Annotated in this window: 104 protein-coding genes and 1 pseudogene (1 of these 105 cut by a window edge); 80 read left to right on the forward strand and 25 right to left on the reverse strand. The window is 67.6% G+C overall.

The genetic code is table 11. The features are described 5' to 3' along the window. Nucleotides 1-25: 25 nt before the first annotated feature. From CPH63_RS14365 to CPH63_RS14375, 3 genes are all read right to left on the reverse strand, one after another. The gene (locus CPH63_RS14365) at nt 26-1,396 is read right to left on the reverse strand and encodes an FAD-linked oxidase C-terminal domain-containing protein (protein ID WP_096305162.1); all 1,371 of its coding nucleotides are present in this window, start codon (nt 1,394-1,396) and stop codon (nt 26-28) included. 97 nt (nt 1,397-1,493) lie between these two features. Beyond that, nucleotides 1,494-2,627, reverse strand: a complete 1,134-nt coding sequence (locus CPH63_RS14370; protein ID WP_096303567.1) for a glycerate kinase — start codon at nt 2,625-2,627, stop codon at nt 1,494-1,496. Between the two features lie 23 nt (nt 2,628-2,650). Beyond that, nucleotides 2,651-2,974, reverse strand: a complete 324-nt coding sequence (locus tag CPH63_RS14375; RefSeq protein ID WP_096305163.1) for a putative quinol monooxygenase — start codon at nt 2,972-2,974, stop codon at nt 2,651-2,653. A gap of 268 nt (nt 2,975-3,242) precedes the next feature. Between CPH63_RS14375 and CPH63_RS14380 the strand changes: the two genes are divergently transcribed. Then, on the forward strand, nt 3,243-4,523 hold the full coding sequence (locus tag CPH63_RS14380; RefSeq protein WP_197704359.1) for a lipase family protein: 1,281 nt from the start codon (nt 3,243-3,245) through the stop codon (nt 4,521-4,523). A 103-nt stretch (nt 4,524-4,626) separates the two neighbouring features. On the opposite strand, the gene CPH63_RS14385 is transcribed toward CPH63_RS14380, so the two are convergent. Continuing rightward, nucleotides 4,627-5,655 carry an Atu2307/SP_0267 family LLM class monooxygenase gene (locus CPH63_RS14385; RefSeq protein ID WP_096303569.1) on the reverse strand — a complete coding sequence of 343 codons (1,029 nt, stop codon included), beginning with the start codon at nt 5,653-5,655 and terminating at the stop codon, nt 4,627-4,629. Nucleotides 5,656-5,938: 283 nt separating this feature from the next. Here CPH63_RS14385 and CPH63_RS14390 point away from each other — a divergent pair, with 283 nt between their 5' ends. Further along, complete coding sequence (locus tag CPH63_RS14390) at nt 5,939-7,432, forward strand: HNH endonuclease signature motif containing protein (protein ID WP_096303570.1); 1,494 nt, start codon at nt 5,939-5,941, stop codon at nt 7,430-7,432. 96 nt (nt 7,433-7,528) lie between these two features. Here the strand turns inward: CPH63_RS14390 and CPH63_RS14395 are convergent, their stop codons facing one another. From CPH63_RS14395 to CPH63_RS14405, 3 genes are all read right to left on the reverse strand, one after another. After that, entirely contained in the window at nt 7,529-9,103 is a 1,575-nt protein-coding gene (locus CPH63_RS14395; protein WP_172892216.1) for an MFS transporter, read from the reverse strand. After that, on the reverse strand, nt 9,093-9,548 hold the full coding sequence (locus tag CPH63_RS14400; RefSeq protein ID WP_096303571.1) for a MarR family winged helix-turn-helix transcriptional regulator: 456 nt from the start codon (nt 9,546-9,548) through the stop codon (nt 9,093-9,095). The genes CPH63_RS14395 and CPH63_RS14400 overlap by 11 nt, the downstream gene beginning before the upstream one ends. 69 nt (nt 9,549-9,617) lie before the next feature. Then, complete coding sequence (locus tag CPH63_RS14405; RefSeq protein ID WP_096303572.1) at nt 9,618-10,667, reverse strand: NAD(P)-dependent alcohol dehydrogenase; 1,050 nt, start codon at nt 10,665-10,667, stop codon at nt 9,618-9,620. Nucleotides 10,668-10,876: 209 nt separating this feature from the next. On the opposite strand from CPH63_RS14405, the gene CPH63_RS22960 reads away from it, so the two are divergent. From CPH63_RS22960 to CPH63_RS14435, 6 genes are all read left to right on the forward strand, one after another. Then, nucleotides 10,877-11,590, forward strand: coding sequence for a VOC family protein (locus CPH63_RS22960; protein WP_096303573.1), 714 nt, complete (start codon nt 10,877-10,879; stop codon nt 11,588-11,590). 148 nt (nt 11,591-11,738) lie between these two features. Then, nucleotides 11,739-12,245, forward strand: a complete 507-nt coding sequence (locus tag CPH63_RS14415; protein ID WP_096303574.1) for a universal stress protein — start codon at nt 11,739-11,741, stop codon at nt 12,243-12,245. Further along, a complete protein-coding gene (locus tag CPH63_RS14420; RefSeq protein ID WP_096303575.1) occupies nt 12,245-12,523 on the forward strand; it encodes a hypothetical protein in 279 nt (92 codons plus the stop codon). Before CPH63_RS14415 ends, CPH63_RS14420 begins: the two co-directional genes overlap by 1 nt. A 168-nt stretch (nt 12,524-12,691) precedes the next feature. Continuing rightward, the gene (locus CPH63_RS14425) at nt 12,692-13,717 is read left to right on the forward strand and encodes a nitroreductase (protein WP_096303576.1); all 1,026 of its coding nucleotides are present in this window, start codon (nt 12,692-12,694) and stop codon (nt 13,715-13,717) included. Nucleotides 13,718-13,756: 39 nt separating this feature from the next. Beyond that, complete coding sequence (locus CPH63_RS14430; RefSeq protein WP_096303577.1) at nt 13,757-15,520, forward strand: GAF domain-containing protein; 1,764 nt, start codon at nt 13,757-13,759, stop codon at nt 15,518-15,520. Beyond that, entirely contained in the window at nt 15,499-16,161 is a 663-nt protein-coding gene (locus CPH63_RS14435; protein ID WP_096303578.1) for a response regulator transcription factor, read from the forward strand. Before CPH63_RS14430 ends, CPH63_RS14435 begins: the two co-directional genes overlap by 22 nt. A 62-nt stretch (nt 16,162-16,223) precedes the next feature. On the opposite strand, the gene CPH63_RS14440 is transcribed toward CPH63_RS14435, so the two are convergent. Next, complete coding sequence (locus CPH63_RS14440; RefSeq protein ID WP_197704360.1) at nt 16,224-16,826, reverse strand: TetR/AcrR family transcriptional regulator; 603 nt, start codon at nt 16,824-16,826, stop codon at nt 16,224-16,226. A 137-nt stretch (nt 16,827-16,963) separates the two neighbouring features. On the opposite strand from CPH63_RS14440, the gene CPH63_RS14445 reads away from it, so the two are divergent. Continuing rightward, nucleotides 16,964-19,591 carry a beta-glucosidase gene (locus tag CPH63_RS14445; RefSeq protein WP_096303579.1) on the forward strand — a complete coding sequence of 876 codons (2,628 nt, stop codon included), beginning with the start codon at nt 16,964-16,966 and terminating at the stop codon, nt 19,589-19,591. A gap of 71 nt (nt 19,592-19,662) precedes the next feature. Here the strand turns inward: CPH63_RS14445 and CPH63_RS14450 are convergent, their stop codons facing one another. The 4 genes from CPH63_RS14450 to CPH63_RS14465 form a co-directional block, all read right to left on the reverse strand. Next, nucleotides 19,663-20,838, reverse strand: coding sequence for an acyl-CoA dehydrogenase family protein (locus CPH63_RS14450; protein WP_096303580.1), 1,176 nt, complete (start codon nt 20,836-20,838; stop codon nt 19,663-19,665). A gap of 29 nt (nt 20,839-20,867) precedes the next feature. Further along, nucleotides 20,868-21,713 carry a 3-hydroxybutyryl-CoA dehydrogenase gene (locus CPH63_RS14455; protein ID WP_096303581.1) on the reverse strand — a complete coding sequence of 282 codons (846 nt, stop codon included), beginning with the start codon at nt 21,711-21,713 and terminating at the stop codon, nt 20,868-20,870. A gap of 224 nt (nt 21,714-21,937) precedes the next feature. Beyond that, on the reverse strand, nt 21,938-24,211 hold the full coding sequence (locus CPH63_RS14460; protein WP_096303582.1) for a DUF6185 family protein: 2,274 nt from the start codon (nt 24,209-24,211) through the stop codon (nt 21,938-21,940). 100 nt (nt 24,212-24,311) lie between these two features. Next, nucleotides 24,312-25,091: an SDR family NAD(P)-dependent oxidoreductase gene (locus CPH63_RS14465; protein WP_096303583.1), complete on the reverse strand. Its 780-nt coding sequence runs from the start codon at nt 25,089-25,091 to the stop codon at nt 24,312-24,314. A 103-nt stretch (nt 25,092-25,194) separates the two neighbouring features. Between CPH63_RS14465 and CPH63_RS14470 the strand changes: the two genes are divergently transcribed. Both CPH63_RS14470 and CPH63_RS14475 read left to right on the forward strand, forming a co-directional pair. After that, a complete protein-coding gene (locus CPH63_RS14470; RefSeq protein ID WP_197704361.1) occupies nt 25,195-25,998 on the forward strand; it encodes a class I SAM-dependent methyltransferase in 804 nt (267 codons plus the stop codon). A gap of 105 nt (nt 25,999-26,103) precedes the next feature. Further along, nucleotides 26,104-26,898: a maleylpyruvate isomerase N-terminal domain-containing protein gene (locus CPH63_RS14475; protein ID WP_096303585.1), complete on the forward strand. Its 795-nt coding sequence runs from the start codon at nt 26,104-26,106 to the stop codon at nt 26,896-26,898. 145 nt (nt 26,899-27,043) lie between these two features. Here the strand turns inward: CPH63_RS14475 and CPH63_RS14480 are convergent, their stop codons facing one another. Continuing rightward, nucleotides 27,044-28,138, reverse strand: coding sequence for a phospholipase D-like domain-containing protein (locus tag CPH63_RS14480; protein ID WP_172892218.1), 1,095 nt, complete (start codon nt 28,136-28,138; stop codon nt 27,044-27,046). Nucleotides 28,139-28,226: 88 nt separating this feature from the next. Then, nucleotides 28,227-28,598 carry a hypothetical protein gene (locus CPH63_RS14485; RefSeq protein WP_157749571.1) on the reverse strand — a complete coding sequence of 124 codons (372 nt, stop codon included), beginning with the start codon at nt 28,596-28,598 and terminating at the stop codon, nt 28,227-28,229. Between the two features lie 125 nt (nt 28,599-28,723). Here CPH63_RS14485 and CPH63_RS14490 point away from each other — a divergent pair, with 125 nt between their 5' ends. Further along, the gene (locus CPH63_RS14490; protein ID WP_157749572.1) at nt 28,724-29,062 is read left to right on the forward strand and encodes an RNA polymerase sigma factor; all 339 of its coding nucleotides are present in this window, start codon (nt 28,724-28,726) and stop codon (nt 29,060-29,062) included. Between the two features lie 52 nt (nt 29,063-29,114). Here CPH63_RS14490 and CPH63_RS14495 read toward each other — a convergent pair whose 3' ends face one another. Further along, complete coding sequence (locus CPH63_RS14495; protein WP_096303589.1) at nt 29,115-29,714, reverse strand: TetR/AcrR family transcriptional regulator; 600 nt, start codon at nt 29,712-29,714, stop codon at nt 29,115-29,117. 47 nt (nt 29,715-29,761) lie between these two features. Further along, nucleotides 29,762-30,808, reverse strand: a complete 1,047-nt coding sequence (locus tag CPH63_RS14500) for an ROK family protein (protein WP_096303590.1) — start codon at nt 30,806-30,808, stop codon at nt 29,762-29,764. Nucleotides 30,809-30,957: 149 nt separating this feature from the next. On the opposite strand from CPH63_RS14500, the gene msrB reads away from it, so the two are divergent. Further along, nucleotides 30,958-31,404 carry a peptide-methionine (R)-S-oxide reductase MsrB gene (gene msrB, locus CPH63_RS14505; protein WP_096303591.1) on the forward strand — a complete coding sequence of 149 codons (447 nt, stop codon included), beginning with the start codon at nt 30,958-30,960 and terminating at the stop codon, nt 31,402-31,404. 29 nt (nt 31,405-31,433) lie between these two features. After that, nucleotides 31,434-31,955: a peptide-methionine (S)-S-oxide reductase MsrA gene (gene msrA, locus CPH63_RS14510; RefSeq protein WP_096303592.1), complete on the forward strand. Its 522-nt coding sequence runs from the start codon at nt 31,434-31,436 to the stop codon at nt 31,953-31,955. Here the strand turns inward: msrA and CPH63_RS14515 are convergent. Together CPH63_RS14515 and CPH63_RS14520 are read right to left on the reverse strand one after the other, a co-directional pair. Further along, a complete protein-coding gene (locus tag CPH63_RS14515) occupies nt 31,950-32,336 on the reverse strand; it encodes a YchJ family protein (RefSeq protein ID WP_096305166.1) in 387 nt (128 codons plus the stop codon). The two genes, msrA and CPH63_RS14515, sit on opposite strands and share 6 nt — an antisense overlap. Before the next feature lie 35 nt (nt 32,337-32,371). Then, nucleotides 32,372-34,663 (reverse strand): FdhF/YdeP family oxidoreductase, encoded by a 2,292-nt coding sequence (locus CPH63_RS14520; RefSeq protein ID WP_096303593.1) that lies wholly within the window; start codon nt 34,661-34,663, stop codon nt 32,372-32,374. 65 nt (nt 34,664-34,728) lie between these two features. On the opposite strand from CPH63_RS14520, the gene fdhD reads away from it, so the two are divergent. Beyond that, on the forward strand, nt 34,729-35,517 hold the full coding sequence (gene fdhD / locus CPH63_RS14525) for a formate dehydrogenase accessory sulfurtransferase FdhD (RefSeq protein ID WP_096303594.1): 789 nt from the start codon (nt 34,729-34,731) through the stop codon (nt 35,515-35,517). 6 nt (nt 35,518-35,523) lie between these two features. Here fdhD and CPH63_RS14530 read toward each other — a convergent pair whose 3' ends face one another. Continuing rightward, nucleotides 35,524-36,177 (reverse strand): molybdenum cofactor guanylyltransferase, encoded by a 654-nt coding sequence (locus tag CPH63_RS14530; protein WP_157749573.1) that lies wholly within the window; start codon nt 36,175-36,177, stop codon nt 35,524-35,526. A gap of 69 nt (nt 36,178-36,246) precedes the next feature. On the opposite strand from CPH63_RS14530, the gene CPH63_RS14535 reads away from it, so the two are divergent. The 7 genes and pseudogenes from CPH63_RS14535 to CPH63_RS14570 all read left to right on the forward strand — a co-directional run bounded on the left by CPH63_RS14535 (nt 36,247) and on the right by CPH63_RS14570 (nt 42,292). Further along, complete coding sequence (locus tag CPH63_RS14535) at nt 36,247-36,909, forward strand: A24 family peptidase (RefSeq protein ID WP_157749574.1); 663 nt, start codon at nt 36,247-36,249, stop codon at nt 36,907-36,909. Between the two features lie 86 nt (nt 36,910-36,995). Next, nucleotides 36,996-38,243, forward strand: coding sequence for a chorismate synthase (gene aroC / locus CPH63_RS14540; protein ID WP_096305167.1), 1,248 nt, complete (start codon nt 36,996-36,998; stop codon nt 38,241-38,243). 28 nt (nt 38,244-38,271) lie between these two features. After that, nucleotides 38,272-39,941 (forward strand): annotated as a pseudogene (gene aroB / locus CPH63_RS23770) (3-dehydroquinate synthase). Beyond that, nucleotides 39,938-40,399 carry a type II 3-dehydroquinate dehydratase gene (aroQ, locus tag CPH63_RS14555; RefSeq protein WP_096303599.1) on the forward strand — a complete coding sequence of 154 codons (462 nt, stop codon included), beginning with the start codon at nt 39,938-39,940 and terminating at the stop codon, nt 40,397-40,399. Before aroB ends, aroQ begins: the two are co-directional and overlap by 4 nt. A gap of 84 nt (nt 40,400-40,483) precedes the next feature. Then, nucleotides 40,484-41,047 carry an elongation factor P gene (gene efp, locus CPH63_RS14560; protein WP_091358159.1) on the forward strand — a complete coding sequence of 188 codons (564 nt, stop codon included), beginning with the start codon at nt 40,484-40,486 and terminating at the stop codon, nt 41,045-41,047. Between the two features lies 1 nt (nt 41,048). After that, nucleotides 41,049-41,468, forward strand: a complete 420-nt coding sequence (gene nusB, locus CPH63_RS14565) for a transcription antitermination factor NusB (RefSeq protein WP_096303600.1) — start codon at nt 41,049-41,051, stop codon at nt 41,466-41,468. A 44-nt stretch (nt 41,469-41,512) separates the two neighbouring features. Then, on the forward strand, nt 41,513-42,292 hold the full coding sequence (locus tag CPH63_RS14570) for a hypothetical protein (RefSeq protein ID WP_096303601.1): 780 nt from the start codon (nt 41,513-41,515) through the stop codon (nt 42,290-42,292). A 92-nt stretch (nt 42,293-42,384) separates the two neighbouring features. Here CPH63_RS14570 and CPH63_RS14575 read toward each other — a convergent pair whose 3' ends face one another. Further along, nucleotides 42,385-42,927 carry a transcriptional regulator gene (locus CPH63_RS14575; RefSeq protein ID WP_096305168.1) on the reverse strand — a complete coding sequence of 181 codons (543 nt, stop codon included), beginning with the start codon at nt 42,925-42,927 and terminating at the stop codon, nt 42,385-42,387. 335 nt (nt 42,928-43,262) lie between these two features. On the opposite strand from CPH63_RS14575, the gene pyrR reads away from it, so the two are divergent. Genes pyrR through pyrF form a run of 9 tightly spaced genes read left to right on the forward strand, consistent with a single transcriptional unit; the run spans nt 43,263 to nt 53,805 of the window. Beyond that, nucleotides 43,263-43,913, forward strand: coding sequence for a bifunctional pyr operon transcriptional regulator/uracil phosphoribosyltransferase PyrR (gene pyrR / locus CPH63_RS14580; RefSeq protein WP_096303602.1), 651 nt, complete (start codon nt 43,263-43,265; stop codon nt 43,911-43,913). Further along, nucleotides 43,913-44,854: an aspartate carbamoyltransferase catalytic subunit gene (locus tag CPH63_RS14585; RefSeq protein ID WP_096303603.1), complete on the forward strand. Its 942-nt coding sequence runs from the start codon at nt 43,913-43,915 to the stop codon at nt 44,852-44,854. The genes pyrR and CPH63_RS14585 overlap by 1 nt, the downstream gene beginning before the upstream one ends. Continuing rightward, a complete protein-coding gene (locus tag CPH63_RS14590) occupies nt 44,851-46,176 on the forward strand; it encodes a dihydroorotase (RefSeq protein ID WP_096303604.1) in 1,326 nt (441 codons plus the stop codon). The genes CPH63_RS14585 and CPH63_RS14590 overlap by 4 nt, the downstream gene beginning before the upstream one ends. After that, nucleotides 46,173-46,664: a transporter gene (locus tag CPH63_RS14595; RefSeq protein WP_096303605.1), complete on the forward strand. Its 492-nt coding sequence runs from the start codon at nt 46,173-46,175 to the stop codon at nt 46,662-46,664. Before CPH63_RS14590 ends, CPH63_RS14595 begins: the two co-directional genes overlap by 4 nt. After that, nucleotides 46,628-47,812 (forward strand): glutamine-hydrolyzing carbamoyl-phosphate synthase small subunit, encoded by a 1,185-nt coding sequence (gene carA / locus CPH63_RS14600; RefSeq protein WP_096303606.1) that lies wholly within the window; start codon nt 46,628-46,630, stop codon nt 47,810-47,812. Before CPH63_RS14595 ends, carA begins: the two co-directional genes overlap by 37 nt. Further along, nucleotides 47,812-51,123, forward strand: coding sequence for a carbamoyl-phosphate synthase large subunit (gene carB / locus CPH63_RS14605; RefSeq protein ID WP_096303607.1), 3,312 nt, complete (start codon nt 47,812-47,814; stop codon nt 51,121-51,123). The genes carA and carB overlap by 1 nt, the downstream gene beginning before the upstream one ends. Next, a complete protein-coding gene (locus CPH63_RS14610; RefSeq protein ID WP_096305169.1) occupies nt 51,120-52,004 on the forward strand; it encodes a dihydroorotate dehydrogenase electron transfer subunit in 885 nt (294 codons plus the stop codon). The genes carB and CPH63_RS14610 overlap by 4 nt, the downstream gene beginning before the upstream one ends. Beyond that, the gene (locus CPH63_RS14615) at nt 52,004-52,978 is read left to right on the forward strand and encodes a dihydroorotate dehydrogenase (protein ID WP_172892220.1); all 975 of its coding nucleotides are present in this window, start codon (nt 52,004-52,006) and stop codon (nt 52,976-52,978) included. The genes CPH63_RS14610 and CPH63_RS14615 overlap by 1 nt, the downstream gene beginning before the upstream one ends. Beyond that, nucleotides 52,975-53,805 carry an orotidine-5'-phosphate decarboxylase gene (gene pyrF / locus CPH63_RS14620; protein ID WP_096303609.1) on the forward strand — a complete coding sequence of 277 codons (831 nt, stop codon included), beginning with the start codon at nt 52,975-52,977 and terminating at the stop codon, nt 53,803-53,805. Before CPH63_RS14615 ends, pyrF begins: the two co-directional genes overlap by 4 nt. Nucleotides 53,806-53,842: 37 nt before the next feature. Here the strand turns inward: pyrF and CPH63_RS14625 are convergent, their stop codons facing one another. Then, nucleotides 53,843-54,781, reverse strand: a complete 939-nt coding sequence (locus tag CPH63_RS14625; protein WP_096305170.1) for an aldo/keto reductase — start codon at nt 54,779-54,781, stop codon at nt 53,843-53,845. Nucleotides 54,782-54,878: 97 nt separating this feature from the next. Here CPH63_RS14625 and gmk point away from each other — a divergent pair, with 97 nt between their 5' ends. The 5 genes from gmk (at nt 54,879) to CPH63_RS14650 (ending at nt 60,833) form a co-directional block, all read left to right on the forward strand. Then, a complete protein-coding gene (gene gmk / locus CPH63_RS14630; protein ID WP_096303610.1) occupies nt 54,879-55,439 on the forward strand; it encodes a guanylate kinase in 561 nt (186 codons plus the stop codon). Nucleotides 55,440-55,610: 171 nt separating this feature from the next. Next, on the forward strand, nt 55,611-55,874 hold the full coding sequence (gene rpoZ / locus CPH63_RS14635; protein ID WP_096303611.1) for a DNA-directed RNA polymerase subunit omega: 264 nt from the start codon (nt 55,611-55,613) through the stop codon (nt 55,872-55,874). Nucleotides 55,875-55,950: 76 nt separating this feature from the next. Further along, a complete protein-coding gene (gene coaBC / locus CPH63_RS14640; protein WP_096303612.1) occupies nt 55,951-57,189 on the forward strand; it encodes a bifunctional phosphopantothenoylcysteine decarboxylase/phosphopantothenate--cysteine ligase CoaBC in 1,239 nt (412 codons plus the stop codon). Between the two features lie 210 nt (nt 57,190-57,399). Continuing rightward, nucleotides 57,400-58,593 carry a methionine adenosyltransferase gene (gene metK / locus CPH63_RS14645; RefSeq protein ID WP_096303613.1) on the forward strand — a complete coding sequence of 398 codons (1,194 nt, stop codon included), beginning with the start codon at nt 57,400-57,402 and terminating at the stop codon, nt 58,591-58,593. A 251-nt stretch (nt 58,594-58,844) separates the two neighbouring features. Continuing rightward, nucleotides 58,845-60,833: a primosomal protein N' gene (locus tag CPH63_RS14650; protein ID WP_172892309.1), complete on the forward strand. Its 1,989-nt coding sequence runs from the start codon at nt 58,845-58,847 to the stop codon at nt 60,831-60,833. A gap of 34 nt (nt 60,834-60,867) precedes the next feature. Here CPH63_RS14650 and CPH63_RS14655 read toward each other — a convergent pair whose 3' ends face one another. Next, on the reverse strand, nt 60,868-61,635 hold the full coding sequence (locus tag CPH63_RS14655) for a GntR family transcriptional regulator (protein ID WP_096303614.1): 768 nt from the start codon (nt 61,633-61,635) through the stop codon (nt 60,868-60,870). Nucleotides 61,636-61,836: 201 nt separating this feature from the next. Here CPH63_RS14655 and CPH63_RS14660 point away from each other — a divergent pair, with 201 nt between their 5' ends. Genes CPH63_RS14660 through iolD form a run of 9 tightly spaced genes read left to right on the forward strand, consistent with a single transcriptional unit; the run spans nt 61,837 to nt 72,050 of the window. Further along, nucleotides 61,837-63,333 (forward strand): CoA-acylating methylmalonate-semialdehyde dehydrogenase, encoded by a 1,497-nt coding sequence (locus CPH63_RS14660; RefSeq protein WP_096303615.1) that lies wholly within the window; start codon nt 61,837-61,839, stop codon nt 63,331-63,333. A gap of 52 nt (nt 63,334-63,385) precedes the next feature. Beyond that, on the forward strand, nt 63,386-64,384 hold the full coding sequence (locus tag CPH63_RS14665) for a sugar ABC transporter substrate-binding protein (RefSeq protein ID WP_197704364.1): 999 nt from the start codon (nt 63,386-63,388) through the stop codon (nt 64,382-64,384). Next, nucleotides 64,381-65,424 carry an ABC transporter permease gene (locus CPH63_RS14670; RefSeq protein ID WP_096303616.1) on the forward strand — a complete coding sequence of 348 codons (1,044 nt, stop codon included), beginning with the start codon at nt 64,381-64,383 and terminating at the stop codon, nt 65,422-65,424. Before CPH63_RS14665 ends, CPH63_RS14670 begins: the two co-directional genes overlap by 4 nt. Nucleotides 65,425-65,428: 4 nt before the next feature. Next, a complete protein-coding gene (locus CPH63_RS14675; protein ID WP_096303617.1) occupies nt 65,429-66,313 on the forward strand; it encodes an ATP-binding cassette domain-containing protein in 885 nt (294 codons plus the stop codon). A gap of 38 nt (nt 66,314-66,351) precedes the next feature. After that, nucleotides 66,352-67,365, forward strand: coding sequence for a Gfo/Idh/MocA family protein (locus CPH63_RS14680; protein ID WP_096303618.1), 1,014 nt, complete (start codon nt 66,352-66,354; stop codon nt 67,363-67,365). Then, the gene (iolC, locus tag CPH63_RS14685) at nt 67,362-68,363 is read left to right on the forward strand and encodes a 5-dehydro-2-deoxygluconokinase (protein WP_096303619.1); all 1,002 of its coding nucleotides are present in this window, start codon (nt 67,362-67,364) and stop codon (nt 68,361-68,363) included. Before CPH63_RS14680 ends, iolC begins: the two co-directional genes overlap by 4 nt. Next, entirely contained in the window at nt 68,360-69,274 is a 915-nt protein-coding gene (locus CPH63_RS14690; protein ID WP_096303620.1) for an aldolase, read from the forward strand. Before iolC ends, CPH63_RS14690 begins: the two co-directional genes overlap by 4 nt. After that, nucleotides 69,271-70,164, forward strand: coding sequence for a 5-deoxy-glucuronate isomerase (gene iolB, locus CPH63_RS14695; RefSeq protein WP_096303621.1), 894 nt, complete (start codon nt 69,271-69,273; stop codon nt 70,162-70,164). The genes CPH63_RS14690 and iolB overlap by 4 nt, the downstream gene beginning before the upstream one ends. Then, on the forward strand, nt 70,161-72,050 hold the full coding sequence (iolD, locus tag CPH63_RS14700) for a 3D-(3,5/4)-trihydroxycyclohexane-1,2-dione acylhydrolase (decyclizing) (RefSeq protein WP_096303622.1): 1,890 nt from the start codon (nt 70,161-70,163) through the stop codon (nt 72,048-72,050). Before iolB ends, iolD begins: the two co-directional genes overlap by 4 nt. Nucleotides 72,051-72,055: 5 nt before the next feature. On the opposite strand, the gene CPH63_RS14705 is transcribed toward iolD, so the two are convergent. Further along, nucleotides 72,056-73,879 (reverse strand): MFS transporter, encoded by a 1,824-nt coding sequence (locus CPH63_RS14705; protein WP_096303623.1) that lies wholly within the window; start codon nt 73,877-73,879, stop codon nt 72,056-72,058. Between the two features lie 60 nt (nt 73,880-73,939). On the opposite strand from CPH63_RS14705, the gene def reads away from it, so the two are divergent. From def to CPH63_RS14770, 13 genes are all read left to right on the forward strand, one after another. Beyond that, entirely contained in the window at nt 73,940-74,491 is a 552-nt protein-coding gene (gene def, locus CPH63_RS14710; protein WP_096303624.1) for a peptide deformylase, read from the forward strand. 31 nt (nt 74,492-74,522) lie between these two features. Continuing rightward, nucleotides 74,523-75,449, forward strand: coding sequence for a methionyl-tRNA formyltransferase (gene fmt / locus CPH63_RS14715; protein ID WP_096303625.1), 927 nt, complete (start codon nt 74,523-74,525; stop codon nt 75,447-75,449). Then, nucleotides 75,433-76,950, forward strand: a complete 1,518-nt coding sequence (locus CPH63_RS14720; protein WP_371364968.1) for an RsmB/NOP family class I SAM-dependent RNA methyltransferase — start codon at nt 75,433-75,435, stop codon at nt 76,948-76,950. Before fmt ends, CPH63_RS14720 begins: the two co-directional genes overlap by 17 nt. 42 nt (nt 76,951-76,992) lie before the next feature. Further along, nucleotides 76,993-77,691 (forward strand): ribulose-phosphate 3-epimerase, encoded by a 699-nt coding sequence (gene rpe, locus CPH63_RS14725; RefSeq protein ID WP_096303627.1) that lies wholly within the window; start codon nt 76,993-76,995, stop codon nt 77,689-77,691. Nucleotides 77,692-77,713: 22 nt separating this feature from the next. Next, on the forward strand, nt 77,714-78,886 hold the full coding sequence (gene ribD / locus CPH63_RS14730) for a bifunctional diaminohydroxyphosphoribosylaminopyrimidine deaminase/5-amino-6-(5-phosphoribosylamino)uracil reductase RibD (RefSeq protein WP_096303628.1): 1,173 nt from the start codon (nt 77,714-77,716) through the stop codon (nt 78,884-78,886). Between the two features lie 5 nt (nt 78,887-78,891). Then, nucleotides 78,892-79,512, forward strand: a complete 621-nt coding sequence (locus tag CPH63_RS14735; protein WP_096303629.1) for a riboflavin synthase — start codon at nt 78,892-78,894, stop codon at nt 79,510-79,512. A gap of 2 nt (nt 79,513-79,514) precedes the next feature. Continuing rightward, the gene (locus CPH63_RS14740) at nt 79,515-80,822 is read left to right on the forward strand and encodes a bifunctional 3,4-dihydroxy-2-butanone-4-phosphate synthase/GTP cyclohydrolase II (protein ID WP_096303630.1); all 1,308 of its coding nucleotides are present in this window, start codon (nt 79,515-79,517) and stop codon (nt 80,820-80,822) included. Next, a complete protein-coding gene (gene ribH / locus CPH63_RS14745) occupies nt 80,819-81,328 on the forward strand; it encodes a 6,7-dimethyl-8-ribityllumazine synthase (RefSeq protein WP_096303631.1) in 510 nt (169 codons plus the stop codon). The genes CPH63_RS14740 and ribH overlap by 4 nt, the downstream gene beginning before the upstream one ends. A gap of 20 nt (nt 81,329-81,348) precedes the next feature. Next, nucleotides 81,349-82,482 carry an XdhC/CoxI family protein gene (locus CPH63_RS14750; protein WP_096303632.1) on the forward strand — a complete coding sequence of 378 codons (1,134 nt, stop codon included), beginning with the start codon at nt 81,349-81,351 and terminating at the stop codon, nt 82,480-82,482. A gap of 16 nt (nt 82,483-82,498) precedes the next feature. Then, the gene (locus CPH63_RS14755) at nt 82,499-83,059 is read left to right on the forward strand and encodes an NTP transferase domain-containing protein (protein WP_096303633.1); all 561 of its coding nucleotides are present in this window, start codon (nt 82,499-82,501) and stop codon (nt 83,057-83,059) included. Nucleotides 83,060-83,180: 121 nt separating this feature from the next. Next, nucleotides 83,181-83,600 carry a YciI family protein gene (locus tag CPH63_RS14760; RefSeq protein ID WP_096305173.1) on the forward strand — a complete coding sequence of 140 codons (420 nt, stop codon included), beginning with the start codon at nt 83,181-83,183 and terminating at the stop codon, nt 83,598-83,600. A 32-nt stretch (nt 83,601-83,632) separates the two neighbouring features. Next, nucleotides 83,633-84,958 (forward strand): RNA polymerase sigma factor, encoded by a 1,326-nt coding sequence (locus CPH63_RS14765; protein ID WP_371364973.1) that lies wholly within the window; start codon nt 83,633-83,635, stop codon nt 84,956-84,958. A gap of 103 nt (nt 84,959-85,061) precedes the next feature. After that, nucleotides 85,062-85,505 carry a hypothetical protein gene (locus tag CPH63_RS14770; protein ID WP_157749575.1) on the forward strand — a complete coding sequence of 148 codons (444 nt, stop codon included), beginning with the start codon at nt 85,062-85,064 and terminating at the stop codon, nt 85,503-85,505. Between the two features lie 24 nt (nt 85,506-85,529). Here the strand turns inward: CPH63_RS14770 and CPH63_RS14775 are convergent, their stop codons facing one another. Further along, entirely contained in the window at nt 85,530-86,114 is a 585-nt protein-coding gene (locus CPH63_RS14775; RefSeq protein WP_096303635.1) for a uridine kinase, read from the reverse strand. Nucleotides 86,115-86,211: 97 nt separating this feature from the next. On the opposite strand from CPH63_RS14775, the gene CPH63_RS14780 reads away from it, so the two are divergent. From CPH63_RS14780 to CPH63_RS14800, 5 genes are all read left to right on the forward strand, one after another. After that, nucleotides 86,212-87,375 carry a CaiB/BaiF CoA-transferase family protein gene (locus CPH63_RS14780; RefSeq protein ID WP_096303636.1) on the forward strand — a complete coding sequence of 388 codons (1,164 nt, stop codon included), beginning with the start codon at nt 86,212-86,214 and terminating at the stop codon, nt 87,373-87,375. Between the two features lie 81 nt (nt 87,376-87,456). Beyond that, nucleotides 87,457-89,001 carry a carboxyl transferase domain-containing protein gene (locus CPH63_RS14785; RefSeq protein ID WP_096303637.1) on the forward strand — a complete coding sequence of 515 codons (1,545 nt, stop codon included), beginning with the start codon at nt 87,457-87,459 and terminating at the stop codon, nt 88,999-89,001. A 55-nt stretch (nt 89,002-89,056) separates the two neighbouring features. Further along, entirely contained in the window at nt 89,057-89,320 is a 264-nt protein-coding gene (locus CPH63_RS14790) for a phosphoribosyl-ATP diphosphatase (RefSeq protein WP_096303638.1), read from the forward strand. A gap of 104 nt (nt 89,321-89,424) precedes the next feature. After that, entirely contained in the window at nt 89,425-90,270 is an 846-nt protein-coding gene (gene hisG / locus CPH63_RS14795; RefSeq protein ID WP_096303639.1) for an ATP phosphoribosyltransferase, read from the forward strand. Continuing rightward, complete coding sequence (locus tag CPH63_RS14800) at nt 90,267-90,824, forward strand: PH domain-containing protein (protein WP_096303640.1); 558 nt, start codon at nt 90,267-90,269, stop codon at nt 90,822-90,824. The genes hisG and CPH63_RS14800 overlap by 4 nt, the downstream gene beginning before the upstream one ends. Before the next feature lie 22 nt (nt 90,825-90,846). On the opposite strand, the gene CPH63_RS14805 is transcribed toward CPH63_RS14800, so the two are convergent. Beyond that, on the reverse strand, nt 90,847-91,170 hold the full coding sequence (locus CPH63_RS14805) for a DUF1844 domain-containing protein (RefSeq protein ID WP_096305175.1): 324 nt from the start codon (nt 91,168-91,170) through the stop codon (nt 90,847-90,849). A gap of 433 nt (nt 91,171-91,603) precedes the next feature. Between CPH63_RS14805 and infC the strand changes: the two genes are divergently transcribed. The 17 genes from infC to CPH63_RS14890 all read left to right on the forward strand — a co-directional run. Continuing rightward, nucleotides 91,604-92,221, forward strand: a complete 618-nt coding sequence (gene infC, locus CPH63_RS14810; RefSeq protein ID WP_096303641.1) for a translation initiation factor IF-3 — start codon at nt 91,604-91,606, stop codon at nt 92,219-92,221. After that, nucleotides 92,214-92,408 (forward strand): 50S ribosomal protein L35, encoded by a 195-nt coding sequence (gene rpmI / locus CPH63_RS14815; RefSeq protein WP_096303642.1) that lies wholly within the window; start codon nt 92,214-92,216, stop codon nt 92,406-92,408. Before infC ends, rpmI begins: the two co-directional genes overlap by 8 nt. Nucleotides 92,409-92,523: 115 nt before the next feature. Further along, entirely contained in the window at nt 92,524-92,922 is a 399-nt protein-coding gene (gene rplT / locus CPH63_RS14820; RefSeq protein WP_096303643.1) for a 50S ribosomal protein L20, read from the forward strand. Between the two features lie 37 nt (nt 92,923-92,959). Beyond that, nucleotides 92,960-93,772, forward strand: coding sequence for an RNA methyltransferase (locus CPH63_RS14825; RefSeq protein WP_096303644.1), 813 nt, complete (start codon nt 92,960-92,962; stop codon nt 93,770-93,772). A gap of 90 nt (nt 93,773-93,862) precedes the next feature. After that, nucleotides 93,863-94,984 carry a phenylalanine--tRNA ligase subunit alpha gene (pheS, locus tag CPH63_RS14830; protein ID WP_096303645.1) on the forward strand — a complete coding sequence of 374 codons (1,122 nt, stop codon included), beginning with the start codon at nt 93,863-93,865 and terminating at the stop codon, nt 94,982-94,984. Next, a complete protein-coding gene (pheT, locus tag CPH63_RS14835; RefSeq protein WP_096303646.1) occupies nt 94,984-97,512 on the forward strand; it encodes a phenylalanine--tRNA ligase subunit beta in 2,529 nt (842 codons plus the stop codon). Before pheS ends, pheT begins: the two co-directional genes overlap by 1 nt. Nucleotides 97,513-97,615: 103 nt before the next feature. Continuing rightward, a complete protein-coding gene (locus CPH63_RS14840; RefSeq protein WP_096303647.1) occupies nt 97,616-98,038 on the forward strand; it encodes a TadE/TadG family type IV pilus assembly protein in 423 nt (140 codons plus the stop codon). Next, a complete protein-coding gene (locus CPH63_RS14845; protein ID WP_096303648.1) occupies nt 98,038-98,559 on the forward strand; it encodes a hypothetical protein in 522 nt (173 codons plus the stop codon). Before CPH63_RS14840 ends, CPH63_RS14845 begins: the two co-directional genes overlap by 1 nt. A 79-nt stretch (nt 98,560-98,638) precedes the next feature. Continuing rightward, entirely contained in the window at nt 98,639-99,655 is a 1,017-nt protein-coding gene (argC, locus tag CPH63_RS14850; RefSeq protein WP_096303649.1) for an N-acetyl-gamma-glutamyl-phosphate reductase, read from the forward strand. A gap of 49 nt (nt 99,656-99,704) precedes the next feature. After that, a complete protein-coding gene (gene argJ / locus CPH63_RS14855; RefSeq protein ID WP_096303650.1) occupies nt 99,705-100,859 on the forward strand; it encodes a bifunctional glutamate N-acetyltransferase/amino-acid acetyltransferase ArgJ in 1,155 nt (384 codons plus the stop codon). 22 nt (nt 100,860-100,881) lie between these two features. Next, nucleotides 100,882-101,790, forward strand: coding sequence for an acetylglutamate kinase (gene argB / locus CPH63_RS14860; RefSeq protein WP_197704737.1), 909 nt, complete (start codon nt 100,882-100,884; stop codon nt 101,788-101,790). Beyond that, nucleotides 101,787-102,998 (forward strand): acetylornithine transaminase, encoded by a 1,212-nt coding sequence (locus CPH63_RS14865; protein WP_096303652.1) that lies wholly within the window; start codon nt 101,787-101,789, stop codon nt 102,996-102,998. The genes argB and CPH63_RS14865 overlap by 4 nt, the downstream gene beginning before the upstream one ends. Continuing rightward, nucleotides 102,995-103,918, forward strand: coding sequence for an ornithine carbamoyltransferase (argF, locus tag CPH63_RS14870; RefSeq protein WP_096303653.1), 924 nt, complete (start codon nt 102,995-102,997; stop codon nt 103,916-103,918). The genes CPH63_RS14865 and argF overlap by 4 nt, the downstream gene beginning before the upstream one ends. Nucleotides 103,919-104,055: 137 nt before the next feature. Continuing rightward, nucleotides 104,056-104,568, forward strand: a complete 513-nt coding sequence (locus CPH63_RS14875) for an arginine repressor (RefSeq protein WP_241895895.1) — start codon at nt 104,056-104,058, stop codon at nt 104,566-104,568. A 47-nt stretch (nt 104,569-104,615) separates the two neighbouring features. Next, nucleotides 104,616-106,049, forward strand: a complete 1,434-nt coding sequence (gene argG, locus CPH63_RS14880) for an argininosuccinate synthase (RefSeq protein WP_096303655.1) — start codon at nt 104,616-104,618, stop codon at nt 106,047-106,049. Continuing rightward, the gene (gene argH, locus CPH63_RS14885; protein WP_241895669.1) at nt 106,042-107,505 is read left to right on the forward strand and encodes an argininosuccinate lyase; all 1,464 of its coding nucleotides are present in this window, start codon (nt 106,042-106,044) and stop codon (nt 107,503-107,505) included. The genes argG and argH overlap by 8 nt, the downstream gene beginning before the upstream one ends. 67 nt (nt 107,506-107,572) lie before the next feature. Further along, nucleotides 107,573-107,881: the start of a DNA-3-methyladenine glycosylase gene (locus CPH63_RS14890; protein ID WP_096303657.1), read on the forward strand. Its footprint extends 333 nt past the window's final position; 309 of the gene's 642 nt are visible here — the first part of the coding sequence; its start codon is at nt 107,573-107,575; the stop codon falls past the right edge of the window.

The following is a 107,881-nucleotide window of genomic DNA, read 5'->3' on the forward strand; positions in this document are numbered from 1 at the left end:
CGACCGCGCGGCGAATGGCGAGCGGTTAGAAGACCGCGCCGGGATTGAGAATCCCCTGCGGATCCAAGGCATCCTTGATCCGCTGATTGAGCGCCAAGACGTCCGCACCGAGGTAGTCGCCGAGCCAGGGCTTCTTGAGCCGACCGACGCCGTGCTCGCCGGTGATGGTCCCGCCGAGCGCGATCGCCAGCTCCATGACCTCTCCGTAAGCGAGGTGGGCCCGGGCCTTCGAATCCGCATCCATGGGGTTGAAGACGATCAGTGGATGGGTGTTCCCGTCGCCGGCGTGGGCGATCACCGGAATGACGATGTCGCGCCGGGCTGAAATCTGTTCGATCCCCTGAACCAGCGCCCCCAGCTGGGTAAGCGGTACCCCGACGTCCTCCAGCAGCAGCGAGCCCTTCCGTTCGACGGCGGGGATGGCCATTCGGCGAGCGTGGACGAATGCCTCGCCGGTCTCCTCATCGTCGGTCGAGAAGGCCTCGGTCGCCCCGTTCGTCTGGCAGATCTCCATGATCTCGGCGATCTCAACCGCGGAGTGGCCCAGCGCCTCGTCCGACTGAACGATCAGCATTCCTTCGGCGTCGCGGTCCAGGCCCATGGTGAGGAGATCCTCGACGGCGTTGATCGAGGCCTTGTCCATGAATTCGAGCATGGATGGCCGCATGCGTCGGGTGATCTGCAGTACGGCGTTGGTCGCCCCGCCCAGGGACGCGAAGGTTGCCACCAGCGTCGCCGGCGGTCGCTGGGCCGGGACGAGGCGGAGGATCACTTCGGTGATCACCCCGAGGGTGCCCTCGCTTCCGACGAAGAGCTTGGTCATTGACAACCCGGCGACGTCCTTCAAGCGCGCCCCGCCGAGATTCACCGCCGTTCCATCGGCCAGCACCACGGTGAGGCCGAGAACGTAGTCGGTGGTGACCCCGTATTTCACACAGCACAGGCCGCCGGCGTTGGTGGCGACGTTCCCACCGATGGAGCAGATTTCGTAGGACGACGGATCGGGTGGATACCAGAGGCGGTGCTCGGCGGCGGCGGCTTTGAGTTCGGCGTTGAGGACCCCGGGACCGACGACTGCGGTGCGGGTGACCGGATCGATGTCGATTGCCCGCATGTTCTCCAGAGAGATCATGATGCACCCGTCGAGCGCCGAGGCTCCGCCGGAGAGTCCGGAACCGGCACCGCGCGGTATGACCGCGAGATTGTGAGCAGCGGCGAAGCGCACGACCGCCTGCACGTCCTCGGTGGAGGTGACCCGGACAACCGCGAGGGGCATGCCCGCCTCAGGGTCGTTGGCCCGATCCCAGCGATAGGCGGATTTGCGGGTCTCGTCCTGGATGACTACGCCCGGCGGCAGGACCCGCTCCAGCGAGGTCAGGTCGGTCGCCGACTCCATGGCCGGCTCCACAGTCGTCGAGGGCTCGGTGGTCATGGGCGAATCACCTCCGGTCTCGGGCGCAATCGGGCAATGTTGTCGCCGGGCTGGTTCCAAGTTACGCGAGCCCACCGTCGAGGTACTCACGCAGCATCCGCTCGCCCAGGGCCTCGATAAGGGTCTTGGCGCCCTCCATGCTGCGCCGCCGATCCGGCTCGAGATCCCGCAATGCCCAGACGCCGTCGAATCCGGCCGTCCGCCACGAATCTGGGGAGAGCTCGTTGGTCGCGCAGACGGCGACCACGGGTATGGACGCGCTCCGGGCGGCTCGGGCGACCCCCACCGAGGCCTTGCCGCTGAGGCTCTGCTCATCGAGCGAACCTTCGCCGGTGACGACGAGGTCGACGCCGGTGAGCAGGCTGGCGAAGTCGATCAACTCCAGGACCCAGTCCACCCCGGAGACGACTTGGGCGTTGAAGACTGACTGGAGGGCGAAGCCCACGCCTCCCGCGGCGCCCGCCCCGGGCGCGCTTCGCAGGCACCGCCCGGTGGCGGTGTCGATGAGTCCGGCCCACCTCGCCAAGGCATCGTCGAGTAGCGGCAGGTCAGCCGGGGCCGCGCCTTTCTGGGGTCCGAAGACGTAGGCCGCACCATGGCGACCGAGCAGCGGGTTCGTCACGTCGGTGGCTGCCACCAGGCGGATGCCCGAGGTGAGTAGGTGAACCTGCGTCAGATCGATGCCGGTCGCGAGCGTGAGCCCGCGCGCCCCGAGCGGTACTGGGTGGCCTGTGGCGTCCAGAAGCCGCGCCCCGAGCCCGACCAGGAGTCCCGAGCCGCCATCGGTCGAGCAGCTGCCGCCCACCCCGACGATTACTTGGGTGCACCCCGCTTCGATCGCGGCGCGGATCGCCACCCCTACGCCCAGCGTGGAGGCATCCCACGGCTGCGGTCCGGGCCGGGGTAGGCGCCCCGGTCCGGCCAGTTCGGCCAGCTCGACGAGTGCGGTAGAGCCACGGCGCGCGTATCGAGCCGGGAACCAGCCTTCGTCCAGCGGATCGGGCACGGCCACCGGGCGAGCATCGAAACCGGCGGTCAGTGCCGCATCGATCGTCCCCTCGCCGCCGTCGGCGACCATTGCCCGGGTGACGGCGATTGACGGATCGACTCGACGCAGCCCCTTCTCGAGCCCATCGGCGACCTCCCGGGAGGTGAGCGAGCCCTTGAATTTGTCCGAGGCGATCAGGACTCTCATGGCCGCAAGTATCTACGTGGCCCTCAGCCGACGGCGAGTTCGCCCATCGCCGACCAGCCGTCGCCCGGCGTCGTCACGTTGATGATCTTCGGCGTCGCCGAGATGACGCCGGGCATCCAGGCCATCGCAGTCTTGAAGTGCGCGGAGTTGACGTGTGCCGCGCCGGCATCGTCGTCCCGGAAGGCCTCGACCACGACATACTCATTCGGATCGTCCGCGCTGCGCGACCATTCGAAGAAGAGATTTCCGGGCTCGGCGCGGGTGGCCGCAGTGAAATCGGCGACGAGCTCCGGCCACTCGTCGCTTCGCTCGGGGCGAATTGGAAACTTGACCACGATGAAGATCATGACCATAAGAATATGCCTCAACCGGCTTGAGCTCTTGAACTATTGGACTGGCGAATAATTGGTGGTACCGCAACGTACCGCGATCGGATACGGTAGCGAACGACGAGTGTGACCTGCATCTCGCCGTCCACCTTCTACCGATATCGGGGTAACCAATGACTGCCTGCCCAGAGGGGACGAGATGAGCGTCTCCGTCCCGACCGAGAGGTCAATCGAACGTCCCACCCGGTCTTCACGGAGCCGGCGCTGGCGCGTCAAGGCCGTGCTCTTGACCGTCGCCCTAACTTCGGCCGCCGCCGTCGGCGTGGTGGCCAATCCGCTCGGCGCGAGCGCTTCAAGCGGTTCGTTCTACACCTACAGCGGGTCGACGCCGCTGAGCAGCATTGCCCCCGGCACGGTGCTGAAGACCCGCACTCTCACCTATCACGTGGTCGGAATCCCGATCCCGCTCGGGGCAACCCAACTGCTATACCGCTCCACCGGGTCGCTCGGGCAGCCGACGACGAACGTCACTACGGTGATCCAGCCGCCATTCCGGTTCGGAGCGCCGAAGATCGTCTCGTACCAGTCCTTCTACGACTCGCTGAACCCGGCCGACGAACCGTCGGTCGCCATCGCCGGCAATGTCTCGCTCGGAGGCATCATCCCGAATATCGAGACGCTGCTTATCGCGCCGGTGCTGCTCTCCGGGTACAGCGTCGAGATCCCGGACACCGAGGGGCAGCCGGCTGATTTCGCGGCCGGTCCCGAGTACGGGATGAACACCCTCGACGGGCTGCGGGCGGCCTTCGCCTCACCCTCGCTCGGCTTCCGCCCGGACACCAAAGTCGGCATGATCGGCTACTCCGGGGGCGCCATCGCCACCGAGTGGGCCAGCGAGTTGGCGCCGAAGTACGCGCCGGATGTCAACCGCCATCTGGTCGGCGCGGCGATGGGCGGGGTCCTCGTCGACCCGGCCCACAACCTGCACTACATCGACGGCAGCTCCATCTGGGCCGGAGTCATGCCGATGGCGATCATCGGCGTCTCTCGCAGCTTCAACGTCGACCTGACGCCGTACCTGAGCGACTACGGGGTTCAGGTCTACAAAAAGCTACTGAACGCATCGATCATCAACGCGCTCGGGCAGTACTCGGGCCTGACTTGGACACAACTGGCCAAGCCGCAGTACCCGACGCCAGAGAGCGTGCCGGTCTACGTGCACTTGGTCAACCAGCTCATCATGGGCACCGGCGGCACGCCGACGACACCCTTGTTCATCGGACAGGGTGCCAATGGCACCTTGGAGGGCACGCCGGTGTCGCCGACCTTCGGCCCAGGCGACGGGGTGATGGTGACCGGCGATGTGCGGGCGCTGGCCAACCAGTACTGCGCCCGCGGGGTCCGCGTCCAGTACGACCAGTACGACTCGACCAGCCACGTCACCAGTGTTCCGACCTGGCTACCGGCGGCACTGGGCTGGCTGAAGGATCGCTTCGGCACCACCCAGGCGCCGACGAACTGCGGTCAGTACGCGGCGGGCAACTCGCTGGCGCCCATCCCGGAGTAACGATCAGCGGGCTGCGCTCGCCGGTCTCAGGACGGCGAGCGCAGCATCGCTGAGCGGCGCGGCCTGGTTGGTCCTACGAGAGTTGGCGATCATCACGGCGCGGTCATACGTCGGCCACCTGGGGCGCGACCTCCGTGCCGAGCAGTTCGATGCCCCGCAGCAGATCACGGTGGGCCAATCGCGGATTCGTCATCTGCAGCGACAGACGGTCCACTCCGCCCAGCTGCTCCGCAACCCGGCGGAGTTTCGTCGCGATGGTCTGCGGATCGCCGAGGAAGAACGCGCCGTCGGGGCCGCTGGTGGCATCGAACTGGGCGCGGCTCGGCGTCGGGAAGCCACGTTCGGCCGCCACCTTGGTGAACATCTGTAGCCAGCCGGGGTAGATGGTGTCGGCCGCCGACCGCACGCTTTCGCCGACATAGCCGAAGACGTGGAGACCGACTTTCAGGGTCTCCGGGGCGTGCCCGGCCTCCGCCCCGGCCCGGCGGTAGAGGTCGACCAGCGGGGCGAAACGGCGGGGCTCGCCACCGATGATGGCGACCATCAGCGGCAGTCCGAGCAGCCCGGCCCGCACGAACGATTCAGGTGTGCCGCCGACCCCGACCCAGATCGGGAGCGGATTCTGAACCGGACGCGGGTAGACGCCCTGGCCACTCAACGCCGGGCGGTGCTGACCCGACCAGGTGACATGAGTCGAATCGCGGATCCGGAGCAATAGGTCGAGTTTCTCGGCAAAAAGCGTGTCGTAGTCGGCCAGATCGAGGCCGAACAGCGGGAAGGCTTCGGTGAACGAGCCGCGTCCGACCACGAGGTCGATACGCCCCTTGGAGATGAGGTCCAAGGTCGCGAACTGCTGGAAGACACGTACCGGGTCGGCTGCGCTGAGCACCGTCACGGCGCTGCCCAGCCGGATGCGCGTGGTGCGGGCCGCCGCTGCCGCGAGGATCACCGGTGGTGCGGAGTCGTAGTACTCCTCGCGATGATGCTCACCGATTCCGAATGAGTAGAGGCCGGCGGCATCGGCGAGCGTGATCTCTTCCAGGAGGTGCTCGATCCGCTCCTGCGGACCAACGACCCGTTCGGTCTGCGGATCGGTCACGGTCGAGACGAAACTGTCGACGCCGATATGCATGGTGTCCTTCCTGTCTTTCACCGCGCCGGGGAACGTCCGGTTCAACGATGTTGAGGGCGCTGCCGACGATCTCTGGCGTGCGAAGCGTCATCTCGTTCATAGTCTCATCGTGAGGACTCAGCGAGCGGTACGGCTCGGTCTGTGGACAACCATCGCCGATTGTCGGTGGGGTGTTGTAGGTTCGCGGCGGGACCACTCCAGCCTTCTTTGATTGTGCGAATCACCTTATTTTTGTTGATGATTCGGGTTGTCATCGCTCACGTGTTCGAGTAGTGTCGGGGGCATGGTTGGAGGGCCTGAAGTCGACGCATCACCGAAAGTGGCTGCCCTGTTGGCGGCGGTCACGGCGGCGGTCGACACCCTGCTCGACGCCCCGTTGCCGTCATTGACGTCCACGGAGCTGCTGGAACTGCTGCAGGGCTGGGAGACGCACCGCCGCCGTGAGGTCGCGGTGGAGCATCTGCTGCTGTCCGCGGTGATGGGACGAGGGGTGGCCGGTGAATATGGATTCGCGTCCCCGCAGGCGTTGTTGGTGGGGGTGTTGCGGGTCGATCCAGGGGAGGCGAAGGCCCGGGTCAGAGCGGCGCAGGACTTGGGTCCGCGGACCGGTCTGACCGGGGAGGTATTGGACCCGGTGTTCGGTGAGACCGCGGCCGCGCAGAAGGCCGGGGTGATCTCGGCTGGGCATGCGAAGGTCATCACCACCACGCTGGACGGGTTGAGCGAGGACCTGGACTTTGAGCACGGGGCCCGGGTCCAGAGCGAATTGGTGGCCCAGGCCCGCTGGTTCACCCCCCGAGACCTCGCAAAGTTGGCGGCGCGGGTGGTGGCCCATCTCGACCCTGACGGCACCGCACCGTCTGATGCCCGGCAGCAGCGAAACCGGGGGTTCACGTTGGCCCGGCGCCCGGATGGGATGGTCATCCCGACCGGAGCGCTGACCCCGGCCTGCGGCGCCGCGTTGGAAGCGGTCCTCGACTGTCTCAGCGCCCCCACCCCCGCGACCCCCGCCCCGGCCAGCGACACCGATGCCGGTGCCGGCCAGACCGGCACGACGGGTGGCGCGGCCGGCGACAGCGGCGGTGTCGGTGGCGGGGTGGTGGAACGTGACTCCCGGACCCCGGCGCAACGCCGCCACGACGCGTTGCTGGACTCCTCCCTCCGACTCCTGGCCGACGGTGGACTACCACCCAGCGGTGGGGTACCGACGACGCTGCTGATCACCATGAGCGACGAACAACTCCGCACCCGCGAGGGTTACGCGTGCACCCCGCACGGGGACCTGATCTCGGTGGACGAGGCGCTGGGCTTAGCTGATCAGACCGAAATCATCACCACGACCCTGAGCCGCACCGGTGGGGTACTGGACGTCGGACGAACGAAACGCTGCGCCACCCCCACGATGCGGCTGGCGTTGTTCGCCCGCGACCGTGGCTGCTGTTTCCCCGGCTGCACCATGCCCGCGACCTGGACGCAGGCCCACCACGTCACACCCTGGCAAGACGGCGGCATCACCGCAGTGACCAACACCTGCCTGCTCTGCGGATTCCACCACCGGACATTCCAGAAAATGGGCTGGCAGGTCTACATCAACGACGGCATCCCCTACTGGATCCCACCACCCTGGATCGACCCACACCAACAACCCACCCGAAACACCCAACACCACCCACCCCCCATACCGATCGACTCTGCGCCTATCCGCGCGGACCGCGACGACGGACCGTCGTCTGGCGAGGCGGTGGATCGACACGACGTCGGTGGAGGACTCCAATGATTGGTGGGTTGCGCTCAGACGGGAGCCGAAGAGCAGGTCACCAAATGGCTCGGATGTCGGCGACGTCAATCGTTTCTGTGGGGTGCTGGGGCATGTTCAGGCCTCGACGGGAAGGATGTCGCCGACTCCCTCCGTCTGCGACGGTGTTGTCGCGGCATCCGGGCTCTCGGGAGCGCTGGGGGCAGTTGGGGCAGCGGCGGCGGCAGCGGCGACGGAGGCACGGAGTGTGGCCAGCCGGGCCTTGGAGGGGAAGAACACCGCCGCGAGGACGCCGCCAACAGCGAAGATCAACGCCGACACCCGGAAAACCGCGGCATAGCCATGCGTTGCCGCCGCGGCATCGAAACCACTGACCAGTCCATGTTCAGTCGCGTAAGAGGCAGTGACCGAGGCGGCGATGGTGCTCATTACCGCAGTCCCGATCGATCCGCCGACCTGCTGCATCGTGCTCACCAGGGCCGCCGCAACGCCGGAGTCCTGCGGCTGCACGCCGGCGGTGGCGGTGTTCATCGACGGGGCCATGACCATCCCCATCGCGAAGCCCATCAGGATCAGGGCCGGGAGTACACCACCCACGTAGGAGGACTCAACGTCGATACGGCTCAAGTAACCCAGGCCGAGGAAGCCGAGCGCCATGCCAATCGTGATGACCACCCGTGGTCCGAACCGCGGGAGGGTAACAATGTTCGAGGTATTCGAGCTGATCATGATGCAGATGATCATCGGCAGGAAGGCGAGTCCGGAGGTCACCGGGCTGAAGTGCTTAACCACCTGCAGGTAATAAGTCAGGAAGAGGAAGAGGCCGAACATCGCGGTGCCGGCGATCCCGACGGCCGCGAATGCCATGCCGCGCGACCGGTCACGCACGACGCGCAAGGGAAGCAGCGGATGAGCGACCCGCTGCTCGACCAGGACGAAGGCGACCAACAGCGCCGCACCGATCACCAACGACAGGATCGTCGCCGTCGAATCCCAGCCATGGGTCTCCGCCTGCGAGCACCCGAGGACGAGTCCGAAGAGCCCACCGCCGGCGAGAATCGCGCCGATCACATCAATCCGCGGGTGTACCGGCGGCTTAGCCTCGACCATGTAGACCACCGCTCCGATGAAGGCGGCCGCTGCAAAGACGACATTGACGTACATGCACCACCGCCACGAGAGATACTCGGTGAGGATGCCGCCCAGGATCAGACCAACCGCTCCACCACCAACCGCGACAGTGCCGAAGACGCCGAACGCCTTGCCGCGTTCCTTCGGATCGCGGAAGGTCGTTACGAGTGTGCTCAGGGCCGCTGGAGCCAGCAACGCACCGGCCGCGCCCTGCAGCGCCCGCGCGGTGACCAGAACCGCGAACGACGGCGCGGCGCCACCGAGGGCCGAAGCCGCGGCAAAGGCGACCAAAGCGATCAGGAAGGTCCGCTTGCGACCAACGAGATCGCCGATGCGTCCACCGAGCAGCAGCAGGCTGCCGAATGCCAGCGCATATGCGGTGACGATCCACTGCCGTTGGCTGTCCTCGAACCCCAGATCGGCCTGGGCGGACGGCAACGCGATATTCACCACGGTGGCGTCGAGAACGACCATGAGCTGGGCGATGGAGACGACCACGAGCACGAGCCAGCGGTTTCGAGAATTCGTCTCGGGGGATTGAGTGCTGATGTTATTGGGCACAGCTGTTCTCTCCTGAGGGGAAGTTTGTCTTGACGGTTCGGAGCAGGTCGACCAGGACGGCCCGGTCGGCTGCGGGGAGGCTTCCGAAGATCTCGTCCATCACCTTGCTGCGGACGAGCAGTGCCGCTTCGAGTGCGTCGCTGCCGGCGGGCGTAACCGACACGATGCGGGCCCGCCGATCGCGCTCATCCTCGGTTCGGGTGACCAGCCCGTCGCGCTCCAATGCGTCGACGGTGTCGGTCACCGATCGGGGCGCGAAGCCGAGAATGCCGGCCAGCTTCGCCTGATTCATCGGGCCGCCCTCGCTCAGCCGCATCAGGACCTTGGCGCGGGCAAGTGAGAGGCCGGCCGCGGACATCACCTGATCGACATGACGGTGCAGCTGGTGGTGAAGTTCGAGGTAGGTCTGGCCGACTTCGATCGACGAGACTTCGCGGGGTGCCATGTAACGTCTCCGAAACAAATGAGGTACCTCATGGTGAGGTACCTCATCACTGTACTCCTCGGCGGGCGACTACGGTTGCGGCAGCGTTGCGATGTCGATGACGAACCGGTACCGCACGTCGGAGGCGAGCACGCGCTCCCACGCCTCGTTGATGGCCTCCGCGCTGATCACCTCGATCTCGCAAGCGATCCCCTGCTCGGCGCAGTAGTCGAGCATCTCCTGCGTCTGGCTGATACTGCCGATGCTGGAACCGGCGAAGCTCCGGCGATTTCCGAAGAGTGTGAAGGCGGCCACCGGCAGGGGCTCGGGCGGGGCGCCGACATTGACCAGTGTGCCGTCGAGAGCGAGTAGCGAGAGGTACTTGTTCACGTCAACCGCCGCCGAGACGGTGTTGACGATGAGATCGAACCGGTTCTCCAGGAGCTCGAAAGTCCGTGGATCACTGGTCGCCAAGTACTCGTCTGCACCGAGGCGCTTCCCGTCCTCCTGCTTGGCCAGCGACTGAGACAGAACGGTGACCTCAGCCCCCAGCGCAGCTGCGAACTTCACCGCCATGTGTCCGAGGCCGCCCATACCGACGATCGCGACCTTCTTGCCCGGCCCGGCGCCCCAGTGCCGAAGGGGCGAATAGGTGGTGATCCCAGCACAGAGCAGCGGTGCTGCGGCGGCCAGATCGATGCTCTGCGGGATGCGCAGCACGAAGTCCTCGTTGACGACGATGTGGCTGCAGTAGCCGCCCTGGGTGATAGTGCCGTCAACGTCAACTGCGGCGTAGGTGCCGACTCCGCCCTTGAGGCAGTACTGCTCCTCGCCCCGGCGGCAGTTGAGGCATTCGCGGCAGGAATTGACCAGGCAACCGACGCCGGCCCGATCACCGACGGCATGTTTGGTCACCTCACCGCCGACCGCGCTGACTATGCCGGCGATCTCGTGGCCGACGGTCAACGGGTATGGCGCCGGACCCCAGTCTCCGCGCACGGTGTGAATGTCGGAGTGGCAGATTCCGGCGAACTTGATCTCGACCAGGACGTCATGTGGCCCCACGTCGCGTCGCTCGATGGTCGAGGGTGCCAGCGGATCGGTGGCAGAGGGGGCGACGTAGGCGCGTGCAGTCAGCAATGCAGGGGTCCAATTCGATTGTGGATCAGGGGTCATCGGTTCAGTTTCGACAATAGCGATCCCGTCGTGGGTGCCGAGACGCCGACGCCGCCGGGTCGTGACTCTGCGCGTTGTCGGGTCGTGACTCTGCGCGTTGTCAGATCGTGACTGTGCACATCGTCAGGTCGTGACTGCGCACGTTGTCGGTGGGCCGGAGCATGATCGAAGGCATGACATCTATCGGACGCTTAGAACTCGCCGCATTGGACGCGCGCGACATCGACACGCTCGCGTCGTTTTACACGACACTGACCGGGTGGGAGATCGCGCGCAAGGAATCGGACTGGATCACGATTCGGACCACCGACGGTCAGGAACTCGCCTTCCAACTGGCGCCTGACCATCAGCCGCCGCAGTGGCCGGGACAGCAGCAGCCTCAGCAGTTTCATCTGGATCTTCAGGTGGACGGCACCGAAGCCGCGGCCGCCCGGGCCGTCGAGCTCGGCGCGACGCGACTGGCCGACGGCGCCACCTGGATCACGTTGGCCGACCCTGCCGGACACCCCTTCGACCTCTGTCAGGCCGACGGCGTCGGCCCAGCCATGAAGCTCTTCGCCGTGACGATCGACGCATCGGACGCCTCTGGCCTCGCAGGCTTCTACAGCGAGTTGATGGGGATGGAGGTGACCTACGACGGTCCCGAAGGGGCGATGATCGCCGGTGACGGGAAGAGTGTGATGTTCCAGCAGGTGAGTGACTACCGCGCCCCCGCCTGGCCTGATCCGAGCCAACCTCAGCAGGCGCATCTCGACGTAATCGTCGATGACCTCGATACCGGCGAAGCTCAGGCTCTAGCGCTGGGCGCCACCCGGCTCGAGGGTGGCGGTCAGACGTTCCGAGTCTTCGCCGACCCAGCCGGACATCCGTTCTGCCTGACCAGTTAGTGCGTGGTGGCTAAGGTCCCGACGGGGTGAGACGTTCGGCCCTGCCGCTCGCGCCGCTGCAGGGCCAGACTGAGTCGCACAGAAGGACACGACTGAAGCACCGCTGAAGTCAGGCACTGAAGTCAGGCACTGAAGTCAGGAGACAGCTATGGAGCAGTCTGAAGTGGTCGCGGCGCGTGAGGTCATCGTCGTTGGAGTCGACGGGTCCGAACCATCGAAACAAGCGCTGCGGTGGGCGGAGTTCCTTGCCCATGCCACCGGTAGCACGATCGAGGCCGTTATCGTCTGGGGCCGTCCGTACGGGTACGGGATGGGGAGCCTGGGCTGGGGCGCACTGCCCGAAGGCTGGGATCCGGCTATGGACGCCGACAAAGTGCTTCAGGAGACGATTGATCAGGTATTCGGTACGCAACGTCCAGCCGGCCTGACGACCGCATCGGTCCAGGGCGGTGAGGCCCAGCAGTTGCTGCAGCTGAGCCGTGGCTGTCGGATGCTGATCGTCGGCAGCCGCGGACATGGTGGCTTCGCCGGACTTCTGCTTGGGTCGGTTAGCTCGGCATGTGCCGAGCACAGCAACTGCCCAGTGCTGGTCGTCCATGGCGACATGCCCGTACCAATGCCGGCACCCGGAGCGAACGGATCGGGAGACCACTGATGCTGGTCATCGGCCTGTTTCTGCTCGTCGTCCTGCTGAATCGATTTGCCGCGCAGGTTATCCGGAGGACGGCGGGGGAGAGGCCGGCGGATAGAGCGCCCACCGGCGCTGCTGGCGCCGATGCTGAGGTGAAGCGCGGCAAGGACCGGACTCGCCTCACCGCCGAACCCGACCTGAGCGCGGCTACTGTCCATGAAACCGAGATGACCGCCGAGATGTGCTGGACTGCGCTGGACGATCTGCAGGTCAGCCGCCTGCTTGGCCGTCCGACTCCCTGACTTGACGGCACTCCCGTTGGTGATCGTCGCGAGGTCATCGCGCGACGTCGCGAGCTGCTCCAGTCGCCCCAACGATCCTTCCTTAGTCGACCGGGTCGTTTGGCCCTGTCGAAGCGGCCCAACTGCGCGCAGGGTTGGCTGGTGAGCAATCCATCGAGGAGACCGCAAATGGGAATCGCCCCAGCCGCCGCTGTGACCCACAATCCACCGACCACCGCCACGCAGGCCCTGCGCCGGGCCGCGGTCCGCGCGCGCCTCGCTCCGTCAGTCCACAACACCCAGCCCTGGAGCTTCCGGATCGCCGGCGACACGCTGGAGATAATCGCGGACTCGACTCGGCAGTTGAAGACCCTCGACTCGACCGGGCGACAGATGCTCATCTCCTGTGGGTGCGCGCTATTCAACGCGCGGGCATCGTTGGCGGCCTCCGGCTTTCAGGTGAAAGTGCGGCGTTTCCCCAACGGTGCGCGCCCCAATCTGGTGGCGCGTCTCACCGTCGTCTCTCCCGAGACCGGGCCCGACGTCGAGCGTGCCCGGTTGGCATCTCTGGACGGCGCGATTGAGGAGCGCCGCACGAATCGGCGCCGCTTCAATGCTGATGTCGTGCCGCAGAGCGTGGTTGCGGCGTTGATCGCGGCCGCGTCGTCGGAGGGTAGCCAGCTGGTCCCGGTCACGCGCGAAGAGGATCGATTGAACCTGGCCATCATCAGCCAGCGGGCCGATAGGCAGGAGTCGGCCGACCCGGCATACCGGGCCGAGCTGCGGGCCTGGACCACGTCAGAGCCGACGAGGCCAGACGGTGTGCAGGCCGATGCCGTGCCGCGCAGTGGCCTCGTGTCGCATGACGATATTCCCATTCGAGACTTCGAGGCCGACAGCGATGAAGCGCTGCCGGCACAGACGCATTCCTCGCTGCGACAATGCCTGTTGATTCTCGGTTCGACCGAGGATGGCCATCATGCGTGGCTGCGGGCCGGCGAGGCACTGGAGCGCATCCTGCTCGAACTCACCAACCGTGGCTTCGTGGCCAGCCCGCTCACGCAGGCCATCGAACTCCCCTCCGCCCGGGCGATGCTCAGCAACGATCTGCGTCTGGGGATGTTCCCGCATGTCGTGCTGCGCGTCGGGCACGCGCTGCCCACCCCGGCTACCCGCAGGCGGCTCCTCGTCGATCTCCTGACCGAGTTGTCATGATCGGCGCCCGACCCGGCGAAGAAGCCTAGGCTGGCGGTGATGAGCGTGTTGAACTCTGAGCCGAGCGCCGTCGGGCTGGAGTTCCCGCTGCCACCCCGAGACGGAGCCGAACGCGCCCCCGGCAACCTCGAGCTCAGTGAGAACCACCGCCTGGTGATCGAAGCTCAGCGACGACTGCGGGGTCTGCTGCGCGCAAATCAGATGGTGGCCGGAGATCTCGCCCTTCCAGTCGTGCTGAATCGTCTCGTCGAAGCCGCTGCTGAGCTCGTCCAGGCTCGGCAGGTCGTGTTGGGAGTCGTTGCTGCGTCAGGCAGTGACGAGATGCAGTACTTTCGGGCCGGTCCAGAGCCTGATTCCGATTCTGATCCCGAATTCGATCCCGAATCCGATGCTCGAAGCTACGACGATCTCCTGCAGCGGGTCGTCGTCACCGGCCACGCATTCAGACTTCGCGAAGCGTTCAGACTTCGCGAAGCCGCGGCTGTCCCGACCTTCCTCGGTGTCCCGGTGCGCGTTCGCGACGTCGTCTACGGCTGCCTGTACCTCACCGGATTTGCCGATACCGACATCGAGGTCGCGGACGAGGAGCTCATCGCCTCCCTCGCTGCCACCGCGGGCGTGGCGATCGCCAACTCGCGACTGCTGGACGAGTCACGTCAGCGCCAGGAGTGGTTGCAGGCCTCAACCGAAATCACCCAGCAACTATTGGCAAATCTCGGCGAGGAGCCACTGCAGGTCATTGCCAGACGCCTTCAGACGGTGGCGCGGGCGGATGCGGTCAACGTCGTACTACCGACGGCGGAGGGTTCACGGTTGATGGTCGAGGTCGCGACCGGACTGGGCGCGTCGGAGCTGACCGCGCTCTCGTATCCGATCACGGGAACGGTGTGCGAGGTCGTGCTCGATACCGTCACCCCGGTGCTCATCGATGACATGTCCGACCAGCGCCGGTACACCGTTCACCTCAGCAGCATCGTCGCCGTCGGGCCATTGATGGTGCTGCCGTTGGTCGGCACCCAACGCGTGCGCGGGGTGCTGGTGGTCGGCCGGCTGCACGGCCGCCCGCACTTCACCCTCGCCGATGTGGAGATGGCGGCCACCTTCGCCAATCACGCCGCGGTTGCCCTCGAGCTGGCCGACGCACGCCGCGATCACGAGCGGTTGGCGCGTCTGGAGGATCGTGATCGGATAGCTCGCGATCTACACGACCACGTCATCCAGCGCCTCTTCGGAGCGGGGCTCACCCTGGAGAGCGTCGCGAGCGGACTGGCGGACACCGCGCGGGTTGAGCGGCTGACCCGCGTCATCGGCAATATCAACGACACCGTCCGGCAGATCCGGACGACTATCTTCGAGCTGCACGGCTCGCTCGGCCCGAGAACGGGCGCAGTGCGGGAAGAGCTGACGGCGATCGCGGCCGAACTTGCGCCCGTCCTCGGATTCGCTCCGCAACTCACCTTCGTCGGCCCGCTGAACGCCCTGATCGGTGACGACGTACTGGACGATCTGACGGCGGTGACCCGGGAGGCGCTGACCAATACGGCCAGGCATGCCGCCGCTAAGCGTGTCGCGGTGACGGTCCGGGCCGAACCGGACCGCATCTCGATTCTGATCGTGGACGACGGGGTCGGGGTCGGTGACAGTGGCCGTAGAAGTGGTTTGGCCAATCTGCAGCAGCGGGCCGAACGCCGAGGCGGGTCGCTCCTCATCGAGTCACCCCGATCAGCGCTGAAGGCCGCCCCGTCAGATGGGTTCAGCCCGGCCGGAGGTGCCACTCTGCTATGGACGATTCCACTGAATTGACGAGGCCGGTGCGGGTGTTTCTCCTCGATGACCACGAGATCGTGCGGAGGGGCATCGCTGATCTCATCGAGGCGGATCCGGAGATGACAGTGGTCGGTGAGGCGGCGGGGGCTCGTGAGGCACTGGTGCGGATCCGCACCAGCGACGCCAATGTCGCCGTGCTCGACGCTCGCCTTCCCGACGGCAGCGGGATCGATGTCTGCCGGGAGATTCGCTCGGAGCTGCCGGAGATTCGCTGTCTCATCCTCACCTCCTATGACGACGATGACGCGATCTTCGCGGCCGTCATGGCCGGCGCCTCCGGCTACCTGTTGAAGGAGGTTCGTGGCGCGTACTTCATCGATGCGATCCGGCAGGTGGCGGCCGGACGATCGCTGCTGGACCCGTCGGTCACCGAGAAGCTGCTGGCCCGACTGCGCGACGGCGAGCCGGCCGATGAGCGGCTGGCTTCACTGACCCAGCGCGAGCGTGACGTTCTCTCCCTGATCGCCGATGGTCTGACCAACCGCCAGATTGCCGCGCATCTCTTCTTGGCTGAGAAGACCGTCAAGAACTATGTCTCGTCCGTCCTCACCAAGCTGGGCATGCAGCGTCGAACCCAGGCCGCCGTCTACGGAGCCGAAAACCGTCCCGCCGGCTGACCACCGGGATTCGTCGCCTAGCTAGTTGTGAACCAGTGGAGGACCGTCCGTAGGCCCGTGTCCTACGAGCCGCCGCTCGGCGCAGCCGATCCGGCTATCCAGTTGGCGAAGGTATCGAACTCGGCCGCCATGTCGAAGGTCTCCGGATCCAGCAGCCACTGCAGTTGCAAGCCGTCCAGAACGGCCAGGACGACGGCCACCGACGGCCCGCTCTGACCGGTTCGGCTGTACACCGCGGCCAACGCCGGCGCGAAGAGTTCGCGAAGCCGGTCGTACCTGGCCCGGAAGAAGGCGTGCGCCGGATGTCCCTCGGTCACGCTGTCGCCGGACAACACGGTGAACATGCGGACGTAGCCCGCTCGCTGCGTGTTGTGCGCCACCAATCGCTGACAGAGTTGAAGGAAGTCGAGAGAGCCGTGGGCCGCTTCGGAGGTCTCGGCCCACCAGGCCCGGTCTTGCCGGTCACGATCCTCCAGGGCCGCGACCAGGAGCTGTTCCTTGGTCTGAAAGTGGTAGAGCACGGCCTGCTGGGTGATGCCCACGCTCTGGGCTATCTGCGCCAGCGAGGCGCCCTTGTAGCCGCGTTCGGCAAAGAGTCTGAGAGCGGCCTGGACGATCTCGGCGCGCCGGGCATCGCCGGCCACTTCTCTGGCGGTCAGCGCCATGGCATCCCTCCGGCTCAAGGCCACACTCCGGGGCAACATTAGTAACGATCATGTAACGATGGGTATAGCAACGGTGTTTCCTGAGTGGTCAGTAAGCATATGGTCGCGGGCATCCCCCGTCCGTTTAGGAGCATCACATGAAACGTCGAAGCCTGTGGGTAGCCGCGCCGATCGCGGCGCTGGTGGCGGTGACGCTGCCCAGTGCGTCAGCCATTGGATCGCCAGCGAAATCCCCGAATTCCACTCGATCATCGGCCCTCTATGCGGGCCGCCCCTGGTTGGACCCGCACCGCAGCGCGTCGGCTCGAGCGGCGGCGCTGGTGGCCAAGATGACCCTGGACGAGAAGATCGCCGAGGTGCACGGCGTCGGATACCCGCTCTTCGCCGATCCGACCACCGGCTACGCCGGCAAGATCCCGGCCAACACCCGACTCGGCATACCGGCGGTCTATCTCGCCGACTCGCCGCTCGGGGTCGGGAACAACTCGACCGGGGTGACGCAATGGGCCGACACGGCAGCGCTCGCCTCGACCTGGGACACCCAGATCGCGAAGAAATACGGCCAGGCCTACGGAGCTGAGCAGGCCGGCAAGGGCCACAACGTCGCGCTCGCGCCCACCATCAACATCCTGCGGCTGCCGACCTGGGGCCGGTCGCCCGAGACGTTCAGCGAAGACCCGTATCTCACCGCGCAGCAGGCGGTCTCCGAGATCAAGGGGATCCAGAGCAACCATGTCATCGCGACGGCCAAGCATTTCCTGGCCAACAATCAGGAGGTACAGCGGTCGTCGATCAACGTCATCGCCAGCCAGAAGGCGCGTGAGGAGATCTACGAGCCCGCGTTCAAGGCGGCTGTACAGGCCGGTGTCGGCGCGATCATGTGCTCCTACAACCAGATCGGCGGCAGCTACGCCTGCGAGAACGCGGACACGCTGATCGGAACGCTGCGCGACGCGTGGAAGTTCGACGGCATGGTCATGTCGGACTGGGGCGCGCTGCACAACACGGTGAAGGCCGCCAAGTCTGGCCTTGACCTGGAGATGCCCGGAGCGGCCGACGACAGCAACCTGGGCCCCATCGACCAGCTCTTCGGCTCCTACTTCAACACCAAGCTCAAGGCCGCGGTGCAGGCCGGCGACGTGACCGTCGCCGAACTCAATGGCATGGTCGAACACGTACTGACCGCGATGTTCCGCGTCGGCCTCTTCGACCACCCGTTGGCCGACCCAGCCACCGTGAAGGGCCTCGACGTGAGCACGGCCGCGCATCAGGCGCTCTCCACTTCGATCGCCGAGCAGGGCACCGTGCTGCTGAAGAACGCGCGTAGCGTGCTGCCCCTGAACAGTGGCCGGGTCGGGTCAATCGCGGTTATCGGTGACGCGGCGAGGAATCCGCTGACCGCGGGCGGGGGATCGGCGGCGGTGACCGCCTCCTCGCCAGTCGTGAGCCCGCTCGAAGGGATCACCGCACGGGCGCCGGGCGCCTCGGTCAGCTACGCCCAGGGGACACTCGGCACCAACCCGCTCCCGGCCGTTCCCGCTACGGCATTCGGCAGCGGGTTGAAGGCCACCTACTACGCCAGCGTCGATCTTTCGGGTGCTCCGGTCGCTAGCGAGACCGTCCCGGACCTCGACTATCAGGGCAACCCGGCTGCCGTCTCGACGACGAGTCCCTGGTCGGCGCGCTACAAGGGAACGATCACCGCACCGGCCTCCGGCACGTACCGATTCTCACTGCAGGCCGGCGCGTACGCGACGGTCTACATCGACAACAAGAAGGTCGTCTCGTTCCTGCCGACCTTCGAACCGACGCAGAACGGGCTTGTCCAACTGACTGCCGGCGCGCACAGCATCCGTGTCATCGTCACGCCCTATGTGCACAAGGCGGTCACGGTGGATGCGTTCGCAGTGACCGCCGGGCTACACCTCGGCTGGCAGCCGCAGGAGAATCTGCTGGTAGCCCAGGCAGCCGCGGCAGCCAGGACTGCGAACGTGGCGATCGTCGTCGCATCCGCTCCGGCCAGTGAGGGATGGGACCGCAGCACCCTCGCTCTGCCGGCTGATCAGGACGAGCTCATCTCGGCGGTTGCCGCGGCGAACCCGCGCACCATCGTCGTGTTGAACACCGCAAGCGCGGTGACGATGCCGTGGCTGTCCAAGGTGGCCGGCGTGACGGAGGTGTGGTTCCCGGGCCAGACGGCGGGGACCGCGATCGCCAGTGTCCTCTTCGGTGACGTCAACCCGTCCGGAAAGCTCCCGGTTACCTTCCCGGCCAGCGATCAGCAGGGACCGGCCCGATCCAAGATCGACTACCCGGGCGACGGCACCGACGTCTACTACAGCGAGGGGACGCTCGTCGGCTACCGCTGGTTCGATTCCACCGGGCAGAAGCCGCTCTTCCCCTTCGGTTTCGGACTCTCGTACACAACGTTCGACTTCTCGGCGCTGAAGGTCCGGCGCAGCCACGACGGATATGAGGTCAGCGCCCGGGTCGCCAACACCGGTACGGTTGCCGGCTCCGAAGTGGCCCAGCTCTACGTCGGGTCGCCCAGCAGCGCCAACGAGCCGCCGCACCAGCTGAAGGGCTACACCAAGGTGGCGCTGCGGCCCGGGCAGTCAAGCGTCGTCCGGCTTAGCCTGCCGCGCAGTGCGTTGGCCGCGTGGATGAACAGCGACGCCGGGTGGGTCGTCGCGAAGGGCAAGTACACGCTCTACCTCGGTGATTCGTCCCGCAACCTCCCGCTTCAGACGAGCATCCGCGTCTGAGGCGTCAGGGAAACACGACGGGCCGCCGAATGTATTCTCGGCGGCCCGTTCGTGTGTCGTGGGCCTGTGGGTCAGGCCCGCCCGGCGAGTAGTTCGCGGGCCATGACTACGCGTTGGATCTGGTTGGTGCCCTCGTAGATCTGGGTGATCTTGGCGTCGCGCATCATTCGCTCGACCGGGAAATCCCGCGTGTATCCGTAGCCGCCGAGCAGCTGTACGGCATCGGTGGTGATCTGCATGGCCACGTCCGAGGCGTAGCACTTGGCGGCGGCACCGAAGAATGGCAGATCGCTGTCGCCCCGTTCGGATTTGGCGGCGGCGACGTAGACCATGCTGCGCGCGGCCTCCAGTGTCATCGCCATGTCGGCCAACATGAACTGCAGTCCTTGGAACTCGGCCAGGTGCTTGCCGAACTGTGAGCGTTCCTTGACGTAGCCGAGGGCGAAGTCGAGCGCGCCCTGAGCGATTCCGACGGCCTGCGCGCCGATGGTCACGCGAGTGTGGTCAAGCGTCCGCAGTGCGATCTTCAGCCCCTCGCCGCGGGTGCCGATCATCCGGTCAGCCGGAATCCGGACGTTGTCGAAGTGCAGTTCACGAGTCGGCGATCCCTTGATGCCGAGCTTGCGCTCCTTGGCCCCGAACCCGAAGCCGGGGTCGGACTTCTCGACTACGAACGCGCTGACGTTCGAGCCGCGCCGGGCATCCGGATCGGTGACGGCGAGGACGGTGTAGAACTCGGCGACGCCGGCATTCGTGATCCAGGACTTCTGCCCGTTGATGATCCACTCGTCGCCGTCGGCGATGGCGCGCGTCTTCATCGATGCGGTATCGCTGCCGGCCTCCCGTTCCGAGAGCCCGTAGGCGAAGCCCGCTTCACCGCGCGCGAGCGGCGGCAGATACTTCGCCTTCAGTTCGGCCGACCCAGCCAGCATCAACGGCATTGAACCCAGCTTGTTGACGGCTGGAATGAGGGAGGACGAGGCGCAGACGCGGGCCACCTCCTCGATGACGATGCAGGTGGCCAGGGCATCGGCACCCACTCCGTCGTACTCGGCCGGCACGTGCGGGGCGTGGAAGTCCGAGGCGATCAGCGCATCGTAGGCCTCCTGCGGGAAGGCGGCCTGTTCATCGACCTCGGCCGCGAAAGGGGCGATCTTCTTCTCGGCGACCAGGCGGACGGCCTCGCGTAGCTGCACGTGGTCGTCGGAGATCCGAAAGAGGTCGAAGGTGCTGTTTTTGCTGGTCATTCAGGGTTTGCCGTTCGCGAGGTAGGGGGTTAGGAGTAGGTGTAGAAGCCGCGACCGGATTTGCGCCCGAGGAGGTTCGCGTCGACCATCCGTGCGAGAAGGGGGGGTGCGGCGTAGAGCGGCTCCTTGAACTCCTCGTAGAGCGATTCGGCCACCGCCTTGGTGGTATCGAGGCCGATCAGGTCGGCCAGAGCGAGCGGGCCCTGCGGATGGGCACAGCCGCGGACCAGTCCGTCGTCGATATCGGCGGCGGTGGCGAAGCCGGACTCGAGCATTCGGATCGCCGACAGAATGAACGGGATCAGCAGCGCGTTCACCACGAACCCGGCCCGATCCTGGCAGTCGATGGCCTTCTTGCCCAGGGTGTCTTCGACCACCTCGCGAGCGCGCTGGGTGGTCTTCGGGTCGGTGAGCAGGCTCGGGACGAGCTCAACCAGGGAGAGCACCGGGACCGGGTTGAAGAAATGGATGCCGAGGACATGGCTGGGTCGATTCGTGGCGACGGCCAGCTTCATGATCGGGATGGAGGAGGTGTTGGAGGCGAGAATGGCGTCCGGTGAGGTGACGATCGCGTCGAGCTGTCTGAAGAGCGCGGTCTTGGCCGACTCATCCTCCACGATCGCCTCGATCACCAGGTCGCGGTCGCTCAACTCGGTGAGCTCGGTGACCACTCGAATCCGGCCGAGCACCTCGTCGGCCGACTCGATCTTGCCGCGAGCCTCGGCGCGTCGCAGCGCCGCATCCAACCGTGCCTGCCCGGCGTCGGCGGCCTCCACGCTCGACTCGGCGACGACCACGTCCAGACCGGCCCGCGCGAACACCTCCGCGATTCCCGACCCCATCAGCCCGCAGCCGACGACTCCGATCTTCTCCACTTTCGATCCCTTCAGGATGCAGCGATGGCCTATTCACGTTTCGGCATCCACTATGACTTGCTACTGACGAGTACGACAAAGCGAGCCGGCGTGAAACACATTGCACAGCAAACACAGGCGATCCACCGGAATGAGTCCTGAGAAACTGCTAGGATGTCCAACTAATCACTGCTAGGGTGTCCGACTAATCACGGCTCGTCGCCGGACGCCTATCCGAATGGCGCTCAGTGACCGCCGGCCAGCGGCGTCCCGAGATTCAGAGCGGCTCGGACGAAGTCGAGCCCGGTACCGTTGACCAACTGCTGCCCCACCGCGAGCAGGGCGAGGATGACCGGGACGCTGTAGAGCACGATCGACTTCGTCGTCAGAATGAAGTAGGCCTCGCGAAGCGTCTCGACCGCCTCGGTCCAGGTGCCTGCAGCGCCGGCGGGGCTGAATCGCCGCGCGATCAGCGCGTCCCACACAACGCTGAACGCGACCAGAAAGAGGAGGAGTTCAAGCCCGGGGAAACTCCACCCGCGAGTGGTGTCGTGAAGCGTCCAGCCGTTGATCAGGTGGACGATTTCGGCGGCGGCGAACCAGGCACCGGCGAGGCTCAGTGCCTTCAGCGGTCCGACCCGCCCTGGCAGGCGCGGACTCAACGCGCCGTAGAACAGCCCGGAGATGAGCCATCTCGCCGCTTCGGCGAGGACGCCGGCCACCGCGAACAGCAGTCCTGGACCAGGCTGTTGCCAATGCCGCGGCAACCCGGTAGCGGTGGTGAGGGCAAAGTATCCGAACGGCACGACCGCGAGAACCGCGGCGCACTTTGCCGCCAGAACCATGTTCTCCAGCGCCGTTGGCCTCGGCGATGAGTTCGCGAGGGCCTCGACCGGAGTCGGACCCGATTTCGCTTCCGCTGCTGGCCGCGCCATTTCATCAGGTGCCGGCCGCGCTATTTCATCAGGTGCCGGCCGCGCTATTTCATCAGGTGCTGGCCGCACGACGACCCTGACGATCAGGAGGGTGAGAATTACTTCCCCGACGGGCAGTTGCACACCGAATGCGGACAACGGGTTCTGCTGGGTCAGCACCGCCCAACCGAACGCGCCAGCGGCCAGCACTCCGGCTCCCAACGGACCCTCTGAGCGCAGCAGCGGCCGTACCAGCGCGATCCCGATCAGGACGATCGCCAGAGCGGCTATCACGTAGCGCGTAGCGAAGTATCCGGTGCGGACGACGGATCCGAGGGTCTGCGGTTCGGGCGCGTCTCCGATGTCGAATGCGAGGGCGACCAGCAGCGCGATTCCAATCAACCCGCAGGCGAATCCCCGTATCCGATCGCCCGACCAAGGTGAGTTCCCCGCCCGGACTCGCCTCACCGGATTCGGTTCGGTTGCTGCCGGCGGCGCATCACGAACGGTAGCGCCGCGAATCTCTCGGTATCCGATGGTCCCGATCTGAATCAAGAGGAGAATGGCGATCCCCTCGAGGAGCGTGAGACCCACGATTGATGAGTAGGAGATCCCAATCCATGCGCCGCCCCCGGCAGCAAGCAGAACCGTGACCGCGAGAAGCAGACGTCGGCCGCCACCTCCGGTGAAAAGCAGGGCCGCGCAGCTGCCATAGATCAGAACCATCAGAGCCGCCGCGACGACGCTGGAGGTGAGGGTCTCCAGATCTATCCCCGCGGCGAGAACGCCTAGCAGCGCAACGAGAATCACCTTGAATTCCTTGCGGCCGCTCGCCTTCGACCGCCAGGCTAGGTACGCGGCGATGAGACCGACGAGAATCGGCTGCGACCAGCCGACGATCTCGCTTATCGATAGTTGGCCGCCGAGCCTGCTGTCCTGAAGGAGAGTGCTCAGATACGTGCTGAAACCGATCGGTACGGCTTCGGTGACAACTGGTACCTCGTCACAGCTGACGCCCGCGCGGGACCAGACTGCGGTGTCAGCGGTCTGCTGGTCCGGCAATGGGCTGAGCGCAGACGGCGCCCTGGGGAAGTCGGTCCGCAGGGTCAGGTTGCTGCCTGCCCACTGCGCCTGCGGGGTGGTCCAAGCTTGATGGAAGCAGACGGACTGCGGGTTGAACGAAACCTGGAGATGATTTGTGTGCCAGGCCAACCGCCAGTGGTCTGCGAAGCGCACGTCACTGACCTCGCTGGAGATCGTCGCCCGGCCCCCGTCGATTTTGGTCGCGATGGCAGTTTGATCATCAGGCAGACCAAGGCATCGTCGTGCCGAGGAGGCATTCGGTGAGTTCGGCGTGTAGACCAGTGCGGCGACCTCGGGGGCGTTGTCGGCGAGTGTGATCTGAATCGATTCCGTGGCCGTTGTCTGTGAAGAGCCCGATCGGACCACGAGGTGATCGACGACGTCAGCGCCGACCAGCGACGAGCAGATGAAGGTGTCGTTCTCGGGGGGTGGAAACGTCAGCTGGTGCGTCCGGGCATTCAGCCAGCCGCCGAGAACGGCGGCGACCGCGATGAGACCGAGAGCGATCAGGCCCCTGTGCATACCTCAGCCCCCCGGCCGCCCGTCAAGTCGAGTTCACGCTAGCGGACCGGCTAGGCAAGCGCTATAGGCCGTAGCCGGGCACAGGAAGCGTGCTGATCGCTCAGATCGTGCTGATCAGTCCGCCGTCGATCGTCACGCTGGAGCCGGTGACGTTTGCCGTCCGGTCGCTGGCCAGCAGGACGACGAGATCGGCCACCTCGCCCGGTGTAGAGAAGCGGCCGGTCGCGGTGCTGGCGACGGCGTTCCTGGCGACATCCTCCGGGTTCGCCCCGCTCGCCCGAGAGACAGTGGCGGCCACACCCTTGTCGCCCAGCCAGAGGTCGGTCTCGACCGGCCCGGGGGTGACTGTGTTGACCCGGATGCCTCGTGGGCCGAACTCCTTCGAGATCGACTTGGCGAAGTTTGTCACCGCCGCCTTCGCCGCGCTGTAGTCGAGGACGGCTGGGTCGGGGAGGAAGGCGTTCACCGAACCGGTATTGATGATGACGCCACGCCCGGCCGTCAGCATGATCGGCAGCGCCGCACGCGTCGCCCGGACGGCGGCCATCAGATTCAGGTTGATCGACCGCGACCACTGCTCATCTGAGATCTCGAGGAATCCGGCGAGTCGGACGGCGGCCAGTCCGACGTTGTTCACGAGTATGTCGAGCCGATCTCCGGCCTGGGCGATCAACGTGGCCGGCCCGTCGGCGGTCGCGAGGTCAACCGTGACGACCTCGACCGAGCCGGCGGCGGCCAGTGTCTCGAGCTCAGGCGAAGAGGTTCGCGCGCCAGCTATGACGTGCACGCCCTCATCGACGAGCGCCCGCACGATAGCGAGGCCGATGCCCTTGCTGGCGCCCGTGACGACGGCCCGTCGCCCCTGCAATCCGAGTTCCATCGGAGTCTCCTTCGTGGTTGGTGCGTTGGTAGATCGATCAGCGCTGCGAATGCTCACTGCGTCGGGAGTGCACAGTCTCTCAGCTCAGCGCCATACTGGGGCGATGGAGAGCGAGACGCGCTGGGTCGGATCGATGCCCGAGACCTACGATCGCTGCCTTGGGCCGGCGCTCTTCGAGCCGTACGCCGTCTACCTCGCCGGGCTGGCCGCTGAGCTCGCGCCGAACCGCATCCTGGAAGTGCTTGAACTGGCGGCTGGAACCGGAGTCACCACGGTTGAGCTTCTTCGCCGGCTGCCGACGGCCACCCTGACCGCCACCGATCTAAATCCGTCCATGGTCGAGTGGGGTCGCACGCAGGCGCCCGCGGCCCGCTGGCAAGTCGCAGATGCCCAGGAGCTCGACTTTGCCGACGGCGCGTTCGATCTCGTCGTCTGCCAGTTCGGTGTGATGTTCTTCCCCGACCGGCAGCGGGCCTACGCCGAGGCGCTGCGGGTCCTGGCTGCCGGCGGCGTGCTGCTCGTCTCTTCGTGGGACGTCGTCGAGAAATCGGCCTTTCCGTCGGCATTGCTCACCGCCCTCGCCATGCTGTTCCCATTGGATCCGCCTGACTTCGTCTCGCGGGTCCCGCACGGCTACGCCGATCCGGTCCAGCTCGCCGCGGATGTCGCGGCGGCCGGCTTCGGTGGAGTCTCGGTCCGTCCGGTCGCCCTTCGCGGCCGGGTCGCCTCGGCGCAGGTGGTGACCGAGGGCTTCTGTCTCGGTACGCCGCTGCGCTTCGCGCTCGAGGCGCGCGGTGAGTTGGAGTTGCTGACCGACCAATTGGCGGTGGAGATGACGTCGCTACTGGGCGAGGGGCCGTTGACCGGCGACCTGGCGGCCCACGTCATCATCGCGAGGAAGCCGTAGTCCGGACGCCGTACCACCCGCGGGACCGGCCCTGCCGTTCCGACGTTGTCGTCGCGGCGGTTTACTTGGCAGGTCCACTCCGTTCGTCCCTGCTGGAGGCGCAGAATGAGCACCGCAGACCCGGTCATCGCCGCACTTCGAACTGGCCACGACGGCCTGCAGGAGGTGGTCGTCGGTCTCAGCGACGTTGACCTGGCCGGGCCCTCCGGCGCCACCGACTGGGATATCGCCCAGGTCTTGAGTCACCTCGGCAGCGGCGCCGAGATCAACCTCGCGACGCTGGAGGCGGCCCTCGGACGTCGCGCGGCTCCGGATGGTGACTTCAATCCGTCGGTCTGGGACCGCTGGAACGCGATGTCGCGCCGCGAGCAGGCCGACGGGTTCCTCGCCTCCAGCCTCGCGCTCACCGAACTCTACGAGTCGATCGACGATACAACTCGTGATGCGATGCGAATCGACATGGGCTTCCTGCCCGAGCCGGTGGATCTGGCCACTGCCGGCCGGCTACGGCTGAGTGAACTGACGCTGCACAGCTGGGACGTCCGAGTTGGTATCGACGGCAGCGACAACGCGCTGCCGGCCGACGCCGCTGACGCCCTCCTGCACGGCGCCCCTAATATGCTGGCCTGGATCAGCAAGCCGGAGCGATTGAACGGGCGGAGCGCGGTCATCGAGGTGACCACCAGCGGCACCGACTCAAGGTTCGCACTGCACCTGAACACGCCCGTCAGCATCGACTTTGACGTCCCCGCGGAGCCCGATGGCACGCTCGCGCTGCCCGCTGAGGCGTGGCTGCGACTCGTCGCCGGCCGCCTCCCGCAGGCGCACACCCCGCCGCAGGTCACCGCCACCGGAGCGGCTGACGTCGACCTGCTGCGCAGCGTCTTCCCCGGCTATTGAGATGACACGCCCAAGAGCCACTGTAAGCGCTTGCGGAATGCCGCGGCCCTGCCGAATAATCGGGCCCGGTCGTTCCTCGGCGCGACTCGGCTAGCTCCGCCGAGGAACGGCATAGACGACTCCTCTGTGTTCGTCTGTGCTCCCGCTACCGGTACTCGGCTATCACGGCATCTAGGTAGGCGGTGTAGGCCTCCAGCGTCAGAGGGTCGTCGACGTGCAGCTGGTTCTCGGCGTTGCGCTCGGCGTTGCCGGAGAAGTTGTAGCTGCCGGTGGTGAGGATGCCATCCGAGATCAGGACCTTCAGGTGCATGAAATCGTGCACGCTGGTCGGCGTGTACGGCGTGGATTCCTTCCGGACCAAGTGCGTGACGACCCGCTCCCAGTCGGCCAGCACCTGACCTAGCCGGGGGCTGTTACGCCACTGCCGCACGATCGGATCCATCTGCGCACCGTCGTAGATCCCGCTCAGCGCAACGCCGGCCGCAACGGCGGCGGCGAGTGAGGCCAGCACCTCGTGGGAGCTGAGGACCATGGTCGCCACGATGAGTCGCTCGCGGGCGGCGGCGACCCGCGCGGCGAGGGCATCGTTCACGGCCCTCCCATCGCCGGGGCAGAAGTCCCAGCCGACGTTGACCCCATCGATCGTTGTACTGCCGCCCCCGTGCAGTCCGGCGTTGTGGATGCCGCCGGTCTGCCACATCTGCTCGAAGTCGACCAAGTACGACTCGGCCATAGCTCGGTCGGCCACGGTGATGACGTTGTTCTCCTGGCGCGTCCAGGCATCCTCGGTGAAGTTCGTCGAACCTGTCCAGACGGCTGTGCTCGCCGTGCCGGCGGCGTCGCGGAGGATGTATTTCGAGTGCATGAGCTGACCACCGGCACGGATCGGCTTCAGGGAGACCGCGGTTGACCCGAGGTGTTGGTTCAGGAAATCTCCGGTTCCGACCGGCGCCGGGTCGGCCCCCAGCGCGGCGAAGTCAGCGCCGGTGCCGTCGGCTGGCTTACCGGCGTCATAGGCGATTCGGACGGCGACGCCGCGATCGGCGGCGGCGGTGAAGGCCCCGACGACCGTCTCGATGATCCCGGGGTCAGCGAGGCGGAAGTCGTAGATGGCAACCTCGATCGAGGTGGTGGCCGCCGACACGAACGCGGCTAGGTCGTCCGCGATGGTGGCCAGTTGATCGCTGGGGCCGCCGTACCGCAGATCGCGCAGGAACTTGACGTTGATTGGGTTCGTCACGCTTCCAGAAGACGCCTCGGGCTCGGCCACCGCAAGTAGCCGGTGGGTGAACACTCCTGGAAATTCGCAGGTCTGTGGGCTCGAGCGGCTAGCGGAGCGCGTGTCTGAGGTCCAGCTCAAACAGCTCGTTGAACCGGTGCTGCGGCATGGTCATCGTCACGGTCGCGACGAAGCTCGGGGTGACGGGCGCTCCGCGCATCGCGGCCGAGATCTCCTCGACGTCGAGCCCGAACGCATCGGCCATGGACTGATGGGAGGTTATGCCCTGGTGAGCCAGCGCCAGGTCGAAGGCTGGTTGCCGGACTCGCACCTCCGGGAGGTCCGGAGGCCGGGGCCGACGGTCGCAACTGGGTGGAAGCACGCGCGGGCGGGCCACGCTCCCGGCGTCGATCGACCCGACCATCTTGCTGACTCCCCGCGTGAGTACCAATGCCAGCTCCAACTGGGGTGATGATGGCATCCGGCCCCCGGGTTCCGTCAAGGCCCACCGGCGCGTCGGCGGCACGCTGTGTCGACTGCGCGGATGCCGACTCGCGGATGTCGACCGCGCGGATGCCGACCCGCGGATCAGGGTGTTACAGCTTGGTGACGTTGCCGACTCAGGTGATCAGAACTCCACCCGCGGGGTATTACACCGGTGTGCCACCAACTGAAGTGCGACCGACCGAACGAGCGCTGAGCCCCGAGGTTCGCCTCGTGCGGGCTCTGGCCGGTCTCCCGCGCGCCCAGGCGGCAGTGCTCGAGCTCGTTTACCGGCACGATGTCACGCTGGCGGCGATCGCAGCCGAGACCGGAGTCTCCCTGGGCGCGGTTCACCGCCTGGCCTCGGCGGCCCTACAGAGCGTCGGTCGGTGCCTGAGCGTTTTGGAGCCGTGGGATGCCCGGCAGGACCGGGGTGGCCTGGATGCCAGTCCGGCGGCGTGAGTAGCTGTCGCCACCGCATCAGTTCGGTCAGGGTCGTCAGCGCGGTCCGGGCTCAGCAGCCGGCGAGATGGGCGGCGACGACGTTCTGCAGCTGCGCCGAACTCAGCGGTTCGGCTATCAGCAGCTGGCGCTTCACCAGTGCGTCGATGAAGCTCACCAGTGCGTCGGCGTGCAGTTCTGAATGTTGGCAACCTGCGGAGGCGAGGATTTGGGTAGCCATTGCGACGAACTCACCCCGCTGGTTGTCGAAGATCGTGCGGAACTCAGGGCGGCGCTGGGCCTCCAAGAGGAGCTCCATGCGCGCGATCGTACGAGGCTTGGAGCGGCGGTCGGTCATCGCGTCGACGAGGGCGACGATGCCGAGGACGAGATCGTCTCGTCCCGCGCCGCCCTTGGCCACGGCGTCGGAGGAGAGGGTCAGGTCGTAGCGAAAGACCTCCTCGAGCGCGAGACGCAGCAACTCCTCACGGGTCGGGCCGAAGTAGTTCACCGACCCCGTCGGCAGCCCAGCCGCCTGGTCCACTGCTCGGTGTGTGAGGCCGCGAGAGCCGCTGGTGCCCAGCACCTGCAGCGTCGCATCCGCGAGTTGACGACGGCGCGCCGGAGAATTGTTCTTCCGCCCGCCCTGCTCGGAACCTGCCCGCGACGTCACCGGGTGACCCTATCGTCCGCGGCCGCAGCCGGTTTGGCGACGCTCGTTCACCCTGTGGCGGCGTTGATGTGGCGCATTGCGGCGATGGCCGACCCGCGGGCGCCGGCCATATCGAGGTCCGGGACCAGGGCCATCGACGTGCGCTGAAGCTGCTCCTCCCGCAGCACGGTGTTCGCCCGCACGACACCCATGAACCAGTCCCGCAGCTGCGGCGTCGTCTCCACCACGCCACCGCCGAGGAAGTAGGCGCTGGGATCTGTGAAGTTGGCGGCAATGGTGAAGAGCCGACCGAGGGCCATCGCCTGCTGCTCGAAGATTCGCAGGGCCATCGGATCGCCCTTTTCGGCGTAGCTGCGTACCTGCTTGGCGGCCTGGGCGATCGCGCCGAGGTTGTTCAGATCATGGTCGGGGAAGCGGGTCAACCAGTAGGGGAGCAGGTTCTTCTCGATCCCTTTCAGGGAGGCGACGCTCTCGGCATCCCCACTGAATCCGCAGTTGCACTCCGGTAGCGGCTGGTCGACCTCGAGAAGTCCGTGCATCGGGATGTGGACGTGCCCGAGTTCGCCACCCATGCCCGCGACGCCTTGGACGACCTGGCCGGCAACGACCACCCCGCCCCCGAGCCCGGTGCCGACGATCGCCGAGATGGAGGACTCCTCCGGCGCGCGCGGCCCGAAGAACTGATGGTGGGCGTAGAGCGCGGCCGCGTTGCCGTCGTTGTTGTAGATGACCGGAAGCTGGAGCTTGTTCTCCAGCCCGGCACGGAAGTCGAAGCCGCGCCACTCGGGGGCCGAGAAGTTCGTGGCTCCCTTCGATGAGATGACGCCCTCGGCGTCTGTCGGTCCCGGCGTGTCCAAGCCCACCGCCCGCACGGCCGAGAGCGGTGTTCCGGTAAGTGAGAGCACGTGGACGAAGGCCGAGGCCAGGGCATCGATGGCGACCTCCGGCCCCTCCTGAACGAAGGAGGCGTTCTCGACGAGGCGATCGACCAGGAATATCCCGCGAGAGTCGAGGACCGTCGCGTTGTTGCTGGTGCCGCCGTTGTCGAGGCCGACGACGACCCAATGCTCGGTGGGGGACCGGAGTTCGCTCACAGCGCTGCGATGGCTTCTTCTCGGGCGTCGGCGATGGCGTCGGGAACGGTAGCCGGGAGCGTGCTCATGCGGTTTCCTCTCATCGGGGGAAGGTGGGTGTCAGCCAACAGACAGTGGAACACATTCGAGGGCTGGACAGTTCAATAGACATGACCAGAATTGGAAGTTCCGCGCCGGTCGTGAAGACCGATGAGCAGTGGCGGGCCGAGTTGAGCCCCGCTGAATATGCAGTTCTACGCCAGGCCGCGACCGAGCGGCCGTTCGTCGGTGAATACACCGATAACCATCGCACCGGCAGCTACAGCTGTCGGGCCTGCGGAAGTGAGCTGTTCCGTAGCGACGCCAAGTTCGACTCGCACTGCGGATGGCCGAGTTTCTTCACTCCGCTGGCCGGCGACAGCGTGATCGAGGTCGAGGATCGGAGCATGGGGACGGTGCGCACCGAGGTCGTCTGCGCAAACTGCCACAGCCACCTCGGGCATGTCTTCGCCGGCGAGGGCTATGAGACGCCGACCGACCTGAGGTACTGCATCAACTCCATCTCGATGACCTTCGAGGACGCAGGCGTTCAGGATGGGCAGTCACCAACACCGTAAGTTTCACCGAAGAGATGAAGGAGACAGCAATGACGGCTACCACTGAGACGGCGATCCTGGCCGGAGGTTGTTTCTGGGGGATGCAGGACCTTCTGCGCCGCCGCCCCGGAGTGATGTCGACCCGGGTCGGGTACAGCGGAGGCGATACTCCGAACGCCACCTACCGCAACCACGGATCGCACGCCGAGGCTTTGGAGATCGTCTTCGACCCCGAGCAGACCAGCTATCGCGACCTCCTCGAGTTCTTCTTCCAGGTGCACGACCCGTCGACCAAGAATCGTCAGGGCAACGACATTGGGGCGAGCTACCGCTCGGCCATCTTCTACACCAGTGACGAGCAGAAGCGCGTGGCCGAGGAGACCATCGCCGATGTGGACGCCTCCGGTCTCTGGCCGGGCAAGGTCGTCACCGAAGTCGCCGCGGCCGGTCCGTTCTGGGAGGCGGAGCCCGAGCATCAGGATTACCTCGAGAAGTACCCGAACGGCTACACCTGCCATTACCCACGGCCGGGCTGGAAGCTCCCGCACCGTGCGCAGGCCGTCAGTTCATAGGTTCTCGCCGCTCAGGTAGAACCAGCGCTGCCGCTCGCGCGTGAAGAGGCTGCGCTCGTGCTGTACACCGCGCTGCGTACCGCTTCGGTAGTGAGCGTCGAACTCTACGACGCCTTGAGTGTCGAAGGGCCCGCCTTGCAACGTCTGGACGATGTCGAGGCGGGTCCAGCGCGTGCCGCTGTCGAGCTCAAGGCGGGCCGGGCGCGTCGACCGATGCCAGGTCGCAAGCAGGTAGGACTCGTCGCCGACGGCGAAGGCACTGAAGCGCGATTGCATCAGGGCCTTGGCCGTCGGCGCATCCGACAGGCCGGAGTGGAAGCGGCCACAGCAGTTCGGATACGTCTCACCCGATCCGCACGGGCAGCGGAGCGTGCTCGTCATGCCGCCATTCTGCGGCAGTTCGCCCATCCGCTGAATCAGCCGCGCTGTGGTTCCAGGCGCACGACGATCGACTTCGAGGTTGGCGTATTGCTGACATCGGCTGTCGAGTCGAGCGGGATGAGGACGTTCGTCTCCGGGTAGTACGCCGCAGCGCACCCCTTCGGCGTCTCGTAACTGACCACCCGAAACCCTGCGGCGCGCCGCTCTTCGCTGCCCCAGACGCTCACGATGTCGACCATCGCACCGTCGCTGATCCCCTGTTCCCGCAGATCGTCAGCGTTGACGAAGACGACCATCCGACCGCCGTGGATTCCACGGTAGCGGTCGTCGAGGCCGTAGATGGTCGTGTTGAACTGGTCGTGCGAGCGCACTGTCTGCAGGATGAGATGCCCCGGCGGTGCGACGATCGCGGTTGGCGGGTTCACCGTGAGGTGAGCTCGACCGGTGTCGGTCTTGAACTCGCGCGCGTCCCGAGGTGGATTGGGCAGGATGAAGCCGCCCGGGTTCGCGATCCGTTCCTCGAAGGCGTGAAAGCCTGGCACCACATGCTCGATGTGCTTGCGAATGATCCGGTAATCATTGCCCATCTGCCTCCACGCAACGGCATCGTCGGGTCCGCTGCCGAAGAGCGTGTCACCGATTGCGGTGACGATCGCGACCTCGCTGCGAAGTTGGTCGGAGCCGGCCGGCAACCGGCCTCGCGACGAGTGCACCATGCTCATGGAGTCCTCAACGGTGACGAACTGTTCAACACCGTCACGGATATCTCGCTCGGTACGGCCGAGGCAGGGGAGGATGAGCGCCTGCCGCCCGCCGCGCAGATGCGACCGGTTGAGCTTCGTCGATATCTGCACGGTCAGGTCGCAGCGCTCCAACGCGGCCTCCGTGACGGCGGTATCCGGCGTGGCCAGCGCGAAGTTGCCGCCCAGTCCGATGAAGACATCGATCTGGCCGTCGCGCATCGCCCGGATCGTGTCGACGGTGTCGTGCCCGTGCTCGCGGGGCGGGTCGAATCCGAACTCCGTCCGCAGCGCGTCCAGGAAGGCCGGTGCCGGCTTCTCGTAGATACCCATCGTCCGGTCACCCTGCACGTTGCTGTGGCCGCGCACCGGGCAGACTCCGGCGCCCGGGCGGCCGATGTTCCCGCGCAGGAGTAGGAAGTTGGTGATCTCACGGATCGTCGCCACCGAGTTCTTGTGCTGGGTCAGTCCCATGGCCCAGCAGACCACGATGCTCTTCGCCGAGACGACATCGTCCACGAATTGCTCGAGCTCGTGGCGGTCGAGTCCGGACTGCTGCTGCAGCGAGGGCCAGTCAGTGGCCAGCCAGCCAGCGCGGGCCTGGTCGAACCCATCGGTGTACTCGCGGATGAAATCGTGATCCAGCACCGGTCCGGCCGCTGATTCATCGCGTTCGACGAGCAGTCGGTTGACGGCGTTGAACAGGGCCAGGTCGCCGTTCACGCGAACCGCCAGATAGCGGTCGGCCAGTTTCGTGCCGCGTCCGAGGATGCCGCTGACTCGCTGCGGGTTGCGGAATCGCTGCAGCCCGGCCTCCGGCAGCGGGTTGATCGCGACGATCCGGGCCCCCCGCCGTTTGGCGTCCTCCAGGGCCGTGAGCATCCGGGGATGGTTGGTACCCGGGTTCTGTCCGACGATCACGATCAGTTCTGCGTGCAGCGTCAGGTCGTCGAGGGTCACACTGCCCTTGCCGATCCCCAGTGTTTCGGTGAGGGCCGACCCGCTCGATTCGTGGCACATGTTGGAGCAGTCGGGCAGGTTGTTCGTCCCCAACTGGCGTGCCAGCAGTTGGTACACGAACGCAGCTTCATTGCTGGCTCGTCCGCTGGTATAGAAGGCGGCCCGATTCGGGTTCGCCAGGTTTCGCAGCGAGTCCGCGACCATCGTCGTCGCCGTCTTCCAGCTGACCGGGCGGTAGTGGGTGTCGCCGGCGGCCAGCAGGAGCGGCTCAGTGAGCCGTCCCTGGGCCTCGAGCCAGTGATCGGTCATCTCCCGCAGTTCGGCTACCGGGTGTTCGGCGAAGAAGTCAGCGCCGATGTGCTTGCGGGTCGCCTCCCAGGAGACGGCCTTGGCGCCGTTCTCGCAGAATTCGGCCGCTTTGCGTCGATCGGGATCCGGCCACGCGCAGCTCGGGCAGTCGAAGCCGTCGACGTGGTTCATCTTGGAGAGCGTCTTGGCGGTACGGGTCGGTCCCATCTCGGCCAGGGCGTACTGCATGGAGTGGAGGATCCCCGGTAATCCGACCGCACTGGTCTTCGGCTCGCTCACCTCGGTTGGTACGGGATCGATCCGGTCGCTGTCGGGCATATTTCCACCCTAGGACGAAACGACGGTCACGGCCCCAGATTCGCCCGAAGAGCTACAGTCGGCCTATGCCGGTGAGTACGACCCGCCGCGCGGTGGTGCGGCTGCGCCAGACCCCGCGCGAGAGCGTGGCTGACGACCTAGCTGTCGAGGCGCCACTGACGCTGATCCTTGACGGTGAGCCGCTGGCCACCCTGATGCGCTCCCCGGGGCATGACCTGGAATTGGCGGCTGGTTGGCTCACCGTCGAGTCCGGAGTCCGGGGGCCGAGCGACATCCAGCAGTTGCGCGAATCCCGAGATTCGGAGCGGGTTCTCATCTCGCTCGCGCCCGGGGTGCAGGCCCCGCGACCGCGAGCCTTCGTGACCTCGAGTTCCTGTGGCGTCTGCAGCGCTGACGTTTTGGAGACCGCACTGCTGCGCCGCTGGCCGGCCGCCCCCGCTGACTGGAGGATCTCCCGCGACATCGTCCAGGGCCTGCCCGAGTCGATGCGGGAGCAGCAGCGAGCCTTCGCCCGCACCGGTGGCGTGCACGCGGCGGCGCTGGCGACGGTGGAGGGTGAACTGCTGGTCGTCCGTGAGGATGTCGGGCGACACAACGCGACCGACAAGGTCATCGGATGGGGGCTGCTGCAGCATCGGTTGCCGATGAGCTCCCACGTGCTCGTCGTGAGCGGCCGGGTGTCGTTCGAGATCGTGCAGAAGGCGGTGGCCGCCGGGGTGGCGGCGATCGTGGCCGTCTCCGCCCCGACCAGCCTGGCCCTCGACCTGTCCCGGGAGCACGAGTTGCTGCTGGCCGGCATGGTGCGTAGCGGTCGTATGAATCTGTACTCCCGCGCCGACGCCGTGACCGACTAGCCGAGCCTACCGCAGGAGGTCTCGGGCCCGCTCCACATCCGCCCAGGTGTCACAGTCCTCACCCCAGCCGCCCAGATCCGGCACGGAGGTCCAGTCGACCCCCTCAATGAGCCGTCGCATCGGCTGGTTCGTCGGGTCGCCGATGTGCTCCAGACGGGCCAGCAGGGTGTTGCGGGGCCACGCTGAAGCGAGCAGGTTAGCCCGCCCGTCGGAGTCGACGAGCACGGCCGGGCCGGTTGCGCAACCGCGCAGCAGCGGCACGATGGCCGGGGCGATGAAGGGTAGATCGCCGGCCAGGATCAGCACCGTAGGGGCCGCGGTGAGGCGAGCACCGGTCAGCAGCGCCGACAAGGGCCCCGAGCCCGGTGGCTGCTCGGTGCAGCGGATCAGATCCGGATATCGCCCGGAGTCCTCGGCCCGGTCGGCGCTCGGTTGGTCGCTCCCGGCCACCAGAATCCGATGCTCGGCGCCGACCGCCGCGTCCAGTACGCGGTCGAGAAGCTGCTGATCACCCAGCTGCAAGCCGGGTTTGTCGACACCACCCAGACGCCGGCCGCCGCCGCCGGCGATCAGCACCGCGTCGAAGCGGTCGCTCGGAGCCGGCATCCGGTTCGCCCGGGACGGCTCGCGGGCCGAATGCTGCCCTGGCGTGTCGCTCACCGCATCAGCCTTCCCCGGCGTCGTCGCCGTCGCAAGCCGCCCGTCCGGCAACCCTCTACGCTCACTGTCGTGAATGCACCGGCCGCGCTGATCGGAGCGGTCTGCGGTGCCGTTCTGTCGCCCTACCTGGCTCGCCTGAGCGTCAGTGCGGCTGATCGCAGTGACGGGCGCTGGTGGCGGCCCGCGCCCGTGAATGCCGGGCGCGTTCTGGCCACCACCGCGATCGCCGTGACGCTCAGCGTCCTCGCCGCAGCGGGCGCGGGCCTCAGCGCGGCGCTGCCGGCTCTCCTCTTCCTGGCCGCCGTACAGACTCCGCTGGTCGTCATCGACTACGAGACCAAGCGCCTGCCCGACCGGCTGGTCGGTGCGGCGGGGGCGGGCGGTCTGCTGCTGCTCGGCCTGGCCGCAGCGACCCAGCGGGACTGGTCCTCGCTGCTGCGGACGCTGGGGGCCGGCCTGCTGGTCTTCGCGATCTTCTTCGCGGTGGTGATGGTCTCGCCGAAATCATTCGGGTTCGGTGACGTGAAGCTGCTCGGGGTGCTGGCCGGCATGCTCGGATGGTTCGGATGGCTTGAGGTCTACTACGGCGTCTTCGCCGGTTTCGTCCTCGGATCGATCGTCGGCGTCGGGCAGTTGGTGACCCGGCGCGGCACGATGAAGAGCCTGATCCCGTTCGGCCCGTCGCTGATCTTCGGTGCCTTCGTCGTCACCGGCCTGCACCGGTTGCTTTGAGTAGCTTGAGTTGAACTGAGCGCAGGCCACCAAACCGGCGACCGGCCAGGAATGAATTACACCGTCGATGAGAGACTGTCTGCGTGTTGCGATGGATGACAGCAGGTGAGTCCCACGGCCCCGCCCTGGTGGCGATGCTCGACGGGTTGCCGGCGGGTGTAGCGGTGACGACAGGTGATCTGGCGAAGGATCTGGCCCGCCGGCGTCTGGGGTACGGCCGGGGTGCGCGGATGAAGTTCGAGGCCGACGAGGTGGAGCTGACCGGGGGAGTCCGGCACGGCGTCACCATGGGCGGCCCGATCGCGGTCCGCGTGGGCAACACCGAGTGGCCCAAGTGGGAGACGGTGATGAGCGCCGACCCGGTCGACCCCGAGGTGCTGGCCGCTCAGGCTCGTAACGCCCCGCTGACCCGTCCGCGCCCTGGACACGCCGATCTGGCCGGCATGCAGAAGTACGACCTCGAGGACGCCCGCCCCGTGCTGGAGCGGGCCAGCGCTCGCGAGACGGCGGCCCGCGTCGCCCTCGGCACGGTTGCGCGAGCCTTCCTCCGACAGAGTGTCGGCATCGAGATCCTCAGTCACGTCGTGAGCATCGGATCGGTGAGTGCGCCGGCGGGTGTCGTACCCCGGCCCGGCGAGGAGGACGTCGTGGACGAATCACCGGTCCGCTGCCTGGACGCGGCGGCGGGGGCGGCCATGATCGCTGAGATCGATGCGACGAAGACCGCGGGCGACACCCTGGGCGGCGTCGTGGAGGTGCTGGCCTACGGCCTGCCGCCCGGCCTGGGCAGTCATGTTCAGGGTGATCGTCGGCTCGACTCACGGTTGGCTGCCGCGCTGATGGGTATCCAGGCGATCAAGGGCGTCGAGGTCGGCGACGGCTTCGAGCTAGCCCGAATTCGTGGCTCGCAGGCCCACGACGAGATCGTCCGGGAGTCCGATGGAGCAATCCGCCGCGTCTCCGGTCGGGCCGGCGGCACCGAGGGCGGGATCAGCACCGGCGAGACCCTTCGGGTGCGCGCGGCGATGAAACCGATCTCCACCGTGCCCCGGGCGCTGGCTACCGTCGACACCGCGACCGGTGAGGCGGCCGTCGCGATCAACCAACGCTCGGACGTCTGCGCGGTGCCGGCCGCCGGGGTAGTGGCCGAGGCGATGGTTGCTCTGGTGCTGGCCGAGGCGGTGCTCGAGAAGTTCGGCGGTGACTCGGTCGCCGAGACCTCCCGCAATGTCGCTGGATACCTGGCGCACCTGGTCGAGCGTGGCCTCACCCCGGCGCCGGGACTCCACCTGCCGGCCGGCCAGATAGCCGCTGCCGGTTCAGAACCGTCGTGACCGCTGCCGGCCGTCGGGTTGTGAGGTCATGAGCACGGTTCGCGCGGTGCTCGTGGGGATGCCCGGCACCGGCAAGACGAGCGTCGGGCGTCGGCTGGCCGACCTGCTCGAAGTGGGCTTCGCCGACTCCGACGATCTGGTCGTCGCCCGGGCCGGGCGGTCGGTCGGTGAGATCTTCGAGGCCGATGGCGAGTCTCGGTTTCGCGAGATCGAGGCCGACGCGATCGTCGCCGCCCTGCTGGACTTCGACGGAGTTCTGGCCCTGGGTGGCGGTGCGATTCTGAGTGAGCGCACCCGAGTGGCGCTGGCAGCCTCGCCGGCCCCGGTGGTGCTGCTCAAGACCGGACTCGTCTCGCTGCTGCAGCGCGTGGGCGACGCCCATGACCGACCGCTGCTCAACGACGACCCGCAGACCCGATTGGCGGAGCTGGCCGAGCAGCGGGCGAGCCTCTACCGCGACGTTGCCACGGTCACGGTGGACACCGAACGGCGCAGCGTCAGCCGGGTCGCCGAGGTGATCGCGCGGCTCATCGCTGACGAGCCCGAGACCGACGAGCCGCCCTCCGAACCCGGTGCGGCCCAATCCATTGACGAGAACTCCGGAGCAGGAACACGATGACCCAGACCCCAGCCAAGCGCATCACCGTGGCCGGAAGCGTGCCGTACGACGTCGTGATCGGCCGAGAATTGTTGGGCGAAGTCGCCCCGCTGCTCACCGGTGCCGCGAGGGTGGCGATCATCCACCCACCCACCCTGCAGGTGAGCGCCGAGGCGATGCGCGAGGACCTGGCCGGTCAGGGATTCGACGCCCACGTAATCGAGGTGCCGGACGCCGAGGAGGCGAAGACGCTGCAGGTGGCCGGCTTCTGCTGGGATGTGCTCGGCCAGATCGGCTTCACCCGAAACGATGCCATCGTCGGGCTCGGCGGCGGCGCCACCACCGACCTCGCCGGCTGGGTCGCGGCGGCCTGGCTACGCGGCGTCCGTGTCGTGCAGGTGCCGACCACTCTGGCCGGCATGGTCGACGCGGCCGTCGGTGGAAAGACGGGGATCAACACCGATCGCGGTAAGAACCTGGTCGGGGCGTTTCACCCTCCGGTCGGTGTCATCTGCGACCTGAACACCCTCGACTCACTCCCGCCGAACGACTACCTGGCCGGTATGGCCGAGGTCGTGAAGTGCGGATTCATCGCCGATCCGACGATCCTCGCTCTCATCGAAGCCGACCCGATCCTGGCTGGGAAGGCCGGCAACCCGGTCGAGGCTGAACTCATCGAACGCACCGTGCAGGTGAAGGCGAATGTGGTCGGCGAGGACCTCACCGAGAAGGGGCTGCGGGAGATCCTCAACTATGGCCACACTCTTGCCCACGCGATCGAGAAGGCCGAGCGCTACAAGTGGCGCCACGGTGCCGCGGTGTCTATCGGGCTGGTCTACGCGGCGGCGCTGGGTCGTGCGCTGGGTCGCCTGGACGACTCGACCGCGGATCGGCACCGCACAGTTCTGGAGTCCCTGGGGCTACCGACCCGCTACCGCGATGACGCATTCGCCTCGCTACTGGAGACGATGCGGGTGGACAAGAAGGCCCGGGGCAACCGGCTGCGCTTCGTGATCCTGGACGGGCTGGCCAAACCCGCGACTGCGGACGACCCGGACCCGTCGCTGCTGGCCGCGGCCTACTCGGAGGTGACCGCATGAGCGAGCAGAACCGGCGGGTGCTGGTGCTGAACGGCCCAAATCTGGGGCGGCTCGGCTCCCGCGAGCCCACTATCTACGGCGACACCACCCACGCCCAGCTGGCCGCACTCTGCGTGCGGGCCGGTGACGAGCTCGGTCTGATTGTCGAGGTCCGCCAGTCCGACAGCGAGGGCGAGCTGCTGGGCTGGCTGCACGAGGCGGCCGACGCGCAGGCGCCGGTCGTCTTCAACCCCGGAGCCTATTCGCACACTTCGGTGGCCCTGCGTGACGCCTGCTCGGCCCGCACCGCCGACCTGGTCGAGGTGCATATCAGCAACATCCATGCCCGCGAGGAGTTCCGCCACCACTCCTACGTCTCCGCGGTGGCCTCCGGCGTGATCGCCGGCCTCGGCGTGCAGGGGTATGTACTGGCGCTGTCCTGGATCGCGTCGGAGCTGGACATCGCGGCGAGCAAGTAGAGTCATTAGTTGGCCGTCGCGCGGTTGTAGCTTCGTGGCGCCCCAAGACTGGTGAATTCAATCGACAAGAAAGTTGTATCCGCTGTGGCGAGCACAAACGACCTCAAGAACGGCCTGGTCCTCAACATCGATGGTCAGCTCTGGAGCGTGGTGGAGTTCCAGCACGTCAAGCCCGGCAAGGGTGGCGCGTTCGTGCGCACGACGCTGAAGAACGTCCTCACCGGCAAGGTGGTTGACCGGACCTTCAACGCCGGCACCAAGGTCGAGACCGCCACGGTGGATAAGCGTGGCATGACGTTCCTCTACCGCGAGGGCAACGACTTCGTCTTCATGGACGGCGAGACGTATGAGCAGATGACGGTGCCGGAGGCGACGGTCGGCGACGCGGCCAACTACCTGCTGGACAACGCCGAGGCCACCGTTGCGATCCACGAGGGAAACGCTCTCTACATCGAGCTTCCGGTCAGCGTCGAGCTGATCATCTCGCACACCGACCCGGGGCTGCAGGGCGATCGGGCCACCGGTGGCACGAAGCCGGCCACCGTCGAGACCGGTGCCGAGATCCAGGTTCCGCTCTTCGTCAGTACCGGCGAGAAGGTCAAGGTCGACACTCGCGACGGTCGCTACCTGGGCCGAGTGAACAGCTGACGTGACGGCTCGGGGCAAGGCCCGGAAGCGGGCATTGGACGTCCTCTACGAGGCGGACATGCGCGATGCCGACGCGATCAGCACGTTGGCCGAGCGCGTTCGGCTCAGCGAGGTGCCGATCAACGAGTACACCACCGAACTGGTCGAGGGCGTGACGGCGAATGTCGTGCGAATCGACGAGATCCTGTCGGAGTTCTCCGACGGCTGGACCATCGACCGGATGCCCGGCGTCGACCGCGCGGTGCTGCGGATCGCCCTGTACGAGCTGCTCTGGCGCGAGGACATCCCGGACGCCGTCGTCATCGACGAGGCGGTCGAGTTGGCCAAGACGCTCTCCACCGACGAGTCGCCGCGCTTTGTGAACGGCTTGCTGGCCCGGGTAATGCGCGAGGCGCCACCGGTGGACGTCGCCACCGGCTGAGCCGGCGCGGGTGCTTCGCCGGGCGGATCGCGAAGAGCTCTGCAATGCTGTGCGACCTGCAGCAGCAGCGGTTCACTGAGATCCCTGACCAGGAACCCGGGTGGCGTCCCTGGTCATGGTGGGGCACGTTCGGATGGCTCTGGCTAGTCGGCCCGGCTGCTGTCGCTCTCGTAGCCGTATACGTCGGCGGAGCGAGGACCGGCGACGGGACGCGCGGCGTCTCCTACGACTTCGGTGTGGCGAGCGGGCTCATCTGGCTCTTCATCGCCGTCGCGTTGTCGGGCCGGGCGCTTCTGCGCCGTCTCTACACCGCCGGCCGGACCCAGCGCCGTCTCGGTGCCGATGTGTGGCGCGCACGGGGCTGGCCCCGACCCTGGGCGACTCTGTGGGAGTTCCGGATCGAACTGCTTGCCGAACTCTGCCTCGTCTTCTTCCTCGCTGCGGGCTGGTCAGCACTTGGCGACCAACGGCTCCGTGACTCGTCGCAGGCCCAACAGATACTGGCAACAGTCACCCACGCCGACAAGCATTGCGACAGGTTCCAGTGTTCCTACGACTCATACGGGGACTATTACCTGAACGGCCGGCAACAGAGCGATGTGCTCGTGGTCGAGTCCGCAGACAAGCCGGTCAGAGGTCTGGTCCCGGTCTTCGTGGACCCCGCTCATCCGCGACACGCGGTATACGTCCACGACCACAGCAAGCATGGTCTGGTGCTCGGTGGCATCGCGGCGGTCCTGCTCTTGATCGGGAACCCGATCTACTTCCGGACGAACCGCAGCCGCTTGCGTCAACGATGGCGAAAGGTGAACGTCACCGGTTGAGCCCGGCCAAACTGCGCTCGGCCATGAACGACGAAGGCCGGTTGGTCTCCCGATGAAGGGAGACCAACCGGCCTTCTCAACTACACGTCGATTTACGGCTCGCCGTCGAGGATGAGCGAATCCGGGGCGAGCACCTGCCAGCGCACGAGGCGCTCGGTGAGGGCCTCGACCGTGGTGTCGTACAGGATGGCCAGCGTGCGCAGGTCCTCGGCGCGGATCGAGAGGACCCGGTTGCCATAGTCGCCCCGCTCGCGCTGGATCGCGCCGACGAAGCGGGTGAGGAGGGTGACCTCATCAGCCGGCGCGCTGTGCAGCCGCTCGAGGTTGAGCACGATCTTGGCCAGGCCGCCGGTGGCGGAGCTGGAGCCGGGGTGGTCTTCGGTCGGGAGGAGAACGCTGACCGGCACGCGGTAGAAGTCCGCGAGCTCGGCGAGACGCTGCACCGAAACCGCGCGGTCGCCACGCTCGTACGAGCCGACAACGACCGCCTTCCACTTGCCGTCGGACTTGCGCTCGACCGCGTGGAGGGAGAGGTGCTGCTGGCCACGGATCGCGCGCAGCCGGGCGCCGAGAGCCTTGGCGTACTCACGGCTCGGTGGCGGATCGTCGTCCTCGGCAGCGCTGGTGGTGTTGATGGCGTCGGTACGTGCAGTGCTGGTCAGCACGGCCGTCTGGCTGTCGTCGTCGGGAGCCACTGGAACTTCCTTGTCACTGGTGGGGTTGCTGTTGTCTTGGTGCTGGTGTTTCTGGCTGGTGCTGCCGCTTGCATAACGAATGAGTCGTGAAGCGGTTACTCGAAGGTGAGCGCAGGGTGAACGAATTTACTCAGGGTGACTAAGTTCGTGACCGTACGTCTACCGGGGCTCAAGAATAGCTGCGCTGCTAGACTTTGCCAGTCAGACTTCCTTTAAGGGCCCGTCCAGTGAGGCGGACAAGGACGTTATGCGAGGTTTATGTGGCTAGTGAAGCTATGCGCCGTTCCGGTGACTCTGACCCGGATGAGGCGTCAATCACAGTTTCCGCCACCGCAAACGCTGGTCCGGACGCCGATTCTGACGCCACTTTCTCAGCCTCCGATGTCGCCCGCATGATCGACCGGATGGCACATCAGATTCTTGAGAAGACCGGCGGTGCCGACGGCGTCGTACTCATGGGTATCCCAACCGGCGGAGTTCCGCTGGCCCGTCGGCTGGCCGCCCGGATCGCTGCCTTCGAGCCCGTCGAGGTCGGCCTCGGCTGCCTGGACACCACCCTCTACCGCGACGACCTCCGGCTGCGCGGCGTGCGTGCCCTGGCTGAGACGGTCGAGCCGCGCGGCGGCATCGAGGGGAAGCTGGTCATCCTCGTCGACGACGTCCTCTTCTCCGGCCGCACGATCCGGGCCGCCCTCGACGCCCTGCGGGATCTGGGTCGCCCGCGGGCCGTCCAGCTCGCCGTGCTGGTCGATCGCGGGCACCGGGAGTTGCCGATCCGGGCCGACTACGTGGGCAAGAATCTGCCGACGTCGCCCGGCCAGCAGGTTCAGGTTCAGTTCGCCGAGACGGCCGGGACCGACGGCGTGTACCTCAGACCAGGCCCGAGTGAGAATCCCGGCGCTGACGAGCCGGTGGTGGCCAACTGATGGCCCGTCATCTGCTCAGTGCGCACGACCTGGACCGCACCCAGGCGATCGAAATGCTGGATACGGCTGATCGTCTCGACCGTGCGTTGGCCGGTCGGGACGTGAAGAAGCTGCCTCCGCTGCGCGGCCGAACGGTGGTCAATCTCTTCTACGAGGACTCGACGCGGACCCGTACGTCCTTCGAACTTGCGGCCAAGCGGCTCTCCGCCGACGTCGTCAACTTCTCGGCTAAGGGTTCAAGCGTCTCCAAGGGCGAGTCGCTGAAGGACACGGCGCTGACTCTGGAGGCGATGGGGGCCGACGCCGTCGTCATCCGGCACTCCTACTCCGGCGCGGCCAATCGCCTCGCGAACTGGGTGCAGGGAAGTGTCATCAACGCCGGCGACGGAACGCACGAGCATCCGACACAGGCGCTGCTGGACGCCTTCACCATTCGCCGCCGTCTCTGCGGCGGCACCGGCGACTTGGCCGGTCTGCGGGTCTCGATCGTGGGGGACGTGCTGCACTCGCGAGTCGCTCGTTCCAACGTCGCTCTGCTGCACACCCTCGGCGCGCAGGTGACACTCGTGGCGCCACCCACTCTGCTGCCGGTCGGCGTCGAGACCTGGACGGCCGGGGTCAGCTATCACCTGGACGAAGCGATTCCGAAGTCGGATGTGGTGATGATGCTGCGGGTGCAGCGAGAGCGCATGTCCAGCGGGTACTTCCCCTCCGCGCGCGAGTATTCGCGGCGCTACGGACTTGATCGGGCTCGCATGGCGGCGCTGCCCGAGGAGTCGATCGTGATGCATCCAGGGCCGATGAACCGCGGCATGGAGATCGCGCCCGAGGTGGCCGACGATCCGAAAAGGTCGGCGATCGTAGAACAGGTAACGAATGGAGTAAGCGTGCGCATGGCGGTCCTCTACCTACTTCTCGGCGGTAACGGAGACGACGTATGAGCGACGTCCTGCTGCGCAACGTGCGCCCCTACGGCGGGGACCCGGTGGACGTGCTCATCCGCGATGGCCGAATCGAGTCGATCGAGGCAACCGCAGCCAGCCACGGCGGCGTCGAGTCGAGCGTCGACAGCTACGACGGTGCCGGGGCGGTGCTGCTACCCGGTCTGGTCGACCTGCACACGCACCTGCGTGAACCAGGTCGCGAGGACGCCGAGACTGTCGAGACGGGCTCGGAGGCCGCCGCACTGGGGGGCTACACCGCGGTCTTCGCGATGCCGAACACCGACCCCTGCGCCGACACCGCGGGGGTCGTCGAGCAGGTCTGGCGTCTGGGGCGGGAGACCGGTCTGGTCGACGTGCAGCCGATCGGTGCGGTGACGCTCGGACGGGCGGGGGAGAAGCTCGCCGAACTCGGCGCGATGGCCGACTCGGCGGCCAATGTCCGGGTCTTCAGTGACGACGGTTCATGTGTCTCCGATCCGGCCCTGATGCGCCGCGCACTGGAGTACGTCCGGGCCTTCGACGGCGTGATCGCCCAGCATGCCGAGGAGCCGCGCCTGACTGCCGGAGCGCAGATGAACGAGGGCATCGTCTCAGCCCGGCTGGGCCTCACCGGCTGGCCGGATGTCGCCGAGGAGGCGATCATCGCCCGGGACGTGCTGCTGGCCGAGCACGTGAGTTCACGCGTCCACATCTGCCACCTCTCGACCGCCGGCTCGGTTGAGATCGTCCGGCGGGCGAAGGCGGCCGGGGTCGCCGTCACCGCGGAGGTCACCCCGCATCACCTGATCCTCACCGACGAGCTGGCCGAGTCCTACGATCCCGTCTTCAAGGTGAACCCGCCGCTGCGGACCGCCGAGGACGTCAATGCGCTGCGGGCCGGCCTGGCCGACGGCACGATCGACTGTGTCGCCACCGACCACGCCCCGCACGCTCTGGAGGACAAGGAGACCGAGTGGGGGGCGGCGTCTCCGGGCATGCTCGGACTGCAGACCGCGCTGTCGGTGGTCATCGAGACCATGCTGCTTCCCGGCTTGCTCGACTGGCGCGGTGTCGCCGACCGGATGAGCCTCGCCCCCGCGCGCATCGGATCGCTCCCGACCCACGGCAACGGCATCGAGGTCGGGCAGCCGGCCAACCTCACGCTCGTCGACCCGGACGCGCAGTGGACCGTCTCGGCCAGCGAACTCGCCTCCAAATCGACGAACACTCCGTTCGCCGGCTACACCCTCCCCGGGAAGGTGGTGGCGACCCTGCTCCGCGGCCGCTTCACCGTGCGCGACGGGTCGCTCGTCCCGGCGGCGGCTCGGGTGTCGGCATGACCCGCACCCTCCTGGTGCTGGCCTGCCTGGCGGCGATCCTGCTCTGCTTCGCCGGAATGTGGCTGGGTTGGCGCAACCGCGGCCGGCGCCAAGCCGACCTGCCCCCCCTGCCATCGCTGCCGCATCGGCTCTCCGACCCCCGTCTCGCGCCGCTGTCGGGCATCTACATCGGCACGACGTACGCGCGCAGCTGGCAGGACCGGGTCGTGGCCCGGGGACTTGGCCTGCGCGCCACCGCGTCGGTCACCCTGCACGACGAGGGGTTGCTGATCGAGCGGGAGGGCGCCGAGCCGGTCTTCCTGCCACTGGGCGACGTACTGAGCGCCCGGCTGGAACCGGCGCTGGCTGGAAAAGTAGTAGGTGAGGGCGGGTTGATGGTGATCAACTGGCGGCTCGGTGAGACCGAACTCGACACCGGGTTACGGGCCGATGACAAGACCGAGTACCCACAATGGGTACGCGCGATCAACGAACGGGCGATGGTGTGAGCAGAGGCGAAGCCGCGATTCTGGTACTCGAGGACGGCCGGACATTCTCCGGGGAATCCTTCGGATCGACCGGGGAGACCTTCGGGGAGGCCGTCTTCAACACGGCTATGACCGGCTACCAGGAGACGCTCACCGATCCGTCGTACTACCGCCAGATCGTCGTGCAGACTGCGCCTCACATCGGCAACACCGGGGTGAACGACGAGGACGACGAGTCATCACGCATCTGGGTGGCCGGCTACGTCGTGCGTGACCCCGCCCGCCGTTCATCCTCCTGGCGGGCCAAGCGCAGCCTGGACGAGCAGTTGCAGGCCCAGGGCATCGTCGGGATCAGTGGCATCGACACCCGTGCGCTGACCCGTCATCTGCGCGAGCGGGGGGCGATGCGCTGCGCCATCTCGACCACCAGTTCGCCGGAGCAGTTGCTGGCCGCCGTTGCCGACAGCGCGCCGATGCTCGGCGCCGACCTCTCCAGTGCCGTCAGCACGCAGCAGCCCTACGTCGTCGAGGCTATCGGCGAGCATCGCTTCACCGTGGCCGCACTGGACTACGGGATCAAGACGATGACGCCGCACCGGATGGCTGAGCGCGGGATCACCACCCACGTGCTGCCGAGCAATGCCACCGTCGAGCAGATTCGCGCCGTCGGTGCCGATGCGGTCTTCCTGGCCAATGGCCCGGGCGACCCGGGCACGGCCGACGCTGCCGTCACGACGGTGCGCGGGCTGCTCCGCGAGGAGGTGCCGATCTTCGGTATCTGTTTCGGCAACCAGATTCTCGGACGGGCCTTCGGCTTCGGCACCTACAAGTTGGGCTACGGCCACCGCGGCATCAACCAGCCGGTGCAGGACCGCACCACCGGCAAGGTCGAGATCACCGCCCACAACCACGGCTTCGCCGTCGACGCGCCGACCGAGCACCCGAGCGAGACCGAGTTCGGATCGGTCGAGGTGAGCCACGTCTGTCTCAACGACGGCGTGGTGGAGGGCCTGATAGCCCGCGATACCAAGGCATTCTCGGTCCAGTACCACCCCGAGGCAGCGGCCGGCCCGCATGATGCGGCCTATCTCTTCGATCGCTTCGCCGAGCTGCTCGAGGGCACCACGGGCGCCGGAAGCGGCACCACAACCCCGAAGGGCAACCGGTAATGCCGAAGCGCACCGACATCCAGCACATCCTGGTCATCGGCTCCGGCCCGATCATCATCGGCCAGGCCTGCGAGTTCGACTACTCGGGAACTCAGGCGTGCCGGGTGCTCCGCGCCGAGGGCTTCCGGGTGAGCCTGGTGAACTCCAACCCGGCCACCATCATGACCGATCCCGAGTTCGCCGACGCGACGTACATCGAGCCACTCACCCCGGAGTTCGTCGAGAAGGTCATCGCGCTCGAACGTCCGGACGCCATCCTGGCCACCCTCGGTGGGCAGACCGCCCTGAACCTTGCCGTAGCCCTGCACGACAACGGGGTCCTGGAGAAGTACAACGTCGAGCTCATCGGCGCCGACATCGAGGCGATCCAGCGCGGTGAGGATCGTCAGCGCTTCAAGGAGATCGTGCGCACCATCGGTGGGGACGTGCCGTCCTCGCTGGTCTGCCACACCCTCCAGGAGGCGATCGACTTCGCCGCGACGGTGGACAACAAAGTCGTCATCCGCCCCAGCTTCACGATGGGGGGCCTGGGCTCCGGACTCACCAGCAATGCCGACGAGGTCCGCATCATGGTGCAGCGTGGACTCGACGCGAGCCCGGTGCACGAGGTCCTGGTCGAGGAGAGCGTCTTCGGCTGGAAGGAGTTCGAGCTGGAGCTGATGCGCGACCGCAATGACAATGTCGTTGTCGTCTGCTCCATCGAGAACATCGACCCGATGGGCGTGCACACCGGTGACTCCATCACCGTCGCTCCCGCCATGACGCTGACCGACCGCGAGTATCAGCACATGCGCGACATCGGTATCGCGGTGCTGCGCGAGGTCGGGGTCGATACCGGCGGCTGCAACATTCAGTTCGCGATCGATCCGAGCAACGGCCGCATGATCGTGATCGAGATGAACCCGCGGGTCTCGCGATCGAGTGCGCTCGCCTCGAAGGCGACCGGCTTCCCGATCGCCAAGATCGCGGCCAAGCTCGCCGTCGGGTACACCCTCGACGAGATCGACAACGACATCACCAAGAAGACCCCAGCCTGCTTCGAGCCGGCTCTGGACTACGTGGTGGTGAAGGTGCCGCGGTTCGCCTTCGAGAAGTTCCCGGGCGCTGACCCGGTGCTGACCACGCACATGAAGAGCGTTGGTGAAGCCATGTCGATCGGGCGTAACTTCACCGAGGCGCTGGGCAAAGCGCTGCGCTCGATGGAGACCAAGGACGCCGGTTTCTGGACCCGTCCGGACCCGCTATTGACCGACGAGGAGCTGCTCGCCGCGGTCGGCACGCCAACCGACGGCCGCCTGTACCGGGTTGAGCAGGCGCTGCGCGCCGGACATTCGGTGGAGAAGCTGGCCAAGCTCTCTGGTATCGACCCGTGGTTCGTCGACCAGATCGCCAGTCTGGTCGAACTTCGAGCCGAACTCGTCGACGCACCGGCGCTGACCCCGCAGCTGCTGCGCGTCGCCAAGCGGCACGGGCTCTCCGATCGTCAATTGGCGGCCCTGCGCCCCGAGCTGGCCGGCGAGGACGGGGTGCGGTTGCTGCGCCTGCGGGCCGGAATCCGCCCGGTCTACAAGACGGTCGACACCTGTGCCGCCGAGTTCGCCGCCGTGACGCCGTATCACTACTCCTGCTACGACGACGAGACCGAAGTCGCGCCCCAGACCGAGAAGCCGAAGGTCCTGATCCTCGGCAGCGGGCCGAACCGCATCGGGCAGGGCATCGAATTCGACTACTCCTGCGTGCACGCCGTGATGAGCCTGCGGGAAGCGGGCTATGAGACGGTGATGGTCAACTGCAACCCCGAGACCGTCTCCACCGACTATGACACCGCCGACCGCCTCTACTTCGAGCCGCTCACCTTCGAAGACGTGCTGGAGGTCGTGCATGCCGAGCAGCAGTCGGGCACCGTCGCCGGCGTGATCTGCACGCTGGGTGGACAGACCCCTCTCGGCCTGGCCCAGCGGCTGAAGGACGCCGGTGTCACCGTGCTCGGCACCCAGCCCGAGGCGATCGACCTGGCCGAGCACCGTGGCGCCTTCGGCCGGGTGCTCACCGAGGCCGGACTCCCGTCGCCCAAACACGGCACGGCAACCTCGTTCGAGGAGGCCAAGGCGGTCGCCGACACCATCGGCTACCCGGTGCTGGTGCGCCCGTCCTACGTCCTCGGCGGCCGCGGCATGGAGATCGTCTACGACGAGGCCAACCTCTCCAGCTACATCGCCAAGGCGACCGAGATCACCGACGATCACCCGGTGCTGGTCGACCGCTTCCTCGACGACGCGGTCGAGATCGATGTGGACGCTCTCTACGACGGGGTCGACATCTACCTCGGCGGCGTCATGGAGCACATCGAGGAGGCCGGCATTCACTCCGGTGACTCGGCGTGTGCGCTGCCGCCGATCACACTCGGCGCCGGGGACATCGACAACGTCCGTCGCTCGACCCTGCTGCTGGCCAAGGGCATCGGGGTGCGCGGCCTCATCAACGTGCAGTACGCGCTGGCCGGCGACGTGCTCTATGTCCTGGAGGCGAACCCGCGGGCCAGTCGCACCGTGCCCTTCGTCTCGAAGGCGACCGCGGTGCCGCTGGCCAAGGCCGCGGCCCGCATCGCCGTCGGAGCCAGCATCGCCGAGCTGCGGGCCGAGGGGCTGCTCCCGAAGCACGGCGACGGCGGCAAGCTCCCCGACGACGCGCCGATCGCGGTGAAGGAGGCGGTACTGCCCTTCCACCGCTTCCGCACGCCGGCCGGCGACCTGGTCGACTCGATCCTCGGACCGGAGATGAAGTCCACCGGCGAGGTGATGGGGTTCGACGCCAACTTCGGCACGGCGTTCGCCAAGAGCCAGGCCGCGGCCTACGGCTCGCTGCCGACCAAGGGGACGGTCTTCGTCTCGATCGCCAATCGCGACAAGCGGGCGGTGATCTTCCCGGTGAAGCGGTTGGCTGATCTGGGCTTCACCATCCTGGCCACGGTCGGTACCGCACAGGTGCTGCGCCGTAACGGGGTCGAGGTCGAGGTGGTCGGGAAGTTCTCCGAGGGCGGCGAGAACATTGTGTCGCGCATCGCCGCCGGGCAGGTCGACCTGGTGCTCAATACACCGTGGGGGTCGCCCGGAAACTCCGGCCCCCGCCTGGACGGGTATGAGATCCGGACCGCAGCGGTGACGGCCGGTATCCCCTGTCTGACCACCGTGCAGGCCGCGGCGGCGGCGGTGCAGGGGATCGAGGAGCTGGTGCGCGGCGATGTCGGTGTGAGGTCGTTGCAACACCTGCACGCCCAGTTCAGTGAGTGGCGCAGCGGAGCCTCGTCATGACCCAGCCCGTCGGCGTCGAACGAACCCGGCCGGTGCAGGAGAAGGCGGAGATCTTCGCGTTGCAGAAGGTGGGGGAGTACCTGCAGTTCACCGTGGTTGCGCCCGGGATCGCCGCCGGCTTCCGGCCCGGCCACTTCGTGGCGGTGGGCGTCGGCGGCGCGCAGACCTCGATGCTGCTGCGCCGATCCTTCGCCCTCTACGGAGCGACCCCGACCAGCGACTTCGCCGGCACGATTCAATTCGTCGTCGCCGCGCACGGACCGGGAACGCAGTGGCTGGTCGAACGTCGGGTCGGTGAGGTGCTCGACATTCTCGGCCCGCTGGGAACACCCTTCCCGATGCCGCCGAAGGCCACGCCGGCGGTCCTGGTCGGCGGCGGTTACGGCACGGCGCCGCTGATCCCACTCGCCCAACGACTCATCGAACAGGGCAGCGATGTCGAGATCATTCTCGGGGCGGCCACCTCAACCCGGCTCTTCGGTGAGTTGGTGGCCAAACGAGCGGTCGGCGCGGTGACGGTGACCACCGACGACGGGAGCGCCGGGATCCGGGGCCGGGTCACCGATGTGCTCGACGACGCGATCGCCCGAATCAAGGCCGAGGTCGTCTACGCCTGCGGTCCGATGCCGATGCTGCGTGCGGTCGGTGACGTGGCCCGCCGCAATGCGATTCCGGCTCAGGTCGCGGTCGAGGAGTCGATGGCCTGCGGAGTCGGTGTCTGTATGACGTGCGTGCTGCCGGTCCGAGGAGACGACGGTCGTTCCCGGATGGTGCGTTCCTGCGTCGACGGGCCGGTCTTCCTCGCCGATCGGGTGCGCTGGGACGACGTCGGACGCGTTCCGCACGACATTCTCGGAGCCGATGCGATGGTGGGTAACTGATGGCCGACATGACCACCCGACTGGCGTCGGCGACCTTCGCCAACCCGGTCTTCACCGCCTCCGGATGCGCGGCGGCCGGGCGTGAGTTGGGGCAGTTCTTCGACGTCTCCGAACTCGGCGCCGTGGTGACGAAGTCGATCATGCCCCGGGCCCGCTCCGGCCGTCCCACACCTCGGATGGTCGAGACGCCCAGCGGCATGCTCAACTCGATCGGCCTACAGGGCCCGGGGATCGACTCCTTCATCGAGAACGACCTGGCCTGGCTGCAGGCCAACAACGCGAAGACGGTCGTCTCCATCGCCGGCGGGAGCACCGACGACTTCGTAGCGGCCGCCCGCAAGCTGCACGGCCACCCGGCGGTATCGATGCTTGAGGTGAACATCTCCTGTCCCAATGTGGAGAGCCGCGGGCAGGTCTTCGCCTGCGATGTGACCGCCTCCTCGCGGGTGATCGGTGCGGTGCGCCGGGCGGCCGACCCGCGCATCCCGATCTTCGCCAAGCTGACCCCGGACGTCACCGACATCACCCTGATCGCGCGGGCCTGCGCCGACGCCGGTGCCGACGGGGTCTCACTCATCAACACGCTGCTCGGCATGTCGATCAACACCGACACCCTCTCCCCGGCGCTGGGCGGGGTGACCGGTGGGCTCTCCGGTCCGGCCATCCGTCCGGTCGCGGTGCGCTGTGTGTGGCAGGTACGCAAAGCCCTTCCGCACCTTCCGATTCTCGGCATGGGCGGCATCCGTAGCGGATTGGACGCACTCGAGTTCATCCTCGCCGGGGCCTCGGCGGTGTCGGTCGGGACCTCGGTCTTCGGAGATCCGTCGGTGCTGCTGCGGGTACGCGACGAGCTGGAGACCGCGCTGGACGACCGGGGCTTCGCTTCACTCGCCGACGCCGTCGGCTACGCCCACCTCTCCGGTGCCGAACGCACCGCCCGCGCCGAAGCGCTCGCTCCGGCGGAGACGTCGTGACCAGTTTCGGCGCTCGCCTGGACGAGGCGCTGAATGCGCGGGGCTCGCTCTGCGCTGGCATCGACCCGCACGCGGGGCTCCTCGCATCCTGGGGGCTGGCCGACGATGTCGCCTCGTTGGAGCGCTTCTCGATGAGTTGCGTCGAGGCATTCGGCGACTCGGTGGCGGTCGTCAAGCCGCAGTCCGCCTTCTTCGAACGGTTTGGATCGGCCGGCGTCGCCGTGCTCGAGCGCACCGTCGCCGGGTTGCGGGAACAGGGTGCGTTGGTCGTGTTGGATGTGAAGCGCGGTGACATCGGGTCGACGATGGCCGCCTACGCCGACGCCTACCTCGATCAGAAGTCGCCGCTGGCCGTAGACGCCATCACGGTCAGCCCCTTCCTGGGGGTGGGCTCACTCCAGCCGGCGTTCGCGCTGGCCGAGGTGAATGACGCCGGGGTCTTCGTGCTCGCGCTCACCTCCAATCCGGAGGGCCCAGAGGTCCAGCACGCGCGCGGCGAAGACGGGCGAACGGTGGCCCAGACGGTGATCGACGAGCTGGCGGCCCGTAACGCGACGGCGTCGCCGATGGGAGACTTCGGCGTCGTGGTGGGCGCGACCATCGGATCTTCGGTGGCCGACCTGAGCACCCTGAACGGGCCGTTCCTGGTGCCGGGGGTCGGTGCCCAGGGTGGCACGCCGGAGAGCGTCCGCCGCATCTTCGGGGCTTCGCTGCGGAACGTGATCCCCAGCGTCTCCCGGGAGATTCTCGGCACCGGCCCCGACGTCGCGGCGCTGCGAGCGGCGGTGGCCGAGCGGGTTGAGGCCTTCGCCTTCCTCCGCGGCTAGCCGTCGCCCGGACTACCTTCGACGCTTGCGCTAAAGGTCAGCCAACCGCGGTGATGGCGCTGAGTTCCTCGCGCTCACTCGCCGTTGGTCGCCACCGCCCGGCATCCACGTTGGCCTGCACCTGGGCGGCCGACGTGGCGCCGGCGATCACGCTGCTCACAGTTGGCTGGGCGGCCAGACCACCGATCGCCACCTCCAGCAGCGAGATCGAGCGGGCGTTCGCGAAGTACTCGAGCTTGTCGACGACGTCGAAGACCCGGTCGGTCAACTGTGCCTCGCGACCCCAGGCCTGCAACCGACTACCAGCCGGCGCCGCCTGCCCGCGGCGGTACTTGCCGGTGAGGATGCCACTGGCGAGGGGAAAGTAGGGGAGCAGCCCGAGGCCGTACTTCTGCAGGGCCGGAACGACGTCGGTCTCCACGCCCCGTTCGAGCAGGCTGTATTCGTTCTGAGCGCTGATGAAGTGCTCGTAGCCGCGAGTGCGGGCGATCCACTCGGCGTCGGCGACCTGCCAACCACTGAAGTTCGAGTGACCCAGGTAGCGCACCTTGCCGCTGCGCACCAGGTCGGTGAGCGCCGCGAGCGTCTCCTCTATCGGAGTGAGCGGATCGGGGCGATGCAGCTGGTACAGGTCGATCCAATCCGTCTGCAGCAGCCGTAGTGACCGCTCCACCGCCCGCTGGATGTACCGACGTGACCCGCGCGCGCCCCAGTCCTCGCCGTTGGCGCCGTTGAGGTCGGAGCCGAACTTCGTCGCCAGCACGATCGAGTCCCGGTCCTTGCCCAGCAGTTCGCCCAGGCGCTGCTCGGAGAGGCCGTAGGAGTCGGCGGTGTCGAAGAGCGTGATGCCGGCGTCGAGTGCGGCATGGACGACCTCGCGACTCTCATCGGCATCCAACTTGAAGCCGAGATTGTTGCAGCCCAAGCCCACGTCGGAGACGACCAGGCCGGAGTTTCCGAGTCGGCGGAACCCAATATCAGACATGATCGCGACGTTACCGGGTGCCCGGTGAACGGCCTTCGGGGCCCGTTCGAGTTCACGCTCGCTGCGTCCGCGCGGTATCTTCCCGAACATGACCGCTCGACTGACCGTGCTCTCAGGACCGTCCGGCGTCGGCAAGGGAACCGTCGTCTCGGCCATCCGGCGCGCGTACCCGCAGATCTGGGTCTCGGTCTCGGCCACGACCCGCAGCCCACGCCCGGGTGAGCGCGATGGCGTCGAATACAGCTTCGTGGACCGCGAGCGCTTCGAGGAACTGATCCGGCAGTCCGCACTACTGGAGTACGCCGAGTTCGCCGGAAATCTCTACGGGACGCCGCGGGAGCCGGTGCTGCGACGGCTGGAGCAGGCCGAACCGACGCTGCTCGAGATCGAGCTGCAGGGGGCCCGCCAGGTCCGGGAGGCGATGCCGGACGCGCAGTTCGTATTCCTGGCCCCGCCGTCCTGGGCCGAATTGGAGCGGCGCCTGATCGGGCGCGGCACCGAGTCCAGCGAGGTCATCGATGCGAGACTGGCTCGGGCCAAGATCGAGCTGGACGCCGGTGACGAATTCGACAAGATCGTCGTCAACGACGATGTCAGCGAGACTGCGGCCCAGTTGGTATCATTGATCGAGTCTGTCTGCAGTAAATAGCCGCGCTGCAGCTCTGTTCGTACCCAGCAGCTGTGTTCACCAGCTGTTTAGCCAGCTGTATTAGCTAGCTGCTGCGGGTCCGTAGCGGCAGCCGGCGAGCAGAGGCAGACAAGTTAGAAAGCTGCAGTTCCAGCTACTGCCTGCAGCAACCCGAAACTGAGAAGGTTATCTGTGTCCGGAATCGTGTCCGCACCCGAAGGCATCACCAACCCGCCGATCGACGAGCTCCTCGACCGTACCCAGTCGAAGTACGCCCTGGTCATCATCGCCGCCAAGCGAGCGCGCCAGGTCAACGCGTACTACAGCCAGCTCGGTGACGGCCTGCTCGAGTACGTCGGACCGCTCGTCGACACCGCCCCGCAGGAGAAGCCGCTCTCGATCGCGCTCCGCGAGATCAACAGCGACCTGATCGAATTCAAGCCCTCCGAAGGCTGACCCATCACCGTCCGGTGGCCGGTTGCAGTTATCTGCGCATCAGTCTGACCGTCTCGACGGCGAAGGTCGGTGACTCATGAGTGATTCGAACGCTTCGGCGGGCTCGGCTCCGGCCCGCATCGTCCTCGGCGTAGGCGGCGGAATCGCCGCGTACAAGATCGCCGATGCGCTGCGCAAGTTCGTCGAGGCCGGCCACGACGTCGTCGTGGTGCCGACCGAATCGGCGTTGAAGTTCGTCGGCGCCCCGACCTGGGCCGCGCTCTCCCACAACCCGGTGGCCACCGATGTCTGGTCGCACGCCGAGGACGTCCCGCACGTCCGTATCGGTCGGGAGGCCGACATCGTCGTGGTGGCACCGGCCACCGCCGATCTGCTGGCCAAAGCAGCCAACGGGTTGGCTGACGATCTGCTGACCAACACCCTCCTCACCGCCCGCTGTCCGGTCCTCTTCGTCCCGGCCATGCACACGGAGATGTGGGAACACCCAGCCACCGTCGCCAACGTGGCCACGTTGCGCCAGCGGGGGGCCACCGTGCTCGAGCCGGCGAGCGGCCGGCTGACCGGCGCCGACACCGGCAAGGGCCGGATGCCGGAACCGCTGGAGATCGTCCGTACCGCGCAACTACTACTAACCCGGGCCGACGCCCTGCCGCTGGATCTCGTCGGTCGCAGCGTCCTGATCAGTGCCGGCGGTACCCGCGAACCACTCGATCCGGTGCGTTTCCTGGGCAATGCCTCCTCGGGCAAGCAGGGGTACGCGCTGGCCGCCGTCGCCGCCGCCCGGGGCGCAGCCCGGGTCACCCTGGTCGCCGCCAATGTCGAACTGCCCACGCCGGCCGGTGTCGAGGTGATTCGCGTCGGCACGGCGGCCCAACTGCACGACGCCGTGCTGAAGGCCGCCGTCTCGGCTGACGTCGTCGTGATGGCGGCCGCCGTCGCTGACTTCCGGCCGATCAACGCCGGGGCCTTCAAGATCAAGAAGTCCGGCGACGAGCCGGCGCCGGTCGTACTGGAGAAGAATGCGGACGTGCTCGCTGAGTTGGTGGCCACCCGGCGGCCGGGGCAGCTACTGGTCGGGTTCGCCGCCGAGACCGGCGACGAGCAGGGTGACGTGCTCCACCACGGGCGGCAGAAGCTGGCCCGCAAACGCTGCGATCTCCTCGTGGTGAACGCGGTCGGAGCCGACAAGGCCTTCGGACGTGACGACAACGCCGGCGTCATCCTGGGCGCCGACGGCAGCGAACGAACCATTGACCCCGGGCCGAAGAACCTCTTCGCGGCCGCGGTCTGGGACGCTGTGGCCGACCTTTGGTGACCCGGTCGCAGTGTCGAATCGGCACTGCGTCGGCACTGCGACAGTGGCGATGCCAGGGTTTCCCCACCAAGCGGATAGAGTTCAACCGGAAATCGCGGGTCAAGCGCGTCTGCTCGGCCCGCACTCAGCACTTCAGCACGACGGTTCCGTACGAACCGGCTAGGTAATCGACCAAACCCGTCCCAAGAGACATTGACACACGGAGAAGCTGTGACTCGCCGCCTTTTCACGTCCGAATCCGTCACCGAAGGGCACCCGGACAAGATCGCTGACCAGATCAGCGACTCCATCCTGGACGCCCTCCTGGCGCAAGACCCGTCCAGCCGCGTAGCAGTAGAGACGCTGATCACCACCGGCCAGGTACACGTCGCCGGTGAGGTGACCACGGACGCCTACGTCGACATCGCGACGATCGTCCGTGAGCGCATCCTGGAGATCGGCTACGACTCGTCGCGTAAGGGCTTCGACGGTGCCTCCTGTGGCGTCAACATCGCCATCGGCGCGCAGTCTCCGGACATCGCCCAGGGTGTCGACGACGCTTACGAAGCCCGCGTTGAGGGCGATGAGGACCCGCTGGACAAGCAGGGGGCCGGCGACCAGGGCTTGATGTTCGGCTTCGCCTGCGACGAGACCCCGGAGCTCATGCCACTGCCGATCGCGCTCGCGCACCGGCTCTCGCAGCGCCTCTCGGCCGTCCGCAAGGACGGTTCGGTCGCCTACCTGCGTCCGGACGGCAAGACCCAGGTCACCATCGAGTACATCGACGGCAAGCCGACCCGTCTGGACACCGTCGTCGTCTCCAGCCAGCACGCGGCCGACATCGATCTCGAGACCCTGCTCAAGCCGGACATCGCCGAACTGGTCGTCGCGCCTGAGCTCGAGGCCCTCGGCCTCGACACCGAGGGGTACCGCCTGCTGGTGAACCCGACCGGCCGCTTCGAGATCGGCGGCCCGATGGGCGACGCCGGTCTCACCGGCCGCAAGATCATCGTCGACACCTACGGCGGCTACGCCCGCCACGGTGGTGGCGCCTTCTCCGGCAAGGACCCGTCGAAGGTCGACCGTTCGGCGGCATACGCGCTGCGCTGGGTCGCCAAGAACGTCGTCGCGGCGAAGCTGGCCAGCAAGGTGGAGGTGCAGGTCGCCTACGCGATCGGAAAGGCCGAGCCGGTTGGCCTCTTCATCGAGACTTTCGGTACCGAGACGGTCGACCCCGAGCGCATCGCCGAAGCGATCTCGCAGACCTTCGACCTGCGCCCGGCCGCCATCATCCGTGACCTGGACCTGAAGCGCCCGATCTATGCGGCCACCGCAGCCTACGGTCACTTCGGCCGCGAACTCCCGGAGTTCACCTGGGAGCGCACCGATCGTGCGGAGCAGCTGGCGAAGCTCGCCAACGGCTAATTTCGCGTCCGGCGCGACCGTGCGCCGATTCGCCCGGTCGCGTCAACCGTGAGGTCAACGATGTACCGATCCCGACAGCCGTGACAGATACTGCAAACGCACTCGACGGAGCCCCGAGCGGGCCCCGTCGAGTGCGTTCTGTCGTTGCGGCCGAGTCCGCCGCCGGCTCACCGGGCAAGCAGGCGCTTCAGCGGGGTCCTGCGGCCCGCAGCGGTCGGGTGCCGGCCCCGTCGTTGCCGATCGCCCGGCTGATGGTGGACGTGCCGCTTCCGCATCTGGACCGGGCCTTCGACTACGTCGTTCCAGCGGACCTTGACGAGCAGGTCAGCGCCGGCTCCCGGGTACGAGTCCGCTTCTCCGGGCGTCTGGTCGACGCGTACGTCCTCGAGCGTCTGGAATCAAGCGATCACGGCGGGCGACTCGCCTTCGTCGAACGGGCGGTCGGGTCACAACCCGTGCTCACCCCGGCAACCAGTCGGCTCTTCCGCAGCGTCGCCGACCGGTGGGCCGGAAACTTCGTGGACGTGGTTCGCCTCGGCGTGCCACCACGCCACGCCAGAGCCGAGGCGGCCGCCCGGCTGACTCCGCCGGGCCCACTGCCGGCGATCCCGGCCGTGGCGACCGGCTGGTCGCGCTACGCCAACGCCGCCGGGTTCTTCACGTCGCTGGCCGAGGGTGGCGCGCCGCGGGCGATCTGGAGTGCGCTGCCGGGGGAGTCGTGGCCGCAGCGGCTGGCCGAAGCCGCGCACCAGAGTCTGAGCGTCGGCCGCGGGGTCCTGCTGGTCGTACCGGACGCCCGCGATCTGAGCCGCCTGGACGCCGCCCTCACCGCTCATCTCGGCCCCGGCCACCACGTGGCCATCTCGGCCGACCTCGGCCCTGAGCAGCGGTATCGGCGCTGGCTGGCGGTGCTGCGCGGCGACGTCCGCGCCGTTATCGGCACCCGGTCGGCTGCCTTCGCGCCGGTGCAGGACCTCGGCCTCGTCGTCATCTGGGATGACGGGGACGACCTGCACTCCGAACCACGGGCGCCCTACCCGCACATGCGCGACGTCCTGGTGCTGCGCTCCGGACAGTCGCAGGCGGGACTGCTGGTGGGCGGCTTCGCGCGTACGAGTGAGGCGGCCTACCTCGTGCAGAGCCGATGGGGTCAGGAGATTACGGCCGATCGCTCGGTCATCCGGTCCTCGTCACCGCGCATCTCGGCCGCCGGCGACGACTTTGAGGTGGCCCGGGATGCCGCCGCCAGTTCGGCACGGGTGCCCAGCCTGGCGATCCGGGCCGCTCGGGCCGCACTGACGGCCGGACGGCCGGTGTTGGTGCAGGTGCCTCGCCGGGGGTACGTCCCGGCGCTGGCCTGCGCACGCGACCGGACGCCGGCCCGCTGCATGACCTGCGCCGGGCCGCTGGCCATGGGGTCGGGCGGTGGCCGGCCCGCCTGTCGCTGGTGTGGCCGTCCGGCCACCAACTGGGCCTGCCCGCGCTGCGGGTCTACGCGGCTTCGAGCCGTCGTCACCGGGTCGGCCCGCACCGCCGAGGAGTTCGGCCGGATGTTCGCCGGCACGGTGATCCGTCACTCCGGAGGTGACTCGGTGCTGTCCGATGTGCAGGCGCAGCCGGAGATCATCATCGCGACTCCCGGGGCCGAGCCCGTGGCCGCCCAGGGCTACGGTGCGGCGCTCCTACTCGATGCCTGGTCGTCGCTGTCCCGTCCTGAACTCAATGCCGGCGAGGAGGCACTGCGCCGCTGGGCGAATGCCGTTGCCCTGGTGCGGGCCGACGGTGAGGTCGTCGTGGTCGCCGATTCCTCGCTTCCGGTGGTGCAGGCCCTCATCCGCTGGGACCCGGCCGGATTTGTCGAGCGTGAACTACCTGACCGGCACGCGCTGCGGTTTCCGCCCTATGCCCGGTTGGCCAAGCTGACCGGGCCGGCCCATGCCGTCGAGGATCTGCTGCAGCAGGTCCAGATGCCGGTGAACTCCGAGGTGATCGGCACCATCACGGTGGATGAGCCACCGACCGCGCCGTCCGGCTCCCGGGCGCTGGGCGCCGGTGCGGGAGCGGAGAGAGCGGGAGTGGGGGGAGCGGGAGTGGAGCCGGTGGAGCGAGCCATGGTGCGCTCGGCCCGTATGTCCGGCGGCGAGCTGGCGGCGGCACTGAAGGCCGCCGCGGCCGTCCGTTCGGCCCGCAAAGCGGCCGACGTTGTAAAGATCGAGTTGGATCCGACCGAACTCTTCTGACTTAAAAAGTCGCCGTACTGGCGGGTAGCCGCGCTCAGCCGGTGAGCAGTGACAGCTCGAAACTGTAGCGACTCGCGACATAGATATGGGTGGCGTACTCGACCACCGCGCCTCGCTGGTCGTGGGTCGTGCGCTGCATGGTGAGCAGTGCTGCGTTGCGCCGCTCGTCCAGCAGTCGAGCCTCCGCCGCGGTCGCGTTGCGAGCTCCGATCGCCTGGTTGGCCGAGTGGAGTCGGACCCCACGTTCTCGCATTATGGCGTAGAGACCGCGCTCCTCGAGGGCCTCCGAACTCATAGCTCCAGTGGCCTGCGGAAGGTAGTTGGTCAAGCGGGCGATCGGCTGACCCATCGCTCCGCGCAGGCGCACGATTTCGATGACCGACTCACCCGGACTGATCTGCAATGCCCCGGAGATATCAGGGGATGCGGGTCCAGTCCGGTTTGAGATGACGCGTGTCGTCGGGGTCTTGCCGCTGCGCAGCAGGTCGTCATACAGGCTGCTCAACTCCAACGGTCGCCGCATCCGATTGGAGACGACCCGCGTGCCGGCACCGCGCTGCCGCACGATCACGCCCTTCTCCACCAGGTACTCCATCGCGTGCCGCACGGTGGGTCGCGACATACCCAATCGCTCGGCCAGATCCAGCTCAGTCTCGACCCGCATTCCGGGGGTCAGGCGGCCGTCCAGGATGGCGGTCTCGATCTGCTGCGCGAGTTGGAAATAGAGCGGAACGGGTGTGGACCGGTCGACGGTGAGTCGACTGAAGACGCCCGCTGAAGCGTCGTTTGACTGTGCTGGCATGGCCCAAGTATGGCAATCACTATTGACAATGTCGATGTTTGTTTGTCTTGACAATCGGTTGCCACGAGAGGTTCTATTTCGTTGGTGTTACACGTAGGCCCTCCGGCGTAAGTGACGGAGTGGTGGCTGGCGCTGGGGTACGCGGCGCATTCCCGCATGACGGACGAGCAGTCGGAGCGCATCCGACGAAGGAGACATCGAGTGAAGACGATCAAGCATTGGCTCAACGGCGAGATCTGGGAGGGAACGTCGACGCGGACGTCCACGGTGTTCAATCCCGCGCTCGGCACCCAGCAGGCCGAGGTCCTGCTGGCGTCGAAGGCCGATGTCGACACAGTCGCCGCGGCATCTCGCGACGCCTACGAGCTGTGGTCGCAGTCGTCGCTGAGTCAGCGCACCAAGGTGCTCTTTGCCTTCCGCGAGCTGGTCAACGGTCACATCGACGAGCTGGCCGAGTTGATCACCGATGAGCACGGCAAGGTGCTCTCGGACGCGGCCGGAGAGATCCAGCGCGGGCTGGAGGTGGTGGAGTTCGCCTGTGGAATTCCGACGCTGCTGAAGGGCGACTACAGCGACCAGGTCTCGACGAACGTCGACACCTACTCCTTCCGTGAGCCGCTCGGAGTGGTCTCCGGAATCACCCCCTTCAACTTTCCGGTCATGGTGCCGATGTGGATGCATCCCGTCGCCATCGCCTGTGGCAATTCCTTCGTTCTCAAGCCCAGTGAGCGAGACCCCTCAGCCTCGATGTTGATCGCCGAGCTCTGGAAGCGGGCCGGTTTGCCCGACGGCGTCTTCAACGTCGTCCACGGTGACAAGGAGGCGGTCGACGCCATCCTCGATTCGCCCGATATCGCTGCAGTCTCCTTCGTCGGCTCGACGCCGATCGCCCGTTACATCCACGAGCGTGCCTCGGCCACCGGTAAGCGTGTCCAGGCCCTGGGTGGGGCGAAGAACCACGCGATCGTCCTCCCGGATGCCGATATCGACTTCGCCGCCAAGCACCTGGTCGCCGCAGCCTTCGGCTCCGCCGGTGAGCGCTGCATGGCGATCTCGGCCGCCGTCGCGGTCGGCAGCGCCGGCGATTCGGTGGTCGAGGCGGTCACCGCACTGGCCGCGGATGTCAAAGTCGGGTCGGGCCGGGACACCGACAATGAGATGGGACCGGTCGTCACCGCCGCAGCTCGGGATCGCATTGTCGGCCTCATCTCGACCGGCGAACGCCAGGGCGCCAAGCTGACCGCCGACGGCCGTGAGGTGGTGATCCCCGGCTATGAGAGCGGCTACTTCGTCGGGCCGACCGTCCTGGACAACGTGACCACCGACATGGACGTCTACCGGGAGGAGATCTTCGGCCCGGTACTCGCGGTGCTCCGAGCGGAAACCGTCGACGAGGCGATTGCGCTGATCAACGCCAACCCCTACGGAAACGGGACGGCCATCTTCACCTCCAGCGGCAGCGCCGCGCGCAAGTTCCAACGTGGCGTAAAAGTCGGGATGATCGGCATCAACGTGCCTGTCCCGGTGCCGATGGCGTACTACTCGTTCGGTGGCTGGAAGGACTCGCTCTTCGGCGACAAACACGTACACGGTCCAGAGGGTGTCTCGTTCTACACCCGAGCCAAGGTAGTGACCGCGCGCTGGCCGGAGGAGCACCACGCAGCCGACGCGAGTTACCACTTTCCGACGTCAAAGTAAGGCTTCGTCAATCGAGGCTCAAGGTTTAACCCTATCCCGAAAGGGGAAAGTCATGATTCGCCGAAAGACAGCCCGGAGATACCTGGGCATCACGGCCATCGCGGTGACAGCGATGCTGGTGGCCTCGGCCTGCAGCAGCGCCAATGCCGTCAATCGCGTACACACGTCAGCCGGGAGTGGCAAGGGCGGCTACGGCTACAAGATCGCCGTCATCACCCACGGCGGGGCCGGTGACTCGTTCTGGTCGGTCGTGAAGAACGGTGCCGTCCAGGCCGGCAAGGACATGGGCGACAGCGTCACCTATCAGAGCAACGCCGATCCGACCCAGCAGGCCCAGTTGATCGACAACGCGGTCAACCAGAAGCCGGATGGCATCGTCGTCTCGATGGCCAACCCGGAGGCCCTGAAGGCGTCCGTGCAGCGAGCGGTCGCGGCCGGTATCCCGGTGATCACGATCAACTCCGGTGAAGCGGAGTCGAAGGCCTACGGCGCGCTGTACCACATCGGCTCCGATGAGACGGTGGCCGGACAGGCGGTTGGCACGCAACTGAAGACCGCCGGGGTGAAGAACGTGGTCTGCGTGATCCAGGAGGCAGGCAACGTCGGGCTTGAGCAGCGCTGTGACGGGGTCAAGGCGACGCTGGGTGGCACGGTGACCAACCTGCAGGTGGACAACAACAACCTGCCGGGTGCTCAGCAGATCATCCAGGCCAAGCTGCAGCAGGACACCTCCATCGATGGGGTGGTCACGCTGGGAGCCCAGGTCGCGACCGTCGCCGAAGCCGCGATCAAGGGAGCCGGGTCCAAGGCGAAACTGGCGACGTTCGATCTGAACGCCGACGTGGCGAAGGCGGTCGACGACGGAACGATCCTCTTCGCGGTTGACCAGCAGCCGTACCTGCAGGGCTACCTGGCGGTGACCGGATTGACGCTCTACAAGTCGAACCTGAACGTCATCGGCGGTGGCCTGCCCGTGCTCACCGGGCCGAACCTGATCACCAAGGCGAACGCGGCCGCGGTGCTCAAACTTGCCGCCGGAGGCACTCGATGACGGCCGTGACGGCCACGCCGGCTGACGAGCGGGTCGCGAACATCAACTTCATGCGGAGGCTGCTGGCCAAGCCCGAGTTCGGGGCGATCGTCGGGGCGATCGTGGTCTTCGTCTTCTTCGCTCTGCAGTCGGATGTCTTCCGCTCCGCAGCCGGCGCGGCGACCTGGCTGGACGCGGCCTCCAGCGTGGGGTTGATGGCGGTGCCGGTCTCGCTGTTGATGATCGGCGGTCACTTCGACCTGTCGGCCGGTGTGCAGACCGGAACGGCCGGTCTGGCCACCGGGATCATGACCACCTACTGGGGCCTGAACGTCTATGCCTCATTGATCGTGTCGCTGTTGCTGATGCTGATGATCGGCTTCATCAACGGCTATCTCGTGACCAAGACGGGGCTACCCAGCTTCATCATCACGCTCGGAATGTTCCTCGGGCTGCAGGGCGTGAACCTCGGCATCACCAAGCAGGTGACGAACACGGTCCAGGTCAGCAACCTCGACCTGGTTCCCGGCTACAAGGCACTGAAAGATCTGCTGGGCAGTTCGCTGACCATCGGCACTAACCACTTCCCGATCGCGATCCTGTGGTGGATCATCATCACCGCGATCGGCACCTGGATCCTGCTCAAGACCCGCTTCGGAAACTGGATCTTCGCCACCGGCGGCGAGCTGACCGCCAGCAAGAACATCGGTGTCCCGACCCGCAGGACGACGATTGCCCTCTTCATGATGACCTCGGCCACGGCGTGGTTTGTGGGCAACACCCAGATCGTTCGCTTCGGAACGATCCAGGCTCAGGTCGGTATCGGGCAGGAGCTGATCTACATCGTCGCGGCGGTGATCGGCGGCTGCCTGCTCACCGGTGGCTACGGATCGGCGATCGGTGCCTCGATCGGTGCTCTCATCTTCGGAATGACCCAGCAGGGCATCGTCTACGCCGGCTGGAACTCGGACTGGTTCAAGTTGTTCGTCGGGGCGATGCTGCTGCTCGCAGTGCTCTCCAACCAGGCCGTCCGCCGCTTTGCCGAACAGAGTAGGAGATAGCGAAATGACCGCAATCGACATCCACGAAGTGCCTCCGGCTACGCCCGGCGACGCGGACGTACCGATGCTGGAGATACGCAACATCACCAAGATGTTCGGCAGTGTGATCTCGCTCAGCGACATCTCCACGACCGTCCGGGCCGGCCAGGTGACCTGCGTGCTGGGCGACAACGGAGCCGGCAAATCGACGTTCATCAAGTCGCTCGCCGGAGTGCATCGCCCCGACTCGGGCGAGTTCCTGATCGACGGCAAGCCGGTGACCTTCAACTCTCCCCGTGACTCGCTCGACGCCGGCATCGCGACGGTCTATCAGGATCTGGCCATGGTGCCGCTGATGGCGATCTGGCGGAACTTCTTTCTCGGGTCCGAGCCCACGAAAGGTTGGGGAATCTTCCGTCGCTTCGACGCCGAGACGTGCAAGAAGGTCACCCGCAAGGAGATGTCGGATATGGGTATCGACATCCGCGACCCCGACCAGCCGGTGGGCACGCTCTCCGGTGGTGAGCGGCAGTGCGTCGCGATCGCCCGGGCGGTGCACTTCGGAGCGCGTCTGCTGATTCTCGACGAGCCGACGTCGGCCCTCGGGGTGAAGCAATCGGGTGTCGTGCTGAAGTACATCGCACAGGCCCGCGACAAGGGTCTGGGCGTCATCTTCATCACCCACAACCCGCATCACGCCTATCCGGTCGGCGACCGCTTCCTGCTGCTCAAGCGCGGCAAGAGCCTCGGTGACTATGCCAAGGCGGACATCAGCCTGGGCGAGCTGACCCGGCTGATGGCCGGCGGCGCGGAACTGGAGGCATTGGCGCACGAGCTCGAGCGTGAGGGTGACGGCGATGCCAACTCGATCGGGTCCGAGATGCTCAAGGAATCAAAGACGTTCGGCTAGTTGACACCGTCGGGACGAGGATCGGGAGGAGGACGGCTATGACAGTGCGCACTGGCGTCATCGGAGTCGGCATCATGGGCGCCGAGCACGCACGGCTGCTGACCGAGGTCGTGTCGGGCAGCGAGGTATCGGCCGTCTTCGACGTCGACCAGGGACGGGCATCGCAGGTGGCGGGGGGAAGCGGTGCCCGGCTCTTCGACGACCCGATGGTGCTGATCAAGGATGAGTCGGTCGATGCGGTACTCATCGCATCTTCTGACGCAACCCACGAGCAGTTCGTGCTGGCCTGTCTGGCCGTCGGAAAGCCGGTGCTCTGCGAGAAGCCGCTGGCGCCGGATGTGGCCGGCTGCGAGCGAATTCTCGACACCGAGATTGAGCTCGGACGGCAACTGGCCAGCGTTGGCTTCATGCGCCGCTACGACCCCGGTTACCTGGCGCTCAAGGCGGAGGCATCGGAACTGGGCGAGGCGCTGCTGCTGCGGTGCATCCACCGCAGCGCCTCGGCGCCGCGGAATCAGCCCTCGTCGATGCTCATCTCGGGTTCCGCGGTTCATGAGATAGACATCGCTCGTTGGCTGCTCGACGACGAGCCCACTCAGATCACCGTGCACCGGCCCCGTGCATCGTCGTTGTCCGGCAGTACCCAGGACCCGCTGCTCATCGTCATCCTGACCGCGGGGGGAGTGGCGATCGACATCGACGTCTTCGTCAACGCGCAGTACGGCTACGACGTGCGCTGTGAGCTCGTCGGTGAGCTGGGTGCGGTCGAGCTCGACGCGCCGGCCGCAACTCGACGCCGCCTCTCCGCAGCCACGTCGCGCACGCTGCCCCCGGATTGGCGGCCGCGCTTCGCCGAGGCCTACCGGCGGGAACTGCAGAGCTGGATAGACGGCAACGGCAGCGATAAGGCACCGGAGCCGAGCCCATATCTCCCCGCCACCGCCTGGGACGGTTATGTCGCCACGGCAACGGCCGAGGCCGGGATTCGTGCCCTCGAATCCGGGCAGACCCAGCAGATCATCCTGCGCGAGAAGCCGGAGTTGTACCGATGAGCACCGACACAACACTCGAGATACTGACGGTCGGACGCGTCGGCGTCGACTTGTACCCCGAGCAGGCGGGCGTGTCGCTGGCCGAGGTGAAGACCTTCGCCAAGTCACTCGGTGGCACGGCGACCAACGTCGCTGTCGCCGCCGCCCGGCTGGGGCGGCGGAGTGCGGTGCTGACCAAGGTCGGGCCAGATGACTTCGGAAGCTACGTCCGCACCGCGCTCGCCGGCTTTGGCGTCGACGCGTCGTTCGTCGGTACGGCGGAGGAACTGCTCACGCCAGTCGTCTTCTGTTCCCTGGACCCGCCCGAGGATCCGCCGCTGCTGTTCTACCGGCTGCCGGTGGCACCCGACCTCACCCTCACGCCCGACGACGTGCCCTGGTCGGTGGTCAGCGACGTGCCGCTGCTCTGGGTCACCGGCACCGGGGTATCCGTGGAGCCCGCCCGGAGCACGCAGCTGGAGATGCTGCGCCGGCGCGGCCGACCGGACTCGAGCCGGAATCGGTGGACCGTGCTGGACCTCGATTGGCGGGCCATGTTCTGGCCGTCGCCGCAGGAGGCCCGGGCGGAGTATGAGCAGTTGTTGGGCTCGGTGAACGTGGTGGTCGGCAACCGGGCCGAGGTGGAGGTGGCGGTTGGTACCTCCGATCCAGAGGAGGCAGCGCGCCGGCTGCTGTCCCACGGTGTCGAGATCGCCTTCGTGAAGAAGGGTGCTGACGGGGTTCTGGTCGCAACTCAGGACGGGATGACCACCGTGCGCCCCAATCTGGTCCGGGTGGTGAACGGGCTCGGTGCCGGCGACGCATTCGGCGGGGCCCTGGCCCACGGGTTGCTGGCTGGGTGGGACCCGGCGCGGATCGCCGCCTACGCCAACGCCGCCGGGGCCATCGTGGCCGCGCGCCTGGCCTGCGCGGATGCGATGCCGACGATGGACGAACTTGACGAGATGGTGTCGAGAACACAGGACGACCTGGTGTCGAAGGCACAGGAGGCGGGATGAGCAGGATGATCACAGACACGCAATGGCTGGAGCTTCTCGAACGTCGTACGAAGGATCCCGGCGCCGTGGCGACGGCCTATGCTGCCCGGCGCCGTCCGCAGAGCCTCCTCGACGAGCACGGAATGATGTTCCTGGTTGCCGCCGACCACCCGGCGCGGGGGGCGCTGCGCTCCGGCCGCGACCCAATGGCGATGGCCGATCGGCGCAGTCTGCTGGAGCGGCTCATGGTTGCTCTTTCGCACCCCGACGTGGCCGGAGTCCTGGGCACACCCGACATCGTCGAGGAGCTGCTGCTGTTGGGTGCCCTCGATGACAAGGTGGTCATCGGGTCGATGAACCGGGGTGGCTTGGACGGGGCCCGCTGGACCATGGATGACCGCTTCACCGCCTATGACGCCGCCGGCATCGAGGCCTGCCGGCTCGAAGGTGGGAAGATGCTGCTCCGCCTCGACAACGACGATCCGGCCTGTGCCGCCACCATCGAGGCCTGCGCCCGGGCGGTCACCGAGTTGGCCGAACGTCGCCTGATAGCGATGGTCGAGCCGCTGCCCTATGAGCGGCAGGCGGACGGCAGCCTGGTGCTGCAGCAGGACGCGCAGTCGCTGTCGCGGGCTATCGCGATCGCATCCGCGCTGGGCACGACCAGTGCCTACACCTGGCTGAAGACTCCGGCCTGTGACGACCCGGAGGCCGTCTACCGCTCGACGACCCTTCCCTGCGTGGTGCTCGGCGGTGTGCCCGGCCCGGATCTGGACGCGCAGGTCGCATCCTGGGGTCGGACGCTGCGCCAGCCGGCGGTCCGCGGTCTGGTCATCGGGCGCACGGTGCTCTACCCCGACGACGGTGATGTCTTCGGCACCGTCGATGCGGCGGCGAAGGTTTTGCGCGCCGTGACTGAAGGGCCGCAATGAGTCTGCGTCGAAGCGCTCCGGTGACCGCCGAGTCGGCCGGCTGGACGTACTGCGGGCTGGATGTGGTGAAGCTCCTGCCCGGCCAGCCCCGCCGGCTCGAGACCGGGGGCGCTGAGTTCTTCGTCCTTCCGCTGGCCGGTTCGCTGCGCGTCACCGTCGCCGGCCCCAACGGCGAGTCGGCCGAGACCTTCGATCTCGCCGGTCGAACATCGGTGTTCACCTCCGTCACCGACTTCCTCTACGTGGGTCGCGATAGCAGCGCGACGATGACGAGTCTGAGCAGCACCGGTGCCGAGGTGGCGCTTCCCTCGGCTCGCTGCGACACCCGCCGCCCGGCCCGTTACGGGCCCGCCGACGGAGTTCGGGTCGAGGTACGTGGCGCTGGGGCGGCGAGTCGGCAGGTGATCAACTTCGGCACCCCCGGGGTCTGGGACCATGCCGAGAAGCTGATCTGCTGTGAACTGTTGACGCCGCCCGGAAACTGGTCCAGCTATCCACCGCACAAGCACGACGCGACGGCCGGATGCTCTGTGGTGAATGAGGAGATCTACTACTACCGGGTCGCCGGGGTGGATCAGGTGACACCCGACAGACAGGGTTTCGGCTTTCACCGCACCTACACCGGCGACGAGCATTCCTCGGCCGGGCTGACGTCGCTGGACGAGACGCTGGTCGTCCGTGATGGCGATGTCGTGCTTGTTCCGCACGGCTACCACGGGCCCTGCATCGCGGCTCCCGGCTACCCGATGTACTACCTGAACGTGATGGCCGGACCGGGTGCCGAGCGGTCAATGGCGTTCTGCGATGACTCCGCCCACGCCTGGATCCGGGATAGCTGGGGCACACAGACCATCGATCCGCGCATCGCGGGCGTAGGAGGAGACGTATGACGCAGACGGTTCGACTGACGACCGCACAGGCCCTTGTTCGGTGGATGATCGCGCAGCGGGCCGAACGTCTGGACGGCACGGAGATCCCGATGTTCGCCGGTGTCTTCGCCATCTTCGGCCACGGCAACGTGCTCGGATTGGGTACCGCGCTGTCGGAGGTGCGCGACGAACTCCCCACCTTTCGCGGGCAGTCCGAGGAGGGGATGGCGCTGGCGGCGGCCGCCTACGGCAAGGCCAGTGATCGACGTCAGGTGATGGCCGCGACCTCCTCGGTCGGCCCGGGAGCCTTGAACATGGTCACCGCGGCCGGCCTGGCCCACGCGAATCGCCTTCCGTTGCTGCTGCTTCCCGGTGACACCTTCGTCAGCCGGGCCCCCGATCCGGTGCTGCAGCAGGTCGAGCACTACGGAGATCTGAGCCTGAGCGTGAACGACGCCTTCCGCCCGGTGGCTCGCTTCTTCGACCGGATCACCCGCCCGGAGCAGTTGCTGGCCTCGCTGCCGCAGGTCGCCCGGGTGCTGACCGATCCGGCCGACTGCGGGCCGGTCGTGCTCGCCCTGCCGCAGGACGTCCAAGCCGAGGAGTTCGATTTTCCGGTGGCCCTCTTCGCCCACCGTCTCAACCGGGTGCCGCGGGCGCGCCCCGACTCGACCGAACTTGCGCAGGCGGCGCAGTTGCTCCGCGCGGCCCGGCGCCCGCTCGTCGTCAGCGGTGGTGGCGTGCGCTACTCGGGGGCGGGAACTGCTCTGCTGGAGTTCGCGCAGCGGCATGGCATCCCGATCGCCGAGACGTCGGCCGGTCGCACGCTCATCCCCGATCCGCATCCACTCAACGCCGGACCGCTCGGCACCATCGGGTCGTCATCGGCCAACGCTCTCGCCGGTGAGGCCGACCTAGTCCTCGCGGTGGGCACGCGGCTGCAGGATTTCACCACATCGTCGTGGAGCGTATTCCAGCCGTCGGCCCGGCTGGTCAGCATCAACGCCGCCCGCTTCGACGCTGTGAAGCACGGCGGCCAGGCGGTCACCGGCGACGCCCGCGAGACGGTGGAGGAACTGGACGAGGCCCTGGCCGGATGGTCCGTGGATGCCGCCTGGACGGCCCGGGCCGCAGTGGAGAAGGCGGTCTGGAACAGCCACATCGACGGACTGCGGGCCGGCGCCTCGGCGGACGGATCGCTGACCTACGCGCAGGTGGTGGGGGCAGTGAACGACGCGAGCGGCCCGGACGACTACGTGCTCGGCTCCTCCGGCGGGATCCCGGGAGAGCTGAACGGCGGTTGGCGGACCGGCGCCGCCAGCGCCGGCCCGACGATGGACCTCGAGTATGGCTTCTCCTGCATGGGTTACGAGATCGCCGGTCCGTGGGGCGCCTCGATGGCCCGGGGCGTGACGCACCCGGACGGACTGGTCACCGCGTTGCTCGGCGATGGCTCGTATCTGATGTTGAATTCAGAGCTCTTCGGCGCTGCGTTCTCCGGGCACCCGTTCGTCGCGGTCGTCTGCGACAACGGCGGCTACGCCGTGATTCACCGCCTTCAGACCAATCAGGGTGCGCAGGGCTTCAACAACATGTTCGTGGACTCGACCGGACCGGGGGCCAAGCCCGGGGGAGTGCGGGTCGACTTCGCCGCGCACGCGACCGCCCTCGGCTGCGCCGTCGTCGATGTCGCGGCCGGGGCGGGCATTGAGGAGTTTCGACAGGCCTACGACCGGGCCCGGACGCTGGCGCGCAGCGAGTCGCGGCCAGCGGTGGTCGTCTGCCGGACTGATCCCGGGGCCTGGACCGAGAGCGGTGCCTGGTGGGAAGTCGGTGTGCCATCGACCCTCACCGGGCGGGCGGGCTATGACGAGGGGAAGACGGCGCAGCTTCGCTACACGGTCTGAACTGGTTAACCGGTATGCGCGCGGATCGCGTCCTCGTAGGCCACGTCTTCGCCGGCAACGGCGGGGCTCTCCAGCGCGGCACCCTCTTCGGCCAGCGCCTCGAACGTGCTCAGCCGCTGGGCCGGCACGGAATCCTCGGCGTACACGTACTGCTTGCCTCGCATCAGCGAAGCGGCGGCCGCGACCAGCAGCATCAACACTGAGACGCTGAAGGCGACCACCAGACCGTGATGGAAGGCATCGGCGATCACCGACGGGAAGAAGGTGTGGCCGGTCAGCGTGGAGACATCGGCGCCGTTGCCGGGTTGCAGTTGCGACGGGTCGACGGACTTCATCAGCGCCGTCACCGGGTTGTCGCCGAGGAAGGCGGCGAAGAGCGTCCCGACCGGCGGAGTGTGGCTGATCGTCTGAGCTGAGGCGGAGTTCACTCCAGCCGAGGTCAATCCGGCGTACATCGCTGACGGCAGTTGGGTCGAGAGGCCGATTGCCATGAGCGAGAAGAAGCCACCCATCGAGATCACCATGCCGGCGTTCATGCCGGTTGCCCGCACGCCGGAGGCGGCACCGCGCTGGGCGGCCGATACCGAGTTCATGATCGCCGCCGAGTTCGGGGCCGCCATCAGGCCGCTGCCGATGCCGTTGAGGGCCAGCAATGTGGCGAAGACGGTGTAGTTGAAGTCGGCCGGGATCAGCATCAGCCCGACGAAGGTGGCCGCCATCAGCAGTAGCCCGCCGGTGGCGAAGGCGCGCGCGCCGCGGCGGTCCGACAGCGCCCCTGAGAGCGGTCCGGCGATCAGGAATCCCAGGGTCAGCGGCAGCATGTAGATGCCGGCCCACAGCGGCGTGTCCTGAAACGCGTAGCCGTGTAGCGGCAGCCAGATTCCCTGCAGCCAGATGATGAGGATGAACTGCAACCCACCTCGGGCCATCGACGCGAGCAGGTTCACCGTCTGCCCGGCGGCGAAGGCGCGGTTGCGGAAGAGACGCAGGTCGATCATCGGCTCCTCGACCCGGGTCTCGATGACGCCGAAGGCGACGAGTAGCAGCACGCCGGCTGTGCCGGCGGCCATGATCCAGGGATTGGTCCAGCCCATCGTGTGGCCGCCGTAGGGCTGCAGGCCGTAAGTGATGGTCCCGAGAATTGCGATGAGTCCGAGCCCGAAGGTGACGTTCCCCCACCAGTCGATGCGCACCTTTGTGTTGCTGGCTCTCGGCTTGTCGTGCAGCTTCCGGTAACCCATCCAGGTACCCCAGAGGCCGACCGGAACGCTGACCCAGAAGACGGCCCGCCAATGCCACTCCGAGAGCAGGCCACCGATGAGCAGACCGAGGAACGATCCGGCCAGGGCCGCCACCTGATTGACGCCGAGGGCAAAGCCGCGCCGGTCAGCCGGGAATGCGTCGGCGATGATCGCGGTCGAGTTCGCCATCAGCATGGCACCGCCGACCCCCTGCACCAGACGCAGCGCGATCAGCTCGACGGCGCCCGCAGCGCCGCTGCTCGGCACCAGAGCGCAGGCGATCGAGGCCAGGGTGAAGATGAGGAAACCGAGGTTGAAGATCCGAGCTCGCCCGTACTGGTCACCGAGCCGGCCGAAGGTGACAACGAGCACGGCGGTGACGAGCAGGTAGCCCATCAGCATCCAGAGCAGATAGGAGATGTTCTCGGGGGCCAGCGGGTCGAGACCGAGCCCGGCGAAGATGGCTGGCAGCGAGATGAGCAGGATCGAGGAGTTGAGGGTCGCGGTCAGGATGCCCACCGTCGTGACGGCGAGCGCGGTGCGACGCTGGTGCGCCTCGGGATCGTGGGACACGGTCAATCCTTTCATTCGTTAGTCATCCTAACTACTTTGGAGGGAGCAGCACATCGGGATCCGTAAACTGTCGATGTGACTGTGCAGACAATCCGACTTTTCGGCGATCCGGTGCTGCGCACCCCAGCCGCACCCGTGACCGACTTCGACAAGGAATTGCGCCGTCTCGTCGCTGATCTGACCGACACGATGAACGATGCGCCGGGGGCCGGCCTGGCCGCCCCGCAGATCGGCGTCGGGCTGCGCGTCTTCACCTACAACGTCGGCGAGGACCAGCACGGACATCTGATCAACCCGGTGCTGCACTTTCCCTCCGACGAGGAGCAGGACGGACCGGAGGGGTGCCTCTCGATCCCAGATCTGAGCTTCGACTGCCGCCGCAAGCTGCACGTGGTCGCTCATGGCCAGAACGAGTACGGCGATCCGGTCACCGTCGAAGGCAGCCAGCTGCTGGCCCGCTGCGTGCAGCATGAGACCGATCACCTCGACGGAGTGCTCTTCGTCGACCGGCTGGATCAGGCCACCCGCAAGGAAGCGATGAAGGCGATCCGCGAGTCCGAGTGGTCCGGCCTCGCGGCGCCGACGGTCCGCGTCAGCCCGCATCCAACCTTCGGACGCGCGCTGTGAGAGCAGCCGTGACGTTGCCGGTGAGAAGACCGTGAGGCTCCTCTTCGCCGGCACCCCACAGCCCGCGGTCGCGTCCCTGCAGGCCTTGCTCGACTCCCCTCGACACGAGGTGGTCGGCGTACTCACCCGTCCGGCCGCCCGCTCGGGCCGCGGGCGTCGCGAGAGCATCTCGCCCGTACAGGCACTGGCGGAGAAGCACGGGCTGCCGGTGCTGAGCCCGCAGCGCACCACCGATCCTGAGTTCGTCGCCGCCCTGACCCGGCTTCAGCCCGACTGCTGCCCGGTAGTCGCCTACGGTGCCCTGCTGCGCGAGCCGGCGCTGAGCCTGCCTCGACACGGCTGGGTGAACCTGCACTTCTCGCTGCTACCGGCCTGGCGGGGCGCGGCGCCCGTGCAGCACGCCATCCTGGCCGGCGACGAGATCACCGGCGCCTCTACGTTTCGGATCGAGGCGGGCCTGGACACCGGGCCGGTCTTCGGCGTCGTGACCGAAGCCATCGACCCGGCCGACACCGCGGCGGACCTCCTCGACCGGCTCGCGATCAGCGGCGCTGACCTATTGGTCGCGACGATGGACGGTATCGCTGACGGCTCGCTGCGCCCGGTGGAACAGCCCGGCGACGGTGTCTCGCTGGCCCCGAAGATCGAGGTCGACGACGCCAAGGTCGACTTCGAAGCACCGGCGCAGCGCGTAGATCGTCTGATCCGTGCCTGCTCACCCAACCCAGGGGCGTGGACTATCTGGCGCGGGGATCGTCTGAAGCTGGGCCCGGTGCGTCTGCTCACCGAGCGCTCGCTGGCTCCCGGTGAGATTCGGGCCGACAAGCAGCAGGTCAGCGTCGGGACGGCCACCGCCGACGTCGCGCTCAGCACCGTCCAGCCGGCTGGGAAGCGTCCGACGAATGCGGCTGATTGGGCGCGGGGCGCTCGTATCGAGGCGGCTGAGCGACTTGGCTGAACAGCCGCCCCGGCGGTCGGGTCAGCGGCGCCGCCCACAGCACACCCAGCAGCTCACCCCCCAGCGGGCCGCGCCGGGCACTGATCATCCGGAGCCGGATCGGGCCCGGCGGGTCGTCTTCGAACTGCTGCGCGAAGTAGCCGAGCTGGACGCCTACGCCAACCTGGTCCTGCCGCGGCTGCTGAGTGCGCGGCACATCTCCGGGCGCGACGCCGCCTTCGCCACCGAGTTGGGCTACGGCACGCTGCGGGCCCAGGGGACGCTGGATGCCATCCTGAGCGCCTGCGTCGACCGGGAACTGAGCGACATCGAACCGGCCGTCCTCGACCTTCTCCGGCTGGGGGCCTACCAGGTCCTGCGCACCCGGATTCCCCCGCATGCGGCCGTCGGCACCACTGTCGAGCTGGCTCGGGCCACCCGCAACGGACGGGCCTCCGGGTTCGTCAACGCCGTGCTTCGGCGAGTGACACGCAACGATTGGGACGGCTGGGTGGATCAACTCAGCGCCGGGCTCCCCGCCCTGGACCGAATCTCCCTGCAGACCGCCCACCCACGCTGGATCGCGGACGCCTTCGCCGACGCACTGGCCCATCCCGCTGGGTCGGCCGAGGAACCCGCCGGCAATGCAGCCGAAACCGAGCTGGGCGAGACCGAGCTGGCCGAAGCGCTGCAGGCTGATGACGCCCGACCGCAGACCCATCTCGTCGCCTGGCCCGGCCAGATCAGCGTCGCTGAACTCGTCGCCGAGGCCGATGGCGAACCCGGCCCGTACTCGCCGTACGCCGTCCGAATGTCCGGCGGCGACCCGGCATCGGTTGCCGCGATCCGGGCCCGGCACGCCGCGGTGCAGGACGAGGGATCTCAACTGTGTGCGATCGCGCTCACCGAGGCGCCGCTGGACGGGCCGGATGTGGCCTGGCTTGACCTCTGCTCCGGGCCGGGTGGCAAGACCGCGCTGCTGGCCGCAATCGGTGCGCCGCGGGGGGTACGCCTCACGGCGAACGAGCTTCATCCGCACCGGGCCGAACTCGTCGCCAAGGCGACCATCTCCTGGCCGGTGCAGATCCAGGTCGGCGACGCCCGCCAGCTCCGCGGCGCGGCTGACCTGAACGGCCCGGCCGCCGGCTTCGACCGGGTACTCCTGGACGCGCCCTGCAGTGGTCTGGGCGCCCTGCGCCGCCGGCCGGAGGCGCGCTGGCGCCGCGAGCCTTCCGACATTCTCGAACTGGCTCCGCTGCAGGGTCAGCTCCTCGACTCGGCCCTTCGCCTGGTCCGCCCCGGCGGCGTGGTCGCCTATGTGACCTGTTCGCCCCATCGCGGCGAGACGGTGCAGGTCATCGAGGCGGCGCTGCAGCGGCACCCCGGCACCTTCGACGTGCTGGACGCGCGCCCCAGTTTTCCCGGGGTTGACCAGCTCGGAACCGGGCCGTTCGTGCAGTTGTGGCCACATCGACACGGTACGGACGCCATGTTCTGCGCGTTGCTTCGCCGCCGCTCGTAGACTCTGTCTGTGAATCCAGCGTCCACCGGTCAGCGCGAGCCCATGATCGCGCCCAGCATCCTCTCCGCCGATTTCGCCCGGCTGGGTGAGGAGGCCGACCGGGTCGACAACGCGGACTGGCTGCACGTCGACGTAATGGACGCCCATTTCGTCCCGAACCTGACACTGGGCCTGCCGGTTGTGAAGAGCCTGCTGAAGTCCACCGCCCTGCCGCTGGACTGCCACCTCATGATCGACGACCCCGATCGCTGGGCTCCCGGCTACGCCGAGGCCGGTGCCGCGAACGTGACCTTTCACATCGAGGCCGCCCGCGACGCAGTTCAGACGGCGCGCGCCATCCGGGCCGCCGGCGCCCTAGCTGGGCTCTCCATCAAGCCGGGAACGCCGATCGAGCCCTATCTCGAGGTGCTGCGCGAGTTCGACACCCTGCTGGTCATGACCGTGGAGCCCGGCTTCGGGGGGCAGTCGTTCATGTCCGAGGTGCTACCGAAGGTGCGCCGGGCGCGCAACGAGGTGACGGCCGGGCACCTGCGGCTCTTCATCGAGGTGGACGGCGGCATCGCACTGGACACCATCGAGGCGGCGGCCGAGGCGGGGGCCGATGTATTTGTGGCCGGCTCCGCCGTCTACGACGCGGCCGATCCGCACGCAGCGGTCACCGCACTGCGCGACCGCGCCCGACCGGCCATGAACGGCACCGGCACCGGCAGCGGTTCGGGGTCGGGGGAGACGTCCGGATGAACCTCACCCGCGTCCCGAAGCGATGAGCCTCACCGAGGTCGAACAGGCGGCGATGCACCGGGCGCTCGTACTGGGCGAGACGGTCCGTGGCACGACCAGCCCGAACCCGGCCGTCGGCGCCGTGATCCTGGACCACTCTGGACACCTGGTCGGCGAGGGCGCGACCGCGCCGGCCGGCGGGCCGCACGCCGAGGTGCAGGCGCTGACCTCGGCCGGCCCGGCCGCCCGCGGCGGAACCGCCGTGGTCACGCTCGAACCCTGCGCCCACACCGGGCGCACCGGTCCATGCGCCCAGGCTCTGATCACGGCCGGAGTCGCCAAGGTGATCTTCGCCGTGACCGATCCGAACCCCGAGGCCTCCGGCGGCGGTGAATTCCTGCGAGCGGCCGGGGTGGAGGTACTCGCCGGCGTCGAGGTCGACGCCGCCCGGGCCGGCGCACTTCGCCCCTGGCTGCACGCGGTCCGCAGCGGGCGACCATTCGTGACGTGGAAGTTCGCCAGCACTCTCGACGGCCGCGTCGCCGCCGCCGACGGGACCTCGCGCTGGATCACCTCCGCGCTCTCGCGCAGCGACGTGCATGCGCTGCGAGCCAGCGTCGACGCGATCGTGGTCGGCAGCGGAACAGTGCTGGCCGACGACCCCCAGCTCACCGTCCGCCTCGATGACCGGATCGCCACTCATCAGCCACTGCGCGTGCTCCTCGACCGGCGGCACCGGGTGCCGGACTCCTCGCAGATCTTCGACAGTTCCGCCGAGACGCTGGTCCTCGACACCGCCGTGCCCCGCTTCGCCCTGAAGGCACTCTTCGACCGGGGCGTGCGGCACGTTCTCCTGGAGGGAGGCCCTACGCTGGCCGGGGCCTTCATCGAGGACGGCTGTGTGGACGAGGTGGTGGCCTACCTCGCACCGACCCTGCTCGGGGCCGGCCCGTCAGCTTTGGGTGACGCGGGAATCAACACGATCACCGAAGCGCTGTCACTGGAGATGGAGACGGTGGAGCGGATCGGCAACGATCTCAAGATCGTGGCCCGCCCGACCCATGCTCCAACCCATGAACCGTCCCCGCACCCAGACAGCCAGCACCACGAACCGCCGAAGTCAGAGCAAGAAGTTCCACCGCAGAGCGGCGTCGACGAGCATCACCAGTCGGCCCGCGAGAGACTGCGGCAGGGTATCGCCGAAGAGGAGCAGTAGACCGAATGTTTACCGGAATTGTCGAGGAGCTCGGCGAGGTCGTTGACGTCACCGCCAACGGCGACAGCGCCGTGCTTACCGTGCGCGCCGCGCTGCTGGGGGAGATCGCACACGGTGCGTCGATCGCGATCAACGGTGTCTGTCTCACCGTCGTCGGGCAGACGCCGGCCGGGGACGAGCGGCGGCTGGACTTCGACGTGATGGCCGAGACCCTCAAACGCAGCGTCATCGGCTCCCTGCGGGTCGGCGACAAGGTCAACCTGGAGCGTGCGGTACGGGTCGACGGCCGACTGGACGGGCATGTCGTGCAGGGGCACGTCGACGGAACCGGAGTGGTGCTTTTGCGCACACCCGGGGACGCATGGGAGTCCGTGCGGGTCGGTTTGCCACTAGATTTGGCCCGTTACGTCGCCGAGAAGGGCTCGATCGCAGTGGACGGTGTCTCACTGACGGTCACAGCTGTGGGCGACGACTGGTTTGAGGTCGGGTTGATCCCCGAGACGCTTCGGGCAACGACGCTCGGAGCCCGGGCACCGGGAGATCCGGTGAATCTGGAGGTGGATGTGCTCGCGAAGTACGCCGAACGGCTGCTCAGCGCGCGTCTGCGGCCGGAAGGACAGGCGTAGCAATGACCGCACTACTCGATCCCGTGGAACGGGCCATCGCCGACATCAAGGCCGGAAAAGCGGTCGTGGTGATCGACGACGAGGACCGTGAGAACGAAGGCGACCTCATCTTCGCCGCCGAGTTGGCGACACCCGAACTGGTGGCCTTCATGGTTCGCTACAGCTCGGGCTATATCTGCGTCCCGCTCACCGAGGCCGATGCCGATCGACTCGACCTGCCGCCCATGTTCCGGGTCAATCAAGACCGGCGCGGCACCGCCTACGCGGTCACCGTCGATGCCCGAGAAGGCATCGGGACCGGTATCTCGGCCACCGACCGTGCGCACACCATCCGGCTGCTGGCCAACCCCGAGACCAGCTCGGCCGACCTCTCCCGTCCGGGACACATCGTGCCGCTGCGGGCCAAGGACGGCGGCGTGCTCCGCCGTCCGGGCCACACCGAGGCCGCCGTCGACCTGGCCGTGCTGGCCGGCTTGAGCCCGGTTGGCGTGCTCTGCGAAGTCGTCAGTGAGAAGGACCCGGCCGGCATGGCCCGGGCCGACGAACTACGGGTTTTCGCCGATGAGCATGGGCTTTCGCTCATCTCCATCGCCGATCTGATCGCTTACCGGCGCCGTTTCGACAAGCTCATCGAGCGGGTCGCCACGGCGCGGGTTCCGCTCGCCGCGGGGGAGTTCACCGCGGTCGGCTACTCCAGCTCCTATGACGACCGCGAGCATGTCGCCTTCGTCTACGGGGATATCGGTGACGGCGAGGACGTTCTGGTGCGGGTGCACTCCGAATGCCTCACCGGCGACGTCTTCGGGTCGCTTCGCTGTGACTGCGGCCCCCAGCTGCACGCCGCCCTCTCGGCGGTGGCGGCCGAGGGACGAGGTGTCGTGCTCTACATCCGAGGCCACGAAGGTCGCGGCATCGGGCTACTGCACAAGCTGCAGGCCTACCAGCTGCAGGACTCCGGAAGTGACACGCTGGACGCCAATCTGGAGCTCGGCCTGCCGGCCGACGCGCGGGACTACGGCACCGGCGCGCAGATCCTGGTCGACCTCGGCATTCACACGATGCGGCTGCTCTCCAACAATCCGGCCAAGCGGGCCGGCCTGGAGGGTTACGGCCTCAAGATCGTCGGGCAGGTGCCGCTGCCGGCCCACATCAACCCGGAGAACCTTCGGTATCTGCAGACGAAGCGGGACCGGATGGGCCACGAGCTGAACCTCGATCACGCACACATCGACGGGCGCGCGCTGCACGGCGGAACAGTCGAGACGACGCGCAGCGAGCCGACGAACGAGCCGCAGGGGAGTGACCTATGAGTGGCGCCGGAGCACCGGCACTGGAGGCCGTCGTCGGCGCCGAGGGCCTGAAGGTGGCTGTCATCGCCTCGAGCTGGCATGAAGTGGTCATGGACGGCCTGCTCGACGGAACCCGCCGGGCCCTGGCGGACGCGCATGTCGCAGAGGTGACCGAGTTGCGGGTGCCGGGCACCTTCGAGCTTCCGGTCGCGGCGGCCCGGCTGGCCGGCAGCGGGTTCGACGCCATCGTCGCGCTGGGTGTCGTGGTGCGCGGTGGCACCCCTCATTTCGAGTACGTCTGTTCGGCGGCCACTGACGGCCTGACCGAGGTGGCCGTGCGTTACGGCGTCCCGGTCGGCTTCGGTGTACTGACCTGTGACACCGACGAGCAGGCCATCGACCGGGCCGGCCTGCCCGGCTCGCATGAGGACAAGGGATATGAGGCGGCCGCGGCCGCGCTGCAGACCGCGGTGATTCTGGCCGCCTACGCCCGGCCGGCTCAACTCGCTCAGCCGGTCTCCAGCTAGCGCCCTCGCAGGCCGCAGAGATGCTCGGCGTGATCGGCGAGGTCGCCGAATGGGCGGCCGGCGGGAAGGTCGCCGCCGTCGCCACGGTGGTGCGAACCTGGAGCAGCGCTCCCCGTCAACCCGGTTCAGCGTTGGCCGTCCTCTCCAGCGGTGACGTGATCGGAAGTGTCTCCGGCGGCTGCGTCGAGGGTGCCGTCTACGACCTCGGACAGCAGGTCCTGACGAGCGGCGAGCCCGCCCTTGTCCGCTACGGCGTGGCCGACGACGATGCGATGGCGGTCGGGCTCACCTGTGGCGGCACCATCGAACTCTTCGTCGAAGCGGTCAGCTCGGCTCGCTTCCCGGCCCTCGGGCAGCTGGCTGAATCGGTCAGGACCGGCGAAGCGGTCGCACTGGCCACGCTGGTCGGCGGCCGCGACGACGTGGGCGCGCGCATGGTCATCTGGCGCGACCGCTGCGTCGGCGGTCTCGGCTCAGCTCGCCTGGACGCCGCCGTCACCGACGATGTCCGCGGAATGCTGGAGAACGGGGTCACCGCGACCCTGCACCTCGGCGCCGACGGTGAACGTCTCGACGAGGAACTCACCATCTTCGTCGAGTCATTCCTACCGCCGCCGCGGCTCTACATCTTCGGAGCGACCGACTTCGCCGCCGCGTTGGCCGGAATGGGGAAGTATCTCGGCTACCGGGTGACCGTCTGTGACGCCCGGCCCGTCTTCGCGACCGCGGCCCGCTTCCGCGACGCCGACGAGGTTGTCGTCGAATGGCCTCATCGCTTCCTGGCCTCGGCGGAGGTCGACCGCCGCACCGCGATCTGCGTGCTGACGCACGACCCGAAGTTCGACGTACCGCTGCTGGAGGTGGCGCTGCGTGGTCCGGCTGGTTACGTCGGCGCGATGGGTAGCCGCCGGACGAGCTCTGATCGATTGGCCCTGCTGCGTGCCCGCGGCCTCAGCGACGCCGAGTTGGAGAGGCTCCGCGGACCGGTCGGTCTGGACCTCGGCGCGCGGACGCCGCAGGAGACGGCCGTCTCGATCGCGGCCGAGATCGTGGCTTCACGCTGGGGTGGGAGCGGGCGCCCACTGGCTGATCTGGCCAGCCGCATTCACCGCAATCCGGCCGGATCCGGGCCGCGTGAGGACAGCAATGGGTAGCGACCAGCAACCGCGAATGCCGACCACCGGCATCGTGCTGGCCGCCGGAGCCGGGACGCGCCTCGGCGGCCCGAAGGCTGACCTGCTGCTCGGCGGTGAACGCCTCCTGGATCGGGCGGTGCGAGCGCTGGCCGACGGCGGCTGCGACTCCGTGCTGGTGGTGCTGCGCGAGGGGGCCGCGCCGCCGGCCGGAAACGGCGTGCGGGTGGTGACCAACCCCGACCCCGGTCGTGGACTGGCGTCCTCACTGCGCCTGGCGCTGGCTGCGGCCGACGGCGACCGGGTGCTGAGCATGGTCGTCGACCGCCCCGGGATCTCGGCTGATGCGGTCGCCCGGGTGCACGGGGTCGCCGGCCCGATCGTGGTGGCCAGCTTCGACGGGGTGCGGGCTCACCCGGTGGCGATCATGCGGGAGCATTGGGCCGAAGTGGCCGAGTTGGCCGACGGCGACGACGGTGCCCGTACGTTCATGCGGCGCCATCCGGAGTTGGTCACCGAGGTCGCCTGCGTGGGTGACCCGGCCGACATCGACACCCCGGAGGATCTCGCCCGCTGGCGGCAGCTCATCGGCGACTAGCTGCGACTGTCGCGATTGGTGTCGCAGACTGGCAGCATATTGTCGATCTTCCGCCGCGCCGTTCGACCTGAGGTGGAGCGGGTCGAGAGCCGACCCGAACGTGAAGGAGATTGAGGCCGGAATGGCGAAGTACATGTTGATCATGCGGGGCACAGACGAGTCCGTCGCGAAGATGATGGATACGCCATTTGACCAGATGCTCGAGACCGTGGGTCGCTTCAACGACGAGTTGATCCAGGCCGGTGTGCTACTCGCCGCCGAGGGCCTCGACGACCCGAGCCAGGGTGTCGTGGTCGACTACAGCGCGGAGGCTCCGGTGGTCACCGACGGACCATACGGCGAGACGAAGGAGCTCTTCGGTGGCTTCTATCTGATCGACGTGGCGTCGAAGGAGGAGGCCGTCGAGTGGGCGAAGCGGATGCCGGCGATCGCCGGGTCGAAGTGCGAGATCCGGCGCGTGCCGGGGATCGAGGAATTCCCGCCGGAGAACGAGTGGGTGGCCAAGGAGCGCGTCTGGCGGGAGCGGACGGGGCAGCTGTAAACGGCGCCGAGGTCGGAGCATCGGGCGGCCCGCTGGACGTTGCCGTGGCCGCCCGGCGGGCCGTCGAGGCGGTGTGGCGGATCGAGTCGCCCCGGATCGTGGCGGCGCTGGCGCGGTACACCGGTGATTTCGAACTGGCCGAGGATGTCGCCCAGGAGGCGCTGGCCGAGGCCCTGAGTGCATGGGCCCGCGCCGGAATTCCGGCGAACCCGGTGGGCTGGCTGCTGGCAACCGGACGGCGGCGGGCGATCGACAGTTTTCGGCGCCGCTCGGCCCGCGACGAGCGATACGCGTTGCTGGCCCATCCGCTGGCCGAGGGCGAGACGACCTCGGGTGCGTTGCCCTCGCCTGACGGCACCGGGGACCTGCTCTGGGACCCGGACCGGATCGACGACGACGTACTTGCGCTGATGTTCGTCGCCTGCCATCCGGTGCTCGCCCCACAGGCGCGCGTGGCGCTGACGCTACGGGCGGTCGGAGGTCTGTCGAGCGAGGAGATCGCCCGGGCATTCCTGGTGCCGGTGGGGACGATCCAGGCGCGGATCACGCGCGCGAAGAAGACGATAGCCGCGGCCGGCGTGCCGTTCGAGCTGCCATTCGAGCGCGACCGGCGGGAACGTATGGGCGGTGTGCTGAGCGTGCTCTACGTGATCTTCACCGAAGGCTCGACCGCGACCTCAGCCGACACCCTGCTGCGCAGCGATCTGGCCTATGAGGCCCTCCGGCTGGCCCGCATGCTGACGGCACTCGGACCTGACGATCCGGAGATTCACGGGCTGCTCGCGCTCTTCGAACTCACCTCCGCTCGATTCCCGGCCCGCACCGGACCGGACGGCGAGGCGATTCTGCTCGAGGACCAGGACCGGCGCCTGTGGGATCAGTCGGCGATCCGTCGTGGCCTGGCGGCACTCGGCCACGCCGAGGCCTCCGGGCGCGGGCTCGGACCGTACGGACTGCAGGCGGCGATCGCCGCCTGCCATGCCCGCGCGCCCTCCGTCGCGCAGACCGACTGGGATCGGGTGGTACTGCTCTACGAGGCGTTGGGACGGGTCGCTCCCTCACCCATAGTGGAATTGAACCGGGCGGTCGCCATTGCGATGCTGCACGGCCCGCAGACGGCACTGGCGCTGGTGGACGATCTCGCCGCCGCCGGCACCCTGTCCGCCTCGCATCTGCTGCCGACGGTACGGGGCGAGCTGCTGGCTAGGCTGGGCCGCTTCGCCGAGGCCCGGACGGAACTGGAGACCGCGGCACGGCGTTGCCGCAATGGGCCGGAGCGGGCGGTGCTGGTGCGCCGGGCCGCCGCGCTTCAGACGGCTGAACCGCCGACTGATCCGACCGATCTGACGCGGTCCTAACCGACGAACCAACGACGAACCAACGACGTATCAGCACACCGGCGGGTCCCTCCTCATTGGCAACGGCGGCGCACCGGGTGCCGCCCGCAGAAGGAGTCATCTGATGTGGGACGTAGATAGTTTTCCGGGCGCTGGGAATGTGCCCTGGCAGTTGCTGATCCGGGCCCGTTACAGCTACCAGGTCGATGCGGTCGTCGCTTCGGCCGTGCAGCACGCGGTAGGACAGGTGGCGTCGGTGAAGGTCGTCGAAGAGATCGCCCGGGCCGCCTCGCTGGCCGCGGCGCAGAGTGCCTCTGAGGCGCCCAAGGCGAGCGGCGAGCAGCGAGGCAGCGCGATCGTGGCGCTCTTCGACTTCGACGACTTCTGTGGCACTTACTGGCCGCACAAGCCGCGGCCGCACTATGTCGAGGAGTTCGGCGACGCCGCCGTCTCAGCCGTCCTGCCCGCGGCGGCCGAGCTGGTCCGCCTAGCCGGCAGCGATGTGCTGCAGAAGACCCTCGGCGCGGCGCTGGCCGAGGTGTCAGGCTCCCAGCTCGCGCACGCCTGACGTTCGGCGGTCAGTCGAGCGCAGCTACGGTCCGGTCGGGCCGAGCAGCAGGTCGGCCTCGGGTGCGCTGGTCCGGAAGTAGTCGTCCTCGGCATCCAGCCAGCGCACCCACTCCGGTTGTAGCGGGGTGCCGTCACGCTCGCTCCAACGCCGCTCGCGCGTCGAGCGAGGTAGGTCGATCAGGACGCGGAAGGCCGCCCGATCACCGCAGCACTCGATCGCCGAGACGCCCTCCACGATCAGCACGTCGGTCGGCGGCACGCGAATTTCTCCAGTAAAAGTGGCGGTCTTCCAGTCGTAGCGCTGGTAGCTGCCGGCTTGGCCGTTGGCCAGCCGAGCCAGCACGCCGTCCCGTAGCCGGGGCCAGAAGGTGAATTGATCGCCCCAGCCGTCGAGCAGGTTGTCGATGTGAATGAGTTCGGTGTGCCGCTCGGTCGCCCAGAACGTCGAGTAGACCTTGTCGGCCAGACTGGTCTTCCCCGAGGCGGCTCCGCCGTCTATGGCGACGACTCGTACGCTGCCGCAGCGAGGCGGTCGCTGAGTGGTGTCGTGCACGATCCGCGCCGCAATGTCGCTAAGCGAATTAGCCAGATCGACGTCAGTCTTCACGCCTCCAGCGTAGGCGCGTCGCGCCTGAAATCTCCGCTGGATGGCCTCGGACGGCTGCAGTGTCCGGACCTGTCCGGGCACAGGAGATGATCGGGAGATGAGTAGCGACGCACCATTGGCCGACATCACCGTCCTCGAACTGGCTCGCGCCCTCTCCGGGCCGCACGCGGCCATGATCTTGGCCGACCTGGGGGCCCGGGTCATCAAGGTGGAGCACCCCGACGGCGGCGACGACACAAGGGGCTGGGGGCCGCCCTTCGTCGACGGTTCGGCCGGCTCAGCGGCTGAGTCCACCTACTTCCTCTCCTGCAACCGCAACAAGGAATCGATCGCGCTGGACCTGAAGAGTCCGGACGGGGTCGCCACGATCGAGCAGTTGGTGCAGCACGCCGATGTGCTCATCGAAAACTTCCGATCGGGGGTACTGGAGCGCCTCGGCCTTGGGATCGACCGTCTGCAGGAACTCAACCCGCGGCTGGTGATCCTCTCGATCACCGGGTTCGGACACGACGGCCCCGAAGCGGCTCGCACCGGGTACGACCAGATTGCGCAGGGGGAGGGTGGGCTCATGTCGCTCACCGGCCCGTCGGCGCTGGAGCCAACCAAGGTCGGGGTGCCGATCGCCGATCTGCTAGCCGGGATGTATGGGGCAACCGGGGTGCTGGCCGCTCTGCACCGGCGCGAGCGCACCGGCCGCGGAGAGGTGGTGCGGACGTCGCTGCTGGCCGCGGTCGTCGGCGTCCACTCGTATCAGGGCACGCGCTACACAGTCGCGGGCGAGGTGCCGGTGCCGACCGGCCGCTACCACCGGTCGATCTGCCCCTACGGCCTCTTCGACTGTGCCGACGGGTCGGTCCAGATCGCGGTCGGCAGCGACAACCTCTGGCGCTCTTTCGCGCCGGCCTTCGACCTCGATCGTCCCGAGTGGCGCACGAACTCGCAGCGGGTTCGTGATGGCGACGCGGTGGTCGCTGCCGTGACCGACGCCTTCGCGCCGCTGTCGAAGGTCGAGCTGCTGCGGCGATTGGCCTCCCTCGGGATCCCCGCCGGTTCCGTGCGTGGCCTGGACGAGGTCTATGCCTGGGACCAGACACGCTCGCAGGGCCTGCTGATCGAGGTCGAGCACGCCACTCTCGGCAGAATCACCCTTCCCGGGCCGCCGCTGCGCTTCGACGGTGGCGGCCTGCGTGAACACCGTGCCCCTCCACTGCTCGGTCAGCACAGCGCCGCGATTCGCTCATGGTTGGATGACAGCCGATGAAGTAGACCGGCTGGCGCCGTGAGTCTCCGCCGCTGGGTAGCAGACGAGTCGCACGAGTTGTGAGTAAGCGGGGAGCGGGAGATGGAACGTGTTGGCGCGCTGGAACTCATCGAGCGGGTGGCCGACAGCGGTAGTTTCAGGTCCTGGGACAGCGCGCCCTTGCCGCCGTTCGCCCCGTCCGGGCACCTCGACGACCGTTACCTGGCCGAACTAGCCGAGGCCCGCGAACGCACCGGACTCGACGAATCGGTGATCACCGGAGAGGCCCGGGTCGGCGGTCACCGGGTTGCGGTACTGATCGGAGAGTTCGGATTCCTCGGCGGCTCGATCGGCGTGGCCGCCGGTCACCGGATCGTCGAGGCCATCGAACGCGCGACCGCGCAGCGCCTACCGCTGGTCGCTTCCCCGACCTCCGGCGGCACGCGGATGCAGGAGGGGACCGTCGCCTTCCTGCAGATGGTGGCCATCTCCACGGCGGTCGCCAATCACCGACGCAGCGGTCAGCCCTACCTGGCCTACCTGCGCAATCCGACCACCGGTGGCGTGTTCGCCTCCTGGGGGTCGCTGGCCCACGTCACGGTCGCCGAACCGGGCGCACTCATTGGATTCCTCGGCCCGCGGGTCTACGAGGCGATCTACAACGAGACCTTTCCGCCCGGCGTGCAGACCGCCGAAAACCTCTACGAACATGGGCTGATCGACGCGGTCGTCGCGCCGGAGCAACTACGCGAGCTGACGATCACCGCGTTGGATGTGGTGGCGGCCCGACGGGACGTGCAGGCGCTCGACGACCCGGTCGAGTCAGGTTCCCGCGATGCGGGGCCGAGCTTCGACGACGGGACCGCCGACCTGGAGGAGCTGGAGCCGACCTCGGCCTGGGATTCGATCCGCCGCACCCGCCGCCCCGAGCGGCCGAGTGTCCGAGCCCTACTCAAGGTGGCCGCCCGGGATGTCACTCCGCTGCGCGGCACCGGTCAGGGCGAGGAGGACTCCGGCATGCTGCTGGCCCTGGCTCGCTTCGACGATTCGCCGTGCGTGGTGCTCGGGCAGGATCGTCGCGGCCCCGCCCCGCTCGGACCGGGCGGGTTGCGGATCGCCCGGCGCGGGATGCATCTGGCCAACGAACTGCGGCTGCCCCTGGTCACGGTGGTCGACACCGCCGGTGCGGCGCTGAGCGTTGCGGCCGAAGAGGGTGGGTTGGCCGGCGAGATCGCCCGCTGTCTGGCCGAGCTGGCGACGCTGGATACTCCGACGCTCTGCCTGCTCCTCGGTCAGGGCGCCGGCGGTGGGGCGCTGGCGCTGCTGGCCACCGATCGGGTGGTGGCGGCCCAGCATGCGTGGCTCTCCCCGCTCCCGCCGGAGGGAGCGTCGGTGATCCGGTACAAGACGACCTCCCACGCCGCCGAGATCGCCCAGGCCCAGGGGGTGCGCAGCCTCGATCTGCTGCGCAACCGGGTCGTCGACCGGATCGTCCCGGAGAATCCCGACGCCGCCGACGAGCCGGAGAAGTTCCTGCGCCGGCTCGGCGGTGTGATCGGCGATGAGCTGGATCGCCTGACCGCGTGGGAGATGCCCGCACTGCGGGCCCGGCGGGTCGAGCGGTATCGCAGCCTCGGCCTCAACTAGTCTCCTCGACTCGGCTGACTGGGCAGTCGCATGGGCCCGGTAGGCTCCTGGTGCGATGAAGACCTTTGACGAACTGTTCGCTGAGCTCAGCGAACGCCAGCGCGAGCGACCCGACGGCTCGGCCACTGTCCAGGCGTTGGACGACGGCGTCCATGCCCAGGGCAAGAAGGTCGTCGAAGAGGCCGCCGAGTCGTGGATGGCCGCCGAGTTCGAGTCGGCCGAGCGAACCGCCGAGGAGATCAGCCAGCTGCTCTACCGCGTCCAGGTGTTGATGCTGGGCCGCGGTCTCACCCTGGCCGACGTCTACCGACATCTATAGCCCGTCTCCAGCCCGTCACCGACCCAGCGCTCCTTCCTTCAGCAGCTCCGCGCCGGCCCGCCGGCCCACAACCGACACCCGCAGCCGCCCAGACAGGTCTCCCCATGCTTCGAATTGCCGTGCCGAATAAGGGTTCGCTCTCCGAACCCGCCAGCCAGATGCTCACCGAAGCCGGCTACCGCCAGCGCAGCGACAGCCGTGAACTGGTCCTCATCGACGCCGACAACGACACCGAGTTCTTCTTCCTGCGCCCCCGTGACATCGCCATCTACGTCGGTTCAGGGCGCCTGGACGTCGGCATCACCGGCGAAGACCTGCTCCTGGACTCCGGGGCGAACGCGCAGGGGATCCTGGAATTGGGATTCGCCCGGTCGACGTTCCGCTTCGCCGGGATTGCGGGCGCGGCCGACAGCGTCGCCGACCTTCAGGACAAGCGGGTCGCGACGGCCTACCCGGGCGTCGTCGCGTCATATCTGGCCAACGTCGGGGTCAGCGCGCAGATCATCCGCCTCGACGGCGCAGTCGAGACGGCTGTGCGGCTGGACGTTGCCGACGCCATCGCCGATGTCGTCGAGACCGGCACGACGCTGCGGCACGCCGGACTGGAGACCTTCGGCGAGCCGCTGCTGAAGAGCCAGGCCGTGCTGATCCGCCGGATCGGCGCCGATGCGTCGAGCCAGGTTGAGCAGTTGATGAGAAGACTGCAGGGCGTCATCATCGCGAGGCAGTATGTACTCATGGACTACGACATCCGCGACGAGCACGTTGCCCGGGCGGTCGCCATCACGCCCGGCTTCGAATCCCCGACCGTCTCCCCGCTGATGCGTCAGGGCTGGTCGGCGGTCCGCTCGATGGTGCCGGCATCGGAGACCAATCGCATCATGGACGAGCTCTGGGAAGTCGGAGCGCGGGGAATCATCGTCACCAGCATCCACGCGAGCAGGTTGTGACTGAGCCGGAGCCGACTGGCACCGCGGCCGGGCCGCCATCCAGCACCGCGGCCGGGCCGCCATCCAGCACCGCGGCCGGGCCGCCATCCAGCGCGGCGCGGCGGGTGCCGCTACGCCGCGAGGTGGTCGTCAACGCCCGTCCGATCCGTACCGCGCTGATCGCGAAGGTCTGTTCCGCGGTCATCCTGGTGGTCTTCGTCTTCACCGCGATCGTGATGCGCCACGACAGCGCCGGGGTGCACTTCGTACCCACCGATCAGCTGGGCACGCTCGTCGTCGGCATCATTCTCTCCGCCGCGGCCCTGCTGCCGACCCGGCCGCGTCTACACGCCGACGCGAACGGGGTGCGGATACGTGCCTTTCTGGGCTCGGAGAAGGTCATCGGCTGGGATCTCATCACCCGCGTGGACTTTCCGAAGAAGTTGCGGTTCGCCCGGATCGTGCTTCCCGGTGAGGAGGCGCTCGCCCTCTACGCGGTACAGCGGTGGGATCACGACTCGTCGGTCGCGGCGATGAACGGGCTGCGGGAGCTCTTCGCGAACTCCCGCAGCTAGCACGCCTCTTGGCTGGGCCGGCTCAGGTCTGGAGGCCCTCGCCCGGACCCTTCCCAGGCTCGTCGGGGTAGGCCGAAGCTTCGCGGAACGCGGCCTGCAGCGTCTTCAAACCGTCGCGTAGCGGCTGGCGATGAGCGCCCAGGTACTCACGCGAGGCGGCCAGCAGGCCGGCGAGTGCGGTGATCAGGCGCCGGGCCTCGTCCAGGTCGACGTGTGGCTCGGCGTCCGGCGCGAGGCCGAGCTTCTCGGCCGAGGCGCTCATCAGCATCACCGCGGCCCGGGAGATCACCTCGATGGCAGGGATCTCCGAGAGCTCTCGGACCTGCGGGTCGTCGAGGTCATCCAGATTGTCGAATCCGTGCGCTGGGAGCGGGATGGCGTCGGTGGGGTGGGCTTTGGTGGTGCTGCCGGGCCCGGTGGCCCGGGGGTCGACGGGGGCACCCGACTCGGAATCGGAGGTTTCCGAATCGTGGCGAGGGGTCTTGGTGGCAGAAGTTGGGTCTATGTCAGGCACCCTGGTAGCCTGTCATTGCGACCAGCCCCCGATTCACTTGGGGGTATGCAAGCGGAAGCTCATCAGCCTCCCACCCGCGCCACCAGCCACACAGGTGCGCCGGGTCCGGTCCGTGGTACCGGGGCCAATCGGCTCAGGTGTTCGCTGTGCGTGGATTCACACGTGTGGTGAGGCGGATCGTCGGCTTTGAGCTCCGTGCGCATATCTGCGCCGGAGCTTTTTTCGTTTCTCGACGATTCGACTCCGCGCGAATGCTAGCAACGAGATTTCAAGACTTTTACCAACGAAGTACGACCAAGGAGGTCACATCAGCTCCGAACCTAGGATCAATGACCGGATCCGAGTACCCGAGGTACGCCTCGTCGGTCCCGAGGGCGAGCAGGTCGGCATCGTGCCGATCGGCAAGGCTCTCGAACTCGCCGCCGAAGCAGATCTGGATCTGGTCGAGGTCGCACCCATGGCCCGTCCACCCGTCTGCAAGCTCATGGACTACGGAAAGTTCAAGTACGAGAGCGCGCAGAAGGCCCGCGAAGCCAGGCGAAACCAGGGCCTGACCGTCATCAAGGAGATGAAGCTTCGCCCGAAGATCGATCCGCACGACTACGCGACCAAGAAGGGTCACGTCGAGCGGTTCCTGAAGCAGGGCGACAAGGTCAAGGTCACGATCATGTTCCGCGGCCGGGAGCAGTCCCGTCCCGAACTCGGATTCCGGCTCCTCCAGCGTCTTGCTGAGGACATCGGCGAGATCGGCTTCGTCGAGTCCTCGCCGAAGCAGGACGGCCGAAACATGATCATGGTCGTTGCGCCACTTCGCTCAGCTGCCAAGCCCAACCGTCCGTCGCGCACGGACGGCATCGAAGAAGAGAAAGAACCAAATGCCTAAGAACAAGACACACAGTGGAATGAAGAAGCGGGTGAAGGTCACCGGCAGCGGAAAGCTCATGCGCGAGAAGGCCGGAAAGCGTCACCTCCTGGAGCGCAAGCCTTCGAAGCTGACCCGCCGCCTCACCGGCAGCAAGGTCGTCGACGCCGCTGACGCACCGCGTGTCAAGAAGATGCTCGGCATCTAACACGAGCATCCGACGGAGCCGGCAACTGAGTCACCCACTCGGATCTGCCGGCCTCACCCCGAACCAAAGAACGCTGTCGTGAGATAACGACGGCCCGAACACCCAAGGAAATACTGTGGCACGCGTCAAGAGGGCTGTTAACGCCCAGAAGAAGCGCCGTAGCGCACTCGAAGCCGCCAGCGGCTACCGGGGCCAGCGTTCGCGGCTGTACCGCAAGGCCAAAGAGCAGCTGCTGCACTCGGCGACCTACCAGTACCGCGACCGCAAGGCGCGCAAGGGCGATTTCCGCCAGCTCTGGATCACCCGTATCAACGCGGCGGCCCGTGCGAACGACATGACCTACAACCGCTTCATCCAGGGTCTGCACCTGGCCGGCGTCGAGGTCGACCGCAAGATTCTGGCTGACCTGGCCGTCAACGACGAGGCTGCCTTCGCCGCCCTCGTGGTCGTGGCCAAGGCCGCCGTGGCCAAAGAGGGCACTGGCGGCGCTGCCGCACAGACCCCGGCTGCCTGAGCCAGAGCGAGGCGAGAGGACTGGTTCCTCTCCAGCTATGCACGGCTCAGTGGTACTAAGCGATTCAAACGCCCGGCTCGTGGCGGCCCGTCGACTCACCAGTCGGCGGGCCCGTCGCGAGACCGGGCGTTTTCTCGTGGAAGGCGCCCAAGCAGTCACCGAGGTACTACGGCGGCCGGAGCTGGTGAGCGAGGTCTTCGCGACCGCCGCCGCCGTCGAGCGCAATCGATTGCTGCTTGAGAAGGCAGCGGCCGACGGGGTCCGGGTCGACGAGGTCAGCGACAGGGCAGCGGCCGGTCTCTCCGAGACGGTGACGCCGCAGGGGCTGGTCGCGGTGGCGGCGACGATCGACGTGTCGCTCGATTCGGTGCTCTGCGGCGAGCCGAAGTTGCTGGCAGTCGTCGTCGAACCTAATGACCCGGGCAACCTCGGCACCATCATCCGCACGGCCGACGCCGCCGGAGCGGACGGGTTGATCGTCGTCGGCGGCGGGGTCGACAGCTACAACGGCAAAGTGGTGCGGGCCAGCGCCGGCAGTCTCTTCCATATCCCGCTCGTGCTCGATCTGACGTGGGAGGTGCTGGTTGAGCGCCTGTCGGCGCGCGGAGTGCAGAGCATCGCCACCACCGGTTCGGCGGCGTCGGATCTGGACGAACTCATCGCCTCCCGCCGCCTCGACCCGCCGACCGCATGGATCTTCGGAAACGAGGCCCACGGCCTGCCGGACTCGGTGCTGGAGACCGCGACCATGCAGACCCGTATCCCGATCTACGGAGCGGCGGAGAGTCTGAACCTCTCGGTGGCGGCGGCCATCTGTCTGTACGCCTCAGCCCGGGCCCAGCGGCGCTAACCTGTTCGACCGAGGAAATAGACTCATCACGAGCTCAGATCTGCCCGCGTCGTCTCACGCCGCGGTCTGGTCGCCGACCCGAAGGACATCATGCCCACCGAAACATCAAGCTTCGACCCGGTCGAAGTGGCGGCCCTGCAGCCGGAGAACCTCCAGCGCAACGTCGACGAGGCCTTGGCGGCGATCGCCGAGGCCGGTGACCTCGATGCACTGAAGTCGGCCCGGCTCACGCACGCCGGTGATCGCTCGGCCCTGGCGCTGGCCAACCGCGAGATCGCGGCGCTGCCGCCCGCCGCGCGGGCCGCCGCCGGACAGCGCGTCGGCGCTTCGCGCGGCCGGGTGCGGGAGGCGCTGGAGCGTCGCCAGGCCGAACTCGAACTCGAGCGGGATGCCCGGGTGCTGGTCGAGGAGTCAGTCGACGTCACGCTGCCGTGGGACCGACGGCCGATCGGGGCCCGTCATCCGTTGACCACGATCCAGGAACTCTTCGCCGACGTCTTCACCGCTATGGGCTACGAAGTGGCCGAAGGCCCCGAGCTGGAGGCTGAGTGGTTCAACTTCGATGCGCTCAACATCGGCGTCGACCACCCGGCTCGCTCCCTGATGGACACCTTCTTCGTGCAGGCCGCCGACGGCAGCGCCGACTCCGGAATCGTGCTGCGCACGCATACCTCGCCCGTGCAGGCACGCACCATGCTGAGCCGGACGCCACCTATCTACGTCGTCTGCCCCGGAAAGGTGTTCCGCACCGACGAGCTGGACGCCACCCACACGCCGGTCTTCCACCAGCTGGAGGGCCTGGTCATCGATGAGGGCATCACGATGGCTCATCTGAAGGGAACGCTCGACCACATGGCGCAGGCCATGTTCGGACCGGACACGGTCACTCGGCTCCGCCCCTCGTATTTCCCCTTCACCGAGCCGAGCGCCGAGCCCGATCTGCTCTGCTTCGTCTGCCGCGGTGACTCGGTGGGTAACCCCGATCGCCCCTGCCGTACCTGCGGTAGCGAGGGATGGATCGAGTGGGGCGGATGCGGAATGGTCAACCCGCGCGTGCTGCGGGCCTGCGGCATCGACCCGGAGCGTTACTCCGGGTTCGCCTTCGGAATGGGAATCGAGCGCACCATGATGTTCCGCAACGCCGCTGAGGACATGCGGGACATGGTCGAGGGTGACGTCCGCTTCACCGCGGCCTTCGGGATGGAGAGCTGATGCGCGCTCCAGTCAGCTGGGTCGGCGAGTATGTCGACCTGCCAACCGGTCTGACCCCTCGGGAACTCGGCGATGCCCTCGTCCAGGTCGGGCTGGAGGTCGAGCGAGTCGAGTCCGGAGCCGACGGCCTCAGCGGCCCGATCGTCGTCGGACGGGTCCTCTCCTTCGACGCCGAACTTCAGAAGAACGGCAAGACCATCCGCTGGTGTCAGGTCGACGTCGGTGCCTACAACCTCGACGGTGAGCCCCGCGGCATCGTGTGTGGCGCGGGCAACTTCGCGGTCGGTGACCTCATCGTCGCGTCCCTTCCGGGAGCGGTGCTGCCGGGTGGCTTCACTATCGCCGCCCGCAAGACCTACGGGCACGTTTCGGACGGGATGATCTGCTCCGTACGTGAACTTGGCATCGGAGACGATCACGACGGCATCCTGATCCTGCCGGCCGACTCCGCTACGCCGGGCGCGGATGCGCTGGACGTGCTCGGCCTGCGGGAAGCTGTCCTCGACATCGCGGTCACCCCCGACCGTGGTTACTGCCTCTCGGTACGGGGCCTGGCCCGCGAAGCCTCGCTCGCCCTGAACACCTCGTTCCGCGACATCAATTCGGTGGTGGACGTCCCGGCGCCCGGTCCGGAGGTCTACCCGGCGCGCGTCGAGGATCCGACCGCCTGCCCGGTCTTCTCACTGCGCGCGGTACGCGGTTTGAATGTGGCCGCGGCCAGCCCGAAGTTCATTCAGCAGCGGCTGCAGTTCGCTGGAGTTCGACCGATCTCGTTGGCCGTCGACGTGACGAACTACGTGATGCTCGAGACAGGGCAGCCGCTGCACGCCTACGACCGGGCGAAGCTCGCCGGTGAGATAGTCGTGCGCCGGGCGGCGGCCGGGGAGAAGATCACCACGCTCGATGACAACAAGCGCACGCTGGACGTCGCTGATCTGGTTATCGCCGATGACAGCGGCGCGATCGGGCTTGCCGGTGTGATGGGCGGTGCGTCGACGGAGATCACCACCGATACCGAGGAGATCGTCCTGGAGGCGGCCTACTTCGAGCCGGCGACGGTGGCTCGAGCGGTGCGTCGACACAAGCTCCCCAGCGAGGCGGCCAAGCGGTTCGAGCGCGGAGTCGACCCGCGGGTCGCGGCCGTCGCGCTGCAGCGAGCGGTTGACCTGCTCGTCGAGTACGGCGCAGCGACGGCGGTCGACGGTTTCACCGTCGTCGGGTCGGTGCCGAGTGCACCGGAGATCGAGATCGCCGCGGACTTCCCCGGCGCGCTGGCCGGGCTGGAGATCGCCACCGACGTGGTGGTCGCTAAGTTGACCGACGTCGGCTGTGAGGTGGACGTCGAGACCGAGTCGGGGCGAGCCGAGAACTCCCACCACCGGGTAAGTGGCCCTCGACTGCACGTGGTCCCCCCGAGCTGGCGTCCCGACCTCACCGATCCGGCTGATCTGGTCGAGGAGGTCATCCGGCTGGTGGGCTATGACAAGGTTCCCTCCGCGCTTCCCTCGCCGCCACCGGGACGGGGGCTCACCGCCGAGCAGCGCAGCCGGCGGGCCGTGTCGCGGGCCCTCGCCGCGGCCGGATACACCGAGGTACTCAGCTACCCGTTCGTCTCCCCGGCCGTGCATGACAGTTTTGGCCTGCCGGCTGAAGACCCGCGACGCCGTGCGGTGCGCTTGGTCAACCCGCTTTCGGACGCCGAGCCGGAGCTGCGCACGAGCCTGCTGCCGGGGCTGCTGGCCACTGTCGCCCGCAACCTCGGCCGCGGGTCTCGCGACCTGCAGCTCTTCGAAATGGGCCTGGTCTTCCTGCCCTCGGCCGAGGCGGTGACGATGCCAACTCCCGGGGTCGAGCATCGACCCTCAGATGAGGAGCTCGCGGGCCTGATCGCCGGCGTGCCCGACCAGCCGCGCTATGCCGCGGTCGTTCTCACCGGAGAATTCGAGCAGTCCGGCTGGTGGGGCGCCGGTCGGAGTGCGACCTGGGCCGATGCGATCGAAGCCGGCCGTTCGGTGGCCGCCGCGGTTCGGGCCGAGATCACGGTGCAACCGACCAGCTATGCCCCGTGGCACCCCGGTCGGGCCGCCGAGATTCGGCTCGACGGAGTGGTCGTCGGCCATGCCGGCGAGCTGCATCCGCGGGTGGTGGCCGCGCTGTCGCTGCCTGAGCGCACCTGCGCGATGGAGATCAACCTCGATGCGTTCGCCCCGCCCGCCCCGGTGGTGGCGCCGACGCTGGCCGATTTCCCGCCGGCGTTGCTCGATGTTGCCCTAGTCGTTCCGGATGGGGTCGCCGCCGCCGCCCTGACTGAGACCATTCGCCGGGCCGGCGGTCCACTGCTGGAGTCGGCCCGTCTTTTCGACGTGTACGTCGACGACGAGCGACTCGGGGCCGGGCTGAAGTCGCTGGCCTTCGCGCTCCGGCTGCGGGCTGGCGATCGGACACTGACCGCCGCTGAGGCAATCGCGGTGCGCGACCAGGTGGTCGACGCGGCCGCTGCGCAGCATGGAGCCAGATTGCGCGACTAGGCGTCTGAGGGGCGGCAGGCGCCGGCGGAATCCGGCGCGTGACGTTATCCACAGCAGTTCAGCAGGCATCCCGCCGGCGCCGCAGCTCGCGTAGATTGCTCCCATGCTGCGGAGGGCAGAGCACGTTTGGCAATCGCGCGACCGGGAGCAGGGATCGGCGGTCGTCGAGTTTTCGCTCATCTCGATCCTGCTGATCTTCCTGCTCTTCGGGGTGCTCCAGGTCGCCGTCTTCTTCTACCTGCGCAACGTCGTCATGGCTCAGGCCAGCGCGAGCGCGCGCTATGCGGCGGCCGCGAATATCCCGGCGGGCGCGGCCGCACCGCGGGCAAAGGAGTTGATCGCCGCCACCCTTGGGTCCTCGGTGGCCAATTCGCTCAACTGCACGGCGAGGGGAGCCATCGACGCCCCGTCCGGGCTGCAGGTGGTGGTCGTGCACTGCTCGGGAAACATCCGGTCGATCTTCCTGCCGGTAGGCGCGCTGCTCAATCTCGACGTGACCGCGACTGCGCTGAAGGAGCCGACCTGATGGGCGAGTTCAGGTTGGCCGCCGTGGCCCGGCGTGGGCGTCGCATGCTTCGCGCACGCCTCGGTGCCGGTGCTGGTGCTGGCGATAGTGGTAACGCGGTCGTCGAGTTTGTCTTCGTGGCGCTGATCGCCTTGGTGCCGCTGGTGTACCTGATCGCGGCGGTGGCGGTGGTCGACAACAGCAAGGCAGTGGTGGCGCAGGCGGCCCGCGACGCCGGTCGGGCGTTCGCGACGGCCGAGTCCACTCGCCTCGGCCGGCTGCGGGCTGAGACAGCCGTACGCCTGGACTTCGCCAGTCACGGATTCGCCGACGACGGCGAACTGCGTTTCGTCGCGGCTGGGTCGTCCTGTTCGGGCGAGTCGTTGGCACCGGTGGTGGCTCCCGGCGCGCGGTACCGCGTCTGCGTAACCCGAAAAACCCGAGTCCCGGCGGTGCCGGCTGTGCTGTCGGCGGGCGGCATCACTACGCTCGGGTCATACGAGCTTTTCGTGGACGACTACCGAACGGTGGCCCCGTCTTGATCGGGCGTCGCGTGGTCGAGCCCGGACACGGAGTCCAATGTACTTGCATCGAGATGCAGAGCGGTGAATAATTGTGCACATGGGCATTCGAGTCGCAGTCGCCGGTGCAAGTGGCTACGCCGGAGGAGAGCTCCTTCGGCTGCTGAGCGCACATCCTGAGCTGGAGGTCGTCGCAGCGACCGCGCACAGCAATGTCGGTCAACCGGTGGTCGCGGTCCACCCCGGCCTGCGCAGCCTGGCCGGCCTGCGCTTCGCCCCGACCACGGCGGCCACGCTCAGTGAAGCCGATATCGTCTTCCTCGCCCTGCCGCACGGTTCCTCCGGTGAGCTGGCGGCTCAGCTGCCCGACGGTCTGAAGATTGTTGATCTCGGCGCCGACCATCGGCTCATCGACGGCGCGACCTTCGAGAGCTACTACAAGACGGCTCATCCGGGAACCTGGACCTACGGACTGCCGGAACTGCCCGGGCAGCGGGAGAAGATCGCCGCCTCCAGCCGGGTTGCCAACACCGGCTGCTACGCGGTGGCGACGATCCTCGCCCTGGCCCCGCTCGTCGCGGCCGGCGTGATCGAGACCGAGGATGTCGTGGTGGTGGCGGCCAGTGGCACCTCCGGTGCCGGTCGGTCGGCGAAGATCAACCTGCTCGGCAGCGAAGTGATGGGTGATGTGTCGCCGTACAAGGTCGGGGCTCACCAGCACGTCCCGGAGATCCTGCAGGCCAGCGGAGCCCGGACGCTGTCAATGACGCCGCTGCTCGCCCCGATGCCCCGCGGGATCCTGGCTACGGTCACCGCCCGTCCCACCTCCGCGGCGCTCACCGAGGCCGAGGTGCGCGGCGTCCTGCACCAGGCGTACGCCGACGAGCCCTTCGTCCACCTGCTGGAGGAGGGCGTCCAACCGCGGACCGCGGCGACCGCCGGATCCAACAGCGTGCACCTGCAGGCGGTGATCGACATCAACTCCGGGCGGGTGATCGTCACCAGCGCGATCGACAACATCGGCAAGGGTGCGGCCGGCCAGGCCCTGCAGAACGCCAACATCATGCTCGGCCTGGACGAACGGGCCGGCCTCGCGGTCGACGCCGTCGCGCCATGATCGGGGCGTGCGAAGTGATCAGGGTCGGCATCGACGATGGAGTGAATTCGTGACGGTCACCGTAGCCAAGGGATTTCGGGCCATCGGCGTCGCGGCCGGTCTGAAATCCTCCGGCGCGCCGGATGTCGCGCTGGTGGTCAACGACGGCCCACGTGACGCCGCCACTGCCGTCTTCACCGCGAATCGGGTCAAGGCCGCCCCCGTCCGCTGGTCTCAGCAGGTGCTCGCCGACCGGCAGCTTCGCGCCGTGATCCTCAACTCCGGCGGGGCCAACGCCTGTACCGGCCCGGCCGGTTTCGCCGACACCCATTTCACCGCAGAACGGGTGGCTCAGCTGCTGCAGATCGGAGCCGGCGAGGTCGCCGTCTGCTCGACTGGCCTGATCGGCGAGCGGCTGCCGATGGAGAAGCTGCTCCCCGGGGTCGACGCGGCTGTCGCGGCGTTGACACCCGACGGGGGAGTGCTGGCCGCGGAGGCGATTCGCACCACCGACACCGTGGCCAAGGTCGCCGCCTTCACCCATCCGGACGGGTGGAGTATCGGGGGCATGGCCAAGGGGGCGGGAATGCTGGCTCCGTCGCTGGCCACCATGCTCTGCGTCATCACCAGCGATGCCGACATCGAACCAGAGGTGCTGGAGAGATCACTGCGGGCGAGCACCGCGAAGACGTTCGACCGGCTGGACTCCGACGGCTGCATGTCGACCAACGACACCGTGCTGCTGATGGCCAACGGCGCCAGCGAACATCGTCCGAATGATCAGGACTTTGCCGACGCCCTGCTCGGGATCTGCGCATCGCTGGCCGCGCAACTTCTCGCCGATGCCGAAGGCGCAACGAAGGAGATCGCCATCGAGGTGGTCGGCGCGGCGTCGGAGACCGATGCGGTCGAGGTCGGACGCTCAATCGCCCGAAACAACCTGCTCAAGTGCGCGCTCTTCGGCAACGACCCGAACTGGGGCCGGGTGCTGGCCGCCATCGGCACCACCTCCGCGATCTTCGAGCCCGATGAGCTCGACGTCGCGATCAACGGGGTTGAGGTGTGCCGGGGTGGTGCCGCCGGTGAACCTCGCGAGCTGGTCGACCTGAGTGGGCGGGCGATCACCATCACCGCCGATCTGAACGCCGGGACTAGTTCCGCCACGGTGTACACGAACGATCTCTCGCACGCTTACGTCGAAGAGAACTCGGCCTACTCGTCATGACCGCAGAGACGGAGATCCGGTGATGACCCGGGACCGGGAGCAGGCGCTGGCCAAGGCGGCCACCCTGGTCGATGCGCTGCCCTGGCTCGGCCGTTTCCACGGCAAGATCGTCGTCGTGAAGTACGGCGGCAACGCGATGACATCACCGCAGCTGCAGCGGGCCTTCGCCGAGGACATCGTCTTTCTGCGGTACGCCGGACTGAAGCCGGTCGTGGTCCACGGCGGTGGTCCGCAGATCACCGAGCACCTCGATCGGGTCGGCATCGTCAGCGAATTCAAGGCCGGCCTGCGGGTCACCACCCCCGAGGCGATGAAGATCGTGCGGATGGTGCTGGTCGGACAGGTCAACGGCGAGGTCGTCAATCTGATCAATGATCACGGTGCCTTCGCTGTCGGCCTCTGCGGTGAGGACGGCGGAATGCTCACCGCTACCCGCCGACCGGCCATGATCGACGGAGTTGCGGTTGATATCGGACAGGTCGGCGACGTCACCGCGGTCGATCCGTCCACCATTCACGCGCTCATCGACGCCGGCCGGATCCCGGTCATCGCCACGGTTGCCCGCGGCGCCGACGGCCTGTCTTACAACGTGAACGCCGACACCGCGGCCGCCGCAGTCGCCGTGGCGCTGAACGCCGAGAAGCTCATCGTCTTGACCGATGTCGAGGGGCTCTACGCAGACTGGCCGAACAGCGCTGAGGTGGTGAGCCAGATCGGCGTCGCCGATCTCGCGCAGCTCATCCCTACCCTCTCCGCCGGGATGGCGCCGAAGATGGAGGCCTGCCTGCGAGCGGTCGAGGGCGGGGTGCCCAGAGCGCACGTTCTGGATGGGCGGGTGCCGCACGCCCTGCTGCTGGAGGTCTTCACCTCCGAAGGCGTCGGCACGATGGTGTTGCCGGACGACGCAATCTCAGAACAGGTGGCGGAATGAGTAGCAACAGCGAACTGCGCAGCCGTTGGGGTGCGGTGATGATGAACAACTATGGCACGCCGCCGATCGCCTTGAGCCGTGGCGCCGGCGTGAGTGTCTGGGACGCCGACGGCAACGAATACCTGGATTTCGTCGGCGGGATCGCTGTTTCGTCCCTCGGCCACGCCCACCCGGCCATCGTGGCCGCGGTCAGTGAGCAGGTCACCCGGCTGGCGCACACCTCGAATCTGGTGATCCACGAGCCCGGCGTCCGGCTGGCCGAGAAGCTGCAGGAACTACTCGGTGACGGGGCGCGGACGTTCTTCGCCAACAGCGGTACCGAGGCCAACGAATGTGCCATAAAACTGAGCAGAAAGTACGGACGCCAGCTTAGTCCGGACGGCAGCCGTCTAGGTATCGTCGCCTCCAACGGCGGCTTCCACGGGCGCACGCTCGGATCGCTGGCGATAACCGGCAACCCGAGCAAGCGGACTCCCTTCGAGCCGCTGCCCGGCCCGGTCACCTTCGTCGACTTCGGTGATGTGCAGGCACTGCGGACCGCAGTGGATGAGACGACGGCGGCCGTCTTCCTCGAGACCACCCTCGGTGAGGGTGGCGTGGTGCCGGCTCCCGCTGGCTTCCTGGCCGCCGCCCGCGCGATCTGTGACGAGGCCGGCGCGCTGCTGGTGATCGACGAGGTGCAGAGCGGCATCGGCCGTACCGGACAGTGGTTCGCCAGCCAGGCGGAGGGCGTCCGGCCGGACATACTCACCCTCGCCAAGGGCCTCGGTGGCGGACTGCCGATCGGAGCCTGCATCGCCTTCGGGCCGGCGGCGGAGCTCTTCGACCCGGGAGACCACGGGAGCACCTTCGGCGGCAACCCGATCTCGTGCGCCGCGGCGCTGGCCGTCATCACCACGATCCAGGACGAGCACCTGCTCGACTCGGTGAAGCGAGTCGGGGAGTCACTGGCCCAGCAACTCCTGGCGATCAATTCGCCGCTGGTCGCTGATGTGCGAGGGTCCGGCCTGTGGCGCGCACTGGCACTTCGTGCCGAGGTGGCGGCCGATGTCGAGTTGGCGGCCCGCCAGCACGGACTGCTGGTCAACGCAGTGAAGGCCGACGTCATCCGGCTGGCCCCGCCGTTGACCGTCCAGCAGCGCGAGGTGGACTCGGCCGTACAGCGTCTGGCTACGGCTCTAACCGACGTCTCCGGAGAGATCTCATGACCCGTCATTTCCTGCGCGACGACGACCTCAGCCCGGTGGAGCAGGCAGCGGTACTGAGCCTGGCCGCGGAGATGAAGGCGAGCCGCTTCGTCCATCAGCCGCTGGCCGGCCCACGAACCGTCGCGGTGATCTTCGACAAGCCGTCTACCCGCACCCGGGTCTCGTTCAGTGTCGGGATCGCCGAGCTCGGCGGCTACCCGTTGGTGATCGACGGCGGCAGCAGCCAATTGGGGCGGGGCGAGCCGATCGAGGACACTGCCCGGGTGCTCGACCGGCAGGTCGCCGCGATCGTGTGGCGCACCTTCGGCCATGATCGGATCGAGGCGATGGCCTCGGCCAGCAGCGTGCCGGTCGTCAACGCCCTCACCGACGACTTCCACCCGTGCCAGATCCTCGCCGATCTGCAGACCGTGGCCGAACGCCGGGGAACACTGGCTGGGCTGACCTTCAGCTACGTCGGGGACGCGGCCAACAATATGGCGCATTCGTATCTGCTCGGCTGTGCCACCGCGGGAATGCATGTGCGGGTGGCGGGACCGGCGGACTACCAGCCCAATCCCGAGGTGGTCCTGCAGGCCGAGAAGATCGCAGCCCAGACCGGGGGTTCGGTGCTGGTCACCACCAGCATGGCCGAGGCCGTGGCCGGCGCGGACGTACTGGCCACCGACACCTGGGTCTCGATGGGCCAGGAGGAGGAGAAGGCGAGCCGCGCCAGCAAGTTCCTCGACTACTCGATCACCGCCGAGGCGCTGGCCGCCGCTGCCCCGGATGCGATCGTGCTGCACTGCCTGCCCGCCTACCGCGGTCTGGAGATCGCCGCTGATGTCATCGACGGCCCGCAGAGCGCGGTGTGGGACGAGGCGGAGAACCGCCTGCACGCGCAGAAGGCTCTCCTCACCTGGTTGTTGGACCAGAGCTGATGGCGGGGGAAGATCATCGTGTGAACGATCCGCCCGCCAACCGCGAGACACATCCGCAGATCCCGGTCGACCCGCGTCCGGCCGACAACCAGCAGCCGGACGGTAACCAGCAGCCGGACGGTAACCAGCAGCCGGCGGTGGAGGCGCAGCACGGCCGGGAGTTCAGCAGCAAGGCCGCCCGCCACGCGCGCATAGTCGCGGCGTTGTCGCTGCGTACCGTGCATTCCCAGGCGGAGCTGGCGCGAGTGCTCAGTGCTGAAGGTTTTCAGGTCACCCAGGCCACGCTCAGTCGCGACTTGGACGAACTGGGCGCGGTGAAGCTGCGTACGCCCGACGGTGGTGTCTCGGTCTACGTCATCCCGGAGGACGGCTCGCCGCTGGCCGTCCGCTCAGCTGACGACGCGCCACCCCAGCGGCTGGCGCGACTGCTCGGTGAGATGATGGTCTCCATCGAGTCCAGTGCCAATCTCGCGGTGCTGCGAACCCCGCCCGGCGCCGCGCACTACCTGGCCTCAGCGATCGACCGCGCCGGGCTTCGTGACGTCATCGGCTGCATCGCCGGCGATGACACCATCCTTGTGGTGAGCAGGGAGGCGGTCGGGGGGCAGGCGCTGGCCAACTACCTCGTCGAGCTCTCCCGCGACTCCTGACCTGCACCGAATCAGCCAGCAATGACAACCAATGGAGTGAAGCACGAGTGAGTAAGGTCCTGACCTCCCTGCCGGTGGGTGAGCGTGTCGGCATCGCCTTCTCCGGCGGCCTCGACACCTCGGTAGCGGTCGCCTGGATGCGCGCCAAGGGCGCCATTCCCTGCGCGTACACCGCCGACATCGGGCAGGCCGACGAGCCTGACATCTCCGGCGTCCCGGCGCGCGCCAAGGAATACGGCGCGGAGCTGGCGCGTGCCGTCGACTGCCGCCGCGAGCTCGTGGAGGAGGGGCTGGCCGCGCTGGCCTGCGGGGCATTCCACATCCGCTCCGGCGGTCGCACGTACTTCAACACCACCCCGCTGGGGCGTGCGGTCACCGGCACCCTGCTGGTGCGGGCGATGCGGGACGACGACGTGCATATCTGGGGCGACGGCTCCACCTTCAAGGGCAACGACATCGAGCGCTTCTACCGGTACGGTCTGCTGGCCAACCCCGGTCTGCGGATCTACAAGCCCTGGTTGGACGCCGATTTCGTCACCGAGCTCGGTGGCCGGGCCGAGATGAGTCAGTGGCTCATCGAGAACAACCTGCCCTACCGGGATAGCAAGGACAAGGCGTACTCGACGGACGCCAACATCTGGGGCGCCACCCACGAGGCGAAGACCCTGGAGCATCTGGACGTCTCCCTGGAGACGGTCGACCCGATCATGGGCGTGAAATTCTGGGACCCATCGGTCGAGATCCTCACCGAGGACGTCACGGTTCGCTTCGACCGCGGCCGCCCGGTGGCCATCAACGGCGTCGGCTTCGACGACCCGGTCGCGCTCGTGCAGGAGGCGAACAACGTCGGGGGACGTCATGGCCTCGGCATGTCCGATCAGATCGAGAACCGGATCATCGAGGCCAAGTCACGCGGCATCTACGAGGCGCCCGGGATGGCGCTGCTGTGGACCGCCTACGAGCGCCTCCTCAACGCGATCCACAACGAAGACACCATTGCCAACTACCACGCCGAGGGGCGGCGCCTCGGTCGACTGCTCTACGAGGGACGCTGGCTCGATCCCCAGTCACTCATGCTTCGCGAGTCGATCCAGCGCTGGGTGGCCTCGCTGGTCACCGGCGAGGTGACCCTGCGGCTGCGGCGCGGCGAAGACTTCACCGTCCTCGACACCCGTGGCCCCGACTTCTCCTACCATCCGGAGAAGCTCTCGATGGAGCGCACCGAGAACGCCGCGTTCGGCCCGGTCGACCGGATCGGGCAGCTGACGATGCGCAATCTCGACATCGCCGACTCCCGGGCGAAACTCGAGCAGTACGCGGCCCAGTCAGGCGGTCAATTGGGTCAGGCCTACCTCTTCGGCGAATTGGAGTCCGCCGGCCTGACTGAGGGTGGGGCGACCCAGATCTCCAACAACGCCGGGCCGGACGGCCCGGACGAGACAGTGCTCGACAACGCAGCGATGGAGTTCGGTGTTGACTAAGCAAGATGCGGCCCCTAAAGCCGCCGGAACGGAACTGCTCAGTGGGGCAACGCCACTGTGGGGCGGGCGTTTCAGCAGCGGTCCCTCAGCGGCGCTGCAGAAGCTGTCACTCTCCGTCCATTTCGATTGGCGGCTGGCGCCGTATGACCTGCAGGGGTCGAAGGCGCACGCCCGGGTACTGCACCGGGCCAACCTGCTCACCGACGACGAGCTGGCCCAGATGCTCGCGGCGCTGGACGGGTTGCAGATCGCGGTCGCGAACGGCGAATTCGTGCCGACCGTCGACGACGAGGACGTGCACACGGCGCTGGAGCGCGGGCTGATCGAAGAGCTCGGCACGCTGGGCGGCAAGCTTCGGGCCGGGCGTAGCCGCAACGACCAGGTGGCGACCGACCTGCGGCTCTATCTGCGCGATCACGCCCGTCAGGTTGCCGGCGCAATTGCCGATCTTGAGGCAGCGCTGGTCGAGTTGGCCAATGATCACCGCGAAGTGGCCATGCCCGGCATGACCCATCTGCAGCACGCGCAGCCGGTCCTCTTCGCCCATCATCTGCTGGCTCACGTCCACGCACTGGCCCGCGATGTCGACCGGCTTCGTGATTGGGACCGGCGGGCAGCCGTCTCGCCCCTCGGATCCGGCGCGCTGGCCGGCTCGTCACTGCCGCTGGACCCGGCGGCGGTGGCCGCCGACTTGGGCTTCGATCGGCCGGCGGCCAACTCGGTGGACGCGGTCTCAGACCGTGACTTCGTCGCGGAGTTCCTCTTCATCGCGGCGCTGCTCGGCGTGCATCTCTCCCGAATCGGCGAGGAGGTGATTCTCTGGGCCACCAGCGAGTTCAGGTGGGTGCGGCTACACGACTCATGGGCCACCGGATCGTCGATCATGCCGCAGAAGAAGAACCCCGATATCGCGGAGTTGGCCCGCGGCAAGTCCGGGCGGTTCATCGGCAATCTGACCGGGTTGCTGGCCACTCTGAAGGCGCTGCCGCTGGCCTACGACCGGGATCTGCAGGAGGACAAGGAGCCGGTCTTCGATACCGTCGAGCAATTGCTGATGCTGCTGCCCGCCGTGACCGGCATGATGGCGACCCTGACGATTGATCGCGATCGTCTGACCGCCGCGGCCCCCGAAGGCTTTGCGTTGGCCACCGACGTCGCTGAGTGGTTGGTCCGCGAGGGCGTGCCATTCCGCGAGGCTCACGAGGTCTCCGGCGCCTTCGTCTCCTACTGCGAGGCGCGGGAGCTTGACCTGCCGGATCTGACCGACGAGCAGCTCGTCGAAGTGAGCCCTCATCTGACTCCGGCGGTGCGGTCGGTGCTCAGTGTCGAGGGGGCGCTGCAGGCCCGGTCCTCTGTCGGCGGCACGTCGCCGGCCCGAGTGCTCGAGCAGATCGAGAATCTGCGCCGCGACATCTCCGCTCAGCAGACCTGGGCCAGCGCCTATCCGGCTCGGTGATTGGTCACTTCGTGACTCGCTCGGACGGAGCCCACGTCGGTTCGCCCGCTGCGGGCTGACGTCGCAGATGGTCGATCGAGCGGAGTTGGCCGCAGCTGCCGTCGTGGTGGCGCCACGCCTGCTCGGGGCGGTGATCCAGTCACGGGTCGGTGGTGACGCGGTCTCGATCCGAATCACCGAGGTCGAAGCCTACGAAGGCTCCGACGACCCGGCTTCGCACGCGTTCCGGGGCCCCACCCCGCGCACCGAGGTCATGTTCGGCGAGGCCGGGCATCTCTATGTCTACTTCACCTACGGGATGCATTGGTGCGCGAACGTCGTCTGCGGCGTCGATGGTGCGGCTTCCGCCGTTCTGCTCCGGGCCGGCGAGGTGGTC

Origin of the sequence: Jatrophihabitans sp. GAS493, from assembly GCF_900230215.1 — a bacterium.
Taxonomy (GTDB): domain Bacteria; phylum Actinomycetota; class Actinomycetes; order Mycobacteriales; family Jatrophihabitantaceae; genus MT45.

Excerpts from the sequence above, each read along its gene's own strand:
- argB (WP_197704737.1), top strand. The coding sequence starts at position 100,882 with ATGACCCGGGACCGGGAGCAGGCGCTGGCCAAGGCGGCCACCCTGGTC.
- CPH63_RS14475 (WP_096303585.1), top strand. The coding sequence starts at position 26,104 with ATGAGCACCGCAGACCCGGTCATCGCCGCACTTCGAACTGGCCACGAC.
- CPH63_RS14570 (WP_096303601.1), top strand. The coding sequence starts at position 41,513 with ATGCTGTGCGACCTGCAGCAGCAGCGGTTCACTGAGATCCCTGACCAG.
- CPH63_RS14400 (WP_096303571.1), bottom strand. The coding sequence starts at position 9,548 with ATGGCACCCCGCGAAGTCTCGTCGATCGAAGTCGGCCAGACCTACCTC.
- CPH63_RS14515 (WP_096305166.1), bottom strand. The coding sequence starts at position 32,336 with ATGACGAGCACGCTCCGCTGCCCGTGCGGATCGGGTGAGACGTATCCG.
- CPH63_RS14385 (WP_096303569.1), bottom strand. The coding sequence starts at position 5,655 with ATGCATATCGGCGTCGACAGTTTCGTCTCGACCGTGACCGATCCGCAG.
- carB (WP_096303607.1), top strand. The coding sequence starts at position 47,812 with ATGCCGAAGCGCACCGACATCCAGCACATCCTGGTCATCGGCTCCGGC.
- CPH63_RS14790 (WP_096303638.1), top strand. The coding sequence starts at position 89,057 with ATGAAGACCTTTGACGAACTGTTCGCTGAGCTCAGCGAACGCCAGCGC.
- CPH63_RS14520 (WP_096303593.1), bottom strand. The coding sequence starts at position 34,663 with ATGCCCGACAGCGACCGGATCGATCCCGTACCAACCGAGGTGAGCGAG.
- hisG (WP_096303639.1), top strand. The coding sequence starts at position 89,425 with ATGCTTCGAATTGCCGTGCCGAATAAGGGTTCGCTCTCCGAACCCGCC.
- CPH63_RS14470 (WP_197704361.1), top strand. The coding sequence starts at position 25,195 with ATGGAGAGCGAGACGCGCTGGGTCGGATCGATGCCCGAGACCTACGAT.
- CPH63_RS14425 (WP_096303576.1), top strand. The coding sequence starts at position 12,692 with ATGGGAATCGCCCCAGCCGCCGCTGTGACCCACAATCCACCGACCACC.
- CPH63_RS14770 (WP_157749575.1), top strand. The coding sequence starts at position 85,062 with ATGTGGGACGTAGATAGTTTTCCGGGCGCTGGGAATGTGCCCTGGCAG.
- fdhD (WP_096303594.1), top strand. The coding sequence starts at position 34,729 with ATGCCGGTGAGTACGACCCGCCGCGCGGTGGTGCGGCTGCGCCAGACC.
- CPH63_RS14370 (WP_096303567.1), bottom strand. The coding sequence starts at position 2,627 with ATGAGAGTCCTGATCGCCTCGGACAAATTCAAGGGCTCGCTCACCTCC.
- argC (WP_096303649.1), top strand. The coding sequence starts at position 98,639 with ATGGGCATTCGAGTCGCAGTCGCCGGTGCAAGTGGCTACGCCGGAGGA.
- CPH63_RS14445 (WP_096303579.1), top strand. The coding sequence starts at position 16,964 with ATGAAACGTCGAAGCCTGTGGGTAGCCGCGCCGATCGCGGCGCTGGTG.
- CPH63_RS14705 (WP_096303623.1), bottom strand. The coding sequence starts at position 73,879 with ATGAAAGGATTGACCGTGTCCCACGATCCCGAGGCGCACCAGCGTCGC.
- msrA (WP_096303592.1), top strand. The coding sequence starts at position 31,434 with ATGACGGCTACCACTGAGACGGCGATCCTGGCCGGAGGTTGTTTCTGG.
- coaBC (WP_096303612.1), top strand. The coding sequence starts at position 55,951 with ATGAGTGATTCGAACGCTTCGGCGGGCTCGGCTCCGGCCCGCATCGTC.
- CPH63_RS14430 (WP_096303577.1), top strand. The coding sequence starts at position 13,757 with ATGAGCGTGTTGAACTCTGAGCCGAGCGCCGTCGGGCTGGAGTTCCCG.
- CPH63_RS14465 (WP_096303583.1), bottom strand. The coding sequence starts at position 25,091 with ATGGAACTCGGATTGCAGGGGCGACGGGCCGTCGTCACGGGCGCCAGC.
- CPH63_RS14375 (WP_096305163.1), bottom strand. The coding sequence starts at position 2,974 with ATGATCTTCATCGTGGTCAAGTTTCCAATTCGCCCCGAGCGAAGCGAC.
- CPH63_RS14590 (WP_096303604.1), top strand. The coding sequence starts at position 44,851 with ATGAGCGACGTCCTGCTGCGCAACGTGCGCCCCTACGGCGGGGACCCG.
- CPH63_RS14740 (WP_096303630.1), top strand. The coding sequence starts at position 79,515 with ATGACCGCACTACTCGATCCCGTGGAACGGGCCATCGCCGACATCAAG.
- msrB (WP_096303591.1), top strand. The coding sequence starts at position 30,958 with ATGACCAGAATTGGAAGTTCCGCGCCGGTCGTGAAGACCGATGAGCAG.
- CPH63_RS14780 (WP_096303636.1), top strand. The coding sequence starts at position 86,212 with ATGAGTAGCGACGCACCATTGGCCGACATCACCGTCCTCGAACTGGCT.
- rpe (WP_096303627.1), top strand. The coding sequence starts at position 76,993 with ATGATCGCGCCCAGCATCCTCTCCGCCGATTTCGCCCGGCTGGGTGAG.
- CPH63_RS14760 (WP_096305173.1), top strand. The coding sequence starts at position 83,181 with ATGGCGAAGTACATGTTGATCATGCGGGGCACAGACGAGTCCGTCGCG.
- pyrR (WP_096303602.1), top strand. The coding sequence starts at position 43,263 with ATGCGCCGTTCCGGTGACTCTGACCCGGATGAGGCGTCAATCACAGTT.
- rpmI (WP_096303642.1), top strand. The coding sequence starts at position 92,214 with ATGCCTAAGAACAAGACACACAGTGGAATGAAGAAGCGGGTGAAGGTC.
- argF (WP_096303653.1), top strand. The coding sequence starts at position 102,995 with ATGACCCGTCATTTCCTGCGCGACGACGACCTCAGCCCGGTGGAGCAG.
- iolD (WP_096303622.1), top strand. The coding sequence starts at position 70,161 with ATGACGCAGACGGTTCGACTGACGACCGCACAGGCCCTTGTTCGGTGG.
- CPH63_RS14735 (WP_096303629.1), top strand. The coding sequence starts at position 78,892 with ATGTTTACCGGAATTGTCGAGGAGCTCGGCGAGGTCGTTGACGTCACC.
- pheT (WP_096303646.1), top strand. The coding sequence starts at position 94,984 with ATGCGCGCTCCAGTCAGCTGGGTCGGCGAGTATGTCGACCTGCCAACC.
- CPH63_RS14365 (WP_096305162.1), bottom strand. The coding sequence starts at position 1,396 with ATGGAGTCGGCGACCGACCTGACCTCGCTGGAGCGGGTCCTGCCGCCG.
- CPH63_RS14690 (WP_096303620.1), top strand. The coding sequence starts at position 68,360 with ATGAGCAGGATGATCACAGACACGCAATGGCTGGAGCTTCTCGAACGT.
- CPH63_RS14750 (WP_096303632.1), top strand. The coding sequence starts at position 81,349 with ATGCTCGGCGTGATCGGCGAGGTCGCCGAATGGGCGGCCGGCGGGAAG.
- CPH63_RS14595 (WP_096303605.1), top strand. The coding sequence starts at position 46,173 with ATGACCCGCACCCTCCTGGTGCTGGCCTGCCTGGCGGCGATCCTGCTC.
- iolC (WP_096303619.1), top strand. The coding sequence starts at position 67,362 with ATGAGCACCGACACAACACTCGAGATACTGACGGTCGGACGCGTCGGC.
- CPH63_RS14650 (WP_172892309.1), top strand. The coding sequence starts at position 58,845 with ATGGTGGACGTGCCGCTTCCGCATCTGGACCGGGCCTTCGACTACGTC.
- CPH63_RS14390 (WP_096303570.1), top strand. The coding sequence starts at position 5,939 with ATGGTTGGAGGGCCTGAAGTCGACGCATCACCGAAAGTGGCTGCCCTG.
- CPH63_RS14655 (WP_096303614.1), bottom strand. The coding sequence starts at position 61,635 with ATGCCAGCACAGTCAAACGACGCTTCAGCGGGCGTCTTCAGTCGACTC.
- CPH63_RS14845 (WP_096303648.1), top strand. The coding sequence starts at position 98,038 with ATGGGCGAGTTCAGGTTGGCCGCCGTGGCCCGGCGTGGGCGTCGCATG.
- CPH63_RS14865 (WP_096303652.1), top strand. The coding sequence starts at position 101,787 with ATGAGTAGCAACAGCGAACTGCGCAGCCGTTGGGGTGCGGTGATGATG.
- CPH63_RS14460 (WP_096303582.1), bottom strand. The coding sequence starts at position 24,211 with ATGCACAGGGGCCTGATCGCTCTCGGTCTCATCGCGGTCGCCGCCGTT.
- ribD (WP_096303628.1), top strand. The coding sequence starts at position 77,714 with ATGAGCCTCACCGAGGTCGAACAGGCGGCGATGCACCGGGCGCTCGTA.
- CPH63_RS14680 (WP_096303618.1), top strand. The coding sequence starts at position 66,352 with ATGACAGTGCGCACTGGCGTCATCGGAGTCGGCATCATGGGCGCCGAG.
- CPH63_RS14785 (WP_096303637.1), top strand. The coding sequence starts at position 87,457 with ATGGAACGTGTTGGCGCGCTGGAACTCATCGAGCGGGTGGCCGACAGC.
- CPH63_RS14435 (WP_096303578.1), top strand. The coding sequence starts at position 15,499 with ATGGACGATTCCACTGAATTGACGAGGCCGGTGCGGGTGTTTCTCCTC.
- CPH63_RS22960 (WP_096303573.1), top strand. The coding sequence starts at position 10,877 with ATGACATCTATCGGACGCTTAGAACTCGCCGCATTGGACGCGCGCGAC.
- CPH63_RS14670 (WP_096303616.1), top strand. The coding sequence starts at position 64,381 with ATGACGGCCGTGACGGCCACGCCGGCTGACGAGCGGGTCGCGAACATC.
- CPH63_RS14450 (WP_096303580.1), bottom strand. The coding sequence starts at position 20,838 with ATGACCAGCAAAAACAGCACCTTCGACCTCTTTCGGATCTCCGACGAC.
- CPH63_RS14420 (WP_096303575.1), top strand. The coding sequence starts at position 12,245 with ATGCTGGTCATCGGCCTGTTTCTGCTCGTCGTCCTGCTGAATCGATTT.
- CPH63_RS14585 (WP_096303603.1), top strand. The coding sequence starts at position 43,913 with ATGGCCCGTCATCTGCTCAGTGCGCACGACCTGGACCGCACCCAGGCG.
- CPH63_RS14755 (WP_096303633.1), top strand. The coding sequence starts at position 82,499 with ATGCCGACCACCGGCATCGTGCTGGCCGCCGGAGCCGGGACGCGCCTC.
- CPH63_RS14485 (WP_157749571.1), bottom strand. The coding sequence starts at position 28,598 with ATGCCATCATCACCCCAGTTGGAGCTGGCATTGGTACTCACGCGGGGA.
- pheS (WP_096303645.1), top strand. The coding sequence starts at position 93,863 with ATGCCCACCGAAACATCAAGCTTCGACCCGGTCGAAGTGGCGGCCCTG.
- CPH63_RS14415 (WP_096303574.1), top strand. The coding sequence starts at position 11,739 with ATGGAGCAGTCTGAAGTGGTCGCGGCGCGTGAGGTCATCGTCGTTGGA.
- CPH63_RS14665 (WP_197704364.1), top strand. The coding sequence starts at position 63,386 with ATGATTCGCCGAAAGACAGCCCGGAGATACCTGGGCATCACGGCCATC.
- carA (WP_096303606.1), top strand. The coding sequence starts at position 46,628 with ATGGGTACGCGCGATCAACGAACGGGCGATGGTGTGAGCAGAGGCGAA.
- CPH63_RS14440 (WP_197704360.1), bottom strand. The coding sequence starts at position 16,826 with ATGGCGCTGACCGCCAGAGAAGTGGCCGGCGATGCCCGGCGCGCCGAG.
- CPH63_RS14610 (WP_096305169.1), top strand. The coding sequence starts at position 51,120 with ATGACCCAGCCCGTCGGCGTCGAACGAACCCGGCCGGTGCAGGAGAAG.
- CPH63_RS14615 (WP_172892220.1), top strand. The coding sequence starts at position 52,004 with ATGGCCGACATGACCACCCGACTGGCGTCGGCGACCTTCGCCAACCCG.
- aroQ (WP_096303599.1), top strand. The coding sequence starts at position 39,938 with ATGAGCGAGCAGAACCGGCGGGTGCTGGTGCTGAACGGCCCAAATCTG.
- CPH63_RS14825 (WP_096303644.1), top strand. The coding sequence starts at position 92,960 with ATGCACGGCTCAGTGGTACTAAGCGATTCAAACGCCCGGCTCGTGGCG.
- gmk (WP_096303610.1), top strand. The coding sequence starts at position 54,879 with ATGACCGCTCGACTGACCGTGCTCTCAGGACCGTCCGGCGTCGGCAAG.
- CPH63_RS14840 (WP_096303647.1), top strand. The coding sequence starts at position 97,616 with ATGCTGCGGAGGGCAGAGCACGTTTGGCAATCGCGCGACCGGGAGCAG.
- CPH63_RS14675 (WP_096303617.1), top strand. The coding sequence starts at position 65,429 with ATGACCGCAATCGACATCCACGAAGTGCCTCCGGCTACGCCCGGCGAC.
- ribH (WP_096303631.1), top strand. The coding sequence starts at position 80,819 with ATGAGTGGCGCCGGAGCACCGGCACTGGAGGCCGTCGTCGGCGCCGAG.
- iolB (WP_096303621.1), top strand. The coding sequence starts at position 69,271 with ATGAGTCTGCGTCGAAGCGCTCCGGTGACCGCCGAGTCGGCCGGCTGG.